The organism is Novosphingobium clariflavum (assembly GCF_026420865.1).
Taxonomy (GTDB): domain Bacteria; phylum Pseudomonadota; class Alphaproteobacteria; order Sphingomonadales; family Sphingomonadaceae; genus Novosphingobium; species Novosphingobium clariflavum.
This window is the reverse complement of record NZ_JAPCWC010000010.1, coordinates 1-115,343: the sequence shown is the minus strand read 5'-3', so window position 1 is coordinate 115,343 and position 115,343 is coordinate 1. Positions and strand designations below refer to the sequence as shown.

General features: G+C 68.1%; 88 protein-coding genes and 1 riboswitch (1 of these 89 running past the window's edge). Of the genes, 35 read left to right on the top strand and 53 right to left on the bottom strand.

The genetic code is table 11. The features are described from left to right. The 4 genes from OKA11_RS14390 to OKA11_RS14375 form a co-directional block, all read right to left on the bottom strand. Positions 1-270, bottom strand: the start of a protein-coding gene (locus OKA11_RS14390) for a glycosyltransferase family 4 protein (RefSeq protein ID WP_267221465.1). The gene continues 921 nt to the left of window position 1, outside the view; the window shows 270 of its 1,191 coding nt (coding positions 1-270); the start codon lies at positions 268-270; its stop codon lies beyond the left edge, outside the window. Between the two features lie 3 nt (positions 271-273). Beyond that, positions 274-738: a GtrA family protein gene (locus tag OKA11_RS14385; RefSeq protein WP_267221463.1), complete on the bottom strand. Its 465-nt coding sequence runs from the start codon at positions 736-738 to the stop codon at positions 274-276. Next, positions 735-1,445 carry a ferritin-like domain-containing protein gene (locus OKA11_RS14380; protein ID WP_267221461.1) on the bottom strand — a complete coding sequence of 237 codons (711 nt, stop codon included), beginning with the start codon at positions 1,443-1,445 and terminating at the stop codon, positions 735-737. Before OKA11_RS14380 ends, OKA11_RS14385 begins: the two co-directional genes overlap by 4 nt. A gap of 95 nt (positions 1,446-1,540) precedes the next feature. Next, entirely contained in the window at positions 1,541-3,445 is a 1,905-nt protein-coding gene (locus OKA11_RS14375) for an FUSC family protein (RefSeq protein ID WP_267221459.1), read from the bottom strand. A 234-nt stretch (positions 3,446-3,679) separates the two neighbouring features. Between OKA11_RS14375 and OKA11_RS14365 the strand changes: the two genes are divergently transcribed. The 5 genes from OKA11_RS14365 to OKA11_RS14345 all read left to right on the top strand — a co-directional run bounded on the left by OKA11_RS14365 (position 3,680) and on the right by OKA11_RS14345 (position 8,991). Next, the gene (locus tag OKA11_RS14365; protein ID WP_288805772.1) at positions 3,680-4,465 is read left to right on the top strand and encodes an FCD domain-containing protein; all 786 of its coding nucleotides are present in this window, start codon (positions 3,680-3,682) and stop codon (positions 4,463-4,465) included. Continuing rightward, a complete protein-coding gene (gene lldD / locus OKA11_RS14360) occupies positions 4,462-5,625 on the top strand; it encodes an FMN-dependent L-lactate dehydrogenase LldD (protein ID WP_267221456.1) in 1,164 nt (387 codons plus the stop codon). Before OKA11_RS14365 ends, lldD begins: the two co-directional genes overlap by 4 nt. 108 nt (positions 5,626-5,733) lie before the next feature. Then, the gene (locus tag OKA11_RS14355) at positions 5,734-6,360 is read left to right on the top strand and encodes a glutathione S-transferase (RefSeq protein ID WP_267221454.1); all 627 of its coding nucleotides are present in this window, start codon (positions 5,734-5,736) and stop codon (positions 6,358-6,360) included. Between the two features lie 234 nt (positions 6,361-6,594). Further along, positions 6,595-8,355, top strand: a complete 1,761-nt coding sequence (locus OKA11_RS14350; protein ID WP_267221452.1) for a GGDEF domain-containing protein — start codon at positions 6,595-6,597, stop codon at positions 8,353-8,355. 303 nt (positions 8,356-8,658) lie between these two features. Then, positions 8,659-8,991 carry a hypothetical protein gene (locus OKA11_RS14345; protein ID WP_267221450.1) on the top strand — a complete coding sequence of 111 codons (333 nt, stop codon included), beginning with the start codon at positions 8,659-8,661 and terminating at the stop codon, positions 8,989-8,991. Between the two features lie 162 nt (positions 8,992-9,153). Here OKA11_RS14345 and OKA11_RS14340 read toward each other — a convergent pair whose 3' ends face one another. Together OKA11_RS14340 and bglX are read right to left on the bottom strand one after the other, a co-directional pair. Further along, positions 9,154-12,132: a TonB-dependent receptor plug domain-containing protein gene (locus tag OKA11_RS14340; RefSeq protein WP_267221448.1), complete on the bottom strand. Its 2,979-nt coding sequence runs from the start codon at positions 12,130-12,132 to the stop codon at positions 9,154-9,156. Between the two features lie 297 nt (positions 12,133-12,429). Next, complete coding sequence (gene bglX, locus OKA11_RS14335; RefSeq protein ID WP_267221446.1) at positions 12,430-14,745, bottom strand: beta-glucosidase BglX; 2,316 nt, start codon at positions 14,743-14,745, stop codon at positions 12,430-12,432. A gap of 309 nt (positions 14,746-15,054) precedes the next feature. On the opposite strand from bglX, the gene OKA11_RS14330 reads away from it, so the two are divergent. Then, positions 15,055-15,558: a hypothetical protein gene (locus OKA11_RS14330; RefSeq protein WP_267221444.1), complete on the top strand. Its 504-nt coding sequence runs from the start codon at positions 15,055-15,057 to the stop codon at positions 15,556-15,558. Here OKA11_RS14330 and OKA11_RS14325 read toward each other — a convergent pair. Further along, positions 15,549-16,202 (bottom strand): DsbA family protein, encoded by a 654-nt coding sequence (locus OKA11_RS14325; protein WP_267221442.1) that lies wholly within the window; start codon positions 16,200-16,202, stop codon positions 15,549-15,551. The two genes, OKA11_RS14330 and OKA11_RS14325, sit on opposite strands and share 10 nt — an antisense overlap. 183 nt (positions 16,203-16,385) lie before the next feature. Between OKA11_RS14325 and OKA11_RS14320 the strand changes: the two genes are divergently transcribed. Both OKA11_RS14320 and OKA11_RS14315 read left to right on the top strand, forming a co-directional pair. Beyond that, positions 16,386-18,539 (top strand): TonB-dependent receptor, encoded by a 2,154-nt coding sequence (locus OKA11_RS14320; RefSeq protein ID WP_267221440.1) that lies wholly within the window; start codon positions 16,386-16,388, stop codon positions 18,537-18,539. Beyond that, positions 18,539-19,645 carry a PepSY-associated TM helix domain-containing protein gene (locus OKA11_RS14315; RefSeq protein ID WP_267221438.1) on the top strand — a complete coding sequence of 369 codons (1,107 nt, stop codon included), beginning with the start codon at positions 18,539-18,541 and terminating at the stop codon, positions 19,643-19,645. The genes OKA11_RS14320 and OKA11_RS14315 overlap by 1 nt, the downstream gene beginning before the upstream one ends. Here the strand turns inward: OKA11_RS14315 and OKA11_RS14310 are convergent. The 6 genes from OKA11_RS14310 to OKA11_RS14285 form a co-directional block, all read right to left on the bottom strand. Beyond that, the gene (locus tag OKA11_RS14310; RefSeq protein WP_267221436.1) at positions 19,629-20,987 is read right to left on the bottom strand and encodes an aminotransferase class V-fold PLP-dependent enzyme; all 1,359 of its coding nucleotides are present in this window, start codon (positions 20,985-20,987) and stop codon (positions 19,629-19,631) included. The two genes, OKA11_RS14315 and OKA11_RS14310, sit on opposite strands and share 17 nt — an antisense overlap. Next, positions 20,987-23,668 (bottom strand): TonB-dependent receptor, encoded by a 2,682-nt coding sequence (locus OKA11_RS14305; RefSeq protein ID WP_267221434.1) that lies wholly within the window; start codon positions 23,666-23,668, stop codon positions 20,987-20,989. Before OKA11_RS14305 ends, OKA11_RS14310 begins: the two co-directional genes overlap by 1 nt. A gap of 92 nt (positions 23,669-23,760) precedes the next feature. Further along, positions 23,761-24,729: a FecR family protein gene (locus tag OKA11_RS14300; protein ID WP_267221432.1), complete on the bottom strand. Its 969-nt coding sequence runs from the start codon at positions 24,727-24,729 to the stop codon at positions 23,761-23,763. 84 nt (positions 24,730-24,813) lie between these two features. Continuing rightward, on the bottom strand, positions 24,814-25,377 hold the full coding sequence (locus OKA11_RS14295; RefSeq protein WP_267221430.1) for an RNA polymerase sigma factor: 564 nt from the start codon (positions 25,375-25,377) through the stop codon (positions 24,814-24,816). A gap of 104 nt (positions 25,378-25,481) precedes the next feature. Further along, positions 25,482-26,816, bottom strand: a complete 1,335-nt coding sequence (locus tag OKA11_RS14290; RefSeq protein ID WP_267221428.1) for a sigma-54-dependent transcriptional regulator — start codon at positions 26,814-26,816, stop codon at positions 25,482-25,484. Continuing rightward, entirely contained in the window at positions 26,816-28,597 is a 1,782-nt protein-coding gene (locus tag OKA11_RS14285) for a sensor histidine kinase (protein ID WP_267221426.1), read from the bottom strand. The genes OKA11_RS14290 and OKA11_RS14285 overlap by 1 nt, the downstream gene beginning before the upstream one ends. Before the next feature lie 234 nt (positions 28,598-28,831). On the opposite strand from OKA11_RS14285, the gene OKA11_RS14280 reads away from it, so the two are divergent. The 3 genes from OKA11_RS14280 to OKA11_RS14270 all read left to right on the top strand — a co-directional run bounded on the left by OKA11_RS14280 (position 28,832) and on the right by OKA11_RS14270 (position 33,567). Then, positions 28,832-30,181 carry a dicarboxylate/amino acid:cation symporter gene (locus OKA11_RS14280; RefSeq protein ID WP_267221424.1) on the top strand — a complete coding sequence of 450 codons (1,350 nt, stop codon included), beginning with the start codon at positions 28,832-28,834 and terminating at the stop codon, positions 30,179-30,181. A gap of 124 nt (positions 30,182-30,305) precedes the next feature. Then, positions 30,306-31,751: an alginate export family protein gene (locus OKA11_RS14275; RefSeq protein ID WP_267221422.1), complete on the top strand. Its 1,446-nt coding sequence runs from the start codon at positions 30,306-30,308 to the stop codon at positions 31,749-31,751. Between the two features lie 97 nt (positions 31,752-31,848). After that, positions 31,849-33,567 carry a sensor domain-containing diguanylate cyclase gene (locus tag OKA11_RS14270; RefSeq protein ID WP_267221419.1) on the top strand — a complete coding sequence of 573 codons (1,719 nt, stop codon included), beginning with the start codon at positions 31,849-31,851 and terminating at the stop codon, positions 33,565-33,567. Between the two features lie 39 nt (positions 33,568-33,606). Here the strand turns inward: OKA11_RS14270 and pnuC are convergent, their stop codons facing one another. From pnuC to OKA11_RS14245, 5 genes are all read right to left on the bottom strand, one after another. After that, positions 33,607-34,167, bottom strand: coding sequence for a nicotinamide riboside transporter PnuC (gene pnuC, locus OKA11_RS14265; protein WP_267221417.1), 561 nt, complete (start codon positions 34,165-34,167; stop codon positions 33,607-33,609). Next, positions 34,167-35,324 (bottom strand): phosphotransferase enzyme family protein, encoded by a 1,158-nt coding sequence (locus OKA11_RS14260; protein ID WP_267221415.1) that lies wholly within the window; start codon positions 35,322-35,324, stop codon positions 34,167-34,169. The genes pnuC and OKA11_RS14260 overlap by 1 nt, the downstream gene beginning before the upstream one ends. Positions 35,325-35,326: 2 nt before the next feature. After that, on the bottom strand, positions 35,327-37,624 hold the full coding sequence (locus OKA11_RS14255) for a TonB-dependent receptor (protein ID WP_267221413.1): 2,298 nt from the start codon (positions 37,622-37,624) through the stop codon (positions 35,327-35,329). A 32-nt stretch (positions 37,625-37,656) separates the two neighbouring features. Further along, a riboswitch (TPP riboswitch) is annotated at positions 37,657-37,766 on the bottom strand. Positions 37,767-37,918: 152 nt separating this feature from the next. Then, entirely contained in the window at positions 37,919-39,736 is a 1,818-nt protein-coding gene (locus OKA11_RS14250; RefSeq protein WP_267221409.1) for a diguanylate cyclase domain-containing protein, read from the bottom strand. A gap of 78 nt (positions 39,737-39,814) precedes the next feature. Continuing rightward, positions 39,815-41,353 carry an MFS transporter gene (locus tag OKA11_RS14245; RefSeq protein ID WP_267221406.1) on the bottom strand — a complete coding sequence of 513 codons (1,539 nt, stop codon included), beginning with the start codon at positions 41,351-41,353 and terminating at the stop codon, positions 39,815-39,817. 298 nt (positions 41,354-41,651) lie between these two features. On the opposite strand from OKA11_RS14245, the gene OKA11_RS14240 reads away from it, so the two are divergent. Continuing rightward, positions 41,652-42,755, top strand: a complete 1,104-nt coding sequence (locus OKA11_RS14240; protein ID WP_267221404.1) for an NAD(P)/FAD-dependent oxidoreductase — start codon at positions 41,652-41,654, stop codon at positions 42,753-42,755. Here OKA11_RS14240 and OKA11_RS14235 read toward each other — a convergent pair. From OKA11_RS14235 to OKA11_RS14225, 3 genes are read right to left on the bottom strand one after another with little or no spacing between them, the layout of a single operon-like run. Then, positions 42,709-44,361, bottom strand: a complete 1,653-nt coding sequence (locus OKA11_RS14235; RefSeq protein ID WP_267221402.1) for a sensor histidine kinase — start codon at positions 44,359-44,361, stop codon at positions 42,709-42,711. The two genes, OKA11_RS14240 and OKA11_RS14235, sit on opposite strands and share 47 nt — an antisense overlap. Continuing rightward, the gene (locus tag OKA11_RS14230; RefSeq protein ID WP_267221400.1) at positions 44,358-45,089 is read right to left on the bottom strand and encodes a response regulator transcription factor; all 732 of its coding nucleotides are present in this window, start codon (positions 45,087-45,089) and stop codon (positions 44,358-44,360) included. The genes OKA11_RS14235 and OKA11_RS14230 overlap by 4 nt, the downstream gene beginning before the upstream one ends. Positions 45,090-45,112: 23 nt before the next feature. Continuing rightward, on the bottom strand, positions 45,113-46,726 hold the full coding sequence (locus OKA11_RS14225; protein WP_267221398.1) for a DUF4153 domain-containing protein: 1,614 nt from the start codon (positions 46,724-46,726) through the stop codon (positions 45,113-45,115). Between the two features lie 176 nt (positions 46,727-46,902). Between OKA11_RS14225 and OKA11_RS14220 the strand changes: the two genes are divergently transcribed. Then, complete coding sequence (locus OKA11_RS14220) at positions 46,903-47,154, top strand: hypothetical protein (protein WP_267221396.1); 252 nt, start codon at positions 46,903-46,905, stop codon at positions 47,152-47,154. Between the two features lie 98 nt (positions 47,155-47,252). Here OKA11_RS14220 and OKA11_RS14215 read toward each other — a convergent pair whose 3' ends face one another. After that, positions 47,253-48,164, bottom strand: coding sequence for a histone deacetylase family protein (locus tag OKA11_RS14215; protein WP_267221495.1), 912 nt, complete (start codon positions 48,162-48,164; stop codon positions 47,253-47,255). 76 nt (positions 48,165-48,240) lie between these two features. Next, a complete protein-coding gene (locus tag OKA11_RS14210; protein WP_267221394.1) occupies positions 48,241-49,452 on the bottom strand; it encodes an acetamidase/formamidase family protein in 1,212 nt (403 codons plus the stop codon). A 486-nt stretch (positions 49,453-49,938) separates the two neighbouring features. Here OKA11_RS14210 and OKA11_RS14205 point away from each other — a divergent pair, with 486 nt between their 5' ends. Beyond that, complete coding sequence (locus tag OKA11_RS14205; protein ID WP_267221392.1) at positions 49,939-51,483, top strand: vWA domain-containing protein; 1,545 nt, start codon at positions 49,939-49,941, stop codon at positions 51,481-51,483. 207 nt (positions 51,484-51,690) lie between these two features. Next, positions 51,691-53,676, top strand: coding sequence for an OPT family oligopeptide transporter (locus OKA11_RS14200; protein ID WP_267221389.1), 1,986 nt, complete (start codon positions 51,691-51,693; stop codon positions 53,674-53,676). 35 nt (positions 53,677-53,711) lie between these two features. On the opposite strand, the gene trhO is transcribed toward OKA11_RS14200, so the two are convergent. From trhO to OKA11_RS14165, 7 genes are all read right to left on the bottom strand, one after another. Further along, complete coding sequence (gene trhO, locus OKA11_RS14195; RefSeq protein ID WP_267221387.1) at positions 53,712-54,689, bottom strand: oxygen-dependent tRNA uridine(34) hydroxylase TrhO; 978 nt, start codon at positions 54,687-54,689, stop codon at positions 53,712-53,714. A 39-nt stretch (positions 54,690-54,728) separates the two neighbouring features. Then, complete coding sequence (locus OKA11_RS14190; protein WP_267221385.1) at positions 54,729-56,075, bottom strand: Hsp70 family protein; 1,347 nt, start codon at positions 56,073-56,075, stop codon at positions 54,729-54,731. Positions 56,076-56,274: 199 nt separating this feature from the next. Continuing rightward, positions 56,275-58,506 carry a TonB-dependent siderophore receptor gene (locus OKA11_RS14185; RefSeq protein ID WP_267221383.1) on the bottom strand — a complete coding sequence of 744 codons (2,232 nt, stop codon included), beginning with the start codon at positions 58,504-58,506 and terminating at the stop codon, positions 56,275-56,277. 138 nt (positions 58,507-58,644) lie between these two features. Beyond that, positions 58,645-59,688: a FecR family protein gene (locus OKA11_RS14180; protein ID WP_267221380.1), complete on the bottom strand. Its 1,044-nt coding sequence runs from the start codon at positions 59,686-59,688 to the stop codon at positions 58,645-58,647. A gap of 7 nt (positions 59,689-59,695) precedes the next feature. After that, a complete protein-coding gene (locus OKA11_RS14175) occupies positions 59,696-60,238 on the bottom strand; it encodes an RNA polymerase sigma factor (protein WP_267221377.1) in 543 nt (180 codons plus the stop codon). Between the two features lie 91 nt (positions 60,239-60,329). Beyond that, positions 60,330-63,332, bottom strand: a complete 3,003-nt coding sequence (locus OKA11_RS14170) for a TonB-dependent receptor (RefSeq protein WP_267221375.1) — start codon at positions 63,330-63,332, stop codon at positions 60,330-60,332. Between the two features lie 122 nt (positions 63,333-63,454). Continuing rightward, entirely contained in the window at positions 63,455-66,217 is a 2,763-nt protein-coding gene (locus OKA11_RS14165; protein ID WP_267221372.1) for a TonB-dependent receptor, read from the bottom strand. A gap of 410 nt (positions 66,218-66,627) precedes the next feature. On the opposite strand from OKA11_RS14165, the gene OKA11_RS14160 reads away from it, so the two are divergent. Both OKA11_RS14160 and ppdK read left to right on the top strand, forming a co-directional pair. After that, the gene (locus OKA11_RS14160) at positions 66,628-68,271 is read left to right on the top strand and encodes a Na+/H+ antiporter (protein ID WP_267221370.1); all 1,644 of its coding nucleotides are present in this window, start codon (positions 66,628-66,630) and stop codon (positions 68,269-68,271) included. 166 nt (positions 68,272-68,437) lie between these two features. Continuing rightward, a complete protein-coding gene (ppdK, locus tag OKA11_RS14155) occupies positions 68,438-71,116 on the top strand; it encodes a pyruvate, phosphate dikinase (protein WP_267221368.1) in 2,679 nt (892 codons plus the stop codon). Between the two features lie 366 nt (positions 71,117-71,482). On the opposite strand, the gene OKA11_RS14150 is transcribed toward ppdK, so the two are convergent. The 5 genes from OKA11_RS14150 to OKA11_RS14130 are packed head-to-tail and all read right to left on the bottom strand — an operon-like array spanning position 71,483 to position 77,448. Further along, on the bottom strand, positions 71,483-72,361 hold the full coding sequence (locus OKA11_RS14150; RefSeq protein ID WP_267221366.1) for a BadF/BadG/BcrA/BcrD ATPase family protein: 879 nt from the start codon (positions 72,359-72,361) through the stop codon (positions 71,483-71,485). Beyond that, a complete protein-coding gene (dld, locus tag OKA11_RS14145) occupies positions 72,358-74,100 on the bottom strand; it encodes a D-lactate dehydrogenase (protein ID WP_267221364.1) in 1,743 nt (580 codons plus the stop codon). Before dld ends, OKA11_RS14150 begins: the two co-directional genes overlap by 4 nt. Positions 74,101-74,114: 14 nt before the next feature. After that, complete coding sequence (locus OKA11_RS14140) at positions 74,115-75,179, bottom strand: beta-N-acetylglucosaminidase domain-containing protein (RefSeq protein WP_267221362.1); 1,065 nt, start codon at positions 75,177-75,179, stop codon at positions 74,115-74,117. Beyond that, positions 75,176-76,429, bottom strand: coding sequence for an N-acetylglucosamine-6-phosphate deacetylase (nagA, locus tag OKA11_RS14135; RefSeq protein WP_267221359.1), 1,254 nt, complete (start codon positions 76,427-76,429; stop codon positions 75,176-75,178). Before nagA ends, OKA11_RS14140 begins: the two co-directional genes overlap by 4 nt. After that, entirely contained in the window at positions 76,426-77,448 is a 1,023-nt protein-coding gene (locus tag OKA11_RS14130; protein ID WP_267221356.1) for an SIS domain-containing protein, read from the bottom strand. The genes nagA and OKA11_RS14130 overlap by 4 nt, the downstream gene beginning before the upstream one ends. Before the next feature lie 182 nt (positions 77,449-77,630). Between OKA11_RS14130 and OKA11_RS14125 the strand changes: the two genes are divergently transcribed. The 6 genes from OKA11_RS14125 to OKA11_RS14100 all read left to right on the top strand — a co-directional run bounded on the left by OKA11_RS14125 (position 77,631) and on the right by OKA11_RS14100 (position 85,781). Beyond that, positions 77,631-78,488, top strand: a complete 858-nt coding sequence (locus OKA11_RS14125; RefSeq protein WP_267221354.1) for a hypothetical protein — start codon at positions 77,631-77,633, stop codon at positions 78,486-78,488. Further along, positions 78,488-79,594, top strand: coding sequence for an anhydro-N-acetylmuramic acid kinase (locus tag OKA11_RS14120; protein WP_267221352.1), 1,107 nt, complete (start codon positions 78,488-78,490; stop codon positions 79,592-79,594). Before OKA11_RS14125 ends, OKA11_RS14120 begins: the two co-directional genes overlap by 1 nt. 129 nt (positions 79,595-79,723) lie before the next feature. Beyond that, a complete protein-coding gene (locus OKA11_RS14115) occupies positions 79,724-82,450 on the top strand; it encodes a TonB-dependent receptor domain-containing protein (RefSeq protein ID WP_267221350.1) in 2,727 nt (908 codons plus the stop codon). Positions 82,451-82,561: 111 nt separating this feature from the next. Continuing rightward, positions 82,562-84,127, top strand: coding sequence for a sodium:solute symporter (locus OKA11_RS14110; RefSeq protein ID WP_267221348.1), 1,566 nt, complete (start codon positions 82,562-82,564; stop codon positions 84,125-84,127). A gap of 28 nt (positions 84,128-84,155) precedes the next feature. After that, a complete protein-coding gene (locus tag OKA11_RS14105) occupies positions 84,156-85,046 on the top strand; it encodes an N-acetylmuramic acid 6-phosphate etherase (RefSeq protein ID WP_267221346.1) in 891 nt (296 codons plus the stop codon). A gap of 6 nt (positions 85,047-85,052) precedes the next feature. Continuing rightward, positions 85,053-85,781, top strand: a complete 729-nt coding sequence (locus OKA11_RS14100) for a GntR family transcriptional regulator (RefSeq protein WP_267221343.1) — start codon at positions 85,053-85,055, stop codon at positions 85,779-85,781. A gap of 42 nt (positions 85,782-85,823) precedes the next feature. Here OKA11_RS14100 and OKA11_RS14095 read toward each other — a convergent pair whose 3' ends face one another. Genes OKA11_RS14095 through OKA11_RS14060 form a run of 8 tightly spaced genes read right to left on the bottom strand, consistent with a single transcriptional unit; the run spans position 85,824 to position 95,003 of the window. Beyond that, entirely contained in the window at positions 85,824-87,023 is a 1,200-nt protein-coding gene (locus OKA11_RS14095; protein WP_267221341.1) for a polysaccharide biosynthesis/export family protein, read from the bottom strand. After that, entirely contained in the window at positions 87,020-88,327 is a 1,308-nt protein-coding gene (locus OKA11_RS14090; RefSeq protein ID WP_267221338.1) for a glycosyltransferase family 4 protein, read from the bottom strand. The genes OKA11_RS14095 and OKA11_RS14090 overlap by 4 nt, the downstream gene beginning before the upstream one ends. Beyond that, on the bottom strand, positions 88,324-89,820 hold the full coding sequence (locus OKA11_RS24630) for an ABC transporter ATP-binding protein (protein ID WP_323748325.1): 1,497 nt from the start codon (positions 89,818-89,820) through the stop codon (positions 88,324-88,326). Before OKA11_RS24630 ends, OKA11_RS14090 begins: the two co-directional genes overlap by 4 nt. Beyond that, positions 89,817-90,650, bottom strand: coding sequence for an ABC transporter permease (locus OKA11_RS14080; protein WP_267221336.1), 834 nt, complete (start codon positions 90,648-90,650; stop codon positions 89,817-89,819). Before OKA11_RS14080 ends, OKA11_RS24630 begins: the two co-directional genes overlap by 4 nt. Beyond that, complete coding sequence (locus tag OKA11_RS14075; protein WP_267221334.1) at positions 90,650-91,825, bottom strand: hypothetical protein; 1,176 nt, start codon at positions 91,823-91,825, stop codon at positions 90,650-90,652. The genes OKA11_RS14080 and OKA11_RS14075 overlap by 1 nt, the downstream gene beginning before the upstream one ends. A gap of 7 nt (positions 91,826-91,832) precedes the next feature. Next, the gene (locus OKA11_RS14070; protein ID WP_267221331.1) at positions 91,833-93,056 is read right to left on the bottom strand and encodes a glycosyltransferase; all 1,224 of its coding nucleotides are present in this window, start codon (positions 93,054-93,056) and stop codon (positions 91,833-91,835) included. A gap of 7 nt (positions 93,057-93,063) precedes the next feature. After that, positions 93,064-93,906, bottom strand: a complete 843-nt coding sequence (locus OKA11_RS14065; RefSeq protein ID WP_267221329.1) for a phosphocholine cytidylyltransferase family protein — start codon at positions 93,904-93,906, stop codon at positions 93,064-93,066. Further along, complete coding sequence (locus OKA11_RS14060; protein ID WP_267221327.1) at positions 93,903-95,003, bottom strand: inositol-3-phosphate synthase; 1,101 nt, start codon at positions 95,001-95,003, stop codon at positions 93,903-93,905. Before OKA11_RS14060 ends, OKA11_RS14065 begins: the two co-directional genes overlap by 4 nt. 180 nt (positions 95,004-95,183) lie before the next feature. Here OKA11_RS14060 and OKA11_RS14055 point away from each other — a divergent pair, with 180 nt between their 5' ends. Together OKA11_RS14055 and OKA11_RS14050 are read left to right on the top strand one after the other, a co-directional pair. Beyond that, positions 95,184-95,438 (top strand): hypothetical protein, encoded by a 255-nt coding sequence (locus OKA11_RS14055; RefSeq protein ID WP_267221325.1) that lies wholly within the window; start codon positions 95,184-95,186, stop codon positions 95,436-95,438. A gap of 60 nt (positions 95,439-95,498) precedes the next feature. After that, entirely contained in the window at positions 95,499-96,629 is a 1,131-nt protein-coding gene (locus OKA11_RS14050) for a glycosyltransferase family 4 protein (RefSeq protein WP_267221323.1), read from the top strand. On the opposite strand, the gene OKA11_RS14045 is transcribed toward OKA11_RS14050, so the two are convergent. Beyond that, the gene (locus tag OKA11_RS14045; RefSeq protein WP_267221321.1) at positions 96,599-97,513 is read right to left on the bottom strand and encodes a CDP-alcohol phosphatidyltransferase family protein; all 915 of its coding nucleotides are present in this window, start codon (positions 97,511-97,513) and stop codon (positions 96,599-96,601) included. The genes OKA11_RS14050 and OKA11_RS14045 overlap by 31 nt on opposite strands. 119 nt (positions 97,514-97,632) lie before the next feature. Between OKA11_RS14045 and OKA11_RS14040 the strand changes: the two genes are divergently transcribed. Together OKA11_RS14040 and OKA11_RS14035 are read left to right on the top strand one after the other, a co-directional pair. Beyond that, complete coding sequence (locus tag OKA11_RS14040) at positions 97,633-98,667, top strand: CDP-alcohol phosphatidyltransferase family protein (protein ID WP_267221319.1); 1,035 nt, start codon at positions 97,633-97,635, stop codon at positions 98,665-98,667. Between the two features lie 165 nt (positions 98,668-98,832). After that, positions 98,833-100,272 carry an NAD-dependent succinate-semialdehyde dehydrogenase gene (locus tag OKA11_RS14035; RefSeq protein WP_267221318.1) on the top strand — a complete coding sequence of 480 codons (1,440 nt, stop codon included), beginning with the start codon at positions 98,833-98,835 and terminating at the stop codon, positions 100,270-100,272. Positions 100,273-100,348: 76 nt separating this feature from the next. On the opposite strand, the gene OKA11_RS14030 is transcribed toward OKA11_RS14035, so the two are convergent. From OKA11_RS14030 to cyoA, 7 genes are all read right to left on the bottom strand, one after another. Further along, positions 100,349-100,981 (bottom strand): flavin reductase family protein, encoded by a 633-nt coding sequence (locus OKA11_RS14030; protein WP_267221316.1) that lies wholly within the window; start codon positions 100,979-100,981, stop codon positions 100,349-100,351. A gap of 137 nt (positions 100,982-101,118) precedes the next feature. Further along, a complete protein-coding gene (locus OKA11_RS14025; RefSeq protein ID WP_323748324.1) occupies positions 101,119-101,328 on the bottom strand; it encodes a helix-turn-helix transcriptional regulator in 210 nt (69 codons plus the stop codon). A gap of 38 nt (positions 101,329-101,366) precedes the next feature. Then, complete coding sequence (locus OKA11_RS14020) at positions 101,367-102,098, bottom strand: SURF1 family protein (protein WP_267221314.1); 732 nt, start codon at positions 102,096-102,098, stop codon at positions 101,367-101,369. Positions 102,099-102,105: 7 nt separating this feature from the next. Then, complete coding sequence (gene cyoD, locus OKA11_RS14015) at positions 102,106-102,480, bottom strand: cytochrome o ubiquinol oxidase subunit IV (protein ID WP_267221312.1); 375 nt, start codon at positions 102,478-102,480, stop codon at positions 102,106-102,108. Then, positions 102,477-103,100 (bottom strand): cytochrome o ubiquinol oxidase subunit III, encoded by a 624-nt coding sequence (gene cyoC / locus OKA11_RS14010; RefSeq protein WP_267221310.1) that lies wholly within the window; start codon positions 103,098-103,100, stop codon positions 102,477-102,479. The genes cyoD and cyoC overlap by 4 nt, the downstream gene beginning before the upstream one ends. Before the next feature lie 2 nt (positions 103,101-103,102). Continuing rightward, positions 103,103-105,100: a cytochrome o ubiquinol oxidase subunit I gene (gene cyoB, locus OKA11_RS14005; protein WP_267221308.1), complete on the bottom strand. Its 1,998-nt coding sequence runs from the start codon at positions 105,098-105,100 to the stop codon at positions 103,103-103,105. Positions 105,101-105,121: 21 nt separating this feature from the next. Beyond that, positions 105,122-106,165: a ubiquinol oxidase subunit II gene (gene cyoA / locus OKA11_RS14000; RefSeq protein ID WP_267221306.1), complete on the bottom strand. Its 1,044-nt coding sequence runs from the start codon at positions 106,163-106,165 to the stop codon at positions 105,122-105,124. A gap of 238 nt (positions 106,166-106,403) precedes the next feature. On the opposite strand from cyoA, the gene OKA11_RS13995 reads away from it, so the two are divergent. After that, the gene (locus OKA11_RS13995) at positions 106,404-106,892 is read left to right on the top strand and encodes a hypothetical protein (RefSeq protein WP_267221304.1); all 489 of its coding nucleotides are present in this window, start codon (positions 106,404-106,406) and stop codon (positions 106,890-106,892) included. Positions 106,893-106,912: 20 nt separating this feature from the next. On the opposite strand, the gene OKA11_RS13990 is transcribed toward OKA11_RS13995, so the two are convergent. Both OKA11_RS13990 and copC read right to left on the bottom strand, forming a co-directional pair. Next, positions 106,913-107,782, bottom strand: a complete 870-nt coding sequence (locus OKA11_RS13990; protein WP_267221302.1) for a CopD family protein — start codon at positions 107,780-107,782, stop codon at positions 106,913-106,915. A 4-nt stretch (positions 107,783-107,786) separates the two neighbouring features. Further along, positions 107,787-108,161 carry a copper homeostasis periplasmic binding protein CopC gene (gene copC / locus OKA11_RS13985; RefSeq protein ID WP_267221299.1) on the bottom strand — a complete coding sequence of 125 codons (375 nt, stop codon included), beginning with the start codon at positions 108,159-108,161 and terminating at the stop codon, positions 107,787-107,789. A 188-nt stretch (positions 108,162-108,349) separates the two neighbouring features. Between copC and OKA11_RS13980 the strand changes: the two genes are divergently transcribed. The 7 genes from OKA11_RS13980 to OKA11_RS13950 form a co-directional block, all read left to right on the top strand. Further along, a complete protein-coding gene (locus OKA11_RS13980; RefSeq protein ID WP_267221297.1) occupies positions 108,350-108,625 on the top strand; it encodes a hypothetical protein in 276 nt (91 codons plus the stop codon). 3 nt (positions 108,626-108,628) lie between these two features. After that, on the top strand, positions 108,629-109,066 hold the full coding sequence (locus tag OKA11_RS13975; RefSeq protein WP_267221295.1) for a Spy/CpxP family protein refolding chaperone: 438 nt from the start codon (positions 108,629-108,631) through the stop codon (positions 109,064-109,066). A 6-nt stretch (positions 109,067-109,072) separates the two neighbouring features. Continuing rightward, on the top strand, positions 109,073-109,669 hold the full coding sequence (locus OKA11_RS13970; RefSeq protein WP_267221293.1) for an RNA polymerase sigma factor: 597 nt from the start codon (positions 109,073-109,075) through the stop codon (positions 109,667-109,669). A 211-nt stretch (positions 109,670-109,880) separates the two neighbouring features. Beyond that, entirely contained in the window at positions 109,881-111,974 is a 2,094-nt protein-coding gene (locus tag OKA11_RS13965) for a putative bifunctional diguanylate cyclase/phosphodiesterase (protein ID WP_267221291.1), read from the top strand. A 101-nt stretch (positions 111,975-112,075) separates the two neighbouring features. Beyond that, positions 112,076-113,566, top strand: coding sequence for a copper resistance system multicopper oxidase (locus OKA11_RS13960; protein ID WP_267221289.1), 1,491 nt, complete (start codon positions 112,076-112,078; stop codon positions 113,564-113,566). Between the two features lie 134 nt (positions 113,567-113,700). Next, positions 113,701-114,918: a tyrosine-type recombinase/integrase gene (locus tag OKA11_RS13955; RefSeq protein WP_267221287.1), complete on the top strand. Its 1,218-nt coding sequence runs from the start codon at positions 113,701-113,703 to the stop codon at positions 114,916-114,918. Between the two features lie 85 nt (positions 114,919-115,003). Beyond that, positions 115,004-115,343 (top strand): multicopper oxidase domain-containing protein (locus tag OKA11_RS13950; RefSeq protein ID WP_407673450.1); only part of this gene is annotated, 340 nt, incomplete at its 3' end.

The following is a 115,343-nucleotide window of genomic DNA, read 5'->3' as shown; positions in this document are numbered from 1 at the left end:
GATGATGTCCGGCCGGAACTGCTCCAGGTCGCGGCGGACGCCGTGCGGCAGGCCGAGCGCCAGCCGGAACTCCCGGCGCCGCGGCAGCGCGACCGAGGGGACCGGGACCAGCGTGCCGGACGGTTCGAAGGCCGGGGTCTGGGTCACCGGGGAATAGGCGCGGACTTCGCAGCCTTCGTGCGTTTCGAGATGGGCGGCCAGCCGGTTGAGCGCCTGGTTGGCGCCGTCGCGAACGTAATTGTAGTTTCCGGAGAAAATGGCGATCCGCATGAGTCAGACCTGCCGGAAGTTGAGAACGGCGTTGAGCAGGAACACGGCCAGCCCGGCAATGACCGAAACGAGGGTACGGGCGATCAGGTAATGCATCGGCGTGAAATAGAGCAGGGCGGCGAAGAGGGCCATGGTGAGGAGCAGCCCGAGGCCCGAATTGGCCAGGAAAAGCAAGTATCCGGTATGCATTCCGCGCGCGCTTCCGGGAAATATCCACGCACGCCCAATGACATAATGCAGCGAGTTGGAAATCAGGAAACTGACGCCGGCAGCCCCCACCGCGCCCACCGCCAGCCGCTCCACCAGCAGCCACAGGATGCCCAGGCCCACCAGGAACACGCCGATGCTGACGGCCGTGTTGCGGGCCAGCATCGCGGCGACCCGGCGGGACAGCAGGCGGCCGGCGAGCGAGGGACCGGCGGCCGCCGGCAGGGGCGCGCTTTCGGGCTGCGCCAGCGGTTCGCTCATCGCTCCATCGCCGTTCCCGGCGCGATGGGGCCGGCGGGAGCGGCGCTCCCGGTGGCGCTTTGCGCATCGGCGGCATCCGGCCAGTCGGTCCGTCGGCGCTTGAACGGGTTGAGGAACAGGACCGGCAGTTTCAGGAACAGCAGTTCGGAATGGATGAAGGTGTCGGTCCAGCGCTCGCGGCGGCGATAGGGGCGGGCGCGGCGCCGTGCCAGCCAGCCCTCGTAGGGGGCCCAGTGGCTTGGCTCGTCCTGGCGGATCACGCGGAAGATCCGCATCAGCACGGGATCGCTGCGCACGAAGCGGTTGGCCAGCAGTGCCTCGACCTGGCGGTAGCCGCGCTGCTCGGTCAGCGAGATCACCCGGCACAATCGCTCGAACAGGTCGTCGCGGTCGATCACGGCCTGGGTGTCGAGCCGGTCGATGGTCCGCCCGAAGACGAGTTCGACGAAGCGGTCGATGTGGCCGAAACGGCGGTCGAGCGCGAGCGGCATGACTCCGCGCAGTTCGAACCACCTTCGGAACATCACATAGTGCTTGCGTTCGTCCCGGCGGTGCTGCTCGATGGCGCGGATCAGGTCCAGATCGTCGGGAGAGCGGGCGCGCACCGCCTGCAGCACCCGGTCGATCGCGGTGTAGCCGCGATGTTCGTTGTAGAGGTAGATCGATCCCAGCACATCGAGATAACGCTGCCTGATCCCGCTCATCATGCATGCCTCCATGCGAAAGCGTTCTGAACGCGCTTCCTCAGGCGGAAATCATGAACCCAAACGGGCGGGAGGGGAAGAGGGGCGCCATTTGCCGGTCATCGCGGCTGGCCATCGAGGCCAGACTGCCCGAGACGCCGATGCCAGCCGATCGCCGCCTGCCCGGCAATCGTGCGCAAGTCGCGCAAGGCGCTGCCCTGTTCGGCAAGGCGGAAGCGGCGCGGCAGGCGGCCGACATCGTGGAGGGCGATCTCCGCCTCGACGCTGGCCAGCCCGGCGCGGCGGCGGGCGGCCTCGATCTCGGCGACCGGCACCCGCGCCTCCACGGCGTCGAAATAGGCACGGTTGGCGGCGATGCCCTCCGCGATCCGGACCTTGAGCGAGGCGCCGAAGTCCGGCCAGAGCAGGAACACCGCCAGCAGCGCGGCGAGGCTGCCGATCACGTTGTCGATGATCCGCGCTCCGGCAATGCCCGCGCCGGGCTGGAGCATCTCGGTGACGATCACGAAAAGCATCGTCAGGAACACCACGAAGGCGGTGTAGTTGACCGAGCGCAGCGCGATCGCGTCGCAGGCGAGCGCCAGGGCCAGCAGCGAAAGCGCCAGCGGGCCTTGGAACACCAGCAGCAGCGCCATCGCGATCAGGCCGCCGAGCAGGCTGCCGAGAATGCGCTCGAGGCAGCGCGTCCAGGTCACCCGCGCGCCGCCCTGCAGCACGACGACAACCGCCATCGCCGCCCAGTAGGGATAGCCGAGGTGGAGCACGATGGCGGCGTAATAGACCGCGATCAGCCCGGCCGACTGGCGCAGCGCCTGACGCAGGGCCGGGCGCAGGGCCGGGCGCAGGGCCGGGCGCAGGGCGGGCGGCGCGATGCCTTGTGCGGGCGGGTCGGGTGGCGGAGGCGCAGGGGCGGGATGTGCAAGGCCTTCCAGCGCCTTGGCAAAAGCCAGCGTGCAGCCGGCAAACAGGCTTTCCCCCAGGCGCGGTCGCAGCCGGTCCAGCCGCGCCGCCGCCCAGAGCAGCGGAGGCGGTTCGTGGTGCGCGCGGGTCTGCGTCAGGCGCCAGGCCAGCAGGGTGGTGCGGCAGGCGCGGGCGGTGGCGAGCCGTTCGCCGACCGGGCCGATCCGGTCGATGTAGGCCTGGTCGAGCGCGATCAGCGCCGCGAACAGGGTTTCGGCGGCACCGCAGGCGCGGGCGTAGGGGCCGGTCGCCGCGGGATCGCCGGCATAACGCTCCAGCATCGCCCGCAGGCGTTCGATCGCCATGCGCACGGTGCGGCGGTGTTCGGCATGTTCGCTGTGCCAGCGGTCGTCCCGGTGTCGCCCCTCGCCCAGCACCACGAGGCTGTCCGCCATGTCCTGAAGGCGGATGACGACCGCCTCGCTGGCGCGGGCGAGCGGCAGCAGCGGGTCGATCCGCCAGAGGTGGTTGATGAGCAGGTAGGCCCAGGCCGCGCCGCCCAGGAAGGCCGCAGCCTGCACGCTCGCCAGGGCCAGCGGCTGGCGGAAGCCCACCGCGACCACCGCGACGACCGCCAGCAGCGTGCCCAGCAGGCCGCCATAGGCGATGCGCGACGACCACAGGACGGCGGCGAAGACAAACAGCGGCCCGACGATCATCCCCGCGAAGGGCGCGGCGGCGGCGATCCACGAGCCGGTCAGCGCGATCAGCGCGCCGCAGACCACGAAGATGCCGAGCAGGCGCCGTCGCAGGCGGTCCGGCCCGGGGGCGTCGCACAGGCAGGTCCAGAAGGCCGCAAACACCGCCCAGCCCATGCCGGGGTGGCCGCTGCCGACCGCAACGCTCAGCGGCAGCGCCACCGCGAGCGCCGCGCGCAGTCCCTCGGCAGGGTTGAACTGCTCCGGCACCAGCCCGAACGAGCGCAGTTCCAGCCGCCGCGCCGCCCAGCGCACCAGGGTGCGCGCCTGGGACCGCTGGGCGCGCGGGCGGGCGATGGCGGCGGGTCGGGACGGGGCGGAAGCAGTGGCGGCAGGATCGGTCATGACGGTCGGCCGACCCTGACGCCTGCCGCCCCGCGCATCAACCCGGTTTCGCGGCGGCGAGGATCGTTCTGACCGGAAGGGCCTGAAGGGAAGGTGTGCATTCGGTCCTACCAATTTGTCTTGATCCGCCGTTTAGACTATCGGATAGAGCGAATCACGCCGTTTGTTCGGGAATAATGGTAGGACCAATTAGCCGATGTGCCCGTTGCCCGTTCCTGGTGAAAGGAGCGCCGCGTGAGCGCCTTGCCCGACCGGCTCGAGGCGATGATCGCGGCCCGCGCGCTCGGCCCGGGGGACCGGCTGCCCGCCGAACGCACGCTGGCGGCGGACCTCGGGGTGTCGCGCTCGGCCTTGCGCGAGGCGATCAAGCACCTTGCCTCGCGCGGGCTGCTGATGAGCCGCCAGGGCGGCGGCACTTACGTCGCGGCGCCGCCGGAGGGCGAGCCGCTGCGCGATGCGCTGCTGGAACTGGCGCCGCTGGCCCGGGGCGAGGCCGGCTACTGGCGCGACGTTCTGGAAATCCGCAAGTCGCTGGAAGCCGACGCCGCCGCCTTCGCCGCGCGCCGCGCCGACGCGGCGGACCGCGCGCGGATCGCAGCGGCCTGCGATGTGCTGTCCTGCGCGCTGCAGTCGGAGCGGAGCGATAGCGGGGCGGCAGCGGCCCCGCTGGAGCTGGCCAGGCTCGACGCCGCCTTTCACATGGCGATTGCCCGCGCGGCCCACAATGCCGTGCTCCATCAGGTCATGATCGGCCTGCAGGGGCTGCTCGAAACCAGCATTTCCGACAGTCTGGCACGGCTCTACCGACTGCCCGGCGTGCCCGGCCAGCTCGATCTCCAGCACCGCCGGATCATGGAAGCGGTGCTGGGCGCGGATGCCGAGGCGGCGCGCGCCGCCGCCATTGCCCACCTGCGCTACGTCGAGAACCGGCTGGAGGACATCGAGAGCGATGCCGCCCGCCAGCAGCGCTCGGCGCAGGCGCTACGACACATCAGGAACACCGAGGACGCCCCGTCATGATCATCTCCTCCACCACCGACTACCGCGAGGCGGCCCGCCGCCACCTGCCGCCGTTCCTGTTCCACTACATCGACGGCGGTGCCTATGCGGAGCAGACGATGCGGCGCAACATGGCGGACCTGCAGGATCTTGCGCTCAGGCAGCGGGTGCTGAAGGGGGTGGGGCAGGTGGACCTGTCCACCCGCGTGTTCGGCGAGGACTTCGCGCTGCCGGTGGCGCTGGCGCCGGTCGGCCTCACCGGCATGTATGCGCGGCGCGGCGAGGTGCAGGCAGCCCGCGCGGCGGCCTCGCGCGGGGTTCCCTTCACGATGTCCTCGGTCTCGGTCTGCCCTATCGAGGAAGTGCAGCCGGCGATCGACCGGCCGATGTGGTTCCAGCTCTACGTGCTCAAGGACCGCGGCTTCATGCAGAACGCGCTCGACCGGGCCTGGGCGGCGGGCGTGCGCACGCTGGTCTTCACGGTCGACATGCCGGTACCCGGCGCGCGCTACCGCGACCGCCATTCGGGCATGTCCGGGCCCCACGCGGCGATGCGGCGGATGCTGCAGGCGGTGACCCATCCCGGCTGGGCCTGGGACGTGGGCCTGATGGGGCGCCCGCACGACCTCGGCAATGTCTCGGCCTATCTTGGCAAGGCGATCACGCTGGAGGACTATGTCGGCTGGCTCGGCGCCAATTTCGACCCGTCGATCGGCTGGCGCGATCTCGAGTGGATCCGCGAGAGCTGGAAGGGCTCGATGGTGCTCAAGGGCATTCTCGATGCCGATGACGCCCGCGATGCGGTGCGTTTCGGCGCCGACGGCATCGTCGTTTCCAACCATGGCGGCCGCCAGCTCGACGGCGTGCTGTCGAGCGCGCGGGCCCTGCCGGTGATTGCCGATGCGGTGAAGGGCGAACTGACGCTCATGGCCGATTCCGGCATCCGCTCCGGCCTCGACGTGGTGCGCATGCTGGCACTGGGCGCCGATGCGGTCATGCTCGGCCGCGCCTTTGTCTATGCGCTGGCGGCGGGCGGCGCGTTGGGGGGAGAGGCGGGGGTCGCCAATCTGCTCGACCTTGTCGCCAGCGAGATGCGGGTGGCGATGACGCTGACCGGCGCGCGCGCGATCGGCGAAATCTCGCGCGAAAGCCTGGTGAGCGCGGGGCTGGTCGCGCCCTGATCCGCCTGCCGGCCTAGGCGCCGCGATGGCGCCGCGACGGCGCCCCGGGAGCGCGGGCAGCGTTTGCCGTTTGCATTGCCGGCGGCGCGCGGTCATGGGCAAGCGATCATGAACGAGCCTATCCTCTACAGCTTCCGGCGCTGCCCTTATGCCATGCGGGCGCGGCTGGCGCTGCTGGTCTCCGGCATGCGCTGCCAGCTGCGCGAAGTGCGCCTCTCCGCCAAGCCGGAGGCCATGCTCACGGCCTCGCCCAAGGGCACCGTGCCGGTGCTGGTGCTGCCGGACGGCACGGTCGCCGAGCAGAGCCTCGACATCATGCGCCTGGCGCTGGCGGGCCGCGATCCGGAAGGCTGGCTGGGGCGTGAGGATGCCGCGCTGATCGCGGTCAACGACGGCGCGTTCAAGCATGACCTCGACCGCTACAAGTATCCCGAGCGGCACGATGCCGACGCGGCGCGGCACCGCGCGCGCGGGCTGGCGTTCCTTGGCGAACTGGACGCCCGGCTGGCGCGGGCGCCGTTTCTGGGCGGGGCCGCGCGCGGGTTCACCGATGCCGCCATCGTCCCGTTCGTCCGGCAATTCGCCGCGGTCGACCGGGCGTGGTTTGCCGGGCTGGAACTGGCGCACCTGCGGCCGTGGCTGGAGGCCTATCTGGCATCACCGCTGTTCGCCGCGGTCATGGCGCCGGTCAAGCCGTGGTCGCCCGAGGCGGATCCGGTGTACTTTCCGGCATGATCGGCGGCGGCCTGATGCCATGCCGGCCCGGCATATCCGTTCCGGGTATGCAAGCCGCCTGGTAAAAATAGTGCGGCAACTGTCCCGTCCGGGAAACAGACGCAACAAACGAATATCGACCGGCGCCTATGATATCATAACGTTTATGTCCTAGGGCGGAAGGCAATGGTTTGCGAATCGTTAGTCCCGCGCCTGATTCGAAAGGCTCTGGCTGCCTCCGGCACGATCCTGTGCATGATCGTGTGCGGGGGATTGTTGGGGCTGGGCTGGGCAACGCCGGCGGCTGCCGAGATCCTGCGGATCGGCCAGCCGCTATGTCATGCCGTGAGCGGGGTCGTGGCGGCAGAGGGGGCCGAGCCGCCCGCATTTTCCTGTAGCGGGGAGCCGGCAGGCTACCAGCATGGCACGCTCTGGCTGCACGCGATGCTCTCGCCCGACGCGGGAATCGTGGCGGGCGAGCGTGACGATCTCTCGCTCATCATCCACAATTCCCGCTTCGACCGCCTGATCGTGACGTTCTTCTACGCCGATGGCGCGGTGGAGCGGCAGGAAGTGCGCAGCGGCGATTTTGGCACGCACTGGCGGGCGGGTGGGCAACTGGCCTTCCGCGCGCCGCACCGCGACGTGTCGCTGGTGGGCGTGACGATGCAGTTCGACAAGGTGGCCAGCGCACGGCTGCTGCGCATGCGGCTGGTCGAGCGCGGCGAGGAAAGCACCCAGACGACCGGCCTTGCCACCCTGATCGGCGCGGCGCTGGTGCTGCTGCTGGCAGGGGCGATCTACAATGCGTCGCTGGCCTTTGCGGCGCGGCGGCAGTTCTCGGCCTGGCAGTCGGCCTGGGCGGTCTGCATGATCGCATGGGGGGCCTGCTGGTCGCAGTTGCACTTGTTCTTTTTCCCCGCGATGGCCGGCGCGATCTCCGCGCAGATCTGCACCGGGCTGTCGTGTCTCGCCATTGCGCTGGCAACCCTGACGGCCGTCACCGCGCTGGAAGCGCCTTACGTCAGCCCATGGCTGCGGCGCAGCGCGCTGGGGCTGACGGGCAGCGTCTTTGCGCTCGGCATCCCGCTGTCGTTCATGAGATCGGGGCCGATCGATACGCTTGGCAGCGTGCTCGGCGTGCTGGTGCTGGCCAATCTGGTGGCGGTTGCCGCGTGCATCGCCCAGGCCTGGCGGCGCGGCAGCGGCGAGGCCCGCAACTTCGCCGGGGCCTGGGCGGTGCCGATGATCCTGCTGGGATCGACCAGCTTCTTCGATGCGGACGCGATGTTCTGGGGCGGCGGTTCGCAGATCCTGGTGCTGTTCGCGGCGGCCTGGCAGACGCTGTGGCTCTCGGTCACGGCCACGCGCTCGCATGCCTTGCTGCGCGCGGAACGCGACATGGCGCGGCAGGCCGAGGCGCGGGCGCAGGATCTCGCCCGCCGCGATGCCCTGACCGGCCTGCCCAATCGGCGCGGCTTCATCGAGCGGGTGGGCACCGTTCTCGCGGCCTCCCGGACCAGGGGCGAGCCGGTGGCGCTGCTGGTGATCGACGTCGACTGGTTCAAGTCGATCAACGATGCCTTCGGTCATGAGGCGGGCGACATGGTGCTGGAGCGCATCGCCAGCTGCATCGCCCCTCACGAAAGCGCGACGTGCACGGTCGCGCGGCTGGGCGGCGAGGAATTTGCGATGATGCTGGCCGGGATGGCCGGTTTCGATCTCATGCGGTTTGCCGAGAGCCTGCGCCAGCGCATCGCGGAGCAGGATCACGGCGCGGTGATCGGCGGGCGCAAGGTCACCGTCAGCATCGGCATGGCGACCACGTCGGGCGCCGCCGATTTCCGCACGCTCTACCGCCTTGCCGACGAGGCGCTCTACGAGGCCAAGCGGGCCGGGCGCAACCAGGTGGCGATCCGCCTGCTCGAGGGGGCCGAGCCCTATGCCGACGATCAGGACCTGGCCGGCGGCCAAGACCTTCCCGGCGGCCACGACCTCAACTTGGACAAGGGCTGAGCGCGCATGAGGGGCGCGGGCCGGGCGCTTGTCCGCGTGGGCCCAGGCGGCGTGGACAAATACAGCGGGGATCGGAGCGACCGAGTTGGGTGGTAAGCGGACGCGGACGCGGACGTGGACGCTGCCCCAAACACCCCGCTCATGCTGAGCTTGTCGAAGCATGGGGGCTCAGCGCCCCGCTTCGGGGCCTTCGACACGCTCAGGCTGAGCGGGTTTGGTCTGGTTGGGTGGGTAGCAGGCACGAGACTCAGGTAGTAAGTTCCTGCCATGGAAAAACTGTGGTCAGACGAAGATCGTGCTCGGATGAGGACTGAGCTTGGCTTCCAAAAGTGGGAAGCCATGGGGCATTTCTTGAGTGATGGCGACTACCTCGGCTTCAATCAATCCAATTACCGTGATGCAATTGGCGAATATGAGAAGGCTTGGTTGCTGCTGAGCACACAGTGGCAGCAACAGACAGGCGGCGCTGACATTCTTAAGGGTATCGCCGACTTTGCGCTGCGGTCAGAGGACCCTAGTTTAGCCTCGGAAATATTGAACGGTCTGTTGCCTCGCGCAAATCAGATCGCTGATGCTTCCTTGCGAGAAGCATGTGAAAAACTTGCGGATTTAGTAGGCCAGCGGGAACACGATTAGGCCTCCTTTAATGTCCGCAACGGGGCGTAAACGGCCGCTCGAATTTGTCCACGCGCCTAGTGGTTCGATTCTGACCACTAGACGTCTGGGTCATGCCAAAAACAACAGGGGCGGGATCCTGCGACCCCGCCCCTGTCTATGGGCTGCTCTTGGCGAGGGCGCTTACTTTGCCCCGCCGAACAGGTCGGCCAGCTTGATGCGGGCGCCCAGGAAGAAGTAGCGGCCGACCGCGCTGATCGGCGTGTTCATCGAACCCAGGGCGGGCTTCTGGTCGAACATGTTGTTGATGCCGCCATAGACCTGGAACTGGTCGTCGATGTCGTAGGTCATGCTGAGGTCGTGGGTGAAGCGTTCCTTGAGCTTCAGGTACTTCGGCGCGACCACGTCCGGGTTGCTGGCGATGGTCTGGCGGTCATAGCGATACATCGCGGACATGTAGTTGACCTGCCAGTCGAGGCTGACCGGTCCCTTGGCCCAGGTGAGGTCGGTGGTGACCTGGAACTTGGGCGAGACGTTGGCGGCGACATAGGCTTCGTTGACCGCATCGGCGCCGGGGATCGGAACCTGCTTGAGGCGGTGCAGGTAGTTGCCCACCACCCGCGCGCCGAAGGTGCCGTAGCCATCCGTCGGCAGCACGTAGTTCAGCGCAAAGTCGAGGCCGGACGTGCGGATATTGGCAACGTTCAGCGGCCCGGTCAGGAAGCTGATGATGTTGCCCGCCTTGGCGCCGCCGGCCGTGCCGTTCTGGCGGGTGATCGCCGAACAGTACTGGTTGTCCAGCGTGGCCTGATCGACGCAGAGATCCGCCACCGTCTGCGCGTCGACCGTGTTGATCGCGTTCTTGATGCGGATGTCGTACCAGTCGGCGGTGATCGACAGGCGCGGAATGAACGACGGCTGGATGACCACGCCGGCCGTCCAGGTCTTGGCCGTTTCTTCCCTGAGATTGGGGTTGCCGCCCGAATAGCCGGCGATGTTCGAGCTGCGGGTATCGTCATATTTCGACGGATCGGCGACGCCGAGCGAGGACAGCAGGGCCTGGCAGTTGTTCACGCGGTACTGCGTACCGTTCTGCAGGTAGTTGCTGCCGCAGGGATCGTCGATGAACTCGTAGGTCTGCGAGACCTGGCTGTAGAGTTCGCTGATGTTCGGCGCGCGCACGGCCTTGGAATAAGTGCCGCGCAAGGTGATGTCGCGCACCGGCGCCCACTCGCCGCCGACCTTCCAGGCATTGGTCGAACCGATGCTCGAATAGTCCGAATAGCGGAAGGCGCCGTTGACGCCGAGGCGCTTGGCGAAGGGCATGTCGGCCAGGATCGGCACGTCGACTTCGGCGAAGGCTTCCCAGACGTCGAACGAACCCTTGGTATTGCCCAGCGAGTTGGTGAAGGTGAGGCCTTGTGCCGCCAGTTCGTCGGCGACGAAGCTGCTCTTCTCCTTGCGGTACTCACCGCCCAGAGCGAACGAGATCGGTCCGCCGGGCAGTTCGAAGATGCCCTTCGAGTTGCCGGTGATGGCGCCGTTCAGCACGTGCTGGGTCAGCGTGGTGCGATCGATGGTGTCGGCCATGATCCAGTCCAGCGCCGCCTGGTTGCCGGCCGCGTTCTCGCCGAACAGGTTGAGCGGCATGCAGTCGCCGGGCGAGAAGGTCGTCGGCGGGATTTCGCTGCGGGTGTTGTTGTAGGGCTGGTAGGGCGTCCAGCTCGGGTCGAGGTTGACGCGGCAGGTCACCCCGCCGTTGCCGTCGCTGACCGCATCGATCGCCGCATAGTAGCGGTCGGTGATCATGTTGTTGGTATAGTGCGATCTGATCTTCGAGCGGCCATAGACGTAGGACACGTCGTAGGAAAGGTTCGGGCTGAGATCGCCCTTCGCGCCCAGCACGCCGCGGATGGTTTCGCGGGTGATGTCCTCGCCGCGGCGCCCGAAGTCGAAGTTGTCGCGGTTGACCAGAACGCCGCCGTTATCGGGATCGATATAGGGGCGGACGGCGGCCGGGATGTAGGGATTGTCCTCCGGGATATAGAGGTAATAGTCCCAGGTCGGCTGTGCGACCGAATAGGAACGCGTGTTGGCGTACTTGCCTTCGGCGTAGAGCTTGAAGGCATCGCTGAAATCGAAGTGGAACACCGCGCTGACGATGTCGCGGTTGATCCTGGGCAGCAGATCGTTCGCGTAGTCCGAGGCGAGCGTGCCCGAACCGCCCTGCTGGTAATAGAGCGGCACCGGCGTGCCGGGATCATAGGGCAGGCCCTGCGCGCCGACAAAATCGGGGATGCCGTCGAAATCGACGTCGATGCCGCCCTGGCGCGAGGTGTCGTTGTAGCGGATGTTGCGCAGCGGAATGTAGTCGGGGATCCCGTCGTTGTTCTGATTGCCGGTCTCGGTGTCGGCCGAGTTGAGGAAGAAGCCGACCTTGTTCTCCCCGTCCAGCCACTTGCGGCTGTGCGAGCTGAGACGGTCTTCCTCGCCGTGCTCCCAGGCCACCGCGAAGTTGCCGCGCCCGTCTGCGAAGTTGTGGCCGGCGGTGATCGCGATCAGCCGCTGACCGGCATCGCCGTACTTCGACAGGCCGTTCTGCACGCGCGCGGTCAGGCCTTCGAAGTCCTTCTTCTGGATGAAGTTGACCACGCCCGAGACGCCGTCGGCGCCGTAGACCGCCGAGGCGCCGCCGGTCAGCACTTCGACGCGCTCGATCAGGTCGGTCGGGATCGTGTTGATGTCGACCGACTGGGTGCCGTCCACCGAGGCGACCTGGCGGCGGCCGTCGATCAGCACCAGCGTGCGCTGGGTGCCGAGATTACGCAAGTCGAGCAGGTTGAGCCCGGTGCCGCCGATGCCGGCGCGATCACCGCTGCTGTTGTACGAACTGCGCGAACCCTGCAGCGCGGGGATCGTCTTCAGGTAGTCGGTCAGGTTGGTCGTGCCGGAATTGGCGATGTCCTGGGCGGTGACCACGGTGACTGGGTTGGGGGTATCCAGTTCCGGGCGCGCGATGCGCGAGCCGGTGACGATGATGGGCTGCTCGCTGGCCTGGTCGCTCCCCTCAGCGTCCTGCGCCAGCGCCTGCATCGGCGACAGCAGGGCCAATGCCGGGAGGGCTGCGGCGCCGAGCAGCAGCCGGTCCTTGCGCGTAAACATGTCTGCATTCCTTCGGTTGCCCCGAGGCCGGATCCCGGCCACCGGTCGGTTCGCGCTTCATCGAGACGACGATGCACTGAATGTCTGCAAACCTCTGCAATCGCGGAAAATGTGCAATGAGAATGTTACACGCTTCGCAACAATTCGGACACCCGTTGCAATGTTGCAACTTTCGGATGATCTTTTGGCAAGTGGCGCGGTGGGCACCTGTTCTATGCCGCAACCCGTGAATTCTGCTCTCCCACCCGCCGCAAGGGCAGCGGCCCGGCGCGGGCGGGTGGGAGAGCGGGGCCGGCGTCAGCCTGCCACTTCGAAGCTGGCGCTGAGCGCGGCGGCGGAGCTGTCGCCGACGTAGACGTCGAACGTGCTGGCATCCTGCACGAAGGAACGGGTGGAGGCCGCCCAGTAGCTGAGGTCCTCGGGGCGCAGCGTGAAGTGCACGGTGCGGGTCTGGCCCGGCTCCAGCGTCACGCGTTCGAAGCCCTTGAGCTCGCGCACCGGGCGCGCGGCGGTGCCGTAGCGCTGGTGGATGTAGAGCTGCGCCACTTCGTCGGCCTTGCGGCTGCCGGTGTTGCGCACCTCGACCGAGACCGGCACCGCCTCTCCGCGCGCGACCCGGGTCTTGTCCAGCCTGAGGTTGGAAAACGCGAAGGTCGAATAGGACAGGCCGTAGCCGAAGGGATAGAGCGGCGTGCTCGGCTCGTTCCAGTAGCGCTCCTCCACCGTCTTGGGCTGGTGGGTGGTGAGGTGCGCATAGGGCAGCGGCAGCTGGCCGATGTCGCGCGGCCAGGAGTAGGGCAGCTTGCCGCCGGGCGAGACCTTGCCGAACAGCAGGTTGGCCACCGCCGTGCCGCCCCGGGTGCCGGGATACCAGATGTCCATGAGCGCTGCGGGTTTGGCGCCCTTGAGGTCGAGCGGGCGCGCGCTCATCAGCAGGACGACGACCGGCTTGCCGGTGGCGATCACCGCGTCGAGCAGTTCCTGCTGGCGACCCGGCAGGTCGAGCGAGGAGCGCGAGGCATTCTCGCCGATCATGATCTGGCCTTCGCCCAGTACCAGAACGGCAACGTCGGCATCCTTCGCCAGCGCCACGGCGCGGGCGAGCTCGGGCGTGTCGTCGACGTTCTGGGCCTTGCCGGCCGCGAACTGCTCGTCCGACTGGAAGATCGACTTGTTGACGCGTGCGGGCAGTGTCACGCCCGGCGAATAGGAGACCTTCACGCCGCTGCCCAGTTCGGCCTTGATGCCGGCGAGCACGGTGACGGTTTCCTTGTCGTCCTGGTCGAACACCCAGGGGCCCACGGTGTCGCGCGCGGAATCGGCAAGCGGGCCGATCACCGCGACCGACTTGAGCGCGCTGCGGCTGAGCGGCAGCGTGGCGCCCTCATTGCGCAGCAGCACGGCGCTGCGCTCGGCTGCGACGCGTGCGACCTCGCGGTGCGCGGGGTCGGCCAGCACGCGGGCTGCCTGCTTGAGGTCGACGTAGGGCTTCTCGAAAAGGCCCATGCGGATCTTGGCTTCGAGCACGTGGCGCACCGCGTCGTCGAGCTGGGCTGTGGTGATCCTGCCTGCCGCCAGCGACTGCGGCAGCGTCTTGAACGCGGACTGGCCGAACGGCGGCGCCATTTCCATGTCCACGCCCGCGCTCAGCGCGCGCACGCCCGCATCCTCGGTGCTGGCGGCAAAGCCGTGCGTCTTGAGGTCGAAGGCGGCACCGGCATCGGTGACGACAAAGCCCTTGAAGCCCCAGGTCTTGCGCAGCACGTCGGTCAGCAGCCAGCGGTTGCCGGTGGCGGGCACGCCGTTGACGCCCATGTAGGCGCTCATGATATTGCCCGCCCCGGCATCGACGGCGGCCTTGAAGGGCTTGAGGTAGACGTTCCACAGTTCGCTGTCGGACAGGTTGACCTCGTCATAGTCGCGCCCGCCGATCGAGGCGCCGTAACCGGCGAAGTGCTTGGGGCCGGCGATGATGCGGCCGGCGCTGCCGATATAGGCGCCCTGGAAGCCGCGCACTTGCGCGGCGGCCATGGCGCTGCCGAGATAGGGGTCTTCGCCGGCGCCTTCGACGATGCGGCCCCAGCGCGGATCGCGGGCGATGTCGACCATCGGCGCGAAGGCCCAGTGCAGGCCCGCCGCGCGCGCTTCGGCGGCGGCAACCGCCTGGCCGTCTTCCGCCACCTTGGGGTCCCAGCTGGCCGCCACCGCGATCGGCACCGGCATGATCGTGCGCAGGCCGTGGATCACGTCAAAGCCGAACAGCAGCGGGATCTTGAGCCGGGTCTTCTCGACGGCGATGTGCTGCAGGCGGTTGAGTTCGGCGGGATCGTGCACGAAGAGCAGCGAACCGGCCCGGCCGGCGGCCATCTCGTCGGTGACGCGGCGGGCCTCGTCCGGGGAATCGGTGAAGTCGAAGTACTGGGTGATCTGCCCGGCCTTCTCCTCCGGGGTCATCTGCGCGATCAGGGCATCGGCGCGGGCGCGGACCGCTTCCTCGCTGGGCGCCCCTGCTGCGGCCTTGCCTTGCGCCATGGCCGGGCCGGATGCGGCCAGCGTGGCTGCCAGGGCCGCGCCGGTAAGGGCCTTGCGGCGGAACTTGCTTTTCGAAGTCATTGCGGATCCCTGTCGGTCTTTGGGGGAGGAGGACGGTCGACAAGGGGGAGTAACGGTTCCGCCGCGCGTCGGGAAGAGGGCGTGCAGGCGGCGGATCGTCTCGTCCCGCAAACGGCAGGTCGCCCCTGCCACGCCCACGCGGCGCGGGACGCGCGCCGGTTCTTGGCCCCCCGTCCTTGGCCCCCCGGTCCTTCGCCCCCGTCCAGCCTCGCCGTTTGCGCCGCGCCCCTTGTTGGTGCAGAGTTCGGACGGCGGCGCCGACAACGCGCCGGACCGGACAGGCAAAGGATGAACAGGAGCGTGGCAAGCATGAGGCCGCAGATCAGGGGCGGGGCGGCGCTGCTGGCACTGGTACTGGCATTGGCCGGTCTTGCGCCCGGCGGATCGTCACGGGCTGCCGGTGCGCAGGACCGCACCAGCGGGACGGTCGCGCGCCCCGCGACCCGCATTCTCGACCAGGAAGGGGCCCGGCGCCTGCTGGCGAACAAGGGGCTGACGCTCCAGTGGATCGATTGGGACCATCGCGGCGCGCTGATGGTCAGCCGGGAAGCCGGGGTGTGGAAGCTGCATGGGCGCCAGGCCGATGCCAACGGCCCTGGGCTGCTGGCGCTCGACGGGACCATCACCGAGATCGGCGCCGACTACTTCACGTTCCAGGGCCGGATCAGCATCACCAACACGCCCGATCGCGGCCGCGCCTGCTCGGCGGACAGGACCTGGCGTTTTGCCGTGACCCAGAACCGCCGCTATTACCGGCTGCGCGAATTCGAATGGTGCGACGATCTGACCGACTACGTCGACATCTACTTCTGAGCGGGGCGCGATTTCGCCACCACGCTGCGTAGCGTGGCGCCGTCGATGGCGCCGGGGATCAGGTAATCGCCGATGACCAGCGAGGGGGTTCCCGAAAGGCCCAGCGTATCGGCGAGGCGGGCGGTCCTTTGCAGGGCGGCGTCGATCTCGCCGCCGTGGCGGGCAAGATCGGCCTGCAGGCGCGCCCAGTCCACTTTCGCGCGCGTGGCGGCCTGGCGGATCGCGGCGGAATCGAGCTTGACGGGCCCGGCCATCAGCGCGTCGTTGAAGGCGGCATGCTTGCCCTGATAGCGCGAGGCCATGGCCGTCCGGGCCGCCTCGCGCGAGGCGCCGCCGAAGATCGGCCAGTCGCGGTAGACCACGCGCAGCTTGCGGTCGCTGGCGGTCAGCTGCTTGAGGTCGGCGTGGAACTTGCGGCAATAGGGGCACTGGTAGTCCGAGAACACGACGATGGTGACATCGTAGCCTTGCGGGGCGAGGCTGGGGACGCCGGGATCGTTGGCCAGCGCGTCCTTCATGCGGGCGCGTTCCTGGGGGGAGGCCATCGCCGTCTCGGCGGCCTGAACCGGCGCGGGGCTCCATGTCAGCCCTGACAGGGCCGCGATCCCGATCGCCAGAGCGGCAAGGCGCCGTCCCATGTTCATTTTCATCATCCTGAAATTCCAAACGAAGACTTGTGCGTGGCGCTGGGCCAGATCGGGCTGGACTGCAAGCCCCGAATGCCTGCCGTTCCTGCTTGCTGCTCCTGCCTGCCGCAATGCGATAATGCGAATCCCTTGCAACAATGTCGCAAAATGTTACAGGGCCTTCCAAACATGAGGGAAGCCATGCTGTTCACATTTCGACGTTCCTTGCTGATCCTGCCGATGCTGGCGGGCAGCGTTCCGGCCTTCGCGCAAGTCTCCGATCCGGCGGCCGACCCGGATCAGGCGATCGTCGTGACCGCGGCGCGCACGGCGCTGCCGGTGAACGCGCTTCCGCTCACCGTCGACGTGATCGACAACCAGTCGCTCAACCAGCAGGTCGCCATCGGCGGCTCGGTGGTGGATGCGGTCTCGGCGCTGACCCCCTCGTTCTCGCCGACGCGCCAGAAGCTCTCGGGCGCGGGCGAGACGCTGCGCGGCCGCTCGCCGCTCTATGCGATCAACGGCATCCCGCAGACTGCCCCCTTGCGCGACGGCGCGCGCGACGGCTTCACCATCGATCCCTTCTTCGTCGACCGGGTCGAGGTGATCTACGGGTCGAACGCCCTGCAGGGGATCGGCGGCACCGGCGGCATCGTCAACCAGGTCACCGTCGGCCCGCCCAGGCAGGACGGCCTCTCCGGCCGGGTGCTGGTGCAGGGCAATGCCGATACCGGCTTCCACGGCGATGGCATCGGCGGCAAGGTCGCGGGGCTGATCGGCTGGCGCGAGGGGCGTTTCGACGCCACCGTCGGCGGCGCCTTCGAGAAGCGCGGCGTGTTCTATGACGGGCACGGCGAGCGTATCGGCACCGACCTTACCCAGGGCGAGACGCAGGACAGCCGCTCCTGGTCGGTGTTCGGCCGCTTCGGCTATGCGGTGTCCGACAGCGCGCGGCTCGACCTCATGGTCAATCGCTTCGAGCTCAAGGGCGATGGCGACTACGTGGCCGCCAACGGCGATTACACGAAGAACCTGCCGACCACCTCGGTGCGCGGTACCCCGCCGGGCGTTCCCGCCACCAACCGCACCGAAAGCGCGGCGTTGACCTATACCGACAGCGACCTTTGGGGCGGCAACCTGATGGCGCAGGCCTTCTTCAACCGCTCGCGCGATACCTACGGCGGCGAGATCGCCCCGATCGCCACCTTCCAGGACGCCGCGCTGGCGCCGATCGGTACGCTGTTCGACCAGTCGCAGAACCGCAGCCGCAAGTATGGCGGCAAGTTCTCCTACGAACGCAAGATTCCCGGCTTCGAGGCGCTGACGGCCACGGTCGGCATCGACCTGCTCTACGACAAGACCGAGCAGCGCCTGATCGCCACCGACCGCGTCTGGGTGCCGCCTGCCGACTATCGCAGCCTTGCCCCCTTCGCGCAGTTCAACCTGGCGCTGCTGGGCGACCGGCTGCGTCTTGCCGGCGGCCTGCGCCACGAGGACGTGCGCATCAAGATCGCCGACTATCACACGCTGGCCAGCTACGGCGGCGGTTTCGACGTGACCGGCGGCACCCCGCGCTTCAGCGATACCCTGCTCAACGGCGGCGTGATCGTCGAGCCGTTCAAGGGCATCCGCGCCTATGCGAGCTATGCCGAGGGCTACACCGTGCCCGACGTCGGCCGCATCGCCCGCGCGGTGAACACGCCGGGCGTGGAGATCGACAACTACGTCAACATCGCGCCGATCGTCTCGAACAACCGCGAGCTCGGCGTCGAGGTCAAGCGCGGGCCCATTGATGCCAGCGCTGCCTATTTCTGGTCGACCAGCAAGAACGGCTCGCTGCTCGTGCAGACCGGCGGGGTCTTCGAGGTGCAGCGCCAGCGCGTCGAGATCCAGGGGCTGGAGTTCAACCTCTCGGCACAGACGCCGGTGCCCGGCCTCGTGCTGTCGGCGGGCTACGCGCACCTGATCGGCCGCACCGACGGTTCGGATGACGACGTGTTCAAGGTCGACCGCGATCTCGACGGCGCCAACATCTCGCCCGACCGCCTGAACCTGGCCGCCAGCTACCGGCACGGCCCGGTCTCGGCGCGGGTGCAGACGCAGTTCTTCCTTGCGCGCAAGTTCGAGCGTTCGCCCGGCAACTGGAACGACACCTACAGCTTCGACGGCTACAACGTGACGGATCTCAGCCTGCGCTACGAGACCGGTTTCGGCGCGCTGACGCTGGCGGCGCAGAACATCTTCGACAGGTTTTACATCGACTACTATACCCAGACCGTGCGCCCGACCGACAATGCCCACTTCTTTGCCGGTCGCGGGCGCAACTTCACGATGAGCTGGGACTACCGCTTCTGATGAAGCTGCTCGACAGCCTGCACCGCTGGACAGGGGGCCTGATCGGCCTCCTGCTGGCGCTGCTCGGCCTCACCGGCACGATCCTGATCCACCGCGATGCCTGGGTCATGCTGCCCCATGCCGGTGACGTGCAGGTCCAGGACACCGCGGTGCTGGCGGTGACGACGCAGCGCCTGATGCAGGGCCTGATGCAGGGCCCGATGCAGGGCGATGGGCCCCAGCCCCGCGCGATCACTTATGCGGGGGCGGATTTCGGGCTCGACCGGCTGGCCTTTGCGGACGGGGCGGGGGCCTACGTGACCCAGACCGGCGATCCCGTGGCGCGCTGGGACAGCCAGTGGCAGCGACCCGAACTCTGGCTCTCCGACTTGCACCAGCACCTTTTTGCAGGCGATGCGGGCGAGACGGTGATCGGCATCGCCGGGCTCTGCGGGCTGTTCTTCGTGGTGAGCGGGTCGGTGCTGTGGTGGCGCACGCGCCGCACGTTCGAGTGGCGGCTCTGGCCCGCGCGCATGACGCGGCCCGCCATCTTGCGCCACCACCGCGATCTTGGCATCGTGGTCGCCCCGCTATTGGCGCTCTCGCTGGTGACGGGGGCGGTGCTGGTGTTCCGCCCCTTGTCGGCGGTGCTGTTGGGCCCGGGCGCACCGCAGGAGATCGACCGGAAGCTGGCCGCGCCCAAGGCGCAGGCAAGGGCGCTTTCGCCCGATCTCGACTGGGCGGAGATGATCATTGCGGCGCGCGCGCGGTTTCCGGATGCCGAAGTGCGCAGCCTGTCGCTGCCGCGCGGACAGAGCGGTCTCATCACCTTGCGCATGCGCGGCCCCGGCGAATGGCTGCCCAATGGCCGCACCACGGTGTGGTTCGCGGCGGACAGCGGCCGGATCGTCGCCACCCGCGATGCGGCCGACCTGCCGGCGCGGGTGCGGGGCTACAACCTGCTCTACCCGCTGCACGCCGCCAAGGTCGGCGGCCTGGCCTTCCGGCTGGTGATGTCGCTTTCCGGGCTGGCGCTGTCGCTGCTGGGCACGCTGGCGGTCTGGACGTTCTGGTTCAGGCGCCCTGTCCGGCGCCCTGTCAGGCCCCCTGTCAGGCGAGGCTCCTGAGCGCCGCGACCAGGCGGTGCACCGCCTCGTCCGGGGTGAAGATCGCCGGGGTCACCCGCACGCAGGCGCCGCTTGCCAGGCCTTCGCGGTGGACGGTGAAAATGCCGAAGCGCTCCAGCAGCGTGGCGGCAAGCGCCTTGTTCTGGTCCGTGCCGTTGCGGCCGCGCAGGCGGAACGCGGTGAGCGCCGATGTCAGCCGCGGATCGGACGGGGTGAGGATCTCGATGCCCGGATGATCGCGCAGGGTTTCCGCCCATAGGTCGCGCAAGTGGCGCAGGCGCGCTTGCTTGGCGGTGATGCCGATCGCCTCGTGGAAGTCCAGCGCATCGGCCAGCGCCAGATAGCCGGCGAAACTGGCGGTGCCGGTATGGACGCGGCTCAGGGTGCCATGGTCGGGATTGCCGGTCTCGCTCATGTTCGGGTCGATGTCGGCCAGCCTGTCCTTGCGGATGTAGACAAGCCCCACGCCCATCGGCGCGCCGATCCATTTCTGGCAGGTGAGGCCGACAAAATCGGCGCCGAGTGCGCCGATGGTGAAGTCCAGCTGCCCCCAGGCATGGGCGGAATCGAGGATCACGTCGGCCCCGCGCGAACGGGCAAGGGCGATGATCTCCTTGACCGGCATCACCAGGCCGGTGCGGTGGCCGACATGGGTGAGCAGCATCAGCCGCACCCTGGGGTGGGCCTCCAGCGCTGCCGCATAGGCATCGATCAGTCCCTGATGGCTGGCCGGTTCGGGCATGGCGATGGTTACCAGATCGGCGCCGCGCCGCTGCCTGAGCCAGCGAAAGGCGGCCTGGGTGCTGTCGTAGTCGAGGTCGCAGCAGAGCACCTGATCGCCGGGGCGCAGGCGGTTGTAGCCGGCGATCAGGGTCTGCAGCGCTTCCGTCGCCCCGCGGGTGAAGGCGATTTCCTCGGGCGAGACGCCGAGCATGGCGGCGGCGCGGGCGCGGACCGGCAGGATGTCCTGCCAGAAGCCGCGCCGCGCGTAATAGGAATTCTCGGCGTTGACCCGGGCGAGCCTGCGGGCATGGGCCTGCTCGACCGGCCGGGCCATCGATCCCCAGTTGCCGTTCTCCAGCTGGACGATGTCCTGCGTCACATCGAACTGGGCCGCCACCTGGGCCCAGTAGGCACTGTCCTGCGGGCCCGCCGGGACCGCGCGGCGCAGCGCGGCCCCGATCGCCCCAGTTCCCGGCCCAATCCTTGGCCCATTCCCCGGCCCCGCATCTGCGGAGGCAAGGGTGCCGGACAGCAGGCCCGAGGCCATGGCGCCGGTCATCCATGCACGGCGATCGAGTTGCGCGCCCCGCCGGTGGGCCTTGGCTTCGCTGCCTTCCATCAGAACGCCACGTCGAGGCGGGCGTAGTAGTTGCCGCCATTGGTGTCGTAAGGCGCGTTGCGCGAATAGACGAGGCCGCGGCTGGCCTGGAACGTGGCCTTGGCGGGGTAGGTGTTGAACAGGTTTTCCGCGCCGAGGCGCATCGACAGGCCGGGGCGCAGCGCATAGGTCACGCCCGCATCCACGAAGGCGATGCCGCCGAAGTCCTGGAAGATGTCACCGGTGGAATTGCCGCTGGAATCCGTCCAGCCGCCGTAATAGCGCAGGCGTCCCATCAGCGAGACCTTGCCCAGCGTGTAGGTGATCGTGGCCACCGCGTTATGTTCGGGCAGGCCGTTCTGGTACTTCACGCGGGTGGTGTCGCTCTGGGCGATCCGGCTCGAGACGACCCGGGTCTGGGTATAGCTGTAGGAGCCCGTGGCATCGAGCGTGCCGGGGCCGAGCGGGTGCTTGTACGAGACCACGAAGTCGACCCCGCGCGAACGGGTGTCGTAGTCGTTGGTGAAGAAGGTGATCGTGCGATAGTCCGCCGCCTGGCTGATGCCCTGGGCGATGAGGTCGGCCTTGATCGCATCGGTCAGGACATGGCTGGGCGAGACGCTGAAGCGGTTGTCGACCTTGATCTGGTAGGCGTCGATCGAGCCGGACAGGCCCAGGCCGGTGCGCCAGACGAAGCCCGCCGTGGCGGTCTTCGAGGTCTCCGGCTTCAGCGCGGTGGCGCCGAAATACTGCGCGACCGGGTTGAGCGGCGAGAGGCGGCCGGTGGTGTAGAGCAGCAGCGTGGTGGTATCGAGACCCTGCGAGGTGCTGGTCGAATGGAGCTGGGCCGGGGTCGGCGCCTTGAACCCGGTCGAATAGGAACCCCGTACCGCCAGTGCCGGGGTGATCTCGTAGCGGGTCGAGACCTTGTAGTTGAAGCTGTTGCCGAAGCTCGAATAGTCCTCGTCGCGCAGCGCCGCCTCGATGCTCCACGCGCGCGTCACCGGCACCGTCACGTCGAGATAGCCGGCGTAGCTGGTCTGGCTCCACGAGCCCGCCTGAAGGTCGGAGAAGCCCGGAAAGCCGTTGGAGCCGGCGGCCAGGCCGTAGGCCGCACCGGGGCCGACGGCATAGGAGGCTTCGTCGCCGGCGCGGATCTTGTAGGTCTCCACCCGGCGCTCGGCACCGAAGGCCACCGTCACCGGCCTGGCGAAGACCGGCAGGGAAAGCGTGTAGACGCCGTCCGCATTGAGGTTGAACTCGCGCTGGATGTTGCGGCCGAGGTAGAAGTCCAGCGGGCTGTCCGGTCCGAGCGAGGCATTGATCGAATTGTGCAGGTGGAAGGCGGTGGCGTTCTGCCCCAGCGAGGCGGAAAGATCCCAGTGGAAGTCGCCGTTCCTGCCGCCGCGCAGTCCGCCCACGGTCTGGAAATCGGTATAGCGCACGCCTTCGCTGGGGGTGAAACCGGCGGGATAGATGGCGTTGACGTCGAAGCCGGGGAAGGCGGCGGTCTGCTTGTACACCGAAGTGGTGGTCGCCGGGTTGCGCCAGTTGATGTCGGACCAGCCCTTGCCCTTGCCGAACGTCCCGAAGCCGTAGATTTCCATGTCCTCGCCGATCGGCTCGGCGGCGTCGGCTGCGAACTTGATCGTCTGGAGCTGCGGATTGCCCCAGCGCTGGACCGGGTCCTTCACGGCGATGCCGGTGGCGTTCGCGAAATCGATGGCGTCCTGGCGCTGCCGGCTGCGCGAGGTCGCGCCGGTGTCGGCAAATTCGCCGGTCACCACGAAGTGGCCGCCGCCGGGCAGGGCAAAGCCCGCGCGGCCGCCCAGCTGCACCTGCCCGCCGTCGCCCTTGGAGTACTGCGAGCCTTGCGCATAGGCGGAAAAGCCCGGCTTGGTGTCGAACATGACGTTGATGACACCGGCAATCGCGTCCGATCCGTACTGGGCCGAAGCACCGTCGCGCAGCACTTCGACATGGCCGATCGCGAAGGAGGGGATCTGCGCCAGGTCGGTTGCCTGGGCGCCGCTGTTGAGGAACGAGGAGCGGTGGAAGCGCTTGCCGTTGACCATCACCAGCGTCATGTCGGGCGAGAGGTTGTTGAGCGAGGCGGGGCGGATGAATTCCGGGCCGTCGGAGGCGGGCAGCTTCTGGACGATGAAGGCGGGGACAAGCTGCGTCAGCTTCTCGTCGAGGCGGGCGGTCACGGTGGCCCTGACCTGCTGCTGGGACAGCGTGTCGACCGGGGAGAGCGCGGTGAACACCGTCTGTGCCTGCGCGCGGGTGCCGGTGACGATGATGTCGGAGGCGGCCTCCTGGGCGGGAAGGGTGCTGCGGCTGCCGCGCGGGGCAGGCTCGGAACGGTCTTCCTCGAGGCCGAGGATCACGGTCCTGCCGTCGTCCTTCTTCACGGCAAGGCCGCTGCCGGCAATCAGGCGGGACAGCGCAAGCTGGCGCGGCATCCGGCCCGTGAGCGCAGGCGCGCGCTGGGCGGCGATGGTTGCGCTGGGGAAAAAGATCTGCACGTTAGCCTGGCGGGCAAACAGCGTCAGCGCGCTGGACAGCGGCTGGGCGGGAATGGCGAAGGCAGGCTGCTCGGCAGCCATGGCAGGCGCCGCGAACGTGGCGGATGCGGCGCAGACAGCAGACGTGGCAAGCAACGCCGCGAAAAGCGGCGCGCGGCGAAACCGTGCGGACATGGATGAACGACCCCTTTGGCAGGCGCCGATCGGCGCCTCTGCCCTTCCAGACGATCCGGCCGGGCCGAACCGCCAAGCGGCGGCGAAATTTTTCAGCGTGTCAGCACGAAACCGCCGCCGCTGGGGGTGGCGCGGATGCCGAGGCCCAGATCGAGCGCGGAAAGGAACGCGGCCGGATCGGTCGAGGTGAAGCGCCCGCCGACCGGGATGCCGGTCAGTTCGGGATCGGCGATCAGGATCTTGCCCGTGAGGTAGCGGTTGTACTCCTGCACGGCGGCCTGCAGCGGCTGGTTGTCGAACACGATCTCGCCCTGCTGCCAGGCCAGCGTTGCCGCCATGCGCTGCGGGCTGGCCGGGCGGACGGTGGGCCGGGCGGCGGAGAGCAGCAGCCCCTCGTTGGCGGCGGCGACCTGGCCGGGCGCAGCCGGTGTGCCTTGCTCGCTCCCCGCCAAGGCCCGACCGGCGAGCACGGTGACGTCCATCGCCGCAGGCTGGATGCGGACGTTGAACCGCCCGGCCGAGAGCAGGGCGACCTGGCCGTCGCCGTGGACGCGGGCGGCAACGCCGGCGCGCAAGTCCAGCGCCACTTCGCCGCGCAGGATCCACAGGCTGCGCTCGCTTTCGGAAAACCGCCATTGCAGCTGGCTGTCGGTGTTCAGCATGGCGTGGCTGCCATCGGGCAGGATCAGGCGCTTGCTTTGCCCGACATCGGAGCGTGCGCTCTGCCAGGCATAGGCCCGCGTGGTGACGCCGCCGGCGGCCAGCAATCCGGCGAGGCCGATGCCGCCGAACGCGGCCAGCGCCCGGCGGCGCGACAACCCTTGAGCCGGTGCGGGGGCATGGACATCGGCGGCCCCGGCCCCGGACCCGGCGCGATCCGGTGCGGCCGCCCGCCAGACCGAGAGCGCGCGGGCGAAGGCGATGGCATTGCCGGGCGCGGCGCCGCGCCATGTCTCGAAAGCCGCTTCATCGATCGTGCCGGCCTCATGGCGCGCGAGCCAGACCGCCGCTTCGCCGGTCGCCTTGCAGTGCCGATGCCGTTTCTCGTCGAAGATGCTCATGGTTCCGAATGCGGTAAGTTCAAAGGCCGGAACAGGAGACGAGCGGCGCGGGCAAACCCGCCAAGTCCGCGGCCGATTTATTTTCTACCGCTTGCGCTGGGCCTGGGCATCGCCGGCACCGTGCGGTTCCGCCTCCGCGTCGAGACGGGCGCGGGAGAGCAGTTCGATGGCGCGGGCCAGCCGCTTCTCGTATGTCGACAGGCTGATGCCGAGATCCTGCGCGATCGCCCGCGAGGATTCCCCCTCGATCCGGCGGCGGACAAAAACGGTGCGGCAGCGTTCCGGGAGGCCGGCGATCAGGTCCGCCACCCGGCGCAGCCCGTCGCGCCCCGCGATGATGCGGTGCTGGTCCGGCGTGTCGTCGGCCAGGGCGAGGTGATCGGCGTCGGCGAGTTGCCGGAAATCGACGATGCGCTGGCGGCGAAACCGCTCGATGGCGATATGGCGCAGCATGCGGATCACGTAGGCGCGGGGATTGTCGATGGCGGCCCAGCCGTCCAGCGTGAAGAGACGGGCGAATGCCTCCTGCACAAGGTCTTCGGCCTCCTCGCGCGCGCCGCAGATGCGCAGCGCGGCGGCGAAGAAGCGGTCTTCGTGGGGAAGCACCTCATCGGCGAACCAGATGTCGATCGGACGAATGACAGGCACGGGAGAACCGGTGAAGCTTGCGGGACGGCGGCTCTCCTATGGCCTGCCGGTGTCAGATCGATGACGGTGGGACGGTTGCGGCCCGGTCAGTCCTTACGGCCCAGTCAGTCCCTGCGGCGAAGCGCGGTCAGGTCGATGCCGTGCTTGTTGACCTTGTAGTAGAAGGTCTTGCGCGGCAGATCGAGCGCGCGAATGGCCGCCCCGATCTCGCCGCCCGCCGCCTGCACGGCGGCAATGATCTCGTCCCGCTCGAAGGCATCGACCCGTTCGGTCAGCCCTTTCGCCGCGCCGGGGGCGGGGGCAGGGGCGGGATCGCCCAGCCCCAGCACGAACTGCTCGGCGAAATTGCCGAGCTCGCGCACGTTTCCGGGCCAGTCGTGCCGTTCGAGCATGGTGCGCAGCGGCGCGGTGATCACCGGCAGCTCGCGGCCGAGGCGTCTGGCGGCATCGCCCGCGAAACGGGCGAACAGGGCTGGAATGTCCTCCCGCCGCTCGCGCAGCGGGGGGATGCTGAGGCGCATCGCGGCCAGCCGGTAGAACAGCGGCGGCAGCAGCGCCGGCGGCGGTCCTTCCGCGGCGTTCTGGCTGGTCGAGATGATGCGTATGTCCACCGGCACGGCCTCGTCGCGGCGGCGCAGCACGCGCTGTTCGGCGAAGGGCAGCAGCCGCTCCTGCAGATGGGACGGGGCGCGGTCGACGTCGTCGAGATAGAGCGTGCCGCGATGCGCGGCGGCGAGGCCGGGTTCGGCATGGCCGCTGGCGGTGAACAGCGGATCGGCCAGCGCCTGCGGCACCCCGGCGCAGGCGATCGGCAGGAAACGGTGGCGGGCGCGCTTGCCCGCGCGGTGGATCAGGCGCGCCAGCAGGTCCTTGCCGGTGCCGGTCTCGCCTTCGATGAACAAGTCGATATCGGCATTGGCGAGCACCGGGATCATTTCGCGCAGGCGCCGGATCGCGGGATTTTCGCCAAGGAACAGCGGCGCGTCGTCGGCTTCGGCAAGGCTGCGCAGGCGGCGGTTCTCCAGCGTGAGAGCGCGCGCGGTGGCGGCGCGCCGGACTGCCGCGATCAGGGTGTCCGGGGCAAAGGGTTTGGTCAGGAAGTCCCAGGCCCCCGCCTTGAGCAGTTGCACCGCCATCTCGATGTCGCCGTGGCCGGTCACCAGGATCACCGGCAGTTCGGGGTCCCGGTCATGGAGCTGGCGAAACAGGTCGATGCCCGAGACGAGCGGCATGCGCACGTCGGTGACCACCACGCCCGGCCAGTCGGCAGTGATGGCGGCGAGCGCCGGAGCGGCGGCGGCAAAGGTCTCCACCGCGAAACCCGCCAGCCGAAGCAATTGCGCGGTGGCGCGGGCGAGGTCGGCGTCGTCCTCAACCAGCGCGACGCGGGCGGCATCGTGGTTTTCGGGGGGGCTGGCGGGAAGGGAGCTGTCGGCCATCAGGCAAGTCTCAGACGCAGTTCGAACGCGGCGCCGCCGGTTCCCGGCATTAGGCCTCGTGCGGCCTCATCGGGGAGCAGGCGCAGGGAGCCGCCGAATTCCTGGGCGATGTCCTGGGCGATGACGAGGCCGAGGCCCAGCCCTTCGGCGCGGCTGGTGGCAAAGGGCGTGAACAGGCGGGCGGCGATCTCGGGGGCGATGCCGGGGCCATTGTCGGCAATGACGAGGCACACGGCCTGCGCCTTGCCCTCCTCGTCCTCATCCTCGTTCACGTTCTCCTCGAGCGCCAGCGTGATGGTGATGCGCGGATCGGGGTGCCCGGCCAGCGCCTCGGTGGCGTTCTGCAGCAGGTTCACGAGGATCTGCTCGATCCGCACTTTGTCCCCCCGCACAAGGAGGCCGGCGGGAATGTCCGGTGTCTCGTAGCGCACGGCGGCCAGCCGTTCCTTGAGCAGCAGGCGGGCGCCGTCGAGCCCGTCTGCGAGCAGCACCGATCCCGCGCCGCCCTCTCCGGCAATCCCCTTTCGCGCGAACCCGCGAAGCTGGGCGGTGATCACGCCGATCCGCTCGGCAAGCCGGTCGATCGCCGAGAGGTTCTCGCGCACCTCGCCGCTGGCACCCTGGTCGAGCAGGTGGCCTGCCGAGGCGGCATAGTTGCGAATGGCGGTCACCGGCTGGGCGGTTTCATGCGCGACGCTCGCGGTCACCTGGCCCAGCGTGGCGAGGCGGTTGGCGAGGCGCAGCTCCTCGCGCAGGAGCGCGGCGCGGTGTTCGAGCGCGGCGCGCTCCTCCATCTCGCGGCGCAGTTCGGCGGTCCGCTCGGTCACCGCCGCTTCGAGCAGGGCCGTGCGTTCGCGGCGGCGGCGGTTGCGCTGCGCCAGCCACCAGACCGCGCCGACGGCGAGCAGCGCCAGCAGCGCGGCCATGACCTGGGCGCTGCGCATCGGCGTCGTCACCGCGACGCGGATCGGCTGGGCGAGGTTGACCTGCCAGCCGTCGCGGCTGGGCGGGCTGCTGGCCAGTTGCAGGGCGCCCCTGCGCTCGTCCATGCGGACCAGTCCCTCGCGGTCGATCGTGTAGGGCCTGGGCTTCAGCCCCGGCGCGCCGATGTCGGCGGCCACGGCCTGCTGCGCCGCGGTGTCGATCGGCTGGGTCATCGCGAAGCGCCAGGCATCGCGGCTGGTGACGAGGATCACGCCGTCGGCATTGGTCACGAAGGTCTCGCCCCCGGCGGTGCGCCACTGCGCCTCGATCCGGTCGAAATCCAGCTTGATGACCAGCACGCTGCTGCCGGCCACCTTGCGGGCCAGGTAGAGCCCGGGGTGATGGCTGACGGTGCCCAGCGCGAACTGCGCGCCGCCGCCGCTGCGCATCGCGTCGCGGTAGTAGCGCCGGAAGCGATAGTCGCGCCCGCTGAAGCTCTCGCGGCGGTTCCAGTTGCTGGCCGCCACCGAAAAACCGTCCGGCCCGATGAGGTAGATGGCCGAGGCGCCGATGCGATTGGCGAACGTCTCGAACTTGGCGTTGAGCCGCTTGACCGCGCCCGGCTCGGCCCGGGCGGCGGCGATCACGTCGCGGTCGTCGGCCAGCGCTTGCGGCAGCAGGCGGAAGCGGGCGATCTCGCTGTCGAGCAGGGCCTGTCGCAGGCGCGCGTCGGCGGCGACCGAGGCCGCGAAGGCGGCCGCGGAGCGGCGGCGCACGACTTCGCCCGCCACGCTGCCCGCGACGAGGGCAGCAGCGAGTGCGGCGACAAGCCAGTAGAGACCATGGCGGCGATTCACGCCCCGGAAGGTAGTCGCAGTGGCAGCGATGTGCAAATTGTTGCACATCGCTGCGGTGCAATGTGCCGATTTCCGCCCATCGTCATGGCCGGCTGCGCCGCCAAGTGCCCGGAAACCGGCGGTTTAAATGGATTGCAAAAATGTCTTTGGCCGCAGCGCGAAATCGAACAGCCTTGGGTCAGCACCCGATAAGCATAAGTCTTGCGCGTGCAGAGAGAGGAAGAAAGGCCTGCCATGCACACCCCATTGCCCGATACGCACGCGTCCGCCGCGCCCCGCCGCTGGTACGCGCATCTTTACGTGCAGGTGCTCATCGCCATCGCGGCGGGTGTCACCATCGGTCACTTCGCGCCCGCCACGGGCGAGGCGCTGAAGCCGCTGGGGGATGCGTTCATCAAGCTGGTCAAGATGGTGATCGCCCCGGTCATCTTCCTGACCATCGTCACCGGCATCGCCTCGATGCGCGATCTGCGCGCGGTCGGCCGGGTGGCAGGCAAGGCATTTGCCTATTTCTTCTTTTTCTCGACCCTGGCGCTGATCGTCGGGCTGATCGTAGCGAACGTGGTTCGCCCCGGTCACGGCCTGAACATCGATCCCGCCACGCTCGATGCCTCGAAGGTCGCACTCTTCTCCGAGAAGGCACACGAAACGACGATCACCGGGTTCCTGATGGAAATGATCCCGGACACGTTCCTCTCGTCCATGACCGAGGGCAATATCCTTCAGGTCCTGGTGATCGCCATCCTCTTCGGCATTTCGCTGGCCATGCTTGGCGACCGCGGCGCGCCCGCGCTCTCGCTGCTGGAAACCGTCTCGATGGTGTTCTTCAAGCTGGTGTCGATCGTCATGAAGGCGGCGCCGGTCGGTGCCTTCGGCGCGATGGCCTTCACCATCGGCAAGTACGGGGTGGGCAGCCTTGCCAATCTCGCCGGGCTGGTGGCGACCTTCTATGTCACGTCCGCGTTGTTCGTCGTCGTGGTGCTGGGGGTGGTGGCGCGGCTTGCCGGGTTCTCGATCTTGGCGCTGATTTCCTATCTCAAGGCCGAACTGCTGCTGGTGCTGGGCACCTCGTCCTCGGAAAGCGCGCTGCCCTCGCTGATGGAGAAGATGGAGCGCGCGGGTTGCCCCAAGAGCATCGTCGGCCTGGTCGTGCCGACCGGCTACAGCTTCAATCTTGACGGCACCAACATCTACATGACGCTGGCGGCGCTGTTCATCGCCCAGGCCTGCAACGTGGAGCTGACGCTGGGCCAGCAGGTGCTGCTGCTGGGCGTTGCCATGCTCTCCTCCAAGGGCGCGGCGGGCGTGACCGGCGCCGGTTTCATCACGCTGGCGGCCACGCTCTCGATCGTGCCCTCGGTGCCGGTGGCGGGCATGGCGCTGATCCTGGGCGTCGACCGGTTCATGTCGGAGTGCCGCAGCCTGACGAACTTCATCGGCAATGCGGTGGCAACCGTGGTGGTCTCGCGCTGGGAAGGCAAGCTCGATACCGCGCGCTTCAAGGCCGTGCTTGCCCAGCGCGAACCCGCTGCCGAGACCCCCGCCGCCGATAGCCGCGCCGCCGATAGCCGCGCCCTCATCTGACCGCCTGCACGCGCCGCTCGCGGGAGAGCGAACGGCGCGCCCGACCTGAAGCCGGCGCCGAAGCCTGCCTGATTTCCGCCTGAACCAAGACGGGGCAAGAGCCCCGCACAGGATCCCCCCGAAGATGACCATTTTGTCTGCGCGGCTGCTTGCCGCAACCCTTTGCTGCGCCTCCGTCACGGCGCATGCCGAAGAGACGAAAGCCCCCGCCTACCCGGTTTCCGCCAACGGCGACGGCGCCGTGAGCAACGGCTACAGCATCTCGCGCTGGGCCGAGGACTGGCGGGTCATGGCCAGCAAGGCGCGGCGCGACGATCCGCTCGACCGTCTCAAGTTCCTGCCGCTGACCGGCGATGACAGCGTCTACCTGACGCTCTCTGGCGAACTGCGCCTGCGGATGAACCAGACCACCAATCCCAACTTGCGCGAGGGTGAGGCGCAGCGCCAGGACATCTCCCGCGTGGTCGCCGGTGCCGACCTGCACGTGGGCCCGCACTTGCGCTTCTACGGCGAGCTGGCGCATGGCGGCCTCGGCGGCGAGAACCTCGGCAAGCCGTCCAGCAATTTTCGCAACGGTCTTGCCGCGCAGCAGTATTTTGCGGAAGTCAGCGAAGAGGTCGGCGGGCTGGATGTCGGCATCCGCTATGGCCGCCAGGAGTTCGTCGACGGCCCCAACCTGCTGACCTCGCAGCGCGACAACAACACCATGCATTACACCCTGAACGGCGTGCGCGCCTGGGTGCGCGGCAAGGCCGTGCGCGCGGACGTGTTCGACTTTCGCCCCACGGCCTATGGCGAGGATGGCCTGCGCGATGACAAGAGCGATCCCGAGCGCCGGTTTTCCGGGGTGACGCTGGGCTACGCGGTCCCGCCGAGGTTTCTCGGCGGCTCGAAGCTGTTCGTCGATCCTTTCCTCTGGCGGCGACAGAACGGGGTCGGCGCCTGGGGCGGGCGGGTCGGCCCGGCGACCCGCTACTATGGCGGTGTCCACGTCTACGGCGATGCCGGGCCGGTCAATCTCGACTGGACCGTCAACCACCAGTGGGGATCGTTCATCGACCAGCGGATCGATGCCTGGCAGGTGCTGCTGGCCCAGTCGCTGCGGCTGGGCGCGGACAAGGCGGCGCCGCGCGTCGGCCTGAGCGCCGACTACGCCAGCGGCGGCGGCGGCTACGGCGATGGCAAGCTGCGGGATGCCTATTCGCCCTTCGGCAACAACGTCTACTTCAGCTACCAGCTCTACCTGACGCCCACGAACTTGCGTTCGCTGGCGCCCACCTTCAGCTTCTCGCCGCTGAAGGCCGTCAAGGTCAGCGCGGAGTACCGCTTCGCCTGGCGCGACAGCGTGACCGACGCGGTCTACCGCGCCAACGGCCAGGCCTTTGCCGGTACCCAGAACGGGCGTGCCCGCAAGATCGCCGAACTGGCGCGCCTGCAGGCGGTCTGGACGATCTCGCCGCGCGTGACCTTTACCGGCCGCTACGAGCACCTCCAGGCCGGTCCCGCCCTGACTTCGGCAGGCTACCGCAGTTCCGATTTCCTCGCGGGCTGGCTCAGCTTGCGGTTTTAGCCCCTTCAAGGGTCCGGGGCAGGGCCGGAAGAGCGCGAGGCGTGATCGGCGCGGTGCCCTTATCGGTATGGAAACCAATTGGGCATAATGCGGCAGGATGTCCTTCCTTGGTTTTCGTGAAACGTTCCTGGCCGCGTTCCTGCTCGTCGCGGTCCTGGGCTATGTCAGCATCGGCGCCGCCGATGGCGGGGCCGGCCAGGACGTGCGCAGTTCCTGCTGGGCTTCGGGCGACCTGACGGAAGACCTCGCGCGGGTGGCCCGCAGTGCGCCGCGCTGGTCCTGCGCGGGGGCGCCGCCTTCGCTCGATGCCGAGCGGGTGATGTTGCGCTTCGATGTGGCTGCTGCGCGTCCGCTGCCGCGCTATTTCCTCTCCCGGCGCAGCGCCCTGGAAGGGGTGCATCTGCTGGCCGTCGACCGCAGCGGCGATGTCCGGCGCCAGGACATCGCGGCGGCGGCGCTCGCCAGCTCCATGGCCGGCGGTTACTTCAAGGCGCCGCTGCCCGAGGTCACGCCGGAAACCCGCTGGGTGATCGCGGCGATCGACCGGCCAAGCCACCGCATGCTGCTGGAGCGCGCCTATCTTGCGCCCGCCGATGCCGGGGACGGCATCGCCGGCATGCGGTTCCTGCTCATCCTCGCCGGGCTGGGCGGCATGCTGATGATGCCGCTCTTGTTCAACGCGGCATTCTACCGGGCCCTGCGCGAGCCGTTCGTGCTGTGGCATTCGGCGCTGGCCCTGTCCCTGCTGATGACGATCTTCGTCTCTTCCGGGCTGTCGGTGCTGTTTTTCGATCCCCCGGCGATGACGCTGAACTGGATGACGGCGGTGGTCTTCGGGATGACGATCGCGTCGGGGACGATGTTCACCCACAGCTTCATCGAGCCCGAAGCGATGTCCCCCCGGCTGCGGCGCCTGCTGCCCTTCTGCGCGGCCTGGGCGATGCTGCTGGGCCTGTTTCACGCGGCGTTTCCGCTGGTTGCCCGTCCCTGGCAGGCAAGCCTCTACACCGCGGCCTTCGCCCCGGTCCTGGTGGTCTTTGTGGCGGCGATGGCAAATGCCCTGAACAGGGGCAGCCGGGCCGCGAAGTTCCAGGTGATCGGTTACCTGCCCATGGTGGTGGTGGCGCTGATCCGGCTGGTGACGGGGGTCATGCCGTGGTCGCACAGCAGCGATGCGATGATCCTGTTCTACCTCGGCTGCGTCAGCGAGGTGCTGTTCACGACGCTGGGCATGGCCGATCGCCTCGTGACGATGAAGCGCGAGCGCGACCGCGCCTGTGTCGAGATCGACATGCTGGAGCGCCTGTCGGAGACCGACCCGCTGACCGGACTGCTGAACCGGCGCGCGATCGAGCGCCAGTTCGAGCAGCTTCGCGCCGATGGCTTCACGACGCTCGCCGTGGTCGATCTCGACGATTTCAAGACGATCAACGACGAGAACGGGCACGCGGTGGGCGATGCGGTGCTCAAGGCGGTGGCGATCGCCTTGCAGGCGGGGCCGGATGTGCGCGCCTTCCGGTTGGGCGGCGAGGAGTTCGTGCTGCTGGTGCGCGGGCCCGACGCCGACATGCGCGCCGAACTGCGGCGCACGGCGATCCCGGCGGCGGTCGCCCGGGGCGTGCCCGAGCTGGGCCGGGCCGTCACCGCCAGCATGGGCGTGACCAGCCTCACGCGCGAGGAAGGCTTCACCATACCGTATGACCGGGCCGACCAGCTGCTCTATGCCGCCAAGAATGCGGGCAAGAACCGCATGCGCAGCGCCCTTGCCATGGCGCCGAAGCGCAGCGCGTTCAAACGGGTGACGATCGCCGCCTGAACCGCCGCCGGCGCTTCGCCACGGGCGGGAGCGGGGCGGTCAGGTGCGCGTCCGCGCGCGCTGCCAGGCCCGGTAGCCGATCACCGCGAGCCCGATCATCGCTGCATAGAGGCCCGCCGTGAGCCACAGGCCCTTGAACACGAACATGCCCACATAAAGCACGTCCACCGCGATCCACAGCAGCCAGCTGGCGGCATGGCGGCGGGCCGTCCAGTACTGGGCGACAAGGCTGAAGCTGCTCAGCATGGCGTCCATCCACGGCAAGGCCGCGTCGGTGTAGCGGCTGGTGATCCAGCCGATGGCGAGGCCGCCGAGGGCGCCGAGGGCAAGCCCTGCCGCCGCCCGCGGCAGCGCCAGCGGTCTGACCACCACTTCGCCGCTATCCTGCTTGCCCCGCGCCCAGACGAACCAGCCATAGAGGATGGCGAGGCCGAACAGCGCCTGCAGCACCATGTCGGCATAGAGCCGCACGTCGAGGAACAGCTTGAAGTAGAGCGCGCAGGCCAGGAGGCTGACCGGCCAGCACAGCAGCCAGCGCCGCGCGGTCATCCAGATGCCGAGGAAGCTGACGATGACGGCGATGATCTCGAGCGCCGACATCAGGCGAGGTTTCCCCGCTCCAGCGCGCCGAGGAAGGCCTGTCCGGCGGCAGAAAGGAACCAGTCGGCATGATCGATCAGGTAGCCTTGCCAGGCAAGTTCGGCCTGCGCGGGATCGCCGAGGATGCCCGCAAAATAGTCCACCTCGGAAAGCGCGAATTCGATGTGCACCAGCGGCAGCAGGCGCAGGAGGGTGACGAGCTGGCCCTGGCTGAGCGGCAGCACCGAACGATACCCCGACAGCAGCGCCTGAGCGCAGCGCGCATCGGCGGGACTGTCGCGGCCTTCGGCAATGTCGAGCCAGGGGATGGCGGTACGCTCGATCGCGGTGGCAAGGTCGTGGAGCGCACAGGTCTGCGTGGCCAGCCCGAAGTCGAACACCGTGCGCACCGTGCCCTGCCGTGACCACAGCAGGTTGGAGGGATGCCAGTCGTTGTGTGTCCAGAGCAGCGGCTGGTGTTCGAGCCGCTCGGCAAGGCCGCTGCCCAGCGCCGCGAACAGCCGCGCCAGTTCGGCCCGCCATGCCCGGTCGGCCAGATAGGCGCCCAGCGCCGGGCGGGCGCGGATATAGGCCTCGGCCGCCAGCAGCGGATCGGGGGCGGGGAGGATGGTGAAGCTGGCGACCAGCGGGTGCGCGCCGCGCTCGGCGGCAGCGAAGCCGCGTGCCGCCAGGTGCAACCTTGCCAGCGCGGCGCCGGCCTCGCGGGCATGGGCGGCGGAGAGGAACGGCGTCCACGATTGCCGGTCGCGGTAGAGGTCGTCCCCTTCCGACCGGCGGTGCAGTTCGTAGCTCCATTCGCCCCGCGTCACCGCGCCGGAGCCGTCCCGCGCCGTCATGACATCCGGCACGCCGAGGCCGGCGCCGCGCAGGTGCGCCATGAAGGCATGTTCCTCCGCGAGGGCTTCGGGCGTGCGCAGCCGCCGGTGATGGCGCTTGAGGAAGAATTCGCCGCGGTCGGTCTGTGCCAGCACGGCAGCCGAGAACGGGCGCGGCGAGTGCCAGCGCAGTCCGGCGAAGACCCCCGCATCCGGGAAAGCGGCGAGGATCGCGGCGGCCTCCCCGGCCGTGATCGCAGGCCAGGTCGGCGCCTCCCAGGCCGTGCCCATCCCGTGAACCCGATGAGGGTGATCGGCCGGACGAGGCGCCGCGCTGCTCATGGTCAGAAGGCGCGCGAGAGCGTCGCCACGAAGGCGCGGCCGCTGCCGACGTAGTAAGTTGGCGCCGAGCCGGAGATCAGCGTGCCGCCGCGCGCCGTCGTATCCAGCGCATTGGCGGTGATCGCCTGCACGCCGGACAGCACGTGGGGGTTGGTCACGTTGATCGCATTGAGGCGCAGGTCCATGCGCTGCGCGTCGATCAGGCCGGCGAGATGCACGCCGATCGAAAGGTCGAGCGTGGCGTAGCCCTTGATGCTCTCGTCGTTCATGAAGGTGGCGTACTGGCGGCCGACGTGCTTGAGCGCGGTGCTGCCGAACAGGCGGCCGTCGTCATAAGTGGTGCCCATGGCGAACTGGAACTCGGGGCTGGAGACGGCGCGCTTGCCCCTGGTCGGCAGATAGTCGCCGCCCACGGCAAGATCGTCGTCCTGGCGGGTGTGCAGGTATTCGCCCGAGAGATAGACGCTCACGCCCCTGGCCGGGCGATAGTCGATCTCGCCGTCGAGGCCGTAGGAGGTCTGGCTGCCGCCGTTGATCGTCGAATTGACCAGCGCCCCGCCGCTGTTCACCACGGTTGCCACCTGCCGGTTGCGGAAGTGGTAGTGGAAGGCGGTCAGCGAGAACGACAGGCTGGGGCCGATGTAGCGGTAGCCCAGTTCCTCGGAGACCGAATATTCGTTCTTGAGGCCGCTCGTGCCCTGGCTGACCAGTTCGCCCGCGTAGTAGCTGTTGTAGAGCGCGAACTCGTTGGGCGTGCGGAAATTGGTGGTGACGTTGGCGAAGAGCTGCTGCCGCTCGTCCAGCGTGAAGTGCACGGCGGCGCGGGGCAGCGCGGCGAAGCTGTCGCGGCGGACCTTGTCCTGCGGGCCGGGCAGGTAGTTGCGGCCATTGCGCAGCACGTCGACCCCCTTGAAGCCCAGCTCGACGCCGAGGCGCGGGGTCACGGCGATGCTGTCGGCGACAAAGAAGCCCTTGGTGACGGTCTCGGTGCGCGCATTCTCATAGGCCAGCAGGCGGCCGTCGGCGGTGCGGATCGCCTTGCTCTGGTAGCCCCACTGGTCCAGCGGATGGCCGCTGGCGTCGATCGCGGTGTAGGACTGGGTGACGCGGTCGGTGCCGTAGTCGAACCAGAGCCCGGCGGTGAGCGTGTGGGCGCCCGCGGTGAGGGTGAGCTTGCTGACGTCGCCGACGCGGCGCTGCTTGCCGGTCCAGTTGCCGAGCACCGTCGCCGTCCCGTCGACCGCGCCGGGCAGCGTGATCGGCTGGGTCAGTTCCTCGGTGCCGAGGTAGTTGCCGGTGGTCGTCAGCTGGGTGCCGTAAGGGGCGTTGCCGTGGCCGAACTGGAGGTAGGCGGTGGTGTCGAAGGCCAGCCGGTCGCCGAGCGTGAGGTGGACCGGCGCGGAGACGTAGAAGTTGCGGAACGGCGCGCGATAGAGGCGCCAGTAGGTGGTGCTGCCTTGGCTGTACTGCCTGTCGTAGTTGTAGTCGCGGCCATAGGCCTTCCAGTCGGCCAGCGAGGGGCTGGCATAAGTCGAGGTCTTGGCGTCGTTGTACGAGAAGGCGATGGCGGCGCGGTTGCCCGCGCCCCATTCGCGCAGGAGCTTGCCGTCGACGTGCTGGCGCTTGTCGAAACCGGCGCCGCGCCAGTTGTCCGCGCGGTTGTTCGAATAGGAGATGAAGGCCTTGATCCCGCTGGCGCCCAGCGTGCCGGTGTCGAAGCGCACGAAGGCGCGGCGGGCATCGTAGGAGCCGAGCGAGAGGTTGACGAGGCCGCCCATCTCGGCCTTGGGATCGTCCAGCGTCAGCGACAGCAGCCCGCCTGCGGCCGCAACCACCGGGGCGTCGATCGAGGCGGCGCCTTGTGCCAGCGCGATCTGCCGCACGTTCTCGGCATCGGCGAACTGCGAGGGATAGGCGTAGAAATAGCCGATGTCGTTCTGCGGCGCGCCTTCCATCAGCACGCCGATCTGGTCCTGGCCCAGCCCGCGCATGGTCAGGCTGGAACTGGTCGAAAGCCCGTAGGGATCGCTCGACGAGACATTGGCGCCGGGCAGCAGGTTCACCAGCTGGAAGGCGTTGAGCGTCGGCGCCTGCTTGACGATGAAGTCGGACGAGATCGCGCTGATCGCCTTGGGGGCGGTCTGGTCGGGCAGCAGGCCTTCGGGATCGGGGTGGCCGACGACCTTGATGTCGGCCCTGGCATCGGCGGAATCGGCCTCATCTGCCAGTGCCGGAACGGCCACGAGCAAGGCGGGAAGCCCAAGGGCGAGGCGGGAAATCGTACGGAAACTGCCGGTCATCGCTTCGTGTCCACTCCAATCGGAGGGACAACGGATCAGCCGCCAGCCCTCCCTACGCCGGTGTCAGCCGGATCAGGTTCAGCGGGTCGTGGTCTGCTGACCACCTCTCAGCCGCGCATGAGCGGCCCCCCGGGGATGGCGCGCCTCTAGTCGTTCGCGGGGGCGGTGGAAACCCTTTATTGCAATTCATGACAGGGCGCCGCCCAAGTGATCGCGCGAGCGGGCGCATGGGTGCCGGGTTGCAGGGGTGCAAGGGTGCAAGGGTGCAAGGGTGCGCCAGGGCGCAGGGGCGCGTCAGGCGCCGGGGGCGTTGTCGCCGTGGGGGACGTGGCGGGCGGTGCCAACGACCACGCGGTCGCGTCCGGTTTCCTTGGCCCGCAGCAGCGCAGCGTCCGCCGCCGCGATCAGGGTCTGTGCGGTGCCATGACGGGGATAGACGGCAAGGCCCATCGACACGGTGATCGGACCGATCGGCTGGCCCTCGTGCAGCAGGTCCAGTTCGGCGATCCGCTCGCGTATGAGGGCGGTGCGTTCAAGCGCCCGTTTCTCGTCGAAATCGGGCATCAGCATGAGGAATTCCTCGCCGCCGTAGCGGAACACCATGGCGTCGTCGCGCACCACGCCGGCGAAGGCGCCTGCGACTGCCCGCAATGCGAGGTCGCCGACATCATGGCCGTAGCGGTCGTTCAGATTCTTGAAGCGGTCGATGTCCATCATCAGGCAGGCGAGCGGGGCATCCGTCTCATCGGCGGCGATCACCAGCCGGCGCAGCGTGCTGTCCAGCTCGTGGCGGTTGCGCAGTCCGGTGAGGGGATCGTGCAGCGCCTTGTCGCGCAAGGCCTCGCGCAAGTTGAGATTGGCGAGCGCGAGGCCCACCGTCTCGGACATCAGTTCGATGTAGGTGGTGGTCGAAGGCGCCGGTTCGCCTGCTGCCGAGAGGTTTTCGAGCACCAGCAGGCCGATCGTCTCGCCCTGCGCGGTGAGCGGCACGCACATCGTCGCCTGCACCGCCTCGAGCGCAACATGGCGGCAGGGCACGTCGGTGAGGTTGTGGCCCGGGCTGTGGATCTGCCCGCGCCGCAGCGCCCAGCAGTCGTCCGGGCTGAAGGCGAGGTTGCTGCCGTGGGGCGTCAGCCACTGCGCGGCGCAGGCCATGCGCGCGTGTCGCTCGTCGAGGATGAACAGGCGCCCGGCGAGGTCGGGCGCGATCTTCGGCGCGAAGAGCTGCACCACCCGGTAGAGGTCGTCCACCGACTCGCAGCCCTGCAGGCGCTGGGTCATGCGGGCGAGCAGGTCGCGCACCGCCCAGTCGGCATCGCGCTCCTTCTGCAGGCGCTGGCGTTCGAGGCCGTTCTCGCGGAAGATGCGCACCGCCTGCGCCATGTCGCCGATTTCGTCGACTTGCGAGATCGCGGGGGGCTCCACTTCGTAGTCCTGGTCGGCCAGCCGGTTCACCACGTCGCTCAGCGTGACCACCGGCTTCAGGATGCGGCGCTTGAGGATGAAGCCCAGCACGAAGAGGAACAGCACGGCGGTGAACGCCACCATGGCCTCGGAGATCGTGCGCAGGCGCTGCGAGGCGGTGGCGGCTTCTTCCACGGCATCGTCCGAACGCTCGTCGAGCATGTAGCGGAAGCGGCCGAGCAGGAAGTGGGTGCGTTCCAGCTCGCGTTCGTATTCGGGGCCGAACACGATCTTGCGGGCCACGGCATCGTCCCCCTTGCGCATGGCGGCGATGGCGGCCTGCTGTTCGTCCTCCAGGGTGGCACCCTGGCGCAGTGCCTGTTGCAGCGAGCGCAGTTCCTCCTCGCTCGCGCCATTGTCGCGCAGCTTGGCCATGCGCTGCTCGATCGAGCCGAGGTCTGTGCGCAGGCGAGTGTAGGCGATGGCGTGGCTGGGGTCGCCGGATACCGCGAAGAGGCGGGCCTGATCGGTCAGCTCCGAAAGGTCGGTCTCGACTTCGGCGGTGAGCTGGTCGAACAGGTCGCGCTGGACGATGGCGCCATGTTCGGCGCTGTCGGCATTGGAGGCCATGACCATGGCGACGCCTGCCGCGATGGTCAGGCAGACGGTGGCGCCATAGGCCCAGTTGGTGATGGTGGCGATACGCATGCGACCAACCCCTTGATCACCCCGGCCGACGGCGGCAGTCGCAGACTATTCCGCCATCGGTGCCGATTTGGCAAGGGTTCAGCTTTCCTGCCCCGCTGGCCTGGCGCCAGTCGGCGTCGCATCGTCGGAATGGCCGCTGATTTCGGCGCCGGCCTCGGGCGCAAAGCGCAGGTTCCAGATCGTCGCCGAGAGCGAGATGGCGGTCACCACCCAGAACGCGGCGGAAAAATCGCCCAGCGTCGGCAAGGCATGGCCGCGCGCCAGCATGGCGAGGTGCAGGGCGACCGCCGCCACGCAGATGCCCAGCGAGAGCATCAGCTGCTGGAAGGTCGCGTAGAACGCGGTGGCATTGCTCATCTGGCGCTTGTCGATGCCGTCATAGGCGATCGTGTTGTAGGCGGTGAACTGGAACGACATGAAGAAGCCGGCCTCCACCAGCACCGCGAACATCGCCCAGGTCGGCCAGGCCGGATTGAACAGGCCGCAGATCGCGTAGCCAGCCGTGGCGATCACCCCGTTGACGATCAGCGAGCGGCGGAAGCCGAAGCGGCGCAGGATGCGCGGGGCAAAGCTCTTCATCGCCAGCGATCCGACCGCGGTGGCGACCGTGATCGTGCCGCTGCGCGCGGCCGAGAAGCCGAAGCCGACCTGCATCATCAGCGGCAGCAGGAAGGGCTGCGCGCCCTGGGTGATGCGCGTCACCGACCCGGCGATCACCGACAGACGGAAGGTGTCGTCGCGCAGCAGCGCGAGGTCGAGGATCGCGCCTTCGCGGCGGCGGGCATGGGCGATATAGGCGGTGCCGGCCACCAGCCCGACGGCGATCAGCGTGCCGGCCAGCCCGGCCTCGCCGGGACGGCTGACCATCTCGAAGCCGAACAGCAGGCAGCCGAGCGCGATGCCGCTCAGCACGAAGCCGATGGCATCGAAGGGGTTGGGGCGCTCTTCACGCACGTTGGCGATGAAGCGGCCGGTCAGCCACAGGCCCAGCATGCCCATCGGCAGGTTGATGTAGAAGATCCAGCGCCAGTCGAGATAGGTGACGATGAAGCCGCCGAGCGGTGGCCCGACGATCGGGCCGATCAGCGCGGGCACCAGCAGCCAGGACATCGCGTTCACCATGTCCTGCTTGGCCACCGTGCGCAGCAGCACGAGACGGCCGACCGGGATCATCATCGCCCCGCCAATGCCCTGCACGAAGCGCGAGAGCACGATCATCTCCAGCGTCGGCGACTGCCCGCAGGCCAGGCTGCCGAGCATGAACAGCACGATGGCGGTACGGAACACGGTGCGCGATCCGAAGCGGTCCGCCAGCACGCCGGAGGCGGGGATGAAGATCGCCAGTGCCAGCAGGTAGGACGTCAATGCCACGCTCATGTCCTGCGGGCGGACGCTGAAATCGCGGGCCATCGTCGGCAGCGCGGTGGCGAGCACCGTGGCGTCGACGAATTCCATGAACAGGGCGGAGGCGATGATGAGCGCGACCAGCCGGTAATTGGCGCCGGGCGCCTGCGCGCTGCGATCGGGCGTCATCGCGATCCTGCCCGCCGCCGGGACGATGCCGTCGCGCACTTCGGCGTTGACCGAGGCGATCCCGCGGCGGCGGGGCCTCAGCACGGGGCGTCCGGTCTGCGGGGGCGGGAGAGGGGGGCTGGCATCAACATGATTCGACTTGGCATATAGGACGCCCGGCCCCCCCTCGCCCGATCGAACTACGCAAGTGCGATTTCATTTATGCGAACGGTCGTGGCCGCCCAGGCGTCCTGCCGGCGGCAAAACCGCCCATGTTTGCGCTCGGCGCAACCGCCTGCGCGTGTCCGGAACCGGGGTGAAAATGCCTTCACGGCGGCGGACGGGGCGTTAGGCCGTGAACCTCGATGGTGCCATTTACGAGTTTACGGCTTAGGGTGGGGGCATGGACGAAGTCGGCGCAATCGTGGTGGGGGCAGGCGTGGTCGGGCTGGCGGCGGCGCGGGCGCTGGCGCTCGGCGGCCACGAGGTGATCGTGCTCGAACGCGAGAAACAGTTCGGCATGGTCACGTCCAGCCGCAACAGCGGCGTGGTCCACGCGGGGCTCTATTACCCCGACGGATCGCTGAAGGCACAGCTCTGCGTCGAGGGTCGCCACCGGCTCTATGACTTTTGCGAAAAACGCGGGGTGCCGCACCGGCGTTGCGGAAAGCTCATCATCGCCGCCGACGAGGCCGAACTGGCGGCGCTGGACACGGTGATGGCGCGCGGCGCCCGTGCCGGGGTGGAGGACCTCGTGCGCCTCACGGCGCCGCAAGCCCGCATGATCGAACCGGCGCTGGGCTGCGCGGGGGCGGTCCATTCGCCGTCGAGCGGCATCGTCGACCAGCACGGGCTGATGCTGGCGCTGCTGGGAGAGGCGGAGGCGCATGGGGCGATGCTGGTCTGCGAGACCGGGGTGGATGCCATCGTCCGGGCCGGATCGCTCTGGAGCGTGCAGGTCGGCGATACGCGGCTGGCGGCGCCGATCCTCGTCAATGCCGCGGGGCTGGGCGCGCAGGCGCTGGCGCGGACCATCGAGGTGCTGGAGCCGGGGCTGGTGCCGCCGCTGTTCCATGGCAAGGGCTGCTATTTTTCCTATTCCGGCAAAGTGCCGTTCTCGCACCTCATCTATCCGGTGCCCGGCCCGGCGAGCCTGGGCACCCATTTCACCCTCGATCTCGACGGGCAGGCGCGGTTCGGGCCGGACATCCATTGGGTCGATGCCGTCGACTATACCGTCGATCCCGCGCTCAAGGGGGAATTTCTCGCCGCGGCGCGGCGGATCTGGCCCGAGGTCGAGGAAGCGCGCCTCCATCCCGCCTATGCCGGAGTCCGCCCCAAGCTGTCGGGGCCGGGCATGCCGACGGCCGATTTCATGCTGCAGGGCGAGGCGGACCACGGTCTGCCGGGCCTCATCAACCTGTTCGGGATCGATTCGCCCGGCCTGACCTCGTCGCTCGCTATCGCGGAGCGGGTTGCGGCGATGGCGGGGCCGCGGGGCAGCTGATCCGGAAATGCGCGCCGGCGGTGCCGGGCAGCAGCGCAAGGTCGCCGCCATAGGCACCGAGCAGCGAGCGGGCGATCGGCAGGCCGAGCCCGGTGCCGCCCTGTTCGCGCTTGCTGGTGAAGAACGGCTCGAACACGCGGGGACGGTCGGCTTCGGGGATGCCGGGGCCATCGTCGACAAGGTCGATCCGCACGCCGTTGTCGTCGCTGGCGAGCGTCATGGCGAGGCGGCAGGCGCCGGCTTGCCGGGCATTTTCGGCGAGCGTGGTCAGCACCGCTTCCAGTGCGTCGCCGTCGATGGACATCGCGGGGATGGCGTCGGGCAGATCGAGCGTGACGGCAAAATGTTCGCCCGAAAGCGCGTCGGCAACGGCGGCCAGGATCGGTCCCGGCTGCGCGGCGGCTTGCGCTGCGCCGACATGGACGTCGGCGCGGGCCAGTTCCATCAGCCGCCCGACCAGCCGCGACAGGCGCCGCGCGTCGGCGGCCATGTTGGCGAGGAACCGTTCGCTTTCGGCCGGCGCCATCTCGGGGCCGTGATCCTGCAGCAGTTCGATGGCGCCGGAAATGCCCGCCAGCGGGGTCTTGAACTCGTGGCTCAGCGAGGCGGCAAAATCGCGCAAGTAGCGCGAGCGTTTCTCGATGGCGTCGGCCATCTGCTCGAAATCCTCGTAGAGCGCGCGGATCTCGACGACTTGCAGGGTCGGCTGACGGGAGGGGACGCGGCGGCCCGAGGCAAGCGCGCGGGTGGCCCGGCTGAGCCCCTCGATGGGCCGCACGATGGCGCGCGACAGCACCGCGGACAGCACCAGCAGCATCGCGAAGATCGCCGCCACGCCCAGGGCGATCTTGCCGCGGTCCTCGTAGAGGCCCAGGAACAGCGCGCGCGGCGAGCGGGACAGGAGCAGGACGCCCACGACCTTGCCTTCCACCACGATCGGGCGGGCATGGTGCAGGCGGATGTTGGCGGCGCGGCTCAGCCAGTCGAGTGCGTGGCGGGCGGGATACCCCGCGTTCTCGCGCAGCACGGTGGTCGGCACGCCGGCCAGCGCGGCATGGACTTCGGGCAGCATGGCAAGGCTTCCGCCGGCTTGCGGGCCGTTGAGCAGGATGCCCTGACGGTCCAGCATCAGGATCGAGGCGAGCGTCGTCACCTTGGTTTCCTGAAACGCCGGCATCATCCGCCAGGCCAGCGCCACGGCGGCGGGATCGGCCACTCCCCCTGCTCCCGGCCCTGTTCCCGGCGCCGTTCCCGCCGCTATTTCCGCTCTGGGGCGGGGCGGCAGGATGGGGGAGGAGCGCAAGTCCACCTCGGTCACGCGGTCGTGGTAGCGTTCGGGGACGGCGGGCGGCGCGGTTGGCAGCGGGGCGGAAAGCGCGATCCCGCTGCCCACCACGGCGGCGCTGGCGGCGAGCGCGGCGCCCTGAGCGACCAGTTCCGCCTCGGTCCGCCGCACCAGCGCATTTTCGTAGATGCGCAGGAAGATCGCCCCGAACCCCGGCAGCGCGGCGACGAACAGCAGCGTGCCCAGCAGGATCGTGCGCAGGCGCAGGATCGGCCAGCGCCGGGCGAGCGCGGCCTTGGTGCGGGCCCAGAGGCGCGTCATCCCGGCGTAGCCGCTCCGCTGCAGGCGCCGAGACGGTAGCCGATCCCGGCGCGCGTCTCCACCAGGTCGCAGCCGCCCGCTTCGGCGAACTTGCGGCGCAAGTTGCGGACATGGCTGTCGATCGTGCGGTCGGTCAGCGCGAAGCCGGGGCCGCGCAGCCGGTCGATGATCTGGTCGCGCGAGAAGATGCGGGTGGGCCCGGCGAGCAGCGTGCGCAGGATGGTGAATTCGGTCACCGTCAGGCTGACCTCGCGGCCGTGCCACTGCGCGGTCCAGCTTTCGGGATCGAGGCTCAGCAGGCCGTGGCGCAGGATCGCGGCGGTTTCGGCGGGCGCGGCAGCCGAGCCGCCGCGCGCCCCGGTGCGGCGCAGGATCGCCATCGCGCGGGCCACCACCTCGCGCGGCGAAAAGGGCTTCACGACATAGTCGTCGCCGCCCAGTTCGATGCCCAGCACCCGGTCGATCTCGTCATCGCGCGAGGACAGGAAAAAGATCGGCACGTCACTGGTCGCGCGCAGGCGGCGGCAGACTTCCAGCCCGTCCATGCGCGGCATGTTGATGTCGAGGATCACCAGATCGGGGCCGTGACGCTCGACCTGGGCCAGCGCGTCCTCGCCGTCGCCCGCCTCGATGGTCTGGAGACCGGCCTTGCCGAAGGCGAAGACCAGCAACTGGCGGATATGGGGATCGTCGTCGACGAGAAGGATCGTGCCGGGCATGGCGGCCATGTTCATTTCCTCGAAGGTCCGTGTCAACGCGGCGCAGCGGGTTGCGCCGGGGATTGTGCGGGCGGCGGCGGAGACGGGGCCGGGGCCGGGGCCGGGGCCGGGGCGGGTGATGGCGGCTCGGCGGGCAGTTCGGCGATCACCGAGCCGTCGCAGTCCCGCGGCGCGCCGCCAAGGTCGGGCCGGGGCAGCATGGCCGCGAGGATGCGCGCCTGCTCCTGCCGGCGCATGTCGATCAGGCCCATGGCGACCGGCTGGCGCTGCTGCGCATCGAGACGGACCGCCTGCACGCGCGCTCGAAAATCGGGGTTCAGGCCGCGCCGCTGTTCGAGTTCGAGCAGCGGCAGCAGCGCCGAGCCGCCCATGCGGTTCAGGTAGCACAAGTCCAGCGCGGCGCCGCGGCCGCCCACCTCGCGGGCATGGCGCACGTTCCAGCGCGCCGCCATTGTGCCCAGGTCGACAAAGCAGAACCCCGTCAGCACCAGCACGGTGGCGGCCAGATTGACGTTGACCAGCCAGGCCGAACTGCGATTGCGCAGCAACCGCCAGCAGATCGTGGCAAGACCGAAGGCGACCAGCACCATCCACGCCAGAGCGGCGATGCGCAGCCTCGTCAGCGAATAGGCCTCGATGTAGTCCGCCGTGCGCTGGATCGAGGAGGCGACCAGCACGATGTTCTGCACGATCCACAAGGTCACCAGCCAGCGGATCGCGGGCGAACGGGCGGTCTCGGATCCCGGACGCAGCGCGATCAGCACGAACAGCGCGGCGAGAAGCGCGGTGGCGATCAGCGGGTAGGCGCCGCGATGCGCGTAATCGGCCAGGGTCATGCCCGGCGGCAGCGCGGCCATGCCCCAGAGATAGGCGGCGTCGAGCAGGTTCTGCACGGCGAAGATGGCGTTGAAGAGCACCAGCGAGAGGCTGATCGAGGCGGGCGAAAAACCGGGCAGGCGAAGCTCGCCGCGCCCTTCGAACAGCGCCAGCGGGTGCTTGAGCAGGCCCGGGCGCAGCAGGCTCCAGGCCATCGCGAAGACTATCGTCCAGAGGATCGCGCGGCCCCCTTGCGCGACCAGCGAGGTGTCGATCGACAGGAGCGAGGAGACCGCGCTGGCCAGGATCGGGTTGGCGGCGCAGAACAGCGCGACGATCACCGCACCGCCCAGCAGCGGCATCGTCAGCAGCGATGCCGCCCGCCTCAGGCCGATGCGCCTGCCGTGCCCGGCGGCACGCACTTTCGCGATGCGCCGCATGTCGAGCAGCGGAGCGAAGGGTGCGCGCAGGGCCTGCCAGAACAGGCGCTGCGCCCAGCGCCAGCCGTCGTCGAACCGTCCGGTGCGCGCCAGCAGGGCGGCCATGCCCGCCGCGAGCCAGAACAGCGTCCACGCCAGCGGCCCCGGATCCCAGGTCAGCGCCAGCGCGAACAGGCAGGCGGCCAGTGCGGCGGGCAGCCCCGCCTTGCTGCGGCGCAGGGCCGGGGTTCCGGCCAGCAGCGCCGCCAGCAGGGCAAGGGCCAGGAGGCCCCACGATCCATAGGCAAGGCCGCGCTGGTAGAGCAGCCAGTCCCCCACCGCGACCACGGCCAGACCCAGTCCGAGCTTCCAGCGGAAGCTGGCCCCCAGCGGGGCGACGGCGAAGTGCATTTGTGTATCTCCCTGATTGACGGGAGATACCTTTCTGCGGGCGGCGGGCAGTTCATCGCGGGATCGCGGTCAATTGTCGGCGCAGGCGCGTTGCAGAAACGGTGCAGGCCGAAACGCCGCTGGTGCGTGCAGGCATGGGGCTTTGCATTCGGCGCGCGGCGCGATAGGCGCGGGGGATGATGAACATTCCCTGGGACCAGCCGGCAACGCTGATCGATCTGGACGGCAAGACGCCGGTGATCGGCGTCTTGCTCGAATGCGTGATGCACTTCGCGCTGTTCAAGCCTTTCGCCAAGGAGCAGGCGCGTATCCTGCTGACGCGGCCGGTGTTTCGCGAAGACCGCAAGACCCGCACCTGGGTGCTCAATCCCGACGAAATCGAAAGACTGGTGGAGCGGCTCAGGGCCGAACGGGAGGCGTCCCGCTAGAGCAGTTTCCGATCCGATTGCATCGGACCAACTGCTCTATGATTCTGGTTTTACGCGTTTTTACGAGTCATCAGGTGATTCCACCTGATTGGAAAACGCTAGGCGGCAGCGCCTGCACCGATCGTGGCGGAAAGGGTGAGGATCGTGCGGGCGTGGCGCAAGGCCACGGCTTCCCGGTCGGCGCCGTAGCCGCCGCCCAGCGTGCTCGCCAGCGGAATGCCGCGCCGCCTGGCCTCAGCCGCGACAAATCGATCGCGCGCGGCAAGGCCCTCGTCGGTCAAGGACAGCCTGCCGAGCTTGTCGTCTGCATGGGGATCGACGCCGGCTTGCAGCAGGATCAGGTCCGGCCCGAAATGATCGAGCGCGGTGGGCAGCGATCCGGCAAGGGCATCGAGGTAGCCGGTGTCGCCGGTGCCATCGGCGAGGCCGACATCCAGCGAGGAGCGCGCCTTGCGCGCCGGGAAGTTCTTCTCGGCATGGATGGACAGCGTGAAAATGTCGCCGCGCCCTGCGGTCAGGGCCGCCGTGCCGTCGCCCTGATGCACGTCGAGATCGAGGATGAGGATGCGCGAGGCGCTGCCTTCCTCGATCAGCCGGTGGGCGGCCAGCGCCAGGTCGTTGAAGACGCAGTATCCCGCGCCGGTATCGGCCAGGGCATGATGGCTGCCGCCGGCGGAATTCGCGGCATATCCGTGCTGCAGGGCGAGCTTCGCGGCGAGCCAGGTTCCACCGGGCGAGAGCTGCGATCGCCGGGAGATGCGTTCGTCGATCGCAAAGCCGATCCGGCGCTGCTTGGCTGCCGGCACCGCGCAGCCAAGCACTTCGTCGACATAGGCCGGGTCGTGGACGGCCTCGAGCCATTCGCGCGGCATGACGTCGGGGGTGTGAACGCGCATCGCCGCGCCGCTTTTGCCAAGCGCCTGCATGACCAGCGCATACTTGTCATGCGGGAACGTGCCCGGGTGCCCGGTTGCGACCACGTAGCCGGGGTGATGAACGACATGCAGCATGACCATCGCGGAAGACCACCGAGGTACGCAGGTCGAGCATGCACAGGCGCGCCGTGCCTGCCGGCGGCGGCCCGTGCTACCGGGCCGGCAGCAGGGCCTTGTCGATGCGCGCAGCCACGCCGACACTGCGGCCTGCCAGGTTCGGGATCGAATAGCGCACGGCGCTTCCCAGGACCTTTGCCGCGTCGGACAGGCTGAGGCCATAGTCCTGTTGCAGCCACTGTATGAGGCCCGTGGTTGCCGCCCGTGTCGCTTCATCGAGCGAGCCGGCCTGGCCCAGCGTCATGATCGCGTCGCTCGTTTCGACCCGCGGCATCATGATGGCGGTTCCCTTGATGATCTCGACCGAGAATTCGACATCCATCGAGGTCTCGAGCGCATATTGGGAGGTTTCGCCGTCCCCCTGGAGGGCGTGTGCGTCGCCCAGATAGAGCAATGCGCCGGGCTGCTGCACGGGCAGGAGCACCGTGCTGCCCGCGACCACCTCGGGAAAGTCCATGTTGCCGCCCGCCCGGCCGGTATCCCCGGTCGACAGTGGCGGCGAGGCGAAGCCGCTTGCCAGCCCGACCCCTCCCAGCATCGGTCGCAGCGGGACACGATAGCCTTGCAGCCGGCTGCCGGGGTCCTCCAGCGTCGCAACGCCGTTTTCCCGGTCAAGGTGCCAGCGCACCGGGCGGCCAAGCTCGGATGCCTTTGCACTCACGCCCGTCCCCAGCACCCGTGTCACGATCGTGTCGAGGCTTTCCGCCCAATCCCGGTTGAGGGTCAGCTTGCGGATATGGATTGCCAGCGTGTCGCCTTGCCGTGCGCCGGCGACAAAGAAGGGACCGGTCTGCGGATTGCCGAACAAGGCGCGGGTGACGCCCTGCGCGTCGATGCCGCCGGAATCGATCGTCGACGTGCGCACGATATCGCCAGGCCAGATCGTCAGGACCGGTTCGCGCTCCGCGGAGAAGCTGTTGGCAAAAGAGCGCGGGGCATAGTCGATCACGCGCGGCCGAGCGCTCGGGCGCTCGGGCACGGGACGGGCGGAAAGGGTGAATGTCTGGCGCCTGTCCGCGAAATTGTTGTCAGGGTAGTCGGCGGTGCCCGACAGCCGGCCATTTTCCAGACGGACCTCGAAGCGATACTCCGCCCCGCGCTGGTCGGTTGTCCTCAATCGCAGGGTCCGGCCCTCCACGGTCCCGGACAAGGGGTCACCGTCCCAGTCGCCGGAGACGACGTTGTGCCGGATCGACAGGTCAAGCGTCGAATATTCCGGATTGCCCCATCGATCGACCGTCAACACCCACTGACCGCTCCATGCGGGCGGCGTTGCGGGCGGCGTTGGGGGTGAGGCCATTGCCACGCCCGTCGATAGGCACAAGGCGCCAGCAGCTGTCATGGAACGCAAGATCGGCACTCTCCCTCTATCGACTACATATGTAATCAAAAGGGGGCGTTGGCAATGCGCTTACGGCCTGGAACAGGCGATCCGCGATCATCGGGTCGCACGTCGTTCCTGGCGCGTTCAGGGGGCGATTGCCGGATAGCGATCGAGACGCGCCGCTTCGTGCTCGCCGACGGCCTGCGGTGAAATAGATGCCGTCGATTGTTCGTGTAATGTCGGTGCAGGACGGGTGCAGGCCGAAGCCTGGGTTCCGTGAAATTCGCCTTCCCGCTCGCAAGCCGTCGTTCACGTCCGGTGCAGGCATCCGGCGAGCGGCGGCGGCGCACTTGTAGGTCGCGGAATTGCCGAACTATTTCATCTCCACGAAACTGGTGGAGAAAGCCCGTGCGATTTCGTCTGATACTTTGCTGCCCCCTGGTTCCGGGACTGATGCTGGCGGGCTGTGGCGGTTCGAGACCTTCCGGCGAGGCGGGTTACGAGGCGATGGCGGGGAACCCCGAAAGCGGCGAGCGCTACGATGGCAAGGCGGTCAGCCCGATCCACCGGGCGGCGAGCGAGCCGGTCTCGACGTTTGCGGTGGATGTCGACACGGCCTCCTATGCCAATGTTCGGCGCATGCTGATGGGCGGTCAGCCGGTTCCCGCCGAGGCGGTGCGGACCGAGGAAATGATCAACTATTTCCGCTATGACTATCCCGCCCCGGCGGACCGCTCCGCGCCCTTCAGCGTGACCACCGATCTTGCCGTCACCCCGTGGAATCCCGGCACCCGGCTGCTGCGCATCGGCCTGCGCGGTTACGATGTCCCGCGCGCGCAGCGACCGGCGGCGAACCTCGTGTTCATGGTCGACGTTTCGGGCTCGATGGACGCGCCGGACAAGCTGCCGCTGGTCAGGCAGGCCCTGTCGATCCTGGCCGACGGCCTGCGCGCGGATGACAGCGTTTCGATCATCACTTACGCGGGGTCGGTGCAGACGCTGATCGAGGGCAGCCACGATCCGGCGGGAATCAAGGCGGCGCTGTCCGGGCTGGAGGCGGGCGGCGGCACGGCGGGCGGCCCGGCCCTGTCGATGGCCTATGACCTGGCCCGTGCGCATCGCATCCCGGGCGGCATCAACCGGATCGTCATGGCCACCGATGGGGACTTCAATGTCGGCCTGTCGGACCAGCAGGGGCTTGAGGCCATGGTCCGCCAGAACCGCGAGGACGGCATCAGCCTGACCACGCTCGGCTTCGGGCAGGGCAATTACAACGATGCGATGATGGAGGCGGTGGCCGACCTCGGCAACGGCAACCACGCCTATATCGACAGCGCCATGGAGGCGCGCAAGGTGCTGGACGAGGAACTGTCCTCCACCCTGTTCACCATCGCCAGGGATGTGAAAGTGCAGGTGGAGTTCAATCCGGCGGTGGTGGGCGAGTACCGCCTGATCGGGTACGAGAACCGCGCGCTGCGCGAGGAGGACTTTGCCGACGACAAGGTGGACGCAGGCGAGCTCGGGGCGGGGCATCAGGTCACCGCGCTCTACGAGATCGTGCCCGCCGGTCAGCAGGGCTGGCTGCCGGCGCGCAAGTATGCCGCCAATGCGGCTGCCACGCCGGCCCCGTCAGGCGATGCGTCCGAGGCGGCGACCGTGCGGCTGCGCTACAGGTTGCCGAACGGCACCGAAAGCCGGTTGATCGAAGTGCCGGTGGCGGCCGGCCGGCTTGCCGCGGCGCAGGCGCCTGCGGGCGACATGGCCTTCGCCATTGCGGTGGCCGCTTTCGGGCAGAAGCTGCGCGGCGATACCCGGCTGGGCCGGTTCGACTACGGCGATATCGCCCGGCTGGCAGGGCCTCAGGGCGATTACTGGCGCAAGGAATTCGTGGAACTGACGCGGCTTGCGGCCACCCGCCCGCCAACCGTGACAGCGACTTCCGCCGCCGAGTAATAGCAACCTGCGTTGAGCCTGACTCATCGCAGGTTGGTTAAGCCCGCGCGGCGTCTGAGCGTTCCAAGCTGCTGATGCGTCAGCATCACTGCAGCTTGGCATAAGTTCCCGTCTTTCCCCGCGATCGCGCGCGTTTCTCTGGTCAGTCCGATCCGCCCGTGCCATCAGGGCGGATCGGCGCAGGGCCGGATCGAAGGTAAGGCAAGAATGACAGGCATTTCCCAGGGCACGCCAGCCAGCGCGCGGCCGATGGCGGAACTCACGCTGCGCGGCGTGCTGCTGGGCGGGGTGATTACCCTGCTGTTCACGGCGGCGAACGTCTATCTCGGGCTCAAGGTCGGACTGACCTTCGCGACCTCGATTCCCGCCGCCGTCATCTCGATGGCGATCCTGCGCATGCTGGGCAATTCGACGATCCTGGAAAACAACATCGTCCAGACCGTGGCGAGTGCGGCGGGCACGCTGGCGGCGATCATCTTCGTGCTGCCGGGTCTCGTCATGATCGGCTGGTGGCAGGGCTTCCCCTACTGGACGACCGCGGCGATCACCGGCACCGGCGGCATTCTCGGCGTGCTGTTCTCGGTGCCGCTGCGCCGCGCGCTGGTGGTCGATACGCCGCTGCCCTATCCCGAAGGCCATGCCGCCGCCGAAGTGCTGCGGGTCGGTTTCGCCAGCGAGCAGGGCGCGGCGGAGAGCGCCAGGGGGCTTTCGGTGCTGGCCTGGAACACGGTGGCTTCGGCCGCCTTCGCGATCCTGACGCAGACCAAGCTGATTGCCGCCGAGGCTTCGGTGTGGTTCCGCACCGGGGCCGGGGCGACCGGGATTTCCGGCGGACTTTCGTTCGCGCTGCTCGGGGTCGGCCATCTCGTCGGGATCTCGGTGGGCATGGCGATGCTGCTGGGTCTTGTCGTCGGCTGGTGGGTGCTGCTGCCGATGCTGACCGCGAGCCATCCGATGCCCGGTGCCAGCGTGGAAGACTGGGCGGGCAGCGTGTTCAGCGCCGACGTGCGCTTCTTTGGCGCGGGGGTGATTGCGGTTGCCGCGATCTGGACGCTGCTGCGCATTGCCGGGCCGGTGGTTTCGGGCGTGCGTTCGGCGCTGGCGGCCAGCCGGGCGCGCCATGCCGGGCAGGAACTGGCGCTGGAAGAGCGCGACATGCCGATCGGCATCGTGGCCGCCGCGACGCTGGCGATGCTGGTGCCCATCGGCATCCTGCTCGCCAGCGTGCTGTCGGGCGGCCCGCTGGCCGCTTCCTCGCTCCTTCTGGTGGGCGGCGCGCTGGTGTTCGTGCTGGTGATCGGCCTCCTGATCGCGGCGGTCTGCGGCTACATGGCGGGCCTGATCGGGGCGTCGAACTCGCCGGTTTCGGGCATCGGCATCCTGGCGGTGGTGGCCGCCTCGATCCTGCTGGTGGGCCTGTTCGGGCGCGACCAGAACGCGGATACGACGGCGGCGCTGGTCGCCTATGCGCTGATCGTCACCGGCGTGGTGTTCGGCGTGGCGACGATTTCCAACGACAACCTGCAGGACCTCAAGACCGGCCAACTGGTCGGCGCGACGCCGTGGAAGCAGCAGGTGGCGCTGGTCATCGGCGTGGTGTTCGGTTCGCTGGTGATTCCGCCGGTGCTCAACCTGCTCAACATGACGGTCGGTTTCGCAGGGGCCCCCGGCGCGACCGCCGAGGCCCTGCCCGCCCCGCAGGCGGCGCTGATCTCGGCGCTGGCCAAGGGCGTGCTGGGCGGCGATCTCAACTGGGCGATGATCGGCTGGGGCGCGGCGGCCGGCGTGGTCTTCGTGGCGCTCGACGAAGTGCTGGGGCTGACGGGCCGCCTGCGCCTGCCGCCGCTGGCGGTCGGCATCGGCATCTACCTGCCGATGAGCGTGATCCTGCCCACCGTGACCGGCGCGATCATCGGCTGGTTCTACGACCGCTGGGCGGCGCGCCGCGCCGATCCCGAGTTTGCCCACCGCATGGGCGTGCTGACCGCGACGGGGCTGATCGTGGGGGAGAGCCTGTGGGGCGTCGGCTTCGCGCTGATCGTCTGGGCGACCAACAGCGAGGCGCCGCTGGCGCTGGTGGGCGACCTCGGCAAGATTCCGCTGGTGGCGGGCACCGTGCTGTTCGTGCTGATGGTCGCCGGGCTCTACCGGCGGACCCGCGGGCTGGTGACGGCTCCCGAGGCGCGCGGCTGATCTGTTCGGCGCGCACCGCGCCGATCATTTCGGTCTTAGTCGGCGCGTACCGCGCCGACATGCGCCACACCGCGCGTGGCGGCGAGCATTTCCTGGCGGTGACGCTCGCGATAGGAGGCGCGCTGCTCATCCGTGCGTTCCGAGTGGCAGGCCGGGCAGCACACGCCTTCCTCGTAGAGCGGGGAGGCGGCATCCTCGGCGCTTACCGGGCGGCGGCAGGCGTGGCACAGCACGTGCGAGCCTTCGACAAGGCCGTGGCCGATCGTCACCCGCTGGTCGAACACGAAGCATTCGCCGCGCCACAGGCTCTCGTCCTCGGGCACGGTTTCGAGGTACTTCAGGATCCCGCCCTTGAGGTGGTAGACCTCGTCGATGCCTTCCTGCTTGAGGAACGCGGTCGACTTTTCGCAGCGGATGCCGCCGGTGCAGAACATCGCCACCCGCGGCGTCCTGCCCGCTGCCGCGGCGGCGCTCTCGGCCATCAGGCGGTCGCGTTCGGCGCGGAACCATGCGGGAAAGTCGCGGAAGGTGGCGGTTTTCGGGTCGATCGCGCCTTCGAACGTGCCCACCGCCACTTCGTAGTCGTTGCGGGTGTCGATGACGATGGTGTCGGGATCGGCGATCAGCGCGTTCCAGTCCTGCGGCTCGACATACGTGCCCACGACGGCCAGCGGATCGACCTCGGGCTCGCCCATGGTCACGATCTCGCGCTTCAGGCGCACTTTCATGCGGTGAAACGGCATGGCCGAGGCGCGCGAGAACTTGACGTCGAGGTCGGCGCAATCGGGCAGCGCGCGGATGTGGTCCAGCACCGCGGCGATGCCCGCATCGCTGCCGGCGATGGTGCCGTTGATCCCCTCATGCGCCAGCAGCAGGGTGCCGCGGATGCCGTTATCGCGGCACACCTGGTCGAGCGGATCGCGCAAGGCGGCGAAGTCCGCGAACGGGGTAAAGCGGTACAGCGCGGCCACGCAGAAGGTGGCCGCTTCGGAGTCGCGGCTGAGGGTATCCATCGCGCGCCCATAGCGTGAACGCGCGCGGATGCCAAAGACTCAGACTTCGATGCCGTCGTCCTCGTCTTCATCCTCGGCGGTCCATTCGGACAAGTCGGCGGACTGGCCGATCAGCGCGAGGCCGTGGGCGATCGAGGTCAGTTCGTCGCCGGTGGCGATGCGGCCTTCGCCGAAGCGGCGTTCGAACAGGTCGCGCACGGCCGGGATCAGCGAGGAGCCGCCGGTCAGGAACACATGGTCGATCTGGTCCGGCTGCAATCCGGCCTTGGCCAGTGCGCGGTCCACGGTCTGGTCGATGCGCTGGAGGTCGGGGGCGATCCAGCGCTCGAAATCGGCGCGGCTGACCTCGGCGTCGATGGTGAGGTTGTCGCTCTCGAAGCTGAGCGCGCCGTGCGCGGCACCCGACAGCGTTCGCTTGAGCCGGCCGACCGCCTCGTAGAGGCCGAAGCCCAGTTCATGCTCGACCACCGCGATCATGCGGTCGATGGCGGCAGGGTCGGTGGCGCCGTGCCTGAGGCGCGCCAGCTGCTCCAGTGTGCGGCGGTTGCGCATCAGCGCGAGGCGGGACCAGTCGCCGAAATCGGCGAAGTGGCCGGGGGGAATTTCCAGCACCTTGTCGAACGAGCGGTAGGTGCCGCCCTTGCCGAGCAGCGGCAGCACCAGATGGTCCATGATCCGGTAGTCGAAACGGTCACCGGCAATGCCGATGCCCGCCGCGCCCAGCGGAACGCAGCGCCGCGCGGCACCGGGCGCCTCGACGCGGACGATGGAAAAGTCGCTGGTGCCGCCGCCGAAGTCGGCCACCAGCAGCGTGGCCGGTTCGCAGAGGCGCGAGGCGAAGCTGAAGGCGGCGCCCATCGGCTCGTAGACGTAGTGGACCGGGCGGCCGAGCATCGCGAACATCGCGTCGTATCGCTTGCGGGCCAGCGCCGCGTCGGGCCGCGCGCCGACATAGCGCACCGGGCGGCCGATCACGATCCGTTCGGGCAGGGCCCGCAAGGGGGCGCCGCCGTGCGCGATCAGGTGGGTGAGGAACACTTGCCCGAGTTCCTCGAAGCGCATGCGCTTTTCGAAGAGGTTGGCATGTTCGAACGTGGCGCTCGCCGCGACCGACTTGAACGATTGCAGGAATCGCGAGCCTTGCGGGAAGTCGAGGAATTCGGCGATGGCCCAGGGGCCTGCTTCGTGGGCCAGCCCGCTTGGGAACGGGCCGCCCTTCACCGCATCGTCCTGCCAGAAGCACAGCGCCGAGCGGAACACCGAGGACGCTCCGCCGGGGGCCGCGAACTCCACCAGATCGGCCTCTCCCGGTACGCCGGAGAGGGCGATGACCGAATTGGTCGTGCCGAAATCGATGCCGATGGAGGAGGGGCCGGAGGGGGACATGGCGGATCCTTGAAACGGTCTTGGGAGCAGATCGCGAACGCTGGCACAGGTGTCTCGCCAGCGGAAGCGGGCGGCGCCTATTGCAGTCCTTTCGCGGTCCCGCAAGCCATCCCGCAAACGACGTCCCCCGCGCGCCTGCGGGGAGGCGCACGGGGGACGCGGGTCTTGTCCGGTTGCGGGGCGTTCGGCCCCTGTCGGCTTACCAGGTGAAGCCGATGGTTCCCTGCACCGTGCGGCGGCTGCCGTACCAGCACCAGCTGTAGTTGGCGTAGCAGCTCGTCAGGTACTTCTTGTCGAACAGGTTGGTGACGTTGGCCGAGAGCGTCACGCGTTCCATGCCGGTGCCGAGCCTGGCGAGGTTGTAGCGCAGCAGCGCGTCGAACACCGTGTAGGACGGGGTGTTGTAGGGCGTCTCGGTGCCGTCGGCGTTGGTATAGAGACCGGCGTACGTGCGATCCACGTGGCGCACGCCGCCGCCGATGGTGAGACCTTCGGCCGCGCCCGCCTTCGGCGACCATTCGAGATTGGCGCTCACGCCGCCGCGGCCCACGGTGGCAAGGCCGCGGCCCTGGCGGTTGGCGTAGACGTCCTCGATGTCCTTCACGTCCTGGGTGCTGTAGGCGAGGCGGAAGCTGAGGTCATAGGGCAGCGAGCCGCTCGCCTCCAGCTCGAACCCGCGCGAGCGGACCTTGCCGATCTGCTGCGAGGTGTAGGTCACCGGGTCGGAGACGATCACGTTGGTCTGGCGGATGTTGAACCAGGCGCCGCTGATCAGGATGTCGGTGCCCGGAACCGTGTACTTGGCGCCGATTTCCAGCTGCTTGCCCAGCGAGGGGTCCGCCAGCGAGCCGTCTTCGAGCAGCGTGGTGCCCTGCGGTTCGAACGAGGTCGAATAGCTGACGTAAGGCGAGAGGCCGATGCTGGTCTTGTAGAGGGCGCCGGCGCGGTAGGTGAACTTGCTGTCCTTCTTGACCACGCCGTCCTGGGTGGCATGGGCCCAGTCCTGGCGGCCGCTGAGGATCACCCTGAGGTCGCCCAGCGAGATCTCGTCCTGCGCATAGACGCCCTGCTGGCGTTGGCGGGCGGTGACGAGCTGGGGATCGGCATAGCCGACCAGGCTGTAGTTGAGCACGTGGTAGGGATCGCTCGGCGTATCCATGGTGCCATAGACGGGGTTGTAGGCATCGATGGTGGTGCCGCCGCCGAAGGCATAGAGTTCGCGCGAGTGGGCAACCTGCCGGTCGGCGCCGAACATCAGCGCGTGGTGTAGCGGGCCGGTGTCGACTTCGCCGGAGAGGCGGTTGTCGTAGGTCCAGTTGTTGAGGCTCTCGTCGGTCGCGTAGGAATAGCGGGTGTAGAGCGTCGGGTCGGTGTCGGGGGCGGCCTGCGGGCCGCCGGTGTAGACGAGGCCGAGCTCGCTCGACACGTACTGGTAGCGGGCCGAGGACCGGAACTTCCAGCCGCCGCCGAAATCGTGGTTGAAGATGTAGGTCAGGCCGAATTGCTCGCGGCTGAAGCGGTCGTTCGGCTCGCCGCCGTAGAACGAGGTCGGCAGCTTGCCGGCTTCGTTGGCGATCAGCGTGCCGACGGCCGGGAAGGCGCCGTAGTTGCCGTTGTAGGGATCGTGCGAATAGGCGGCCAGCACCGTGAAGTCGGTCGAGGTGCCCGCGCCCAGCGTCACGGCGCCGGAAACGGTCTGGCGTTCGCGCTTGCCGAAGTCCTGCTGGGTGTCGGCGCCGTTGGCGCTGCCGTAGAGGCGCCACAGCACGCTGCCGTCGCCATCGCCATCGCCGATCCGGCCGCCGACGTCGGCGTCGAAGCGGTAGAGGTTGTAGGTGCCGTAGCTGGCCGAGGCGGCGCCGTAGAAATCACGGTCGATCGGCAGCTTGCTCTGTTCGTTGACGAAACCGCCCGGGCTCGAGGCGCCGTAGAGCGCCGAGGCGGCGCCCTTGACGATCTCGATGCTGTCGATGCGCGAGACGTCCACTTGCGGCACGGCATAGCCGGTGCCGCTGGAAAACATCTTGAGGCCGTCGAGGTAGGTCGGCACATCGAAGCCGCGCAGCTTGAACTGGTCGTAGACTTCGGCCGAAGTGCCGCGCGTCTCCGGGGTCACGCCGGCGACGTAGCGCATCGCCTGGTTGAGGCTCTGCAGGCCGAGCCCGGCAATGTCGCTGGAGGTGATGACGCTGATCGACTGCGGGGTGTCGGCGATCGGCAGGGTCGACTTGGTGGCCGCGTTGATCGTCTGCACGCCGCGTTCGGCGGTCACGACGATGTCGTCGCGGCGGGGGCGGGCGCTTTGCGCCGCGTCGGCACCGGAATCGGCGTCAGCGTCTGCGGCGGTGGCGGCGGCGGAAAAGAGCGTTGCCGCGAGCAGGCTGGTGGCGGCGCCAACGAGCAGACGGCTGCGAACCGTGTTGAAAATCATCGTGTACGAACCCTGAGCTGTTATTGGAGTCGCTTCCCTTTCGCTGGCGGCTAGCGATATTGCGATACATTCGCAATAGCAAAGATGGAAAATCGGGTTGCCGTTCCCCGTCTTGCGGGGCGGGGTCCGGCAGGCGCCTCAGGCGAGGTAGAGGGTATCGCCCCGCCGCTGCGGCCGCAGTCCGAACAGCGCGCCGATCAGTTCGAACGACTGTTCCGGCTGGTCGAGCCGGAAACGTCCGCTGAAGGTCAGGCGGGCCAGCCTGGGATCGGCGATCCGCATCGGCACCGGGCTGTAGCGGGCCAGCCGCTCCACCGCGAAGCCGAGCGGCATGGCATCGGCATCGAGCCAGTCGTCCTGCCAGTCCGCGCGGGTGGCGGGATCGAAGCGGCCGCTGGTCACCCGTGGGCCGCCCTCGTTTTGGCCCCCGTTATCGTCGATCAGCGCCCAGCGGTGCGCCGCCACTTCGAGCCTTTCGCGCTGCGGCACATCGAGCCGGACACGGCCCGAGAACACCCGCAGTTCGCTGGCCCGGGTCAGCCGGTCGACACTGAAGCTGGTGCCGAGGGCCAGCATGGCGGCATGCGGGGTGTGGACCGCGAAGGGACGGGCGGGATCGTGGCGGACGTCGAAGCGGGCCGCGCCCTGTTCGAGCACGACCCGGCGCGCGGCTTGCGAGAAGTCCACCGCCACGCGCGAGGAGGCATCGAGCAGCAGCCCGGAGCCGTCCGGCAAGGTCAGTCGGCGCCGCTCGCCGACCCTGCTGGCAAACCGCAGCGGCGCCGGGGCGTCGGGGGCTGCCGCCTCCATCAACCCGTAACCGGCGAGAGGCAGCGCCAGTGCCCCGGCGATACCGGCGGCGAGCGCTTGCCTGCGGGTAAGTGCCGGGCGCGTCAGTACCGGGGGGGCGGCTACCCGCAGGCGCCCGCGTGGGCCGGGCGAGCGGTCGGCGGCCATGCGCCAGCCGGGCAGCGGCGGCAACCCGGCGGCGTCGCGCGCCTCGCAGGCCTCGATCAGCGCGCTGTCGCCCATCAGGCGGCGCATGCGGGCAAAGGCGCGGGCATGGCTGGCGGATTCTTCCAGCCAGGCGGCCAGTTCGCGGCGCTCGTCGGGGGTGAGGTCGTCGAACCGGTCGGCCCAGTCCGCGGCCAGTTCCAGCGTATCGTTCAGGGGCTTGTCCATTGTCTTGTCAGTCCTCTCCCGCCGCCCCGAGATCGCTCTCGAGCGCCAGCGCAAGGTCGGCCATGGCGCGCACGAGGTGCTTTTTCACGGCTTCGAGGCCGAGCCCCAGTTCCTCGGCGATGTCCTGCCGCGATTTGCCGTCGATGTGGCGCATCCGGAACACGGTGCGCCGCATCGGCGTCAGGCGGGCCAGCGCGGTTTCGAAGCGGGCGAAGCGCTCGCGGTAGTCCAGCACCTCGTCGGCGAGCGGCATGTCGCAGACCAGTTCCAGCGGATCGAGGTCGAGCGGAAGGGCATCGGCCTGCCGCCCCGCCGGCGATCCGGCGCCGCGGCGCTTGCGCAGGTCCGCGACGATCACCGAATCCGCCACGCGGAAAGCATAGGCGAGCGGGTGCTCGATCGCCTGCCGGCGCTCCTGTTCCATGACCCGCGCCAGGGTTTCCTGCACCACGTCCTCCACACCCTCGGGATCGCGCATGCGCTTGCGGACATAGCTTTTCAGCCGTGTCATTCCCGCCAGCAGGGGGCTGGCGGCATCGCTCATGAACATGTCGGGCATCCCGATACAGGGGCGCCGGACCGGCGGCGCCGTTGGTGTAGAGGTTCGCGGCGGGCTGGCGGGGACATCCGGGTTCCCATCGTCAGAATGCCGAGCGCAGGCCGAGCGCGAAAATCCGCCCGCTGCGCGTGCGCGCGAGCAGGCGGTGAGCATCGCGGTCGGTATACTGGGTGATCGCCGCGTCGGTCAGGTTGCGCGCCTCGAACGAGGCCTGCATGGCGGCGGTCACGCGCAGGTGGGCCGCGAAGTCCAGCGTCATGCCGCCTTCGATCCATTCGCCGATGTTGCCGTTGTTGCCGATGTCGATGCGGTAGGTGCCGCGCCAGGCCGCGGCGAGGCGGGCGTCCCAGCCGCGCCCGGTGTAGTAGAGCGTGGCATTGCCCGACCAGCGCGAGAGGTCGATGAGCGGCAGCTGGACGGCCTTCCCGTCGTAGATCACCTCGCTCCTGCCCGCAGCGAAGGTGAGGTTGGCCTGCACGCCCAGCCCGTCGAACGGGGCGGGCAGGAAATGCAGGTCGCGCTGGATCGCGGCTTCCGCGCCCCGGATCGAGGCGCCCTTGCCGTTGAGCGGGCGCACGACGTTGTAGAGCGCGGTCCCGTCCAGTCCGTCGTAGAGGAAGGCCAGCGGCAGCCCGGTCTCGGAATAGGCCATGACCGTCGTTTCCGAGGTGATGAACGAATCCATCCGCTTGTAGAACAGGCCGAGCGAGGCATAGCCGTCGCGTCCCATGTAGCGCTCGACGGAGAGGTCGAGCGCGGTGGCCCTGAAGGGGCGCAGCGCCGGATTGCCGGTCTCCACGGTGCCGCCGAACGGGGTGGAATTGACCGAGGCGGCGGCGCGCAGGTCGGCAACGTCGGGCTGGTTGAGGTTGCGGTTGGCGGCAAACCGCAGCCGCAAGTCCTTCGCGAGGTCGAGCCGGGCCTGCAGCGAGGGCAGCCAGGCGCCATGGCGGCTGTGCTGGACCACCGAGACCAGCGTGGTGTCGTCGCTCGCCTCGCCCGCCGAGCGGGTATCCATGCGCAGGTATTGCAGCCCCAGTTCCGCATCGAGCGGCAGGGTGCCCAGCGTGAGGTCGAACTGCGCGAGCGCGAAGGCGGCATAGGCGTTCTCGCGCACGCGGTAGGCAGTGCCGGGCAGGTCGTCCGCCGCGGTCAGATCGCGGGACTGGCCGATGCGGGCAAAGGTCGCGTCGAGATCGGCCACGACATAGCGGGCCAGCGAGCGGGCATCGATCAGCCCCGTCGCGGCGGCGGCGCTGCCGGACCGGTAGTCGGCGGACACGCGCCGCTCGTAGCCGTCGTTGCCGTAATGGCGAAAGCTGGCGCCGACCCGCAGTTCGATGTGCGGGGCGAGGCGGCGGATCACTTCGAGGCGGGCGGCGGCGTTGTCGTTGACGATGGCATCCTCGCGCACGTCGGCGCGCATGAGATCCCAGCTTCCGGCATCGGCGAGGTCGAAGGCGTAGCGGTTGTGCGGATGGCGGCCGGTGGCGACATAGGAAAAGGACTGGCCGGTGGACTGGAGGAAGACCTTGTCGAACACCGGCTCCTCGAAGTCGGAGCGCGCATAGCCAAGGCGCGCCTCGATCCGCGTGCTTTCGCCAAGCGGGCGTTGCAGCGCGAGGACCGCCTGGTTGAAGTCGGTGTGGTCTTCGGTGACCTTGCGCTCGCTGCGCATGTCGACCCCGGAAAAGTCCGCCGCGACCATCGTGTCGCCGGCGATGCGCACCGAATTGAGCACTTGCGTGCCGTCGACGGTGCCCGAAGTGAGGCCGTTGGTACCCGCCGCCGCCAGCGAATACTCGCCGCGGTGGTTGGCGAGCCGGGCATGGATGAGGTCGAGCGTCAGGTGCAGCCCGTCGTCGTCTTCGTGCTCGAACGCAGCGATCAGGTTCATCCGCTCGAAGCGGTTGGTCCAGGTCGAATAGGTCTGCCCGCGCGACATGTAGACGGGATCGCCGGAAGCGCCGGTCAGCCGTGCCCGGTCCTCGGCGCTGACGCCGGGGCCGATAGTGTCCGCGCCGAAGGTCACGGGCACCCAGTCCCAGTTGCGGTAGCCGTATTCGGTCACGCGGTTGCGGCTGTAGGACATGGCGATCAGGGCGCCCCAGCGGTCGTTCCGGCGGGAGAGTTCGGCGGTCAATTGCGGGGTCACGCCGCCTGCGTCCCCGGACGTACGGCCCTGAAGCGAAAGCAGCGTGACGTTGCCGGGGCGGTCGAAGGGGCGCAGCGTATGCAGGGCGACGGTGCCGCCGATGCCGCCCGCGTCGCGGTCGGCCGACCAGGTCTTGCGCACCTCGACGCCCGAGAACAGCCCGGCATCGAAGACCGAATAGTCGAACTTGCGCTGGCGGCTGGCGGAGCCGCGGTTGTCCATGCCCGAGGCGGTCGTCGCCAGCGCCTCGATGCCGTTGAGCGTGGTGCGGGTGAACAGCGGGCCGAGGCCGCGCACGGAGATCTGGCGGCCTTCGCCGTTGTCGCGGCTGATCGCGACGCCCGGCAGGCGCTGGAGCGCGTCGGCGGCATTGTGGTCGGGGAAGGCGGCGATGTCCTCGGCGCGGGTCGCCTCGAGGATGGCGCGGGCGGAGCGCTTCACCGCCATGGCCTGCCGCAGGCTCTCGCGGTAGCCGGTGACGACGATGGGCTGGGTGAAGGGATCGGCAATGGCGAGGGGCTGCGGCGAGGCCTGGCCATCCGGCGGCGGAACGGGGCCGGAAGCCGCAAGCGAAGCGGCGAGCGAAGTGGGCGCCGATGGGGTTACGAGATAGCCGCCCGGCACCTGCCGGACCGCCACGGGCAGGCCCTGCGTTACCTGGCGGATCGCCTCGCCAACCGCGAAACGGCCGCGCACGGGGTGGGCGATCCTGAGGTCGGCGGGCACCGAGGTGACGATCTGCACGCCCGAGCGGCGCGAGATCTCGGCCAGGGCCTCGGCAAGGCGGCCGGCCGGGACATGCAGGCTTACCGTGCCTGCGCGGGGCATTGCCGCATCGCGCGCCCGTGCCGCTGCCGGCGGCAGGGCAAGCACGAAGCCGGACAGGATGAGGACGGCCCTGAGCCGGCCGCCTGTCGGAAGCGAAGACACGGAAGGATGCGCCCTTTCGCCGGCGCGGCTATCAGGGCTCCGTGACAGTGGTGTGACCTTGCCTGCCGGTATGAGCGGCGGAAGGACGAGGCATGCGGCCCGTCCTTCCGCCGCCGCTTCGATCAGAACTCGAAGCGGACGCCGCCCATCACGGTGCGACCCGAACGGGTGTAGACATAGAGACGCTTGGAGCTGTCCGAATACTGCTTTTCGGCCTGGTTGGTGAGGTTGATGGCATCGAGCGTGAGCTGGATGCGGTCGGTGATCTTGTAGTGCGCCGACATGTCGACATAGACCGTCGCGGCATAGCCCGAGAGATCCTGGTCGACGACCGTCACGCCGTTCACGGTGGTGGTGATCGGCGCTGCCGAATAGACGTAGCTGGAGCGGTAGTTGGCCGAGCCGCGCACGTCGAACTTGGCGTCCTGGTAGTAGAGCGTGATATTGCCGTTGTACTTGCTCAGACCTTCGAGCGAGGTCTTGGCGGCGATGTCGCCGTAGATCGTCCGGTAATCGTATTGCGACTTCACATAAGTGAAGTTGGCCGCGACGCCAAAGTGATCGAACGGCGCGGGCAGGAAGGTGAAGTCGCTCTGTGCGGCCAGTTCGAGGCCCCACAGGTCGGTCTTGCCGAGGTTGATCGGGCGCGAGTAGCTCGAAACCACGGTATTGGCGGTAAGCCCGTCCATCAGGTCGGTCGAGAGGCCCGTCTCGCCGTAGGTCGTGTTGGTGACGGTCTTGGTGCCGATGAAGCCGTCGAGCGTCTTGTAGAAGAGGGCACCGGTGATCGAGCCGTGATTGCCGAGGTAGTATTCGACCGAGAGATCGAGGTCGGTCGACTTGTAGGGCTTGAGGTTGGGGTTGCCGGTCGAGACCGAGACTTCGCCGTTGTCACCGCTCTTGACGGTGCCGTTGACGGCCAGCGCGCTCAGCGTCGGACGGTTGATGTTCCGGGCCGCGGCGGCGCGCACCACCAGCTTGTCGGTCAGCTCGAAGATCAGGTTGGCCGCCGGCAGGAAGCCCTTGTAGCTCGATGTGCCGCGGATGGTGTTCAGCGATCCGTCGACCGTGCCCACGCCGACGGAATCGATGCCGGTGTGGTAGAAGCGGCCGCCGATGTTGCCGCGGAACGGTACCGCGCCCAGCATGTGGTTCCAGTCGTACTGGGCATAGACCGCCCAGGTGCGCTCCTCGACGGCATATTCGCTGCCGCGGTTGGTCAGGTAGTCGCCGCGATCGATGCCGAGCGCGGACAGCGCCTTGTCATAGTCGACGATGACCCACGACTGGCCGGAATAGCCGTTGTAGACCTTGGAATAGTCGCCGATGTCGGCGCTGACGGCACCGGACTTGAAGCTGCTGAGCAGCACGTCGTCGGCGGTCAGGGTATAGCCGCTGTTCTTGAAGCGGCGCCATTCACCGCCGAGGCTCAGCTTGTCGTCGGGCGAGAACTGGTATTCGAGGCTGCCGCGCATCGTGTCCATCGCGGTGTCCTGATAGGACGCCGACATGTCGATTTCATGGGCATGGTAGTTGGCGGCGTCGGTGGTATCCCAGCCGTAGGTGTTCTTGAGGCCGTAAGTGCCGGTATACTGCGAGATGACGTCGCCGTAGGCCTCGGTGTAGAACTTGTCGCTCATCGGCATGTCGTAGCTGGAGCGCTCGATGCCGCCGAGGAAGCGCAAGGTCAGCTTGTCGGTCAGGCCGGTGTCGCCGCTCAGCACCAGCTGCTTGAAGGTGTTGCTGGTCTTCTGGGTGCGGGTCTCGGTGGAGGTCTGGCCGCCCGAGACGTCGAGGTAGGTCACCTCGTTCTCGTCGTTCCAGCCGATCGCGTTGATCGTCGAGGCGGGGTAGGTGACGCCGGCGAAGGTCTGGGCGCCGCCAAGCCAGGTCGAGCCGCCCGACCCGCGCGAGGCGAGGTGGGTCTCGAAGCGGTCGGCCTTGAACTTGCCGTAGAGGCCGTCGAGGGTGATGTGGGTGGTGTCGCCCGGGTTCCACTGGATCGAGGAGGTCACGCCGAGGCGGTCCTGCGTCGAATCCCAGACCGACAGGCGGTTGCCGCGCGCGAAGCGCAGGGTGCCGGACCGGATCTTGTCCTGCTCTTCCTGGGTCAGGCCGGAAATGTCGGAGCCGTTGGCGGCGTTGGTGCGCCAGCGGTAGGTGTCGACGCCGGTCTCGCGGGTCTGGCGGTGGCTGTAGGCGGCCGAGACGAGAATGCCGAAATCGCCCCAGTTCTTGGAGACGAGGCCGGTCAGGCGCGGCTGGAAGTCCTTGGTGTAGCTGTTGGTGCCGGCCGAGGCCGACACGGCGATCTTGTCGCCCGCATAGTCGAGCGGGCGTGCGGTGTAGAGGCCCACGGTGCCGGCAAGGCCGCCCTCGGTCTGGTCGGCCGAGTAGGACTTCTTGACATCGACGTGGTTGAACAGTTCGGCGGCGAAGATGTTGAAGTCGAAGGCGCGGTCGCGCGTGCCCTGGCCGCGGCTGTCCTGCGGGCTGTCGACGTTGCCCAGCACTTCCATGCCGTTGAGCTGGACGCGGGTGAAGTCCGGGCCGAGGCCGCGCAGCGAGATGCGGCGGCCTTCGCCGGCCTCGCGGTTGATGGCGACGCCGGGCAGGCGCTGGAGCGCTTCGGCGAGGTTGAGGTCGGGGAAGGCGGCGATGTCGTCGGCGACGATCGAATCCTGGATGATCGTGGCGTTGCGCTTCGCGTCGCGCGCGCCCAGCAGGCTGGCGCGGAACCCGGTGACGACGATCGAGCCGCCGTCCTGCGCCTCGGTTTGCGCCCCGTTTTGGGCCTCCATTTGCGTCGTGTCCTGGGCCATCGCGGGCTGCGCCGCGCAGGCGAGTGCCGTCGATACCAGCCAGAAGCTGCGCTTATGCCACATTGTCTTACCCCTCATTGCAATTCGTCCGTCCTTGTTCGCGAGCGGAAAAGGTGTTCGCGATCGCAGGTGAAGAGCGCGGCGGGGTACTGGCGGGGACAAATAAAATTGTGAAAGTTCAAAGACTATTTATGACGTTTTTATGAATACTGTTGTAGTTATTTAGTTGTATCGTCTGATCTGTTCTGTCGGTGCAATTTTCGCCGGTGCTGTTTCAAAACGTTTCCCTAATTCGCGGGTTGAAAAAAATACCGCGGCGGGGTTTGCAATCCCGGACTGGGCGGGCCATGGTCCCTGCTCAGCCTTTGCCCGTGTCCGTCCCGGACATTTTCGGATTATCGACCTGCGGCTGGCGACGGGCCTTGGGCCTGTCTTCGTCCGGTCATTTCCCTGCAACTCAAAGGAGCCCCGGTTTGGAGTCCGTTTCGGTCGTGCTTTTTCTGCTGCTGGCGGTTGTCGTCAGCGGTGCGGTGTCGCGGATGTTGCCCTGGTCGGTGCCGACGCCGCTCGTGCAGATCGTGCTGGGCGGCGCGATCGGTCTTTCGACCTCCTACAGCGTCTCGCTCGACCCGGAACTGTTCCTGCTGCTGTTCCTGCCGCCGCTGCTGTTCCTCGACGGCTGGCGCATCCCCAAGGACGAACTGTTCAAGGACGTCTCGACCGTGGTCGAACTGGCGCTGGGGCTGGTGCTGACGACGGTGATCGGCATGGGCCTGTTCATCCACTGGATGATCCCGGCGATGCCGCTGGCGGTGGCCTTCGCGCTCGCCGCGGTGGTCTCGCCGACCGACCCGATCGCGGTTTCCGCCATCGCCGCGCGCGTGCCGATCCCCAAGCGCATGATGCACATCCTCGAAGGGGAATCGCTGCTGAACGATGCATCGGGCCTCGTCTGCCTGCGTTTTGCCGTCGCGGCGGCACTGACCGGCACCTTTTCCGCGGGCGATGCGGCGCTGAGTTTCCTGTGGGTGGCGGGCGCGGGCCTGGCCGTCGGGGTGGCGGTGACGGTGGTGGTCTCGCGCGCCAAGGCCTGGGTGACGCGCGGCTGGGGCGAGGATACCGGCTCGCAGATCCTCGTCAGCCTGCTGATCCCCTTCGGCTCCTACATGCTGGCCGAGCATTTCCACGCCTCGGGCATCCTCGCCGCCGTCGGCGCGGGGGTGACGATGACGTTCGCGGAAATCTCGCGCGAGGCCATGGCGGTCACCCGCATGCGCCGCAATTCGGTGTGGGACACGATCCAGTTCACGCTGAACGGCATCATCTTCGTGCTGCTGGGCGAGCAGCTTCCCGGCATCCTCTATGAAGCGCGGCAGACCGTCGCGGTAACGGGCCATACCCAGCCGGGCTGGCTGGCGCTCTATGTCGTGGCCATCGTGCTTGGCCTTGCGGCGCTGCGTTTCGCCTGGGTCTGGCTCTCGTTCAAGTTCACGATCCTGCGCAAGCGCCAGACCGGATCGCTTCCCGACACCGCGCTGCGCAGTCCCAACTGGCGGCTGGTCGCGGCGATGTCGTTCGCGGGCGTGCGCGGTGCCATCACGCTGGCCGGTGTGCTGACGCTGCCGCTGGTGCTGAACGACGGCTCGCCGTTCCCGGCGCGCGATCTGGCGATCTTCCTCGCGGCGGGCGTGATCATCGTCTCGCTGATCCTTGCCAGCATTGCCTTGCCGGTGCTGCTCAAGGGGCTGACGATGCCCGGCGAGCCCTCGAAGCAGGCCGAGGAAGATGCCGCCCGCGTGGCGACGGCGGAAGCCGCGATCCGCGCGATCGAGCGCCACCAGCACCGGCTCGCCGAAGAGCGCGGCGATGCCGACCGTTTCGCGGCGGCCGGCGGCCGGGTGATGGACCTCTACCGCGAGCGCATCGAGGGACTGAGCGAGGATGAGCGCGACGCGGTGCGGGCGCAGGAAAAGCTGTTTCGCGAATTCCGCCTGGTCGGCGTCAAGGCCGAGCGGGCGACGCTGGCGGACCTCATCCGCAGCCGCCAGGTCGGCAGCGCGACGATCCGCAAGCTGACGCGCGAACTGGATCTTTCCGAGGCGCGTCTCAGGGGATAGCCGTCTGCTAGAGCACTTTCTCGGCGCCGGATTTCACATATCGTGAAATCCGGCTTTGCGATTTGTCGATGGTGAGCGCGTCCAAAAGCCGCCATTTAGCATGCCATATCCTCGCAAATCGCCGAATCCCGGTTTTCGGGCGGAGCGGTAACAAGGAAATGGATTGATGACGGCTTTGACTGAAACGCGCTATGTCTATCGCTTTGGTGGCGGTGTCGACGACGGCGGCAAGGGCGACAAGAACCTGCTGGGCGGCAAGGGCGCCAACCTCGACGGCATGGCCGCGATCGGTCTGCCGGTTCCCCCGGGTTTCACCATCACCACCCAGATGTGCACGCGCTACTATCAGGATGGCGGCGTCTATCCCGAAAGCGTGAAGGCCGAAGTGGCCGCGGGTCTGGCCCATATCGAGCAGGTGACCGGCAAGCAGTTCGGCAACACCGCCGATCCGCTGCTGGTCTCGGTCCGCTCGGGCGCGCGCATCTCGATGCCGGGCATGATGGACACCGTGCTCAACCTCGGCCTCAACGACGAGACGGTGGAGGGCCTTGCCGCGACCTCGGGTGACGAGCGTTTCGCCTGGGACAGCTATCGCCGCTTCATCCAGATGTATTCCGACGTCGTGCTCGAACTCGATCACGGCGCCTTCGAGGAAGCGCTGGACATCGCCAAGGAAGATCGCGGCTACGAACTCGATACCGAGATGACCGCCGCCGACTGGAAGCTGCTGGTCGCCGAGTACAAGGCGATCGTCGCCAAGCTCTGGACCAGGCCGTTCCCGCAGGACGTGCACGACCAGCTCTGGGGCGCGATCGGCGCCGTGTTCGGCTCCTGGCAGTCGGACCGCGCCAAGGTCTATCGCCGCCTCAACGCGATCCCCGGCGAATGGGGCACCGCGGTCAACGTCCAGGCCATGGTCTTCGGCAATATGGGCGAGACCTCGGCCACCGGCGTCGCCTTCACCCGTGATCCCGCGACCGGCGAGAACGCCTACTACGGCGAATACCTCATCAACGCGCAGGGCGAGGACGTCGTCGCCGGCATCCGCACCCCGCAGTACCTGACCAGGGCCGCCCGCGAGCGCGCCGGCGCCAAGCCGCTGTCGATGGAAGAGGCGATGCCGCAGACCTACGCGGAACTCGCCGGTGTCTTCGAGATCCTCGAAAAGCACTACCGCGACATGCAGGACATCGAGTTCACGGTGCAGCAGGGCAAGCTCTGGATGCTCCAGACCCGCTCGGGCAAGCGCACCGCCAAGGCGGCGCTGAAGATCGCCGTCGACATGGCGCGCGAAGGCCTGATCAGCGAGGAAGAGGCGGTCGCCCGCGTCGATCCCGCCGCGCTCGACCAGCTCCTCCACCCCACGCTCGACCCCAAGGCGCCGCGCGACGTGCTGACCAAGGGCCTGCCCGCCTCGCCGGGCGCTGCCTCGGGGGCGATCGTGCTCGATGCCGATACCGCCGAGAAGCTGGCCGAGCAGGGCAAGGCGGTGATCCTCGTGCGGGTCGAGACCAGCCCTGAGGACATCCACGGCATGCATGCGGCCCGCGGCATCCTCACCGCGCGCGGCGGCATGACCAGCCACGCCGCCGTGGTGGCGCGCGGCATGGGCCGTCCCTGCGTCTCGGGCGCGGGCAGCCTCTCGATCGACGGCACCGCGCGCACCGTGCGCATGGAAGGCCGGGTGCTCAAGGAAGGCGACATCGTCACCATCGACGGTTCGACCGGCGAGATCATGGCCAACGAAGTGGCGACCGTGCAGCCCGAACTGGCGGGTGATTTCGGCACGCTGATGGAATGGGCGGACAAGGTGCGCCGCCTGCGCATCCGCGCCAACGCCGAAACCCCGCAGGACTGCCGCACCGCGCGCGACTTCGGCGCCGAGGGCGTGGGCCTGTGCCGTACCGAGCACATGTTCTTCGACGCCGCCCGCATCACCGCCGTGCGCGAGATGATCCTGGCCGAGGACGAGGCCGGTCGCCGCGCCGCGCTGGCCCGCCTGCTGCCCGAACAGCGCGACGATTTCGCCGAGATCTTCATGGTCATGGCGGGCCTGCCGGTCACCATCCGCCTGCTCGATCCGCCGCTCCACGAATTCCTGCCCCATGCCGACGCCGACTTCGAGGACGTCGCCCGCGCAGCCGGGGTGGCGGTGGACACGCTCAAGCGCCGGGCTGCCGAACTGCATGAATTCAACCCGATGCTCGGCCATCGCGGCTGCCGCCTCGGCGTGACCTATCCCGAGATCTACGAGATGCAGGCCCGCGCGATCTTCGAGGCGGCGCTGATCGTCAAGGAGCGCACCGGCGAGGCGCCGATCCCCGAAGTGATGATCCCGCTGGTCGCCACGGCCAGGGAACTGGAGCTGATGAAGGCGATCGTCGACCGCGTCGCTGCCGAGGTCTTCGCCGAACGCGGTGCCTCGGTCGACTATCTGGTCGGCACGATGATCGAACTGCCCCGCGCCGCGCTCAAGGCGGGCGAGATCGCCGAGATCGGGGAATTCTTCTCGTTCGGCACCAATGACCTGACCCAGACCACCATCGGCATCAGCCGCGACGATGCCGGTCGCTTCCTGACCCAGTACGTCGACAAGGGCATCTTCGAGCGCGATCCCTTCGTCAGCATCGACGTCGACGGCGTCGGCGAACTGATCGAGCTGGCGGCCGAGCGCGGCCGCAAGACCCGCCCGGGGATCAAGCTGGGCATCTGCGGCGAACATGGCGGCGATCCGGCCTCGATCGCGTTCTGCGAGAAGATCGGCCTCGATTACGTCTCCGCCTCGCCCTACCGCGTGCCGATCGCGCGTCTGGCGGCAGCGCAGGCGGCGCTCGCGGGCCGGTGAGGCCGGCCGCCTGGAGCGTTTTTCGAACGGAGTGGAACCCGCAGTGACTCGGAAAAACGCGGAAAAGAAAGAATCTGAATAGGCCGATCTGATTCAATCAGATCGGAAAACGCTCTAGAGCAGTTTCCGATCCGATTGCATCGGATCAACTGCTCCAAGATTTTGGTTTTACGCGTTTTTTCGAGTCATCAGGTGATGCCACCTGATTGGAAAACGCTCTAGTGAGGTAAACCGCGTCGGGGAGGAGGAGCGACCCGACCGGGAATGCGGACCGCATGCGCCAGCGTGCGGTCCGCATTTGCTTTCCGGCTGTCCGAGGCCGCGGGTGCCGCCCGGACCTAACCAGCCGGCAATACGCCGTTGGTATCAGGCCTTGCCCGCCGCGAAACCGGCGAAACCGGCAAGGCGCAGGGCGCCGTCGAGGGAATCGCCCAGCGGCGCGCTCAGGCGTTCGACCGTGCGGGCGCGCAGCCAGGGCTGCATGCGCGGGGCCAGCCCGCCGACCAGCGAGCAGCGGGCGGCGCCGCGCTCGAAGATCGTCTCGATGAAGCGCTCGATATGTCCGGCGGCGTTCTCGACGATGGAGCGGGCGATGGCGTCGTCCGCCTCGGCATAGCTCATCACCAGCGGCGCGAAGGTGCCGTAGTCGCGCGGGGTGGCGTGGTCCATCCAGGCGATGGCCTGCGCGGTGTCATGCCCGAAACGCTCGGTCACGGCGGCGCTGAGCGGGGTCTTGCGGGTGCGCCCGTCGAGCGCGCGCAAGGCGTGGCGCATCGCCGAAAGGCCAAGCGCAGCGCCGCTGCCTTCGTCCGAGATCGGGAAGCCGTAGCCGCCGATGGTGAAATCGCGGCCCTCGACGCGCAGCTGCGCGGCGCTGCCGGTGCCGATGATGAGGATCGCGCCGTCCTCGCCGCCATGGGCGCCGAGGTTGGCGATCTGCGCGTCGGTGGCGTAAGCGGCCGAGGCGAAACCGAAGTCGAGGTCCGCTAGCGCCTCGCGCACGCCGGGGCGGGTGATCCCGGCGATGCCCATGCCGGCGCGGATGGTGGCGCGCTGGGCCGGGGTCAGGCCCGCCTCGGCGACCGCCTGATCCACCGTATCCCGCAAGGTATCGTAGAGTGCCTCGATGCCGATGCGCGCGTTGGCGGTGCCGGACTTGCCCTCACCGATCGCGCGCCCTGCGGCATCGACCAGCCGGGCGCGGCAATTGCTGCCGCCTGCATCGATGCCGAGGTAGTAGGTCATGGGTGTTCTCCGTGGGCCCCCGCGCAGGCATGGTCGTTCCAGTCGCGACCACGGGGGGTATGGCCGATGCCGGGATTGAGCTGGTTGCGCGGATCGATCTCGCGGTAGAACCGCGCCAGTTCGGGCCGGGCGACGTAGAGGTGGCCGACGTTGTGCTCGGCCGGATACTGGGCGCCGCGCGCATCGAGCAGGGCCCAGAGCGCGTGTTCGAAGGCGAGCGGATCGGTGCCCTTGGTGACGATGTAGTCCTGGTGGAACACCTGGCAGAAGAAGTGCCCGTAATAGAGCGTGTGGACCGTGCGCGCGGCAAGCTCCGCGGGAAGCTGCTCCACCCATTGGCGGGTATTGCGCGGCAGCGCGACGTCGAGCGCGACGATGTCTTCCACCTTGTCGCGGTGCACCGCGCGGTAGCGCACGGCGGCGCCCGCCGCGACGAAGCGGTGGAGGAACGCCTTGGCGGCCTCCTGTGCGGTGCATTCGAAATGGTCGGCCTCGCTGCCGCCGGGGAACAGCTCGCCAAGCAGCGCGCGGGCGGCCTCGACCTGCTCGCGCGGGACTTTCAGGATCAGGTGATGATCGAAGCGGGCGCGGTATTCGCGCATGCGCGGGGGGAGGTGATCGGGGATGAAGCGGCTCGACCATTGCATCAGGCGGTCGGACAGGCCGTTTCCGAACAGGCCGGCGAACAGCGCGTCGAAGCGCGACTTGGCGGCGAACAGCGCGGGCAGGCGGTCGGTGCCGAGCCGCTCGATCGCGAAGAACATGTCGCGGCCATAGCGGTCGGCGATGTCGAAGGCCTCGGCGTGCATGTATTCGCCGGCGATCGGCAGGGTGTCGAAATCGCGCAGCATCGTGCGGCGCAGCGCCGTCAGCCGGTCGGGCTGGCGGGTGCCGATGTAAAAGGTGGTGGTCTCCTCCTCGCGCGCGAACGTGTCGAGGCGGACGGCGAAGACGATGAGCTTTCCGGCGCTGCCCGCCGCTTCGAACAGGCAGCGCGGGTCGGCGTTGAAGCGGGCGGGCACGTCGCTGTCGATGTCGCGCACGTGGGCCGCATAGCTGTGGTCGTGCGCCCACCTGTCATCGGCGGGGTCGATGTCGGCTTCGGTGAACTCGCCGCGCTCGAGGCGGGCGAGCAGCGTTTCGGGCTCGTCGCCGAGCGCGATGCCGAGGTGGTTCAACAGGCGCAGGGTGCCGTCGCCCTGGACCTGCGCATAGAGCGCCAGCTGGGTATAGGCGGGCCCGCGCCGGATCAGCGAGCCGCCCGAATTGTTGCAGACCCCGCCCACCACCGAGGCGCCGAGGCAGGACGAGCCGATCACCGAATGCGGCTCGCGTCCATAGGGGCGCAGCGCCGCCTCCAGCGCGTAGAGCGTGGTGCCCGGCAGGCAGACCACCTGCTCGCCGCCGCGAATGACTTTCAGCGCCGAGAGCCGCGTCGTGCTGATGATGACGAGGCCGCCGGGATAGTCGTCGCCATCGGGGGTCGAGCCGCCGGTGAGCCCGGTGTTCGAGGCCTGCATGATGATCGACACGTCCGCCGCCACGCAGGCCCGCACCGCCCGCCACAGTTCGACGAGACTGCCCGGCCGCACCACCGCGATCGCCGGGCCCTCGCCGGTGCGATAGCCCTTGCGGAACCGCGCCGTCGCCCGCGCCGAGGTCAGCACGTGGCGCCCGCCCACCGCGCCGCGCAGTTCGTCCAGCAGTTTGCGGTCTCGTGTCGTGGCGCTCGTCGTCATCGCGTGTTTCCCGCTTACTGGGTCTGGACCTCGTCGTCGGTCATCAGGTCATGGCCGTCCAGCCAGCGCAGGATCTCGCGCGCGGCGGGGTGATCGATGTCCCGATACCGTGCGCGCAGGCGGTCCGCCCGCGCGCCGAGGCGCTCGTAGCCGACGTCCTGCAGCGCCGGAAGGTCCTGCCGCAGCCGCTGCGTGAATTCCGCGCCGAGCAGCGTGCGTGCGGCGGCATCGAAGGCGGCGCCGTAGGCATAGCGGTCCCCTTGCGCATAGAGCATCGGCAGCGTCAGCGCCGGAATGCAGCCGAGGTGGGCCTGGATCGCCGGGTTGACCGCATGGCCGGTGATGTGGTCGGCAATCGCCGCCGGACGGCCGGTGAAGGCGCGCAGGTGCAGGAACCGCGACATCCGCGCCCCGTCGTTGACCGGCCAGTTGTCCCACAGGCAGACCTTGCGGCCGAGCTCGCCGGCAACGCGTTCGAGATGCGCGGGGCCGATTTCCTTCGCGCAGACTTCCTCGCCGGTCCAGTAGACCTGCACGGCGCTGTCGAGCTGCCGCCCAAGCGTGCCGAGATAGTCCGCCGGACGGTCCGCGAAGACCAGGTCGAGCACCGGATCGTCGGAATAATAGGTCGGGCAGGTATAGACCTGCGTGGCCCTGGTCAGCCCCGCGCAGAAGTTGACGACATCGGCCTGCCGCTGGGCCAGCTCCGGCATGTCGCCGCGCAGATCGTCGAACAGCACGGCCAGATCGTCGATGCCGATGGCATCGAGGTCGGCGATGCGGCGGGCAAGGTCGGCCCGCGCGGCATCGTCGAAGGGGTGGGTGGAGCCGACCGGGGTGATCGCCATGCCGAAACGCATGCCCGCCGCGCGGCATTCGGCGGAAAGCCGGGCGAGCGCCTCGCTCTGGGCGAGGTCATGCGCCTTGCGCCATTCGCGCCGCAGCGAACGGTCGGCCTTGGGGCCATAGTGGTAGAAACCGTAACCGGCCGCGGCCAGCGTGCGCACCACGTGGCTGCGCTCGGCCGCGTCCCAGATCCGCCCGAAGCGGCCCTCGATCAGCCCGAGCGGCGGGGTCACGCGTCTTCTCCCAGATCGTCGCGCTCGCCGCCGATCCAGGTGGCGCGCACGCGGCGCGCCTCGTCCAGCAGCACGAGATCGGCGCGCAGGCCCGGCGCGATGGTGCCGGTCTCGTGCTCCAGCCGCAGGAACCGCGCAGGATTGCCGCTGGCCATGCGCGAGGCGGTGACGATGTCGCAGCAGAGCATGTCCATCGTGTTGCGCAGCGCCTCGGCCATCGTCAGCGCCGATCCCGCCAGAGTGCCGTCGGGGCCGGTGCACTTGCCGTCCGCCACGGTGATCTCGGTACCCATCAGCGTGAAGGCGCCGCGCGTGCCGCCCACCGGCGGCATCGCGTCGGTCACCAGCATGATGCCCTCGGTGCCGCGCGCCTTGATGGCAACCCGCATGGCGGCGGGGTGGACGTGGAAGCCGTCGACGATCAGCCCACAGTAGCTGGCGCGGTCTTCCAGCGCCGCCCCGACCATGCCGGGATCGCGGCTGAGGAACTGGGTCATCGCGTTGAACAGGTGGGTAAACCCGGCCAGCCCTTCGGCCAGCGCGGCGTGGCTCTGCTGGTAATCGGCCATGCTGTGGCCCGCGCAGACGAGAATGCCCGCCTCGCTCAGCGCGCGCACCGATCCCGCCGGCGCCAGTTCGGGCGCCAGCGTCACCACGCGGCGGCCCAGCGTCGGCGCGGCGAGCCGGGCGATCACTTCGGCATCGACCGGCGCGAAGCGGGTCTGATCGTGGATGCCCTTCTTGGCGGGATTGAGGTGCGGGCCTTCGATATGGACGCCGAGCACGCCGGGAACCCCTTCGGCCAGCGCCGCCTCACCGGCCGCGATCGCCGCGTCCACCGCCTCGGCATAGTCGCTGATGAGCGTCGGCAGCAGGCCGGTGGTGCCATAGCGGCGATGGGCGCGGGCGATGGCGCGGATGCCCTCCACCGTCGGGCTGTCGTTCAGCAGCACGTCGCCGCCGCCGTTGACCTGCACGTCGATGAAGCCGGGCAGCAGCCAGCCGCCGCCCATCTGCTCGACCAGGCAATCCTCGGGCAGGGCATCGCGCGGTGCGAGGCCGAGGATGCGATCGCCGGCAAGCAGCAGCGCCTGATCCTCGACCACGCGGTCGGCCAGCACGATGCGGGCGCCGACAAGTGCGGTGCGGGCGCCGACAGGCGCGGTGCGGGCGCCGACAGGCGCGGTGCGGGAACGAATCGCCTCAGGCGTTCCGGGGATCATTTCCGGGGTCATAGCCGAGCGGCTCATAACGTGCGCGTCACTTTGTTGAGATGGGGCGGATTGTCCGGGTTGCGGCCGCGCGCCAGCGACAGGGCATTGGCAAGGCCGTAGAAGCTCTGGATCGCGGCGATGGCGCCCAGCACCGGGTGGACGTCGCTGCGCGAGGGCAGGGCCAGCGCGGCCGGGGCGATGTCCTCGGCCATGCCGGCGGCGATGACTTTGGCCCCGCGCGCGGCAAAGTCGTCCAGCCGCTCGCGCAGGCCCGTGCGGGCGACGTCGAGCGGGGCAAGCACCAGCACCGGATCGCCCGCACCCACCAGCGTCATCGGTCCGTGCGCGACTTCGGCGCTGCTGAAGGCCTCGGCATGGAGGCTGGAGGTTTCCTTGAGCTTGAGCGCGGCCTCGCCGGCGATCGGCAGGGTCGGGCCGCGGCCCAGCACCAGCATGTCGCCGGCATCCTTCAGCAGTTCGACCGCCTCGGTCCAGTCGGCCGCGGCGGCGGCTTCGAGAACCTCGCCCGCGCCCTCGAGCGCGGCGAGCAGGGCCGCGTCCTCGCTCCATTCGGCCACCAGATGGGTGAGCGCGACAAGCGTGCAGACAAAGCTCTTGGTGGCGGCCACGCTGGTTTCCGGCCCGGCGTGCACCGGAATGACGATCTCGGCGAGTTCGGCCAGCGGGGACTGTGCGTCGTTGACCACGGCGATCACCACCGCGCCCTGCGCCTTGGCGTCTTGCGCCGCGGCGAGCAGGTCGGGGCTGCGGCCGGACTGCGAGATGGCGATCAGCGGCACCCCGGCAAAGCGCGGCGACGTGGCATGGTAGAGCGAGCCGACCGAGGGCGCATGGCTCAGCGTGGGCACCCCGGCATGGGTCTCCAGCAGGAACTTGGCAAAGGCGGCGGCCTGATCGGAGCTGCCACGGGCGAGGGTGGCGGCGAACGGCGGGGCCAGCGCGCGCAGGCGGCGACCGGCCTCGCGCACCAGTTCGGCATTGCACTGCAACTGCTCGGTGCAGCGCAGCGGGGCTTCGCGGGCCTCCCGCGCCATCAGGGTTTCGGCCTCTGGTGCGCTTAGGTGCGTTTCAGGTGTGGTTAGGGTCATGCTCTGAGAGATACCACTTTCACCTTTCGACACAAGTGGCATTAAAGTGGTTTTATTCTTCCCGGCTGCATGATACCGGTCCGGTGTTCCGAATGGGCTGCATGAGAGTCGCAAGCTGGGAGAAGCCGATGCTCAGGATCGAGATTGCCGCCTCCGATGGCCAGGGTCGTGTCCACGGTGGCATCAACGAGGATTGCGTCGGCCATCACGGCAATGCGGCCTGGGTGATCGACGGGGCGACCGGCATTGGCCCCAGGCTGCTCGATGCGCCCAGCGACGCCTTCTGGCTGGCGCAAAAGGCCAATGCGCTGCTGGCTCAAGGGCTGGCGGAAAGCCCGGATATTCCGACGGTGGAACTGCTGCGGCAGGTCATGCGTCAATGCGGCGAGGCGCTGGGCCGTGAGCAGCTCGGCCCGGCGGCAGCGGCGCATGAACATCCCTCGGCGGCTTTCGCGATGGTGCGGGTGATCGGCGGCGAGGCGGAGATCACGACGCTCGCCGATTGCCGCGTGATCGCGCAAGACGGTCAGGTTTTCGGCAGTTCGGCGCTCGATGCCATCGAGGCGCGCACGATAGCGGCGATGCGGCAGATTCTGGCCGAGGAGGGCGAGATCGCGCCCGAGGCGCTCAAGCAGCGGCTGATGCCGGGCCTCATCGCCAATCGGCAATTGATGAACCGGGTGAATGGCTATTGGGTGCTCGGCACCGAGCCGCGGGCGGCGGATCATGTCTGGCAGGTGCGCTTCCCGGTCCGGCCGGGGCAGCGTTTCGCTCTGGCCAGCGACGGTTTTCTGCGCCTTTTCGAAGTGTTCGATGCGGCGGAGCCCGCCGATCTGCTCGCCATTTCCGGGGCGCAGGACTGGGCGCACTGGCTGGCGCGGCTGCGCGCGCTCGAAAGCGCACCGGAATCCCTGCGCCAATTCGCGCGGGTCAAGCGGCACGACGATGCCAGCCTTGTCATCTGTAGTTGGGAGAATGACGGCTGATGCTGGTCATGGGGTACATGAGCGGAACCTCGCTCGACGGCGTCGACGTGGCGCTGGTGGAAACCGATGGGGAGCGGATCGCGGCCTTCGGGCCCGGGGCGATGACCGCCTATTCGGCGCCGGAGCGGGATGCGCTGGAAAAGGCCACGCGCGATGCGCTGGTCTGGAACGGGTATGGCGCAAGGCCGCACTCGTTCGCGCTGGCGGCCGAAGTGATCGAGGCGGCGCATCTGCGCGCCGGTGAGCTGGTGATCGCACGGGCCGGGCGCAGGCCCGATCTGGTCGGTTTCCATGGGCAGACGCTGCTGCACCGACCCGAACGGCGGCTGTCCGTGCAGATCGGCGATCCGCAGGTATTGGCCGATGCGCTGGGCGTTTCGGTGGTTGCGCAGATGCGGCAGGACGATCTGCTGGCGGGCGGGCAGGGGGCGCCGCTGGTGCCCGCCTATCATGCCGCGCTGGCGGAGCGGCTGGGCCTTGCGGGACCGATCGCGTTCCTCAATCTCGGCGGCGTGGCGAACCTCACGTGGATCGGCGCGGACGGTTCGCTGGTGGCGTTCGACACCGGGCCGGGCAATGGCCTGATCGACCAGGTGGTGCAGGCGCGCGGCGCCGGTCGCTATGACGAGGGCGGGCGGATCGCGGCGGCGGGCACGGTCGACGCGGCGGTGCTGGCGGCGCTGCTGGAGCACGAACATTTCCGGGGATCGGGTCCGAAGTCGCTTGACCGTTACGATTTTCCGCTCGAATGGGCGGGCGCCCGTTCGCTGGAAGATGCGGCGGCGACGCTGACGGCGTTCACGGCGGAAGCGGTGCGGGCGTCGCTGCGGTTGCTGCCCGCGCCCCCGAAGGTGTGGATCGTGTGCGGCGGCGGGAGCCACAATCCCACGCTGATGCAGGCGCTGCGCGCGCGTCTCGGCGATTGCCGGACGGCGGACGAGGTCGGCCTGCGCGGCGACTATGTCGAGGCCGAGGCGATGGCCTTCCTGGCGGCGCGCAGCCTGCGCGGATTGCCGCTGACCTACCCCGGCACCACCGGGGTCGGGCGCCCGCTCACCGGCGGGGCGATCTGGCGGCCGGACACGGCTCTGGCCGGAGTGGTCTGAGAACTTCTCCAGAAAATATTACCAATAAAATACCAGCGCTTTACATATCCCATACAGGTATGCATGGTGCAAAAATGTGCCGGGGCAACGCACTCCGGCGCCAGGGAAACGACAATGAGGAAGTCAAAAATGGTTAAGTTTCAAAGGACCATGGTCGCCACCACAGCGCTGGCGATTGCCCTGTCGCAGGGCACGGCGTTCGCCCAGTCCGCCGATTCTGCCCCCGCCGACGATACCAGCGCCGCCGCCGAAATCGTCGTCACCGGCACCCGAATCCCCGTGGCCGGCCTGACTTCCAGCAGCCCTGTCGTTTCCACCGGCGAGCAGCAGATCAAGCTGCAGGCGGCGCTGACGGTGGAGGACTTCTCCACCAAGCTGCCCCAGCTTTCCGGCGGTGTTCGCCAGGGTTCGCAGGGCAGCGACGCCTTCGGCGCCCAGGTTCTCGAACTGCGCAACTTCGGCCAGAGCCGCTCGCTCGTCCTCATCGACGGCACCCGCGCCACGCCGTTCAGCTTCCGTAACTCGGCCGACGTCAACTCGATCCCCGCCTCGCTGATCAAGCGGGTCGACGTGCTGACCGGCGGCGCGGCCGCGGTCTACGGCGCCGACGCGGTGGCCGGTGTCGTCAACTTCATCCTCAACGACGATTTCGAAGGCATGCGCGGCACCGCGACGAGCCGCCTGTCCCAGCATGGCGGCGCACAGTACGGCGGCTCGCTGATGGTCGGTACCGGCCTTGGCGATCGCGGCCACATCGTCATCGCGGCGGACTACACCCAGCGCGACCTCATCCGCGCCGGCCAGCGCGACTGGGCGGAAACCCCGAACCAGACGATCCCCAGCATCGGCGGCGTCTTCACCGACGTGGCGAGCGGCCGCAAGTTCGGCTTCACCGACAGCGGCGCGTTCACCACCAACCCGTCGGCCACCTCGAACATCTCGAACCGCTATCCGCTGGTCTCGCCGCTCAAGCGCATCAATGCCGCGGCGCTGTTCAAGTACGAGATCACCCCGCAGATCGAGGCCTATGGCCGCGTGATGTACAACAATTCGCGCACCCAGGAGACCGGTACCCCCGGCGCCACGCCGGTTTCGGTGAACCGCACCGTCTCGATCAGCGAGAGCAACCCCTACCTCACCGACGACATCCGCAACCAGCTGACTTTCGTCAACGGCGCGGCGCAGGTGAACGTCTCGCGCTCGCTGGCCGAACTCGGCCTCATCAACTACGAGACCGAGCGTAACACCCTGCAGGTCCAGACCGGCCTGCGCGGCCCGCTGACCGGCGCCACCAAGTGGAACGTCTACGCCCAGTACGGCCGCTCGACCGAGCACACGCTGATCACCGGCGACGGCCTCGTCACCAGCTCGACGGGGGCCAACAAGTTCGATTCCATCGTCAACAGCGTCAACATCTTCGGCCCCAACCAGAGCGGGATTGCCGAGGCGCTGGGCAGCTCGATCGAAGGTTTCGACCGCAAGCGCGACCAGTTCGTGACGGCGGCGACCTTGAGCGGCACGCTGGAAGAGCTGTTCTCGCTGCCGGCCGGCCCGATCGGCTTCGCGGTCGGCCTCGAGTATCGCCGCGAGACGGCCAGCATCAACCAGGACACCGCGCTGCTGACCGGCAACACCTACCGCCAGGGCGTGCAGTCGGCCTACAGCGGCGACTTCGACGTCAAGGAACTCTACGGCGAAGTGCTGGTGCCGGTGCTGCGCGACCTGCCGCTGATCCGCAAGCTGGACGTGGGCGGCGCCTATCGTCTGTCGGATTACAACATGTTTGGCACGCACGGCACCTGGAAGGTCGAGGGCAACTGGGAAGTCGACGGCAACCTGCGCCTGCGCGGCACCTACCAGCGCGTCCTGCGCACGCCGAACTTCGGTGAGTTCGCCGCCGGCATGTCGTCGCTGCCGTTCAGCAACCTGGTGACCGTCGACCGCCTCAAGCCGCGCTATGGCGGCGATCCCTGCGTGCTGGGCACCGGCGATGCGGCCCAGTGCGCCCGCTTCGGCGCCCCGGCCGTGGGGTCTGCCAACTCGACTTCGGCCAGCTACCTGACCGGCAACTACTATTATGGCGGCAACCCGGACATCAAGCCGGAGACCGGCTACACCACCACGCTGGGTGCGGTGTTCACGCCGCGCTTCCTGCCGGGCCTCAACGTCACCGTCGACTGGTACGAGCTTGACCTGCGCGGCGCGGTGGGCGTGATCCAGCCGATCGCGGCGATCACCAGCTGCTACGTCACCAACCCGACCGCCAGCAATCCGCTGTGCTCGCTGGTGACCCGCAACGCCGATGGCACCTTCAAGGACGCCTATGTCAACAACCAGAACCTGGGACGCCTGCTCCAGCGCGGTTTCGACATCTCGGCCAGCTACACGCTGCATCCCGCTTTCCTGCCGGGCGAGGGCCTGCGCCTGAGCTATCAGGGCAACATCGTCACCTCGTACCTGATCCAGGCCAACTCGACCGTTTCGGCGGTGCAGTGCAAGGGCACCTTCGGCGCCACCTGCTCGAGCGACGGCACCACCCTGGTCCAGCCCGATTACCGTCACACCGCCGGTCTTTCCTGGCTGTTCGACAAGGGCGTGATCCAGTTCGACTGGCAGCGCATCGGCAAGGTCAAGTCGAGCACGGTCGGTTCGACCGAGACGATCTCGGCGCAGAACACCTTCGACCTTTCGGCCTCCTATGAGTTCACCGACGCGATCACCTTCAGCGCCGGCATCTACAACCTGTTCGACAAGAATCCGCCTTATGTGTCGACGGGCGGTGTCTTCAACACCTTCCCCGACACATACGACATCCTCGGACGCACGATCGGCTTCTCGCTGACCGCGCATATCTGAGGAAAACCCACCCTGCGCGGCGCCCGGTCACCCCTCCTCCTCCGACCGGGCGCCCGCTTTTTTGTCGGGCCCTGACCACCGGGTTCAGGGCCGGGTCCGGAGACGAGTTCGATGATGTTGCCTTTCACGACGGCGGACTGGCTGGTGATCGCCGGCTATCTGCTGCTGCTGCTCGCGGGAGGCTGGATCTTCACGCCGCGCAAGACCGAGTCCGCGCATGACTACTTCCTGGCAGGCGGCAGCGTCCCTGCCTGGCTGGCGGCGGTGTCGGTCCTCTCGGCCACGCAGTCGGCCGCGACGTTCCTGGGCGGGCCGGACTACGGCTATCACGGCGACCTTACCTATCTCAGCGGCAATATCGGCGGACTGATCGGCGCGATCTTTGTCGCCAAGGTGATGATCCCGCGCTTCTACGCGATCAAGGCGACCACCGCCTACGAACTGCTGACCCTGCGCTTCAGCGCGAAGGCGACGCGCTGGGCGGGCGGCATGTTCCTGATCGGCCGTGTCTTTGCAGGCGGCGCGCGGGTCTATCTGGCCGCCATCGCGCTGGCCATGGTCATCACCGGCACGGTCGAGGCGCAGGGCATCATGATTGCCGCGGCGCTGCTGATCGTGGCGAGCGTGCTGTTCACCTTCGTCGGCGGCCTCAAGTCGGTGCTGTGGAACGACCTCATCCAGTTCGTGGTCTATCTGGGTTCGGCGATCGCGGTGCTGGTGTTCCTGCGGCTTTCGATTCCCGCCTCGACCGGCGAGATCATCCAGGGCCTCGCCCATACGCCCGAGGGCGTGAACAAGCTCAAGATCCTCGACTTCTCGCTTGATACCTCGCATCCGTTCTCGGTGCTGGCGATCGTGCTGGGGCTCTCGCTGCTCTACATCGCCAATTCCGGCATGGACCAGGACACCACCCAGCGCCTGCTCGCCTGCAAGGACGCCAAGACCGGTGCGCGCGGCCTCTATCTCTCGGTCTTCGCGACCGTGCCGGTGGTGGGCATGTTCATCGTCATCGGCCTGCTGCTCCACGTCTTCTACGACCGGCCCGACCTGATGGGCGGGGCCACGGCGGCAGCGGGCAACCAGTTCAGCGGTGAGAAGATCAGCATCTTCATGCACTACATTCTCACCCAGCTTCCCGGCGGGCTGCGCGGCCTTGTCACCGTGGGCATCTGCGCGGCGGCGGTGGCCACCACCAACTCGGCGCTCAACGCGATGTCATCGGTGCTGGTGCAGGACTTCTATCGTCCCTGGCGCGAGAAGCGCGGCGCTACTGCGCCCGAGCACCATTTCGTCTCTGCCGGACGGGTGGGCATGGGCGTGATCGGCGCGGCGATGTTCATCATGGCGGTCGTCTCGTTCTACTGGCAGCGCTATACCGACATGGGGCTGCTGGAGTTCGCGCTGCAGGTCATGGTCTTCACGTACGCGGGCCTGCTGGGCGTCTATTTCACCGCACTGTTCACCGGCCGGGGGACGACGGGTTCGGTCATCGCCGCGCTCCTGATCGGCTTTGTCACCATCCTGTTGCTTCAGCCGGGTATCGCCCATGCCATCGGCATGCCGGCCATGCTGAGCAAACTTTCGTTCCCGTTCCAGCTTTGCATCGGCACGCTTGTCGCATTCGTCGTTTGCGCGGTGCCTGCCGGATCGGGCAAACTCATGGCTCCGGCCGAATGACGATCCCGAAATCGGGAACAAGGATATCATGAACACTGAAGCGCTCGACGCCCGTTATCTCGATCTCGACCTCTGGCCGACCGAACTGGCGGTGGAGGCCATGCTCGAAGGGCAACTGGCCGCCATCGCCGCCGTCCAGTCGCAGACCGCCGCCATTGCCGCTGCGGCCGATGCGGCCGCGGCGCGGCTCGGGGATACCGGGCGACTGGTCTTTGCCGGTGCCGGCACCTCCGGCCGACTGGCGGTGCAGGACGGCACCGAACTCTACCCGACCTACAACTGGGGGCCGGAGCGGCTGGTGTTCCTCATGGCCGGGGGCTCCGGCGCGCTGACCGAGGCGGTCGAAGGCGCGGAGGACGACGGCGAGGCCGGGCGGGCCGCCGTCGTGCAGGACGCGATCGGCCCTGACGACGTGGTGATCGGCGTCGCCGCCAGCGGCCGCACGCCTTATACCCTCGCCATCATCGAGCAGGCGCGCGCCGCCGGAGCGCTGACGATCGGCGTGGCCAACAATCCGGGTTCCGCGCTGCTCGAAAGCGCCGAGCACGGGGTGCTGGTGAAGACCGGCAGCGAGGTTGTCGGCGGGTCCACGCGCATGAAGGCGGGCACGGCCCAGAAGGCGGTGCTGAACCTGCTGACCACCGCGATCATGATCCGTTTGGGCCTGGTCTATCAGGGGCGCATGGTGGCGATGCGGATTTCCAATGCGAAGCTCTTGCAACGCGGCAGAAACATGGTCCAGGATATTGCCGGGGTAGAGGCCGATGCCGCAGAGCGCGCACTGGCGGCGGCGGACAACGACATCCGGCTCGGCGTCATCGTCGCGCTGGGCGTGCCGGTGGCGGAAGGCAAGGCAATGCTCGATGTGCACAAGGGCAATCTGCGGCGCGTGCTGCAGGTGCTCGAAACGCGGGACTGATCGACGATGCGTGACATTGCCTGGACCCGCAGCGAGGAGGGCACGCCCCTCTACCTGCAACTCGCCCGCAGCCTGCGTGAGCATATCAACAGCGGGGCGATCGATCCGGGCAGCGCGGTGCCATCCGAGCGCGAGCTGAGCGAGATGGCCGGCCTCTCGCGCGTCACGGTCCGCAAGGGCATCGAACAGCTGATCGGAGAAGGCGTGCTGGTCCGCAAGCAGGGGTCGGGCACGTTCGTGGCCAAGCGGATCGAGGCGCCCGGTGCGCGGCTCAGCAGCTTCAGCACCGATGCCCGTCTGCGCGGCGAGGATCCGGGCGTCGTGTGGATCTACAAGTCCTATGCCCAGCCGACCGAGGAAGAGGCCGCCGCGCTCGACGTGCCGGTGACGGCGCGGGTGGCGCGGCTTGGCCGCGTCCGCCTGTCGGGCGGCGAACCGCTGGCGATCGAACATGCGGTGATCCCGGCCGAGTTCATGCCGGATCTCGATAGCCTGGGGGACTCGCTCTACAAGGCGCTCGATGCCCATGGTTTCTGTCCGACGACGGGAACCCAGCGCGTCCGCGCCTCGCTGGCGACGCCGACCGAGGCGGGCATTCTGTGCGTGAAGCAGAATTCCGAAGTCCTGCGCATCGAACGCACGACCCGCATTCCCGACGGGCGCATCGTCGAGTTCACCCGTTCGGTCTATCGCGGCGACCGCTACGAGTTCGTGACCGACCTCAAGGAACTGTGAACGCGTCCGCCCGCCGGGGGCCCCGGCGGGCGGACGCGGGTCTCAGTTGACCGAATTGGTCACGGCGACGACCGAGAACGCCGCGCTCGATACCGTGTTGATGAACTTCTGCAGGTCGACCGCGGGGGCATTCGAGACGAACAGCACATCGCGGTCCTCGATGGTGAAGTCCTGCGCCAGGAACAGGCTCTGCGCCTGCGACATGTCGAGGCGGTAGATCACCGGGACCTTGCCTTCGCGCGTGCGGCGGGCGGTTTGGGCCATGGCCGGGGCAAGCGCGGCGGGGTCTTCGAGACGGAACACGAAGACGCCGCGGACATTGGCCTGCTGGTCGATCAGCCCGCCGACCCGGCCGAGCGCCTGTGCCAGCGAGAGGCCGCCGCCCTCGAAGGGCACTTCGGAACTCCGGCTCACCGCACCCAGCGCGATGAAGCTGTAGGGCTGGAACATCACGGTCAGCACGTCGCCCGGCTGGACGATGATGTTCTGCTTCGGATCGCGCACGACCGTGTCGAGCGGCATGCGCGCCACCATGCCGCCGCGGGCGATCTGCAGGGTGGTCTTGCCGACCGGCTGGCGCGGGCCGCCGCTGCTGGCGATGATGTCGAGCAGGCGCTCGCCGCGCGCGGTCAGCGGCACCCGCCGGCTGGCGCCGACTTCGCCCAGCACGGTGACCGTCCGCGCCTCGTTCTGGACGAGGCGCACGACGACCTGCGGATCGTGGGCGCGCCCCTTGAGGCGCGCGGCGATGGTGCGCTCCACCTGGGCCGGCGTGCGGCCGAGCACCGGCACCTGGCCGACGAAGGGAATGGTCACGGTGCCGTCCTCGCCCACCATCTGCTGCGGGATCGCCGCGCCCTGGGCCACGGCCATGCCGGTCTCGACCCGGGCGCTGCCGAACAGCACCGCCGGCGGTGCTTCCCAGACGCCGATGTCGAGCACGTCGCCGGTCCCGATCACCGTGCCGACCGGCGTGCCCGTGCCGAACAGGTCGGAGAAGTGCCGCGACTGCGCGTAGTCGCGGGCCCGCCCAATCACGGCATCGCTGAGGTCGACGACGTGGATGTCCGCGTCGGCCTGAGTGGTCTTGCCATGTGCCGTCTTGCCCGCGTCCGTGATCGCGCCGGTGGACGGGCCGGAACTGCCGAAGCTGGCGCAGCCCGACAAGGCGGCAAGGCTCAGCGCCACGGCGGCGCGGTGCAGGAGCAGGGCCGCACGGCGGCGGTTTGCGGGGACTGTCACAGGAACCTCCGGTAGAGTTCGTCAAGGCGGGCGCGATAGGCCTCGGGCGCGAATTTCTGCGCCTGGATGAGGCCCCTTCGGCTCAGTTCCGCGCGCAAGTCGGCATCGGCGCACAGTGTGCGGATGCCCTGGCAGATCGCGGCGGTGTCATAGGGGTCGACCATCAAGGCGGCCTCGCCCGCGATCTCGGGCAGCGAGGCGGTGTCGGAGCAGAGCACCGGGGTGCCCAGCAGCATCGCCTCCAGTGCGGGCAGGCCGAAACCTTCGTAGAGCGAGGGGAACAGCACCCCGCGCGCGCCGCGGATCAGGGTGACCAGCATGGGGAAGGGCACATAGGGCAATTGCACCACGCGTTTGCGCGCCTTTTCACCCAGCTTGCCCTTCTGGTTAAGGACCTGGAGTTCCTGCTCCGACTTCCACGCCTGCGCGCCGATCACCAGCAGCGGCACGTCGACCTGGCTGGCGAGATAGGCTTCGAGCAGGCGGCCGATGTTCTTCTTGGGTTCGATCGAGCCCCAGAACAGCAGATAGTCGCGGTAGCCAAGGTCGGCAAAGCCCTCGACCTCGCGGGCGACCTGATCCTCCGGCTTGTCGCGCAGCGCGGCGGGGATGTCGACCGACTGGTAGGTATTGGTGATGCGTTCGGGCGCAATGCCGGCAATGTCCACGAGATCGCGTTTCGAACACTCGGATACGGTAACGAAATGGTCGGCGCTGCGGTCCAGCTTGCGGATCAGCCGGAGGTAGGCGCGCTTGTCGTCGAGCGTGGTGTAGGGCAGCCGCAGCGGCACCATGTCGTGCAGCGTGTAGATGTTGGGCCGCCCGGCCAGCCGCAGCGGCATCGGGTAGGTCCAGTGCGCGAGATCGGGCATTTCGGGCGGTTTGATCGCCGACGGCTGGCCCCACAGCTTGAAGGCGCTCTGGGCGCGGCGGAACACGTCGGGGGCGTTGAACACGCGGTCGTAATGGGGAAGCCTGGAGGCAAATGTGCGGGTGACGACCTTGCCGGTGGTCGGCACCGGACGCGCGGTCTGCCCCAGCGGCCCGCGCAGGGCATAAAGGCACTGCTCCAGCGCGTTGCCCCACTTGCCGGGATGGCGCTGGGCGTCGGTATCGAAGAACGAGACCTCGCGCAGCAGCGGGTCGGCGGACATGTTCGAGCGGTTGCCGTAGAGCACGGCGACCTCGTGGCCGATGCGGCCGATCTCCTTGCTGAGGTTGCGGGCATAGGTGGCGACGCCGGTGCCTTTCTGGAGGCTGAGGTTGTAGCCGTCGATGAGGATGGTGCGGGGGCTTGCGGTCATGACTTGAACTCGGGTGTTTGCGCCTGTTGCAGGGCCGCCTGTTGCAGGGCCGCCTGGGCCAGCGGCCAGTCGGCGAAGCCACCGGCGGCAAGGAGGTGCCGCCAGGCATCCTCCATGCCGGTGATCGCCTGCGCGGCGGCGACCATGCGGGGCAGGTCGGCGGGCGCGAAGGCGACGGCGCAGAGCGTGCGGATCCATTCCTCGCTCCCTCCGGTGGCTTCGCCGCTCTCCTCACCGGCGGCTTCGCCGCCCTGCGTGCCGCGGGTCGCGGCCGCAGCGCGAGGATCGCCGATCATCGCGGCCAGCAGCGCGTCGCACGTGGCATGGGCGCGCAGCAGCCGGGCGCGGTCGCCGTCGCCGATCCCGATCGCGGGATCGCAGAGCCACACGGCGCGGGCAAAGAGGTCGATGTCCGATTGGCCCGGCGCCTGCCCCGCCACCTCGCCCTTGCGGTAGCGCCCGGGCGGCGCGGCATCGATGTCCAGCCCCTGCTGCGCCATGACGAAGGCCAGGTGCTCTGCCACGTCCTGCACCGGCTCGCCCAGCGCGCAGGCGGTGCGGTAGGAAATCTCGGCGCGTTCGAACAGGCCCTGTTCCTTGCTGACATGGCCGTGCTGCACCCAGTAGGAGCGCTGGTACGGATAGAGTGCGAGGGCGGCGGCATAGCGCCCGGCCGCCTCGGCCCAGGCCCTGGCGTCGCGGCGCCAGTCGCCTTCCATGACCAGTGCGCGGAAGCGATCGTCCTGCAGCGCGCGGTGCTGGGACACCTCGATCAGGGCGCTGCGGCCCGGCGCGATGCCATGGCCCGGCAGCGCGGGCACGCTGACCTTGCGATTGCTGAGGCCGATGTGCTCGCGGAAGTCCTCGTAGGCTTCGTCGAAGTCGTCGTAGTGCGCGAGCTTGCCCTTATGGAGCACCGCAAAGCGGTTGCAATGGTCGCGCACATAGGCGGCATCGTGGGAGATGATGACCATCGCCCGGTCGCCGCGCTTGCCGAACAGTTCGTGGTTGCAGCGGTCATGGAAACGCGCGTCGCCCACGGCGCCGATCTCGTCGATCAGGAAGCAGTCGAACTCGATGATCATCGAGATCGCGAAAGCCAGCCGCGCGCGCATGCCTGAGGAATACGTGCGCACCGGCTCGCGCAGATAGGCGCCGAGTTCCGAGAATTCCTCGACGAAGGCGAGGTTGCGGGCAAAGTCCTGATCGTAGATCCGGCTGATGAAGCGGATGTTGTCCACCCCGGTCAGCATCGTCTGGAACGCGCCGCCGAACGCGAGCGGCCAGGAGACCGACATGGTGCGTTCGATGCGGCCGGAAGTCGGCCGCTCGGCGCCGCTGATCAGGCGCATCATGGTGGACTTGCCCGCGCCGTTGCGGCCGAGCACGCCCAGCCGCTCGCCCATGTGCATTTCAAGGCCGATCCCGTCGAGCACGACATTGTGCCCGAAGCGCGTCCGGTAGACCTTGCGGACGTCGGTGAGGCGGATCATTCGGGCACCACCCGGGCCGAGACCCAGCGCACCGCCAACAGGCCCGCGAGCGTCAGCACGAGACTGAAGGGGATCACGTAGGCGAGATCGTAATGGGCATGGGCGCGGGTGCCGAAGTAGCCCTCGCGCACGATCTCGGTGCCGTGGACCATCGGGATGTAGAGCACGTAGTCCTGCGCGATCTTGGGCAGGGCGTCGACCATGAAGGCGGCGCCGGACATCGGGAACAGCAGGTAGGAGAAGGGGTGCCACAGCTTGTCGACCAGCTCGCTCTCGTGCGAGAGCGCGCCCAGCGTGACGGCCAGCGCGCCGCCGAACCAGGCGATCAGCAGCCAGCCGCCGGCCACTTCCAGCACGTTTTCGGGCGGCTTGAGCCAGCCGACCGAGATGAACAGCAGGCTGAGCGTGGCGAACGAGATCGTCGCCCCGCCGAATTCGAGGATGACGCGGGCGGCATAGATGTCGAACACGCGGATGTTGCGGTGGTAGAGCAAGGACAAGTTGCTCCACAGCGCGCCGATGCAGCGCCCCGGCATGTTGCGCCAGAGCAGGACGCTGGAATAGCCGGTGAGCGCGAAGGCGACGATCGGCAGGTCGCTGCCGTGGACCGACTTGGTGGCGGTCCACAGCGCGGTGACACCCAGCGTGAACATCATCGGTTCGACGAAAAGCCAGAGAAACCCGATGTTGTGGCGCCCGTAGCGGGTCAGCATCTCGCGGATCAGCAGGGCACCGAGGACGCGCCGCTGGATGCTGAGGCTCTGCCGCAGCGACGGTTGCTGGGGGGCGTGTTCCGCCCTGTCGGTGCCGGTTTGCGCTGCGCCGGCCATCAGTCGCGGTGCTCGCGAATGCCGACCAGCAGCGTCGACAGCACGCCCCAGGCGATCAGGCCGAGCAGCAGCGTGGCGAAGATGCCGATCACGCGGCGCGGCTCCATGGCATAGTCCGGCGTGCTCGGATCGGCGATGCGCTGCACATAGGCGCGCTTGCGGCTGGCGTCGTTGCGCGCGTCCTGCAGCGAGGCGAGCGCGGTGGCGAGCTGCTTGCCGGCGATCTCGCTGTCGAGCTGCAGTTCCTGATAGCGCGCGGCGGTGGCCGAGAGGGATTTGCGGCCACCGGCGATGCCGCTGGTCTGCTGGTCGATCTCCGTCTGCAATGCGCGTTCCTGCGTGCGCAAGTAGGGGATCTGCGAGGCCTCGGGGGTGTAGCTCTGGAGCTGGCTGAGCTGGGTGCGGACCGAGAGCAGTTCGTCCTGCAACTTGGAGATCATCTGCAGGCGGACTGCGGCTTCCTTCTCCGGGTCGATCACGCCCGCGTCGTTGCGATAGGCAGCCAGCGCGCGGGCGGCGCTGCGGGCGCGCTCCTGCGCCGCGTCCGCTTCGGCCTTCGCGGCGGCGACGGCATCCGCCCGCGCGCGGTCCGACAGGCGGTTGACCAGCGCTTCGGAGCGTTCCAGCAGGCGTTCGTTGATCGCGTGCGCCTGTTTCGCATCGTAGGCCCGCACGGTGAGGTAGACCACTTGCGTGGTGGTCTCGTTCTCCACTTTGACGCGCTTCAGGTAGTATTCGTAGAAGTGCTCGCGGTCACGCTTGCCGCCCAGGCCGAAACGGTCGAACCAGAAGATCGCGGGCGCGGAATAGGCGCGGGTCAGCAGGCCGTCGCTGTCCGCTTCCTGCAAGGCCAGGCGCGAGCCGAGGTATTCCTGCACGGCATTGCTCTCCTCGCTCGCCGCGCTGAGCCCGCTGCCGCCCAGCATGAGGCCGAGCGGGGACATGCTGCTCTTGTTGGCGCTGCGCACCACGAAGCGCGATTCCGAGATGTAGACGTCGCTGGCGAAGACGCCGAAATAGAGGATCGCCAGCAGCGTCGGGATCAGGACGGTGCACAGGAAGATCGGTTGGCCGAGTGTTTTCAGGCCGGACTGGAGGCGGGACAGCGCGGTATCCTTCATCGTCGAACGGGGGGGCAGGGGATCGTACGCGGCTTGCGAGGTCAGGGTGTCCATGCGTCTTTCACTCCGCGTGCGCGGGGGCGGCGCCTAGCGCGGAAAGCCAGGTCTCGACGCGGTCGAAATGGCTCTCCCATGTCGGGGGGCGGAACCGCGCCATGGCGGCGTGCTGGCGGTCGTGCTCCGGGGTGCCGGGGGCAAAGCCGGCGATGGCGGTTTCCCAGTGCAGCCCGGCGTTCACCGGCAGGAGCGTGGGGATGCCCTGGCCGACTTCGTGGAAGCAGGGCAGGTCGCTGGCGATGACCGGCGTGCCGGCCTGCAAGGCCTCGACCATCGGCAGGCCGTACCCTTCGGCGAGAGTGGGCAGGAGCAGGGCGGTGGCAGCGGCCAGCAGGCGCGCGACTTCGTCGTCGCCGCAGCGTTCGAGCAGGGTCACCCGCCCGCCCAGCGCCGGATCGCCGGCGAGGCGCCGACGCACCGGATCGGAGCCTGCGCCCCACTGGCCCGCGATCACCAGTTCGGGGGCCTGTTCGCCCAGCCGGCGCACGAGCATGCCCCAGACATCGAGCAGAAAGCGGTGATTCTTGCGGCTTTCGATGGTGCCGAGGCACAGGAAGAACGGGCGGCGAAGAGCGCTGCGGGCAGGCGCGCTGCGGGCAGGTGCGCCAGGGTCAGGCACATTGCGGGCAGGTGGGGCGAGGCGCTGTCCGGCGATCGGCGCTACCAGCACCGGCGGCACTTCCAGTCCTTCGAGGCGGGCGAAGTCCCGCAAGTCCCGTGCCACCGCCGCGGTGCTCACGACAATGCCCGCGCCGTGCCGCAGCGCCCCCAGGACCCGCCCCCGGTGGCGGCGGACGGCATGGGGGCGGCAATGCTCCGCGTGGGTCAGCGGGATCAGGTCGTGCAGCAGATAGGCGCTGCGCAGCCCGGCCGCGCGGATCCAGCGCTGGTGGCTGGCAAGGTCGAAGTCGGTGTGGTTGACGTTGAGGTAGATCGTGCCGGGCTGGGGCCGCGGTGCACGGCCCCAGCCCAGCGCGCGGGGCGCGAAAGCGGTCATGCGGCGGCGAAACCCGGCGTCGCTGCCCAGCAAGAGGTCGAACAGCTCTTGCGAATGAGGCCGGTCGAGCACCCGCACGGCGCCGCGGTGCTGGACGACGGCCTGCGCGCGCAGGGCGAAGCGCCGCAGGTAGGCCTGGCCGACGCGGTCGATCCCGGTCGGCAAGCGGCGCGACCAGCTGCGCGCGATCAGCCGCGTGACGTCGAGCAGCAGTGGGCGGTCCTCGGTCATCGCCGGATCAGGCGCCTGCCTGCGAGGGCGCGGCCATTTCGGCTGCTTCCATTGCGGTTGCGGCCATGGCGGGGCCGCGCGCGCCCGCCCTTGCGTAGATCCCGGGAAGTTCGCGCGCCACCATGCTTTCGGCAAGGGCGTGCATGGGGGCATCGTCGACGTCGATCCACCAGGCGGAGCCGATGTCCATGGTGGCGGCGCGGCCCCGATCGGCCAGCACCTGCATGCCGTCCGAGAGGCTGCCCGCGCGCCCGGCGGCGATCGCCGCGCCGATGGCTTCGGCCAGTTCCGGCGTCGCGAGAAAGGCGCCGCAATCGACGGCATCGTAGTCGGCGATCGTCTTGCCGATGTGGACGATCCTGTCGTCCCGGCCGAGGCGCACCCAGGTGGCATCATCGGGATCGACCATGGGGCTGTCGGTGCGGCGGTCGATCGCCAGCGTCACTCCGTGCCCGGGCGTGCCGGTCCGTGCCAGCCCGGCAAGGATCGGCGCGGAGAAGATGTGGTCGGCCATCATCAGCAGGTAATTGCCTTCGATGGCTGCGGCGCCCGCCAGGACCGACCATCCGTTGGGACGCGACCAGTCCCCCACGCGGCGCACGTCCAGCAGGACGCCCGCGCGCGCGGCGATGGCGGGAAGCGCGGCCTCGAGGCGGTCCGCTTCGTGGCCGGTCGCCACGACCACGCGTTCCACCCCGGCCGCTGCCGCCTGCCGCATGCCCAGCTCGATGAGCGGGATGCCGGCTACCGGCGTCAGCGGCTTGGAGGAACCCAGCTGGCGCAGCCTGCTGCCGTAACCGGCCGCGAGGATCAGCGCGTCCCTCGGGGGGCGGGGCGCGCCGGGGATCATTCGGCGGCCCGCAGCTCTTCGTCGAGATAGCTGTCGAGCAGGCGCATCGCCGTCTCGTCGGCGAACTGCTGCGGCGGATGCTTGCAGAAGCTGGCCGACGGGGCGATCAGCGCGCCGCTCTCGCCGCGTTCGAGCGCCAGCTTGCAGCACCGGATCGCGTCCATCACGCAGGCCGCTGCATTGGGGCTGTCCTCGACCGAGAGGCGCAGTTCCAGGTGCATCGGCACGTCGCCCCACTGCGCGCCTTCCATGCGCAGGAAGCAGATCTTGTTGTCCTTCTGCCAGGGAACGTATTCCGACGGGCCGATAAGGATATTCTCGTCGGCAAGCCGGTGCGCCAGCGCTGCCTGTACGGCCTCGGTCTTCGATTCCTTCTTGCTCGAAAGGCGATCTCTGTCGAGCATGTTCATGAAGTCGGTATTGCCGCCTGTATTGAGCTGGTACGTGCGCTCGGTGGTCACGCCGCGCGCGGTGAACAGGCTCGAAAGCGTGCGGTGGACGATGGTGGCGCCGACCTGGGCCTTGATGTCGTCGCCGACGATGGGCAGGCCGCGTTCGCGGAAGCGCGCTTCCCATGCCGGGTCGCTGGCAATGAACACGGGAATGCAGTTGACGACGCCGAGTCCTGCCTCGAGCGCGCATTCCATGTAGAATTCACTGGCCTTCTGCGAGCCGACCGGAAGGAAGTTGATCAGGATGTCGGCGCCCGAGGCGCGCAGCGCCGCGACCACGGCGGCCTGGTCGGGTTCCGCGGCGTCCGAGACGATGAAGCCGCGCGGTCCGGCCGTGGTCATGTGGCGCGCGACGCCGTCCAGTGCCACGCCCTTCATGACCGTCACCCCGGTCGCGGGCACGTCGCGGTGGAACACGGTGGTGTTGTTCGGGGCCGCGAAAATGGCATCGGCAAGGTCCAGGCCGACCTTGCGGGCATCGATGTCCACCGCCATGACGAACTCGACGTCCGCCGCCCCGTAGCCGCCGATGCGTTCATGGATCAGGCCGCTGCTCGATCCGGTGGCTGCATAATGGGCCACACCTTGAATCAGCGAACTGGCGCAATTGCCTACACCGATTACCGCGACCTTGATTGCTGTCATTGCAGGCTTAACTCCAGATCATATCAATGTGAATTCTGTATTTAATTACGTATTATTCAAATAAGAACGAACTATGTTTTAATAATGCGCGTAATTTTATGGTCGTTATCCGCGAATACGCCGGGAAAACGCCCCGGGCGCCGCTCGCGGTCGGCATGACAGCCATCCTTGAGAGGCACGATGAACATGCTTGCCGTTTCCTGCCGTGATCTTGCCCTGAGGGATGAGGGCGTCAGTTCACGTGCGTGTTTCGATATTGTTTCATCGGTTCGTCTCTTGTTGGCCCGAATTGGGGTAATTTTCGGTATTGTGTTGCAATGCTTCCGGCGGGGTTTCGAGGGGATGACGGAGCCGTTGCCGAGCAGCCTTGAATTTTATTTTCGGCGCTGTTTTTGTGGTGCGCTTGCTTGCAGCGGCCTGATCCTGCTGCCATGAAGGTGGCGAAAACGCTTCTCGCCGCGCTCTCGCGGCTGCCCTTCGAAGGCCCGGCGCTCCATGACCACCATCTGCATCGACTGCCGCTATATCGGCGCTCGCCCGAGCGGGATCGGCGAGGTCGTGCAAGGCCTGGTGGATTGGGCACCCATGCTTGCCCCCGACCTGCGGTTCCTGCTGCTGCGCAGCGCCGGGCGCAGCACGCCGCTCAGCACCGCGCGCAATGTTGCCGAAGTGATCGTGCCCCATGCCGCGAACGGGCCGGCAACGATGTGGTGGCTGCGCCATGTCGTTGACCTCAAGGGGGTCGATCTGTTCCATGCACCGGCCAACATCATGCCCGCGGGGCTTCCCGTGCCTTGTGTCGTGACGGTTCACGACGTCATGTGGCTGACCCACCCGTCATGGTGCCGCTCGGGCGTGCGGGGGCTGATCGACCGTGCGTTCTACCGGCACGGCATCCGCCGGGCGCTGCGGGATGCGGCGGCACTGGCGACGGTCAGCGCGGCCAGCGCAGGCGCGATCGCGGCACTGGCGCCGTCGGCGGCGGCGCGCACTTCGGTCACCCTGTCGGGGGTTTCGCCGCGCTTTGCGCCTGTCGGCGGCATGGAGGGCAGGCTCGCCGCGCTGGGGCTGGCGGCGGGGCGGCGCCATGTCCTGACGGTTGGCCAATATGCGCCCTACAAGAACCACGATGGGGCGCTGCGGGCATTTGCGCAGGCGTTTGCGGGGCGTGGCGATGTCGATCTCGTGCTGGTCCAGCGCATGGGCCGGGGCGCCAGCGCGCTGCTGGCATTGGCGGAGCAGCTGGGGATCGGCGGGCGCGTGCAGGTGCTGGCGGGGGTGGCCTTCGAGGACCTGCTGGCGCTCTATTCCTCCGCCGCGGCGCTGCTGCATCCCTCGTTCTGCGAAGGCTTCGGCAATCCGCTGGCCGAGGCCATGGCCTGCGGCTGCCCGGTGGTGACCAGCGACGTCTCGGCGATGCCGGAAGTGACCGCGGGCGCGGCGCTGCTTGCCAGCCCGTACGATCCAGGCGCCATCGCCGCCCAGTTGCGGCGCGTGGTCGACGATGCCGGGCTGGCCGAGGTCATGCGGCAACGCGGCCTGGCGCGGGCGGGCGAACTCAGCTGGCGCCGGTTCGCCGAAGCCAACCTTGCGGTCTACCGCCGGGTGCTGGGGGCCGGGGCATGAGCGAGGCCGAGCGAAACCGTGCGCACACCGCGCGCCGCGCGCAGGATCGACCCAAGCAGCAGCAGGTTGAGCGCCGCCGCTTCATAGAGGAAGTACCAGAGCGGCGAGCCCGCCAGCATCGAAAGCCCCAGCCCGATGGTCCGGTAATTGGCGCCCAGGAGCGGGGTCGGCGGGAGCAGGGCGGCGCTGGCGTCCCGTACCGCCTGCCGCACGCGGGCCAGCGCCTGCGCATCGTCGGCGGCCCCGGCAATCGCCGCATCGAGCGCCTCGCTCCTCGGCCCGGTGCGCTGGGCAAGCTTCAGGTAGGCGGCGCCGAGCCCGGATGCGCGCTGTCCGCGCTGGTCCTGCGTCTGGCGCAGCCATGGCACGCCGTACGCCCACCACTGGTATTGGCGGCGCCGGGTTTCGTACCAGTTCGCCTGGACCACACGGCTCAGTCCCGCGCCGAGGGTCGGCAGCCAGGCAATCGCGCCGAGGCTCTGTTGCAGCTGGAAGCCGAGCAGCAGGTAGAGCACGATGTGGCTGGCATAGTCGCAGATCCCGTCGACCAGTTCGCCGGAGGGGCTGCTGCGCCCGGTCAGGCGCGCGAGGTCGCCGTCGGCGCCGTCGAACACGTGCCAGCTCATGTGCAGGCAGAGGCCGGCCACTGCCCCGACCGGCCAGGGCAGGCCGACATAGGCGAGCCCGGCCATGACGACGAGCAGGGCGCCCGCGACCGAGACCGCGTTGGGTGTCACCGGCGTTGCCGAGAGTTGCACCGCGAGCCGCCAGGCCAGCGGGTGGTAAAGCCGGTGGTTGAGCCCGTCCTGAAGCTCGCGCGGGCGGGCTGCAGGGCGCTGGTGCGAAGCGGGCGCTCCATGCGATTGGCGAAGATCTGCGCTCATCGTTCCTGTTCGTTGGTCGTCGCCTGCGGCCGGCCGTGTCCGGCGGAGCCTGTTTCGCCGCCTTATACGGCGCTCTTGCCCGGCGCCAAGTGTTCCCCCGAAATCCGGAGTCCTTCATCGTGCAAAGCCTTGTGATCGCCTTCCCTTCCGCGCGGGCGGCGGCCTGTCTCGTGGCCGGCATTCCTGCCGCCGTCCGGGCGGCGGTCCAGGCGCTGGCCGAGGATCGCGGGGAGAGCGTCTCGTGCATCGTCGTGACGCCCGGGCCATGGGAGCCGAGTGCCCATTGCCGGGCGCAGTGGGCGCGGCTGGTGCCGGGGGCGGTGTGCCGCACCGCGCAGGAGGGCTGGCAACCGCAAGGCGGCGCCCCGGTGCTTGACGGGGTGGCGCTGGTGCTTGCCGCCGCGCATATCGAGATGCCGGCGGCGGCGCGCGGCGGAGCGGAACCGCTCGCGGCCTTGCGGGCGGCGGGCGCGGCGCTGCTTGCCGCCACGGCAAAACCCGGCGACGGTATCGTGTCGCGCCATCTCAACCGCCCGGTATCGCAGGCCATCTCCCGCCAGCTTCTGAAGATCCCCGGGATCACCCCGAACCATGCCAGTGTCGGCACGGCGCTGCTGGGGCTTGCGATGGCGGCATGCCTGCTGCTGGGCGGGGAGCGCGGGCTCATGGCAGGGGCGCTGCTGTTCCAGGCGGCCTCGATCTTCGACGGCGTCGATGGAGAGATCGCCCGCGCCACGTTCCAGACCTCGCCGCGTGGGGCGATGATCGACAGCCTGATCGATGCGGCGACCAACCTTGCCTTCATCGGCGGCGTGACGGTCAATCTGGCGTTGGCGGGGCATTCCGGCGCGGCGATGGCGGGCGCGGCGGGCCTCGTCATGCTGGCGAGCGGGCTGGCCGCCATCGGCATGCGTTCGGCGCGGCAGGGCGGCGCCTTTACGTTCGATGCGGTCAAGCACCATGCCGCGCGCCGGCCCTCGCGGCTGATGCAATGGCTGACCTGGCTGACCATGCGCGACTTCTTTGCCGCCCTTGCCGCCGTGCTGATCCTGTGCGGTCTGGCGCCGCATGCCCTCGTCGGGTTCGCCGTCTGCACCGCTCTGTGGCTGGCCTATACGCTGACGGTGCTCGGCGCGACCCGCAAGGCGGCCTGATGCGGGGCGCCGCGGCGCCGTGAAAATTTCGCACGTCCGGGCGCATTCGTCGCACCGGCAAAAAGCATGGCGCACGGGTTGCAGGGCGCGGCGTGGCCCCCGATATGGGGCGCCCGCTTGCCGGCGCCGGAACAGGGCGCCGGCCGCGTGCAAAGGAGTTCACGAATGGCCTATCCGGATACCCAGCTCTTCATCAACGGTGCCTGGCGCGATGCCGCCGATGGCCGGACGCTGGCGGTGCGGAATCCGGCCACCGGGCAGGAGATCGGCCGGGTCGCCCATGCCGGACGTGCCGATCTCGACCTGGCGCTGGACGCGGCGGCGCGCGGCTTCGAGGTCTGGCGCGACTATACGCCCGCCCAGCGCAGCGTGATCCTGCGCAAGGCGGCTGCGCTGATGCGCGAGCGTGCCGACGCGATTGCCGCGGTGATGACCCAGGAACAGGGCAAGCCGCGGATCGAGGCGCGCAGCGAGGCCATGGCGGCGGCGGACATCATCGAATGGTTCGCCGAAGAGGGCTTCCGCGTCTACGGCCGTCTGGTCCCGCATCGCAGCGACATCACCGTACGCCAGATGGTCATCAAGGATCCCGTCGGCCCGGTCGCGGCCTTCACGCCGTGGAACTTCCCGATCAACCAGGTGGTGCGCAAGATCGGCGCCGGGCTTGCCGCGGGCTGTTCGATGATCGTCAAGGCGCCGGAGGAAACCCCCGCCAGCCCGGCCGCGCTGATCCGCGCGTTCGAGGAGGCGGGTCTGCCCGAAGGCGTGCTCAACCTGGTCTACGGCGATCCCGCCGAGATTTCCGAGTACCTGATCGCCAGCCCGGTGATCCGCAAGATCACCTTCACCGGCTCTACCCCTGTCGGCAAGCTGCTGGCCGGTCAGGCGGGCAGGCACATGAAGCGGGTCTCGATGGAACTGGGCGGTCATGCCCCGGTGATCGTCTGCGAGGATGCCGATGTCGACCTGGCCGTGCGCACCGCCGGTCGCGCCAAGTTCCGCAATGCCGGGCAGGTCTGCATCTCGCCGACGCGTTTCCTGGTGCACAACAGCGTGAAGGAGCAGTTCGCCGAAGCCATGGCCGAAGTCGCGCGGGGCATCGTCGTGGGCGACGGCCTCGACGAGGGCACGCAGATGGGCCCGCTCGCCAACGAGCGCCGTCTCGCCGCCATGGCCGAGTTCCAGCAGGATGCCGTCGCGCGCGGCGCGCGGGTGCTGGCCGGCGGTGCGCGGATCGGCGAGACCGGCAACTTCTGGCAGCCGACCGTGCTGTCCGACGTGCCGCTCGACGCGCGGCTGTTCAACGACGAGCCGTTCGGCCCGGTCGCGGGCATTCGCGGTTTCGACAGGCTGGAGGAAGCGATCGCCGAGGCCAACCGCCTGTCCTTCGGGCTGGCCGGTTATGCCTTCACCCGTTCGCTCGTCCATGCCGACCTGCTGACGCGGCGCGTGGAAGTGGGCATGCTGTGGGTCAACATGCCGGCTGCGTCCTCGGCCGAACTGCCGTTCGGCGGGATCAAGGATTCGGGCTACGGCACCGAGGGCGGGCCGGAAGCGCTCGACAACTACCTCAACACGCGGGCGGTGGCCGTCGCCAACGTCTGATCGGCTGATCGGGGCCAGTCCCCGCCCAATCCCCGCCCAGTCCCCGCGCTGCCCCCGGTGGGCGGCGCGGGCCTTTTCAGGCGGTCGCGGTTGGACGCGTCATGTGGAATTCGTTCTCGGGGCTGATCGCGAAATAGCTGGTGGGGCCGCCGGCGCGCAGGATCGGCTCGGCGCGGGCGGTCTGGTAGACGCCGTCCTCCAGCAGCGCGCGGTCGATGTGCACGCCCACCACTTCGCCGAGCACCAGCCAGGTCTCGGCCTTCGTGCCGTCCCGGCCTTCCAACTGGATCATCTGCGTCAGCATGCATTCGAACGAGACCGGGCTTTCGGCGACGCGCGGGGCGGCGATCAGCCGGCTGGGCGCGCTGGTCAGGTCGGCGAAGGCGAATTCGTCGCGCTCGGGCGGCAGGGGCGCGCAACTGCGGTTCATCGGCTCGGCCAGCGTGCGCGTGGCGAGGTTCCAAGCGAATGAGCCGGTCGCGGCGATGTTGGCGACCGTGTCCTTCCAGCCGATCGAGGCGAAACCGATGATCGGCGGGCGATAGTTGAAGGCGTTGAAGAAGCTGTAGGGGGCAAGGTTGGGCACGCCGTCGGCCGAGAGCGACGAGATCCAGCCGATCGGCCGCGGGCCGATGATCGCGTTGAAGGGATCGTGGGCGAGCCCGTGGCCGTGCTCGGGCTCGTAGAAATGCCAGCGGCCGTCATCCATCGGAAGTGCTTTCCTGCGCAGAAGGGGGGAGTGCGGCCTGCTATGATCCACCCGGCATGCTTCGGCAAGTCGGTCAAGCCCGCGCGGCGCCTGAGCGTTCCAAGCTGCTGATGCGTCAGCATCACGGCAGCTTGGTATCAGCCGGGGCTTGGCGTGCCGTCGAAAAAGATCGTCTCGATCGGCAGGCCGAACAGGCGGGCGATCGCGAAGGCGAGGGACAGCGAGGGATCGTGCCGGGCGTTCTCGATGAGGTTGATGGTCTGGCGCGAGGCGCCGACCTGGCTGGCCAGCGCGGCCTGGGTCAGGCCGTGCTGGCTGCGCAGTTCTCGCAGTCGGTTGTGCATCATGGCCTCTCCGGGATGAATGGACGGCGGCGGGCGCCGCGTCAGGCGTCTGCGGTCCGGGTGTCGGTGCCCTGCCGCCAGAACATCGCGAAACCGAACAGGCTCAGCAGGCAAAGGCCGAACCAGGTGGCGGCGTAAGTCAGGTGGTTGTTGGGGAAGGCGACGATGGTGAGCCCGCCGCGCGGCCAGGGGCTGGCTGCGAGCGCATCGGCGTCGATGAAATAGGGGGCCATGGCGGAGAGCCCGCGCGCCCGGGCGATGGCGGCAACGTCGCGCGAGTACCAGCGCTCCTGCTCCGGCCGGTTGGCGCGCAGGAAACGGCCTTCCGGCTCGCTCATGCGCAGCAGGCCGGTGACCCGGACGGTGCCGGTGGGCAGGCTTTGCGGGCGGGCGCTGCGCGGGGCCAGGCGTTCGGGCACGAAGCCGCGATTGACGAGGATGAGGGTGCCGTCGGCCTGTTCCAGCGGGGTCATCACCCAGTAGCCGGGGCCCATGTCCGTGGCGGTGTGGACCAGCGTCTCGCGGGCGTTGAGGAAATGGCCGCTGGCCACGACGCGGCGGTACTGGTCCTTTGCCGCCGAGACGCCGCCCCACGCGGAGGGCGGCGGCGGCGGGGCCGGCTCTGCGTGGATGCGGGTATCGACCGCCTCGATCAGGGCCAGCTTCCAGACGCGGCGCTCGAGCTGCCAGACCCCGAGCGCCGCAAAGGCAGCGGCAGCGAACAGGGAAATGGCCAGCATCACGATCCGCTTGGCGTTCGATGTTCGCTGCATGGCTGCCTCAGTGCACCGAGCCGTCCATCGGACCGCCCGGCATCGGCATCATGTTGGCGTTGAGGTGGTACATGACCCAGATCGAACCGGCGATCGTCAGCACGACGATGATCGTCGTGAACAGGAACGCCAGCAGCGTCCAGCCACCTTCCGAACGGGTGTCGAGGTGGAGGAAGCAGAGCACGTGGACGACGATCTGGATGAACCCGAGCGCGAAGATCATCGGCGCGATGATGCCCCGGTCGGGCAGCACGTTGGTCATCACCAGCAGAAACGGGATCGCCGTCAGCACGATCGAGAGGATGGAGCCGGCGCGATAGGCGGCGCGGCTGCCGTGGCTGGCGGAATGGCTGGCCACGGCGTGGTGCGAGGAGGTGCTCAACGGATCACTCCATACAGGTAGACGAAGGTGAAGACCCCGATCCAGATGATGTCGAGGAAGTGCCAGAACATCGACAGGCACATCACGCGGCGCTTCATCGCCTCGCTGAGGCCCTGCGAGCCCAGCTGGATCAGCAGCGTGGCGATCCAGATCAGGCCGACGGTGACGTGGGCCCCGTGGGTGCCCACCAGCGCGAAGAACGAGGAGAGGAACGCGCTGCGGTCCGGCCCGGCGCCTTCGGCGATCATATGCGAGAACTCGTAGAGTTCCACGCCCACGAAGGCCGCGCCGAGCAGGCCGGTGATCGCCAGCCAGAACCGCGTCGGTCCTACCCGGCCCGCTTCCATGTGCGGGATCGCCTGGCCGAAGGTGATCGACGAGGCCAGCAGGAACGCGGTGTTGAGCGCGACCAGCGGCAGATCGAAGATCTGCCGTGGTCCGGGGCCGCCCGCAAAGGCGGTGCTCACCACGCCGAACATGGCGAAGAGCGAGGCGAAGATGAGCGCGTCGCTCATCAGGTAGATCCAGAAGCCCAGTCCCGTCGGGCTGGCGGGGTGTTCCTCCTCCGCGAGGTGCCAGATTACCGGCTCCTCGCGGGCGATCGTCACATGCTGCGTCATGGTCAGGCTCCCGCGCCGAGCGGCAGCGGCCGCTTGGCTTCGGTTCGGGCGACTTCATCCTGGGGGATGTAGTAGTCGCGCTTGAAGTTGAAGGTGTGGCCGATGGCGGTGACGAGCAGGCCTGCGAAGGCGAGCGCGGCGAGCCACCAGATGTACCAGATCATCGCAAAGCCGAGCACGGTGGCCAGGCCCGCCAGGATGATCCCGGCCGCGGTGTTCTTGGGCATGTGGATCGGCTTGAAGCCCGAAGCCGGACGGCGATAGCCGCGCGTCTTCATGTCGTGCCAGGCGTCGAGGTCGTGGACCACCGGCGTCACCGCGAAGTTGTAGGCCGGCGGCGGCGAGCTGGTCGACCATTCGAGCGTGCGGCCATTCCACGGATCGCCCGTGGTATCGGCCAGCTGCTTGCGCTTCACGAAGCCCATGACGATGCTCATCACGAAGCCCAGCACGCCGATCAGGATGACCACGGCACCGATCAGCGCCACGATGAAGTAGGGCTGGATGCTGGGATCGTCGAAGTGGTTGACGCGGCGCGTGTTGCCCATGAGGCCGACGATGTAGATCGGCGTCCAGGCCAGCCAGTAGCCGATCACCCAGCCCCAGAAGCCGACCTTGCCCCACCACGGGTCGAGCTTGAAGCCGAAGGCCTTGGGGAACCAGTAGACCATGCCGGCGAAGAGGCCGAAGACGACGCCGCCGATGATGGTGTTGTGGAAGTGGGCCACCAGGAACAGCGAGTTGTGGAGCACGAAGTCCGCCGGCGGAATGGCGAGGAGCACGCCGGTCATGCCGCCGACCACGAAAGTGATCATGAAGGCGACCACCCACATCATCGGCACGTCGTAGCGGATGTCACCCTTGTACATGGTGAACAGCCAGTTGAAGACCTTGGCGCCGGTGGGGATGGCGATCACCATCGTGGCGATGCCGAAGAAGCTGTTGACCGAGGGACCGGCACCCATCGTGAAGAAGTGGTGCAGCCAGACGAGGTAGGACAGGATGGTGATGACGACGGTCGCGTAGACCATCGAGTTGTAGCCGAACAGGCGCTTGCCCGTGAAGGTGGAGGTGATTTCCGAATAGATGCCGAAAGCGGGCAGGATCAGGACGTAGACTTCCGGGTGACCCCAGATCCACACCATGTTCCAGTACATCATCGGCGCGCCGCCGAGTTCGTTGGTGAAGAAGTGCGTGCCGACGTAGCGGTCGAGCATCAGCAGGAAGAAGGCGGCGGTAAGTGCGGGGAAGATGGCGATGGCGAGCACGTTGGAGCACAGCGCCGTCCAGGTGAAGACGGGCATCTTCATCATGGTCATGCCGGGGGCACGCATCTTGACGATGGTGGCGACCATGTTGATCGCCGACAGCGTGGTGCCCACGCCCGCGATCTGCAGCGACCACAAGTAGTAGTCGACGCCGGTGTCCGGGCTATAGGCCAGTTCCGCCAGCGGCGCGTAGGACAGCCAGCCGGTGCGGGCGAACTCGCCGACGAACAGCGAGATCATGGTCAGCACCGCGCCCGAGACCGTCAGCCAGAAGCTGAGGTTGTTGAGGAACGGGAAGGCCACGTCGCGCGCGCCGATCTGCAGCGGCATCACGAAGTTGATCAGGCCCACCACCAGCGGGATCGCCACGAAGAAGATCATGATCGTGCCGTGCGCGGTGAAGATCTGGTCGTAGTGCGAAGGCGGCAGGTAGCCGGGGTTGGAGCCGAAGGCGATCGCCTGCTGCAGGCGCATCATCAGCGCGTCGGCAAAGCCGCGCAGCAGCATGATGATGCCCAGGATGATGTACATGATGCCGATCTTCTTGTGATCGACGCTGGTGAACCACTCCTTCCAGAGATAGCCCCACAGCCCGAAGCGGGTGACCGCCCCGACCACGCCAAGCCCGAGCAGGACGACGACGATGAAGGTGCCGAGCAATATCGGCTCGTGAAATGGTAGGGACTCCCAACTCAGGCGTCCGAACACGGTTTTTGCTAACGTGTCTGTCATGATGGTTCCGATAGGGCGAGGTCAGGCCCGCTCTGCGCGCACGGCGCCGGGGAGGAGGAGGGTGTCGGTTGCGGAGATCCTGGGATCACGCGCTGCGGCGGGTTCGGCCTTTGCCGCCTTTGGGGCCGCCTTGGGGGCCAGCTTGCCGTCCTTGTCGTCGCAGGTCGCCGGGCGTTCGCCCATGTGCATCTTGCCGGCCAGCATGTCGCGCCGCATGACGTCGATCATGCAGGGCTTGCCGGGCTCGGCGCAGGCATTGACGATGCGGTCGAACAGACCGGGCTGGACCGAGGAATAGCGCACGACCGGCGCCTTGGTGGTGGGCTTGGTGAGTGCCACATAGGTCTCGGTCGAGAGCGGGGTGCCCTTGGCCTTGGCCTCGGCGATCCAGCTGTCGAACCCGGCCTTGGTGACGCCGCGCAGCTTGAAGCGCATGTCGGAATAACCGGCGCCGGTGTAGTTGCCCGAATAGCCCCAGCTGTCGCCGGTCTTGTTGAGCACGGCGTTCAGCTCCGAACGCATCGTCGGCATCGCGTAGATCATGCCGGCCAGCGTCGGCGCGGAGAAGGTGTTGAACTGGTCGGTGGACGTGATCGAGAAGCGCACCGGCACGTCGACCGGCAGCGCGAGTTCGTTGACCGTGGCAACGCCGAGGTCGGGGTAGATGAACAGCCACTTCCAGTCCATGGCGACGACCTGGACGTTGAGCGGCTTGGTACCGGCGGGAATGGGCTTGCCCGGGGCGATGCGTTCGAGCGGGCGGAAGGGATCGAGCTGGTGGGTGGAGGCCCAGGTGACGGCGCCCAGGATGGTGATGATGGCGAGCGGGCAGGCCCAGATCACCAGTTCAAGGGTAGTGGAATGATGGAACTCGGGATCGTAGTCCTTGTTGGGATTACCGCGACGGTATTTCCAGGCGAAGGCCACGGTCAGTGCGATCACCGGAATGATGATCAGCAGCATCAGTCCCAGCGACAACAGGATGAGGTTGCGCTGCTGCATGGCGATATCGCCTGTTGGGTTCATCACGACCATGTCGCAGCCACCCAGCAGCATGGGCAGCATAGCGACCGATAGGCACAAGGCCCGGCGAGGGTGTCTGGAGGTTGGAGGTTGCATGCGCCACGCGCTAGGCGCGAATCTGCTGCAATCGTTTGATCTCGATCAAGGAGGTCTGATTTTCCTAGGCGAAACCGTTATTTGACGGCGGTCAATGTGGATGCGCGGGGCGGCGTTATGCCTCCGTGTCATGCAACATCTGGCAATGCCTCAATGGCTGTCGCGCTCGGCAGTCCGGTCGAACATGATCGATGACGAAGACATCGTCGATCTGGTGGTGGATCATGCGCGGATACGCAAGATCTGCGAGGCGCTTACGGTCATCGTCGCCGACTTTGTCGTCGGCAAGCCGTGCGAAATACGCACTTTCATCGCGCATGAACTGGAATCCGCCTTCGATCGGCGTGTCAGGCTGGCGGACGATGTGCTGCATACGCTGTTCGGCGGCAGCCCGGCGGCCTGCGAGGATTCGATCCTGGCGGTGATCCTGCGCCGGCAGATCCGCGACGCGCTCGACGCCAAGGAACTGGGCAACCTCCTGCGCCTCGATCCCGATGCGGTGGCGCTGCGCGAACTGCACCGGCTGGTCAGTGATCTCCAGGAAAATGCGCGCCATACCCTGCATCTCGAGGCGCTCTCGCTGCTGACCCTGCTCGACGAGCGGCTGACCGTCCGGGCCCGAGAGTCGCTGCGCGGGCTGCTGCACCACGGCGCGGAAAGCGGCCTGGCCTGAGGCCGGCCGGTACGCGGCCGTCAGACTCCGTGGGGATCGAGCAGTCCGGCCGCGGCCACCACCAGCACGACGGCAAGGCCGCAGGACATCTCCAGCACGAGCGAGCGCGCCAGTCGCCGCGCGGCGCCGGGCATCCGCGCTTCGAGTGCGGGCACGAGTATCCAGCGATTGCGCGCGGCCAGGCCCAGCATCAGCGCGAATAGCACGATCTTCAGCGCGATCAGGCGGGGCCAGGACCCCGACGGCCAGCTGCCGCCGCTGATCAGCCAGGCGTTGGTCAGCCCGGTCACCAGCAGCACGGCGACGACCAGCGTGCCGGTGCGGGCAAAGGCGGCAAGGCTGCGGACCACGCCGGTTGCCTGCCCGTCGCCGCGCATGTCCGCCAGGAATGCCAGCATGGCCCCCAGCCAGAGCGCGGCGGCGGCCAGGTGGAGGACGTCGCCCGCGCGCAGCAGGTCGCCGCCAAGGGCTTCACCGGCCCCGGCATGACCCGCCCAGGCGGCGCTGGCGAGCGCGGCCAGGGCCGGGGGGGCCAGCAGCGCGGGGGCGGGGCGCAGGACGAGGGCGGCCACGAACAGGGCGAGCGCCGCAGCGCGAACGGTGAGCAGCGTGCCCAGCGGTGTGGCGCCGATCACGGCGGTGAATGTCGCGCGGTCGAGCTCGGCCAGCGGGATCGCCGCCATCGCCGCGACATTGGCCATCGCCCACCACAGCGATGCCGCTGCCGCGCCGGCGGCGAGCCCTGCCAGGGCGAGGCGGGCGGGCTGGCCGAAGCGGGCCCCGGCTGCGGACCGGGGCCCTGCGATCAGGGCGTGGAACGGCAGGCCCGCGGCCATCAGCAACAGCGCATAACTGACGAAGCGCGCGGCGACGAGACTGCCGTTTTCCATGCGCTCAGCGAACCGTGAAGCTGTAGGAGCCTTCGATGCGGTGCTGGTCGGCGGCGACCGCGTGCCAGGTCAGCTGGTAGGTGCCGGTCGGCAGCGGACGCGGCAGGGCGACGGTCATCGTCTTGCCCTTGGCCTTGGCGGTGATGCCCTTGATCGGCATCGGCTGATGGTTGGCCATGCCGGGCATGCCGGTCATCACCAGGTCGATGCCCGAAAGCGGGGCAACGAGGTCTTCCGAGAAAGTCAGCGCGATCGAGGTCGGCTTGGCGACCGCCGAATTGGCGGCAGGCGTGGCGCTCAGCAGCTTGGGGTGGGCAAGGGCAGTGGCGGGAACGGCGGCAACCGCGAGAATAGCGGCGGCAAGTGCAGGAAAACGCATGTGGGGGCTCCGATCCTTGAGGTCCGGGCGAACGAACTTGCCCGGACTTGCAGGAACCCATACGCAGGGCGCGACGGGCATCCCTCATGGCGGCGCAAATTTTTCGGCGCGGCGATGAGGGATGACGCTGCGCCTGCGCGTATCGGCGGGTGAGAAGCGAAGTACGACAGGCAGACGGGAACAGGCCGATGAACGAAGTGGACCAGATGTTCGCGCTATTGCGCGGCGAACCGCTGCCCGGCGCGCTGGGCGGGATCGATGGCGCGGTCATGGCCGGCCTCGCCTCCGGGCGGGAACGCCGGGCGGTGCGCCGCGGGCTGGCACTTGCCTGCAGCGTCGCGGCGGTGGTCGGGCTGTGGGGCGGCCTCGCCTTGCCGGTCCCCGCTTTCGAACGGGATCACGGGTACGGCGAGCCGCTGCTGGGCATGCCGGCCGCAGCGCCGTCGCACTTGCTGGCCAGCTGACCGATGCGCAGCGGCTATCGGTACGTTCTGGTCGCTCTTGCGGCGTTTCTGGTCGCTCTAGGGGCGCTTTGGCTGGGGCAGGCGCTGCGGGGCGAGGAGCCGCAGGAAAGCCGCATCCATGTGCTGCTGCACCGCGAGCTGGACCTCGATTCCGGGCAGAAACAGAGGATCGAAGCACTGGAACAGGGCTTTGCCGCCCGTCGCAGCCAGCTGGAAGGCGAACTGCGCGCCGCCAATGCCGACCTCGCCCGGGCCATCGCGCATGAACATGCTTATGGCCCGGACGTGGAAAAGGCGGTCGATCGCTCGCACATGGCCATGGGCGAATTGCAGAAGGCGACCCTCCAGCACGTCTTCGCGATGCGCGCGGTATTGCGCCCGGAGCAGACCGGCCGCTTCGACAAGGCCGTCGCCGAAGCCCTGACCAAGCCGCAGGACTGACCCGGCGTGGCCGCGCCGGAAGGGGACGATAAGGCCGCCGTCGCGGCAGCGCTTGCCGGCCGCCAGGCGGGCTTCACCGCGCTGATGGATGCCCACCGCGATGCCGTGTTCCGCATGGTGCGTGGCCACCTCGGCAACGAGGCGGATGCGCTGGACGTGACGCAGGAGAGCTTCGTCGCCGCCTTCCTTGCCCTGCGTCGCTACGATCCGACCCGGCCGTTCCGCGGCTGGATCCTGCGCATCGCGCTCAACAAGTGTCACGACTGGGCGCGGCGCCGCAAGGTCCGGCGATTTTTCGCCTTTGCGCTGCCGATCGAGGAGGCCGCGAGCGTTGCGGATGAGGGGTACGATCCCGAGCAGGCCCTGGCCTCGCGCGGGGAAGTGGAGCGCATCCACGCCGACATCGCCGCTCTCCCCGCCAGCTTGAAGGAGCCGCTGCTGCTCTGCGCGCTGGAAGGCCTGTCGCAGGAGGAGGCTGCCGCGATCCTCGGCATCAGCCGCAAGGCCGTGGAAACGCGGATCTATCGTGCGCGCAGACATCTTGCACATTGGAACGGGTCAGGGAATAGTGATCCGGGTGACGGCGATCCATGGCGGGCATAGGGGCGGCGTGCAACCGTTCGCAGGATTGTACGTTGAGGAATCCGGGTCGCGCGAAATTTGTCGTATAATAGATAGAATTTATGGAAAATTCGATCGGTTAAACCCTTAGGTCAATCCAAGCGTCTATTTTAGAGACAGCGCGGTGCGCTAACGAGGATCGCAAATGGACACCCCCCGCCATTCCCCCGTGGCCAAGCGAAGTACCGGAGCGATGGTCGCAATCTCTGCGATGACGCTCGGTGCGGCGGTGAGCTTGTGGGCTGCCGCGGGTGCCTTGAACAACCGGGAGTCCCAGCGCCAGGTCGAGCAAGTGCGCGGTGCGATCTCCCGTGCGCGGCATAATTCCGACGAACAGGCCAAGGCGCTGGGCCAGCGGCATGAACTTGCCCGTCAGCTGGCCGCCAACGGGCCCGACGGTGCGGCTGCATGGCTCGATGAAGAACTGGGCCAGCCGGCCACGGCAACGGTGAGCACGAAGACGGTCCTGATCGTCGGGCGTGACGGCGCCGTCTACGGTTTTGCCGAAGGCGGCCGCCTGTCCACCCGCGAGATGGAGCCCCTGGCCCAGTCGGTCTCGGACATGGTCCATGCTGGCGAGGGGACCACCGATGTCCGCAGCATCAACGGCGTCCCTGCCGTCGTTTCCGCCGTGCCGATCGTGCCGCCCGGCCCGATTTCCGGGGGCGACGCTGGCGCCATGAAGCTGGTCACGTTCACCTACTTCGATGACCCCACGATCGCCCGCTGGGCCAATGCGTTCATGCTGGAGCGGCTGACGCTGCTGTCGCCGCGCCGCCCCGTGCCGGCCGGTTGGCGGCAGGTCAGGCTGGCCGGAAACGGCGGCGAAACCATCGGCAGGATGGCCTGGCAGCCCGATCGTCCCGGTGATGTCCTGACGCGCTACATCCTGCCTGCCGAACTGGTGTTCGGCGCCATCGTCCTCGCCTTGTTCTGGGGCATGGCGCACCGGGCGCGGACGTCGACGACGCGGGTGAACTATCTCGAGCGGTTCGATCCGACCACGGGTCTCGTCAACCGCGCGACATTCATGATGCGGCTCGACCAGATTGCCGGCAATCACCCCTGCCAGCTGCTCCGGCTCGACATCGACGATTTCAGCGCGATCAACGATGCGTTCGGCCTGCCCGGCGGGGACGAGGTCATTCGTGAATTCAGCAAGCGGCTGGTCAAAGTTTTCAGTGCCGACCGCTGCATGATCGCCCGGCTCGATGGCGACGAATTCGCGATTCTCGTGCTTGGGGCGGGCCAGATCCATTCGCTGGGCCCCAGGGCGACGCAGGTCTTTGTCGAGAAGCGGCGGCGCGGGCATCCTACCACGACCATCACGCTGTCCGCGGGCATCGCCGCGGCTCCCGAACATGGCCATACCGCCGAAGACCTCATGCAGAACGCCGACATCGCGCTGGGTGCGGCCAAGGCGGCGGGATCGGCCCATCACGTCATCTTCGATCCGGCGCTGGGCCAAGCGTTCAAGTCGCGCAAGGATCTCGAAGCGCAGATGAAGCAGGCCATCGACGAACAGGGCTTCGAACTGTTCTACCAGCCAATCGTCGATCTGCGCACGATGCGGCCCAACGGGGTTGAGGCGCTGCTGCGCTTGAAGCAGGGTGCCTCGGCCACCCCGGCGGAATTTGTTCCGGTCATCGAGAAGCTGGGGCTGATGCCGCAGCTCGGCGGCTGGATCATCGCGCAAGCCTTTGCCGACAGCCGCAAGTGGCTGGGGCTCAAGACGTCGATCAACCTGTCGCCGCTTCAGCTCGAAAATCCGGCGCTGCTCGATCAGATCGACTTCCACCGCGCCCGCTACAACGTCAGCCCGGCCTCGATCGGTTTCGAGATCACCGAAGGTATTCTCCTCGCCGATTCCGACACCGTCCGCAGCAATCTCATAGGTCTGCGCCAGCGCGGTTATACGCTGGCGCTGGACGATTTCGGCACCGGCTACTCCTCGCTCAGCTACCTGTCGGAGTTCGACATCCAGCGCCTGAAGCTCGACAAGAGTTTCGTCAGCGGAGGCCGCACCCAGAGCGAACGCAGCGCTGCGCTGGTCCGCGGGGTCATCGACATCTGCCACCGCCTCGGGATCCAGGTCGTGGCGGAAGGCATCGAGGAAGAGGAAGAGGCCCGCATCCTGCAGGACTGGTCGTGCGACTATGCGCAGGGCTATCATTTCGGGCGCCCCGCCCCGGTATGGGCAACCAAGCGCACGATTGCCATGCTGCGGCAAAAGGTCGCCGAAAGCGAGGCGGCCGAAGGCCCGGAGCAGCGTTTGACGATTGTCTGACGCCGGGGCTACCCATCGCCGCAACCGGGGGATGGGGCAACCGCAGCGGTGTTTTTTGATGGTCGCATGAGGGATGCCTGCCCAGGGCGCGTATCCCATGCATGATGCCGAACGACTGTTTCCAACGCGCCCTGCTCCAACGCAGACACTTCCTGGCCCTTGGCGGCGCCTTTGCGGGCAGCCTCGGCATGGCGGGCCTGTTCCCGGCATGGGCGAAGAGCGGCACGCCGGGGATCGTCCACGCCAGCACCGATTCCGGCGTTCTTTCGGGCAATTCCATCGCGCTCCAGATTGGGGAAAGCCATTTCGCGATCGGTGGCCGTTCGGGTCATGCGGTGACCGTCAACGGCACGCTGCCCGCGCCGCTGCTGCGCCTGCGGGAAGGCGAGACGGTACGCATTGCCGTCACCAACCGGCTGAAGGAGCAGACCTCGATCCACTGGCACGGGCTGCTGGTGCCATTCCAGATGGACGGTGTTCCGGGCGTCAGCTTCCCCGGCATCGATCCGGGCGAGACCTTCGTCTACGAGTTCCCGCTCATCCAGTCGGGCACGTACTGGTATCATTCGCATTCGGGCATGCAGGAAGCGGAAGGGCTGTTCGGCCCGATCGTGATCGACCCTGCCGGTGCCGATCCGATCGCTTGCGACCGTGAGCATGTTCTGGTCCTGTCGGACTGGAGCCCGATCCATCCGCACGAGCAGATGCGCCGCCTGAAGATGATGGGGGGCTATTTCAACCGCCAGCGCCAGACGCTTGTCGGACTGCTGGCGGGCAAGGACCAGTCGCTGGCGGACCGCCTGGCCTGGGCGCAGATGCGCATGGACGCGACCGACATCTCGGACGTGACCGGATCGACCTACAGTTTCCTCGTCAATGGCCACGGTAATGCCGAGAACTGGACCGGGCTTTTCGCACCGGGCGAGAAGGTGCGCCTGCGCGTCATCAATGCCTCGGCGATGACCAACTTCAACTTCCGCATTCCCGGTCTGCCGCTGACCGTGGTGGCAGCTGACGGTAATCCGGTCCAGCCGGTCGAGACCGACGAAGTGCAGATCGCCATCGCCGAGACCTACGACTTCATCGTCGAGCCCGGTGCCTCGGAGAGCTACGGCGTGATCGCCGAGGCTATCGACCGTTCCGGGCTTGTGCGCGCTACACTGGCCCAGCGTCCGGGCCTCGTTGGCGAGACACCGAAGCTGCGTGAACGGCCTGTGCTCACCATGCGCGACATGGGCATGGATATGGACGGCATGGACATGGGGGAGGGCGGCGTGATCGACCTCAGCAAGCCGGCCAACAGCTCCATGAGCGGCCATTCGATGTCGATGCGCGATCCTTCCGTCGCGCCGGGCGTGAAGATGGGGCCGGGCGTCGCCACGCTCTCGCCGATGCCGGTGGATCGTCTGGCCGACCGTCCGACCGGCTTGGAAAACGTCGATCACCGCGTTCTGACTTACGCGGACTTGCGCTCGCGCGATCCCAATCCCGATCCGCGCGTGCCGAGCCGTCAGGTCGATGTGCACCTGACCGCCAACATGGAGCGGTACATGCATTTTCGATCTACCATCGGCTCAGCTGGAGTACGATGAACTAAGATAAATGTCTATTTTTCAGGTGTTTGAAAAAGATTATAATACTCTGGCCTTGGAACACTTTCGCTCGAGTTTGATGTCGCGTGGCTCCCATGTGGCTCCCAGATTTGAGCGCTTTCGGAGGTCCGAAAATGCCCACGTTGAAGCTAACCAAGCGTACCTTAGAAGCGGCTGAACCCAAATCCAAGCCTTATGAATTGCGGGACACCGAAGTCGTCGGTCTGCTGTGCAAGGTTTCGCCCGCCGGTCGCAAGACCTTCATGCTGCAGTATCGCAATTATGAGGGCGTCAAGCGAAAGCCGGCGCTTGGGCTGTTTGGCGATTTAACCGTCGAGCAAGCTCGAACGATCGCTCAGAAATGGCTCGCGGAGGTGCGTGAGGGTGGAGATCCTTCACGCACTCGGGCGGAACGGCGTGCCAGCGTGACCGTCCGAGAATTCGAGGAGATATTCTACCAACGCTGGACATTGGTGCGGAATAAAAAGAGCACTCAAAAATTGCACAGATATATGTTCGAAAAATACATATCGAATAGGGTGGGTTATTGTAAGATTGATTCCGTTAGTAAGAAGGAAGTCAAAAAATTCGTGGATGATCTTAGCTTTGCTCCCGGCATGGCTTACATCTCTCTTGGAATTTTGAGTTCCATGTTTAAGCGGGCAGAGGAGTGGGGTTATCGAGCTGAGGATACGAACCCCTGCAAGGGCGTTACTACGCTCGCAAAAAAGAAGCGCCCTAGACTTATCCGTCAGGAAGAAATGGTTCGATTGATGGACTATCTCGAGTTGCCGGAAGGAGAAGGCGGGGGCAGATCGGCGTACACCTTGGCTATGAGACTTCAGTTTGCGTTTGCAGCGCGGGTGTCTGAAATTCTCCAACTGCGTTGGGCATGGGTGGATTTTGAAAGGCGGAGGGTCGATTGGCCCGATAGTAAGACTGGCCCAATTTGGAAGCCCATCTCGAAAGAGGCCCGAACGCTGCTTCAACTCGCAGCATCTGCCGCTGGCGATTCCCCCTTTGTCATCCCAAATCCAAACGACCCAAGCCGCCCGGCAATGTACGGCGCGTATCATCGTGCATGGCGGAAGGCGTTAGCAGTATCAGGGATTGAGCACGTCGGGACTCATGGCATACGTCATCGCGCTGCGACCGATATCGCAAATTCAGGAGTGCCGCTCAAGGTGGGTATGGCGTTGACCGCGCATCGCCGCGTTGAGGTCTTTATGGGGTACGTTCATCTCGAAGAGCCAATGCTGTACGATGCCGCTGACCAAGTTGCTGAAAGTCGAATGGCGAAATTGGAGGCGGCTAGGTGCAATGTGACTTGCGGGTTGCGACCGGTTGATTGAGCAAGCCGGTATCGGCAGTTCTTTCAGGTAGCAAAAATTGTCACGCGTTGGTGAGGGATAGACCTGTTTGCCGCGTATCCCCTGCATGACGCCGAACGACAGCCTCCATCGCTCCCTGCTTCAGCGCAGGCGTTTTCTGGCCCTTGGCGGCGCTGTCGCAGGCAGCCTCGGAATGGCAGGCCTGTTCCCTGCATGGGCGCGTAGCGGTACGCCGGGTATCGTTCACGCCGGCACTGGTTCCGGCGTTCTGACAGGCAATTCCATCGCGCTTCAAATCGGCGAGAGCCATTTTTCGACCGGCGGTCGCTCGGGCCATGCGGTTACCGTCAACGGCACGCTGCCCGCCCCGCTGCTGCGCCTGCGTGAAGGCGAGACGGTGCGCATTGCCGTCACCAATCGCCTGAAGGAACAGACCTCGATTCACT

Coding starts and splice junctions, on each gene's coding strand:
- OKA11_RS14385 (WP_267221463.1), bottom strand. CDS start 738: ATGAGCGAACCGCTGGCGCAGCCCGAAAGCGCGCCCCTGCCGGCGGCC.
- OKA11_RS14380 (WP_267221461.1), bottom strand. CDS start 1,445: ATGATGAGCGGGATCAGGCAGCGTTATCTCGATGTGCTGGGATCGATC.
- OKA11_RS14375 (WP_267221459.1), bottom strand. CDS start 3,445: ATGACCGATCCTGCCGCCACTGCTTCCGCCCCGTCCCGACCCGCCGCC.
- lldD (WP_267221456.1), top strand. CDS start 4,462: ATGATCATCTCCTCCACCACCGACTACCGCGAGGCGGCCCGCCGCCAC.
- OKA11_RS14355 (WP_267221454.1), top strand. CDS start 5,734: ATGAACGAGCCTATCCTCTACAGCTTCCGGCGCTGCCCTTATGCCATG.
- OKA11_RS14350 (WP_267221452.1), top strand. CDS start 6,595: ATGATCGTGTGCGGGGGATTGTTGGGGCTGGGCTGGGCAACGCCGGCG.
- OKA11_RS14345 (WP_267221450.1), top strand. CDS start 8,659: ATGAGGACTGAGCTTGGCTTCCAAAAGTGGGAAGCCATGGGGCATTTC.
- OKA11_RS14340 (WP_267221448.1), bottom strand. CDS start 12,132: ATGTTTACGCGCAAGGACCGGCTGCTGCTCGGCGCCGCAGCCCTCCCG.
- bglX (WP_267221446.1), bottom strand. CDS start 14,745: ATGACTTCGAAAAGCAAGTTCCGCCGCAAGGCCCTTACCGGCGCGGCC.
- OKA11_RS14330 (WP_267221444.1), top strand. CDS start 15,055: ATGAGGCCGCAGATCAGGGGCGGGGCGGCGCTGCTGGCACTGGTACTG.
- OKA11_RS14325 (WP_267221442.1), bottom strand. CDS start 16,202: ATGAACATGGGACGGCGCCTTGCCGCTCTGGCGATCGGGATCGCGGCC.
- OKA11_RS14320 (WP_267221440.1), top strand. CDS start 16,386: ATGCTGTTCACATTTCGACGTTCCTTGCTGATCCTGCCGATGCTGGCG.
- OKA11_RS14315 (WP_267221438.1), top strand. CDS start 18,539: ATGAAGCTGCTCGACAGCCTGCACCGCTGGACAGGGGGCCTGATCGGC.
- OKA11_RS14310 (WP_267221436.1), bottom strand. CDS start 20,987: ATGGAAGGCAGCGAAGCCAAGGCCCACCGGCGGGGCGCGCAACTCGAT.
- OKA11_RS14305 (WP_267221434.1), bottom strand. CDS start 23,668: ATGTCCGCACGGTTTCGCCGCGCGCCGCTTTTCGCGGCGTTGCTTGCC.
- OKA11_RS14300 (WP_267221432.1), bottom strand. CDS start 24,729: ATGAGCATCTTCGACGAGAAACGGCATCGGCACTGCAAGGCGACCGGC.
- OKA11_RS14290 (WP_267221428.1), bottom strand. CDS start 26,816: ATGGCCGACAGCTCCCTTCCCGCCAGCCCCCCCGAAAACCACGATGCC.
- OKA11_RS14280 (WP_267221424.1), top strand. CDS start 28,832: ATGCACACCCCATTGCCCGATACGCACGCGTCCGCCGCGCCCCGCCGC.
- OKA11_RS14275 (WP_267221422.1), top strand. CDS start 30,306: ATGACCATTTTGTCTGCGCGGCTGCTTGCCGCAACCCTTTGCTGCGCC.
- OKA11_RS14270 (WP_267221419.1), top strand. CDS start 31,849: ATGTCCTTCCTTGGTTTTCGTGAAACGTTCCTGGCCGCGTTCCTGCTC.
- pnuC (WP_267221417.1), bottom strand. CDS start 34,167: ATGTCGGCGCTCGAGATCATCGCCGTCATCGTCAGCTTCCTCGGCATC.
- OKA11_RS14260 (WP_267221415.1), bottom strand. CDS start 35,324: ATGAGCAGCGCGGCGCCTCGTCCGGCCGATCACCCTCATCGGGTTCAC.
- OKA11_RS14255 (WP_267221413.1), bottom strand. CDS start 37,624: ATGACCGGCAGTTTCCGTACGATTTCCCGCCTCGCCCTTGGGCTTCCC.
- OKA11_RS14250 (WP_267221409.1), bottom strand. CDS start 39,736: ATGCGTATCGCCACCATCACCAACTGGGCCTATGGCGCCACCGTCTGC.
- OKA11_RS14240 (WP_267221404.1), top strand. CDS start 41,652: ATGGACGAAGTCGGCGCAATCGTGGTGGGGGCAGGCGTGGTCGGGCTG.
- OKA11_RS14235 (WP_267221402.1), bottom strand. CDS start 44,361: ATGACGCGCCTCTGGGCCCGCACCAAGGCCGCGCTCGCCCGGCGCTGG.
- OKA11_RS14230 (WP_267221400.1), bottom strand. CDS start 45,089: ATGGCCGCCATGCCCGGCACGATCCTTCTCGTCGACGACGATCCCCAT.
- OKA11_RS14225 (WP_267221398.1), bottom strand. CDS start 46,726: ATGCACTTCGCCGTCGCCCCGCTGGGGGCCAGCTTCCGCTGGAAGCTC.
- OKA11_RS14220 (WP_267221396.1), top strand. CDS start 46,903: ATGATGAACATTCCCTGGGACCAGCCGGCAACGCTGATCGATCTGGAC.
- OKA11_RS14215 (WP_267221495.1), bottom strand. CDS start 48,164: ATGCTGCATGTCGTTCATCACCCCGGCTACGTGGTCGCAACCGGGCAC.
- OKA11_RS14200 (WP_267221389.1), top strand. CDS start 51,691: ATGACAGGCATTTCCCAGGGCACGCCAGCCAGCGCGCGGCCGATGGCG.
- trhO (WP_267221387.1), bottom strand. CDS start 54,689: ATGGATACCCTCAGCCGCGACTCCGAAGCGGCCACCTTCTGCGTGGCC.
- OKA11_RS14190 (WP_267221385.1), bottom strand. CDS start 56,075: ATGTCCCCCTCCGGCCCCTCCTCCATCGGCATCGATTTCGGCACGACC.
- OKA11_RS14185 (WP_267221383.1), bottom strand. CDS start 58,506: ATGATTTTCAACACGGTTCGCAGCCGTCTGCTCGTTGGCGCCGCCACC.
- OKA11_RS14180 (WP_267221380.1), bottom strand. CDS start 59,688: ATGGACAAGCCCCTGAACGATACGCTGGAACTGGCCGCGGACTGGGCC.
- OKA11_RS14175 (WP_267221377.1), bottom strand. CDS start 60,238: ATGTTCATGAGCGATGCCGCCAGCCCCCTGCTGGCGGGAATGACACGG.
- OKA11_RS14165 (WP_267221372.1), bottom strand. CDS start 66,217: ATGTGGCATAAGCGCAGCTTCTGGCTGGTATCGACGGCACTCGCCTGC.
- ppdK (WP_267221368.1), top strand. CDS start 68,438: ATGACGGCTTTGACTGAAACGCGCTATGTCTATCGCTTTGGTGGCGGT.
- OKA11_RS14150 (WP_267221366.1), bottom strand. CDS start 72,361: ATGACCTACTACCTCGGCATCGATGCAGGCGGCAGCAATTGCCGCGCC.
- dld (WP_267221364.1), bottom strand. CDS start 74,100: ATGACGACGAGCGCCACGACACGAGACCGCAAACTGCTGGACGAACTG.
- nagA (WP_267221359.1), bottom strand. CDS start 76,429: ATGAGCCGCTCGGCTATGACCCCGGAAATGATCCCCGGAACGCCTGAG.
- OKA11_RS14130 (WP_267221356.1), bottom strand. CDS start 77,448: ATGGCGCGGGAGGCCCGCGAAGCCCCGCTGCGCTGCACCGAGCAGTTG.
- OKA11_RS14125 (WP_267221354.1), top strand. CDS start 77,631: ATGCTCAGGATCGAGATTGCCGCCTCCGATGGCCAGGGTCGTGTCCAC.
- OKA11_RS14120 (WP_267221352.1), top strand. CDS start 78,488: ATGCTGGTCATGGGGTACATGAGCGGAACCTCGCTCGACGGCGTCGAC.
- OKA11_RS14115 (WP_267221350.1), top strand. CDS start 79,724: ATGGTTAAGTTTCAAAGGACCATGGTCGCCACCACAGCGCTGGCGATT.
- OKA11_RS14110 (WP_267221348.1), top strand. CDS start 82,562: ATGATGTTGCCTTTCACGACGGCGGACTGGCTGGTGATCGCCGGCTAT.
- OKA11_RS14105 (WP_267221346.1), top strand. CDS start 84,156: ATGAACACTGAAGCGCTCGACGCCCGTTATCTCGATCTCGACCTCTGG.
- OKA11_RS14100 (WP_267221343.1), top strand. CDS start 85,053: ATGCGTGACATTGCCTGGACCCGCAGCGAGGAGGGCACGCCCCTCTAC.
- OKA11_RS14090 (WP_267221338.1), bottom strand. CDS start 88,327: ATGACCGCAAGCCCCCGCACCATCCTCATCGACGGCTACAACCTCAGC.
- OKA11_RS24630 (WP_323748325.1), bottom strand. CDS start 89,820: ATGATCCGCCTCACCGACGTCCGCAAGGTCTACCGGACGCGCTTCGGG.
- OKA11_RS14080 (WP_267221336.1), bottom strand. CDS start 90,650: ATGGCCGGCGCAGCGCAAACCGGCACCGACAGGGCGGAACACGCCCCC.
- OKA11_RS14075 (WP_267221334.1), bottom strand. CDS start 91,825: ATGGACACCCTGACCTCGCAAGCCGCGTACGATCCCCTGCCCCCCCGT.
- OKA11_RS14070 (WP_267221331.1), bottom strand. CDS start 93,056: ATGACCGAGGACCGCCCACTGCTGCTCGACGTCACGCGGCTGATCGCG.
- OKA11_RS14065 (WP_267221329.1), bottom strand. CDS start 93,906: ATGATCCCCGGCGCGCCCCGCCCCCCGAGGGACGCGCTGATCCTCGCG.
- OKA11_RS14060 (WP_267221327.1), bottom strand. CDS start 95,003: ATGACAGCAATCAAGGTCGCGGTAATCGGTGTAGGCAATTGCGCCAGT.
- OKA11_RS14055 (WP_267221325.1), top strand. CDS start 95,184: ATGAACATGCTTGCCGTTTCCTGCCGTGATCTTGCCCTGAGGGATGAG.
- OKA11_RS14050 (WP_267221323.1), top strand. CDS start 95,499: ATGACCACCATCTGCATCGACTGCCGCTATATCGGCGCTCGCCCGAGC.
- OKA11_RS14045 (WP_267221321.1), bottom strand. CDS start 97,513: ATGAGCGCAGATCTTCGCCAATCGCATGGAGCGCCCGCTTCGCACCAG.
- OKA11_RS14035 (WP_267221318.1), top strand. CDS start 98,833: ATGGCCTATCCGGATACCCAGCTCTTCATCAACGGTGCCTGGCGCGAT.
- OKA11_RS14030 (WP_267221316.1), bottom strand. CDS start 100,981: ATGGATGACGGCCGCTGGCATTTCTACGAGCCCGAGCACGGCCACGGG.
- OKA11_RS14025 (WP_323748324.1), bottom strand. CDS start 101,328: ATGATGCACAACCGACTGCGAGAACTGCGCAGCCAGCACGGCCTGACC.
- OKA11_RS14020 (WP_267221314.1), bottom strand. CDS start 102,098: ATGCAGCGAACATCGAACGCCAAGCGGATCGTGATGCTGGCCATTTCC.
- cyoC (WP_267221310.1), bottom strand. CDS start 103,100: ATGACGCAGCATGTGACGATCGCCCGCGAGGAGCCGGTAATCTGGCAC.
- cyoB (WP_267221308.1), bottom strand. CDS start 105,100: ATGACAGACACGTTAGCAAAAACCGTGTTCGGACGCCTGAGTTGGGAG.
- cyoA (WP_267221306.1), bottom strand. CDS start 106,165: ATGCTGCCCATGCTGCTGGGTGGCTGCGACATGGTCGTGATGAACCCA.
- OKA11_RS13995 (WP_267221304.1), top strand. CDS start 106,404: ATGATCGATGACGAAGACATCGTCGATCTGGTGGTGGATCATGCGCGG.
- OKA11_RS13990 (WP_267221302.1), bottom strand. CDS start 107,782: ATGGAAAACGGCAGTCTCGTCGCCGCGCGCTTCGTCAGTTATGCGCTG.
- copC (WP_267221299.1), bottom strand. CDS start 108,161: ATGCGTTTTCCTGCACTTGCCGCCGCTATTCTCGCGGTTGCCGCCGTT.
- OKA11_RS13980 (WP_267221297.1), top strand. CDS start 108,350: ATGAACGAAGTGGACCAGATGTTCGCGCTATTGCGCGGCGAACCGCTG.
- OKA11_RS13975 (WP_267221295.1), top strand. CDS start 108,629: ATGCGCAGCGGCTATCGGTACGTTCTGGTCGCTCTTGCGGCGTTTCTG.
- OKA11_RS13965 (WP_267221291.1), top strand. CDS start 109,881: ATGGTCGCAATCTCTGCGATGACGCTCGGTGCGGCGGTGAGCTTGTGG.
- OKA11_RS13960 (WP_267221289.1), top strand. CDS start 112,076: ATGATGCCGAACGACTGTTTCCAACGCGCCCTGCTCCAACGCAGACAC.
- OKA11_RS13955 (WP_267221287.1), top strand. CDS start 113,701: ATGCCCACGTTGAAGCTAACCAAGCGTACCTTAGAAGCGGCTGAACCC.